Raw genomic sequence first — 112,584 nt, 5'->3', positions numbered from 1 at the left:
CACCCATTTCGATGCTGACGGCGCTGCGCGCATGGTGGATGTCGGCCACAAGGACAGCACCCGGCGGCGCGCTGTGGCCGAGGGCGTCATCCGCATGCGGATGGAGACCCTGCGGCTGATCGAAACCGGCGGTCACACCAAGGGCGATGTCTTCGGCGTCGCCCGCATCGCCGCCATCATGGGCGCCAAGCGCACCGCTGAGCTGGTGCCCTTGTGCCATCCGCTGCCCCTGTCGCGGGTGGATATCGCCCTGGAGCCGGTGCCCGAGGCGCCCGGTGTGCGCTGCACCGCGACGGTGGAAACCAAGGGTCCCACCGGCGTCGAGATGGAGGCGCTCTGTGCCGTGCAGGTGGCACTGCTCACTATTTACGATATGTGCAAGGCCGTGGACCGCGGTATGGTGATCGCCGAGGTGCAGCTGCTGGAGAAGGCCGGCGGGCGCTCCGGGCATTGGCAGCGCGAGCCCTGACCGCGGGGCTCGCCGCTGCGGCTTTGCGCAAGGCGCCAGCATAGGCGTCGGCGCTGGAGGAGGTTTGGATGAGCAAGTTGGTGGAGTGGTCCGATTCACTCAGCGTGGGCATCGAGGAGATCGACACCCAGCACCGTACCCTGGTGGACTTGGTCAATGAGCTGAACGATGCCATCGAGCACCGCCACGGCAACGCAGTCGTCGGGCAGGTGCTGGGGCGCCTGGAGGCGTACACGCGCATCCACTTCGCCGTCGAAGAAGGGCTCATGCGCGTGCTGGGCTATCCGGATCTCGCTGCGCACAAGCGCGAGCATGCGCGGCTTGCGGATCAGCTCGCTGACCTGCGCGAGCGGTTCGACGGTGGGCGCAAGGCGCTCGGCTTCGAGCTCATGCACTTCCTGAAGCTCTGGCTCACCAGTCACATCATGGAGTGCGACCAGGATTATGCGCGGTACTTCGCCGAGCGCGGCGTCACACCGCAGCCGCAGCCACGCACCTGGCGGCAGCGGCTGTTCCGGCGCTGACGCGGACGGCCACGGAGTCCGCCATGCATCCTGTTTTCCAGCGCGCTGCGTTTCTCACCGCGGCCGCGGCGCGCGCCGGCACACCGCCGGACAGCGGCTGGGAAGTCGCCTTCGCAGGACGCTCCAACGCCGGCAAGTCCAGTGCCATCAACCGCATCTGTCATCAGCGCCGGCTTGCCCGCACCAGCCGCACGCCCGGGCGCACGCAGCAGTTGGTGTTCTTCCGCCTCGACGACGAGCGGCGCCTCGTGGACCTGCCGGGATACGGCTTCGCAAAGGTCTCGCTGGCGGTCAAGGCCGGCTGGCAGGCGCTGATGGAGGATTACCTGCGCCGCCGCCAATGCCTGCGCGGCCTGGTGGTAGTGATGGACATCCGCCACCCGCTCACGGACATCGACCGGCACATGCTGGCCTGGGGCGACGCGGCTCGGCTGCCGATGCTGGTGCTGCTGACGAAGGCGGACAAGCTGAAGCGCGGCGCCATGCAGCAGCAGTGCAGGATGGTACAGGGCGCCCTCGCCGGGCAGGGGATTGCGGTGGAGGCGTTCTCGGCGGAAACCGGCCTCGGCGTCGAGGCGGCGCAGGCGCGGCTGGCGGACTGGCTGGCGCTGCCGGAGACTGCGCAGGGGTAGGAGACCCGGGCCGGTGGCTGCGGCGACAACGACAAAAATGTCGTCCGACAGGTAGCCGGGCTCCAGCGCAGCGCGCGGCCGGTGCAGTGCTGTCGAGGCTCGCAGACCGTTCTTGTGCCTGATCGGGGTCGGTATCGGGGTCAGGGTCGGTATCGAAAGTGCTGCAGCTGTCAGTTTGTTATCGATACCGTTACCGATACCGGTTGGTCAACACCACCTGCAAACGGTCTTCGGATCCTGACGGTGGTGCACTAGAATTCCCCTGCTGCGGCGCCGCGCATAATGTCGCGAATGGTGTCGCGCACCCGCAGCGCCTCACGCTTGAGCTCGGGCGGCAGCGGCTCGCCGCCGTGGATCATCAGGTCCAGATTCATGGAATAGAGTGCGAGGCTGCCCGACTTGTCTTCCACCAGGGCGATGCGGCAGGGCATGAAGCCGCTGTAGTGATCCCGGTATTCGAGCATCATCTTGCCCACCTGGGCGTCGCAGAAGGACAGGAAGTTCACATAGCGATAGTCCTCGCCGGTGATGGCTTCCACCTGCTGGTAGAACGGCGACTCGCCCACGAAGAGCAGATTCTTGCTGGTGGCGAGGCTCTTCAGCGACGTGACGACGTCATCGACGCTCAAGCCCTCCTGCACCGGTTCCGACCACATCATGGCCACGCCGGGATCGCCTGTCTCCAGCAGCCGACCGGCAAACTCCCCGTACGCCTGCGGGAAGCCGGGGTCCAGCCGGGCGAGCTGCGGGCCCAGGGTCACGGCGGCAATCAGCAGCGCCAGGATGGCGAGCAGACCGACGCCGGCGAGCAGGTTGCGGATCAGGTTCATGGCGGTTTCCGACGGGTGCTGTGGCCGTCGGCCTTGGGCCCCTTGCGTGGTCGCGGCCCGCCGACGCATCAGGCCGCGACCAGCGCTGCTCAGCCGGCGGGATCAGCCGGCGCCGTTGGCTCGGTGGCGGGTGCCTCGGCACCCGGATCGCCCGCGGGTGGCCCAGCCGGCGCATCTGCCCCAGGCGTCATGGGCATGCTGCCGGGGTACATTCCGGGCCCCATGCCCGGTCCCATGCCGGGTCCCATACCGGGTCCCATGCCATAACCCGGCATCATGCCGCGGGCACAGGGCTGGCCGCCCTTGCGGCAGTTGCCCATGGGGCCGCCCATGGGCCGCGGCGGCATCGGCGGCGCTTCCGCGGCGCGAGCGCCGAACAGCGCCGCAATGGCCTCCTTCTGCTCATCCGTCATGGCCTCGATGGTGGCCTTGTACGCTTCGTACTTTTCCAGCAGCTCCTGACGGCGCTGCGCGGCGGCCTCCCACGGCGGAGTCTCGGGCAGGTCGCGGCCCATCTCCTTCGCACGCTCGCGCATGGCCTCCCAACGCTTCAGGCGCATGGCCTCGAATTCTTCGCGGGTCATCGGTTTGCGCTCAGCCATGCCTTCGGGCATTGCCGGGGGCTCGGGCATGCCCTCGGGCATCGCCGGGGGTTGCGGCATGCTCGGCGCGGGCATCTTCGGCGGCATGCCGGCCTGTGCCCAGGGTGGGGTCTCCGGCAGCTCCAGGCCCACTTCCGCGGCGCGCTTGCGCAGCTCCGCGTAGCGCTTGTCGCGCTCGGCCGTTGCAGCCTCCATGCGCTCTTCCATACCGGCCCGGGCCTGCTCCGGCGTCGTGGGTGGCGCGGGCGTGGCGGGTGCTGCCGCGGGTGCCGCAGCCCCGCCCTGCGCCATGGCAGGCGCGAGGGACAGGGCCAGCACAGGGCCGAGCACGGCGGCGGATGCGCCGGGCAGGAGACGTTTGCTGTCGATCATGCGGATCGCTCCTTTGTCAGTGGTCTCGATGTGTTGACCGCACCTTGGGCCGTGCGGCTGCCTTGAGAAGGTGTTTCGCCGCTGGCCTGCGCAGCGCGACGGCGCACACGCGGGCTCGCGGACGACGGGGACCATAGCATGGTTGCAGTGGGGAAAAACGGCGCCTGCGGGCCGGGGAGACCGGCGTCATTCGTCGAGAAGCTCGTCCACGACGGCGAGCAGCTCGTCGCGCTTCACCGGTTTGGCGAGGAAGGTTTCGCCGGAGATCTCGGCCGCCCCGGTGCCGGTTTCGCGCTTGGTGACGATGGCGGTGAGAAAGGCGTATTTGATCTTGCTCAGTGCCGGGTCCTGCTTCAGCTGCTCAGCGACCTCGTCGCCGCCGATATCCGGCATCATGACATCGAGGAAAATCAGGTCCGGCTGGAACTCCCGGGCGGCGCGCAGCGCGTTGGTGCCGCGGTTTTCTTCGCGCACCTCGAAGCGGCCGGTCTGCTCCAGGTTCAGGCGCAGCATGCGGGTCAGCGCGGGCTCGTCATCGACCAACAGGATTCTTTTCTTGCTCACGGGACGGGCTCACGGGACCGGGTTGGGGGACAGGATTGGGAGGACAGGATGTAAAGGGACGGGCTTAGGGGACGGGTCATCTGTTGGCGCTTCGCAGGCGCGCGGTGCGGGCGCGCAGCGTGGCCTCGCTTGGGCGCGACAGCGCCTCTGCCCGCGCGAATTCGGGGTGAAACAGCAGCAGCGCACGGGCGCCGCCCTCGGGCCGGTTCTCCAAGTCGATGCTGCCGCCATGTAGCGTAACGATGTTGCGGGTCACCGACAATCCCAGCCCCGTACCCTCGCCCTGGCGCTTGGTGGTGAAGTAGGGGTCGAACAGCCGCCCGAGATCCTCCGGGTCGATGCCGGGGCCTGTGTCCTCGATGGCGACCCGGATGACGCGGTCACTGGGCAGGAAGCCCGCGTCCCGCGCATGCGGCCCGAGCTCGTTACCTGCCAGGGCGGTGAAGCTGCTGCGGATGCTCAGGGTGCCGTCGCGCTCCATGGCGTGCATGGCATTCATGAACAGGTTGAGGAACACCTGCTGAAGCTTGTCGATGTCGAAGGGACGCTCCGGGACAGCCTCGGCGAGCGAGGTGCGTACGGCGATATTGCGCTGGGTCAGCTCGTGGCGCACCAGCTGCAGGCTGTTTTGGATGGCCTCGTTGACGGCGCAGGGCTTGAGGTCGAGGTCGCGCTCGCGCGAGAAGTCCAGCAGACCCCGCACCACGGTGTCGGCGCGCGACAGGGCCTGCTGCATGTCCGCCAGCACCTGCGCGGAGACGTCATCGAAGCTTGCCACCTGCTCCAGGTAGTCGAGGCCGAGCTGGACAATGGCGAGCGGGTTCTTGACTTCGTGCGCCACACCCGCGGCGAGCCGCCCAACCGACTCCAGCTTGGCGGCCTGCACCAGCTGCATCTGCGCCGCCTGCAGCTCGCGGTGGGAACGGTGCAGCTCGTCGCTGGTGCGGTGCAGCTTGGCTTCCACGCGGCGGCGCTCGCTGAGATCGCGCAGCACCAGCACGACCCCCGCCGTGTCGGCGGCGTCGGCAATGGGCGCCGCGCGCAGCTCCACCGGCAGCGTGCTGCCGTCGGGGCGCGGCAGGGCGACCTCATCGAGGCTCAGCTCCCGGCGCTCCGCGAGCACGCGCTGGGCCGTCTCGCGCAGGGCCGTCGGCTCCCAGTCGGAGAGGTCCCGGGTCAGCAGGTGCTCTGCGGCCAGGCCGAATAACCGCTCCGCGGCGGGGTTCACGAAGCTCACGCGGCCCACGGCGTCCAGACCCACCACAGCCTCGACCATGGAGTGCAGGATGCGGTCGCGGACCAGCTCCAGCTGGCGGTTGCGCTGGCCGAGCTCGCGCTCCAGGCGCAGGATCTTGCAGTGCGCCTCCACCCGGGCTGCGACCTCTTCGGGGTGGAAGGGCTTGGTGACATAGTCCACGGCGCCGAGCTCCAGGCCGTGGATCTTGTCGGCGGCCTCATCCAGTGCAGACAGGAAGATCACGGCGACGTCGGCGGTGCCGGCGTCCTGTTTGAGTCTGCGGCACACCTCGAAGCCGTCCATGTCCGGCATCATGATGTCCAGCAGCATCAGGTCCGGGCGCGAGCGCTGGGCGATCTCCAGCGCCTGCGCACCGCCATTGGCCACCAGCAGCCGGTAGTCGCGGCCGTTCAGACTCTCGTAGAGCACGCGCAGGTTGGCGGGGATGTCGTCCACCAGCAGCACGCACGGCGGTTGTGCAGGCTCCGACGCCCGACGCTGGGCGGCGGTGGTCTGCGCCTGGATGCTGGCTGGCCGGGTGGGGGCGTCGTTCATGCCGATCACCGCAACGGATTCCTCCCGATTGTCGCGATTTCCGGGCCGCATGTCAGCCGCCGTTCGTCCTGCAGTCCGCCGACTGCTTGTCCGGCGGCGCGCCGGCGGGTGCGCCCGGCTTGGTAAGATGTCGCCTCTCGCCACTGCCGGAAGACGCCTTCCACGGGATGACGCCTTGCTCAAGATCGACGACCTGATGGCCGCAAGCGGTGTGAAGTTCGGCACCAGCGGCGCCCGCGGGCGTGTTACGGACATGACCGACCGCGTCTGCTTCGCCTACACAATGGGCTTCCTGCAATACCTGCGCCGCGGCGGCCGACTCGCCGGCGGCGGCGATGTCGGCATCGCCGGCGATTACCGCGCGAGCAGCGGGCGCATCATGACCGCCTGTGCCGCGGCGGTGCGTGCGGCGGGCTGCCGGCCGCGCAACTTCGGCCGCATCCCGACGCCGGCGCTGGCCGCCCATGGCATTGCCCGCGGTATGCCGACGCTGATGGTCACAGGCTCGCACATCCCCGACGACCGCAACGGCATCAAGTTCAATCTGCCGACGGGGGAGATCCTGAAGGACGACGAGGCCGGCATCCGGGCGCAGACGGTGGACCTGCCGGATGATGCTTTCGCCGCGGACGGCAGCCTCGCCGCCGCGCCGTCGCTGCCGCCGGCGGAGTCCGCGGCGCTGGAGGCCTATGTGAGCCGCTACCTGGCGTTCTTTCCCCGGGACTGGCTTGCCGGGCTCAGGGTGGGGGTGTACGAGCACTCCAGCGTCGCCCGGGACGCCTTCCATGCCGTGCTGACCGGGCTCGGCGCGACGGTGACCCGGCTCGGTCGCGCGGACGCCTTCATCCCCGTGGACACGGAGGCCATCCGCCCCGAGGACGTGGACCTTGCCAAGGCCTGGGCAGCTGAGGGCGACTTCGATGCCCTGGTGTCCGCCGACGGCGACGGCGACCGGCCGCTGGTGGCGGATGCCGACGGGCACTGGCTGCGCGGCGACATTGCGGGCATCCTCTGCGCGCGCGAGCTCGGCGCGGCCGGCGTGGTGACGCCGGTCAGCTCCAACACGGCGGTGGAGCGCTGCGGCTGGTTCGATGCGGTGCTGCGCACGCGCATCGGCTCGCCCTATGTCATCGCCGGCATGCAGACCCTGCGCGAGCGCGGCCTCGCCCCGGTGGTGGGCTACGAGGCCAACGGCGGCTTCCTCATTGAAACCGACATCGCCCGCGACGGCCGCCGCCTGCCGGCCCTGCCCACCCGGGACGCCGTCATCGTCGCTGTGGCGATCCTCGGTGCCGCCCGGCGCCGCGGCCTGTCCGTCGCCGCGCTCACGGCGGAGCTGCCGCCGCGCGCCACCTACAGCGACCGCATCAAGGACTTCCCGAGCGAGCTCAGCGCCGGGCGGCTCGCCGCCTTCGCCACCGGCGACGCCGCGGCGGATCGCGCGGCCGCCGCCGCTGTGTTCGGCCCGGCCTTCGGCGAGGTGGCGGCAGTGGACCATACCGACGGCGTGCGTATGACCTTTGCGAGCGGGGAGATCGCACATCTGCGCCCGTCCGGTAACGCGCCGGAGCTGCGCGCCTACACCGAGGCGGACAGCGCGCGGCGCGCCCGCGACATGAACCGCACCTGTATGGAGATCCTGAATGGCTGGCGCACCTGAGGCGGTCACCACGGCGCTGCATGCAACGGCCCCGGCGCATGCGGGCCGTGCGATGCCCGGCGTGCGCCGGCCCGAACAGCAGCCATGACCAAGCGTATCCTGATCATCGACGATGACGTGGCCGTGCGCGAGGCCTTCAAGCTCGCCCTGGCGCAGCAGCCCTACGAGGTCGTGGAGGCAGAGAACGGCGAGCAGGGTGCGGCGCTGGCCACCTCCGAGCCCTTCGACCTCGTCTACCTGGACCTGCGCATGCCCGGTATCGACGGGGTCGAGACCCTGCGGCGCATCCGCAGCCGTGCGCCGGATCTGACCGTGTATATCGCCACCGCCTTCCACCGTGAGTTTTTCGACGCCCTGGTGACCGCCCGCGGTGAAGGCCTGGATTTCGAGCTGCTGCGCAAGCCGCTGGAGCGCCAGCAGATCATCGACATCACCAACGGGGTGCTGGCGCCGGACGACGGCCTGGGCGGCGTCTGAATCGGAGGTGCCGGGGGCGGACAGCGGGGCATGCTTACCGGTGCTGTGCCGGGCTCCATGCGGCTGTGGTGGGCGGCGGCGCACCGGCGAAGTCGCCATAGCGGCGCGCGCGCAGCTCCAGACGCTCCAAAGCCCGGGCCGAGAGCCGGCGCTCGAAGCGCGCGAGCCGGGTCTCCGCATCCGGCCCTTTGACCTTGTCCGTGGCCGTGAGCCGCAGCCGGCTCAGGTCGATGCCCCCCTGCCGGCGGGCGCCATGCGCCAGCCCCCGACGCGGCGCAGGCAGGGGCTCGATGCACACCGGGCGCCCACTGTACAGCCCGAGCGGGAAGCCTGCGGCAAGCACCACCAGCACCAGGTCCGTCGCGGCCGCGGGCGGCGTGCGCTCACCTGTGAGCACACCCAGGCTCACCACAGGCACCAGCTCGCCGCGCAGGTCGAAGGCGCCGAGCACCCAGGGCGCCGTCTGCTCCAGGGGCGTGAGGCGCGGCAGGCCGAGACAGGTGTCGATGCCGTCCGGCACCAGTGGATGCACGGCGCGGGCGCTGTGCACCAGAACGCGATAACTCCGCTGCATGCCCATCCGTTCACTCCGCAGGCAGGTGCCGTGACCGCGGCGGGTTGCCGATGGCTTAAGCCTAGTCCAAGCGGGGCACCTCGGCGGGCGATGGGACCGGTTGTCGGCTCGACGGCGGGTAGGCTCCTTAGGATGATCGGCGGCGGCGCCCCTGTCTCAGGGCGGGTCGCCCTCGTGCAACAAAGGCTGCATGGCACGGAGCATGCTCTGGAAGACCTGCGGATTCTCCGCCTCCTCGGCCGCCAGCAGGCGTTTGATGCGCTCGCGCTCGGTGGGCATGTCGAAGCAGGCGGGGCAGCTGTCCGGCACCACCGGCAGGTCCGCTGCTGCGGCGAAGGCGGCGGTCTGGCGCTCGCGAACATAGACCAGTGGGCGGATGATGCGCAGGTCGCCGGCGTCGTTGCGGTAATGGGCCTTCATGGTGCGCAGCTGCCCGCCGCGGAAGAGCGACATGAGCAGGCTCTCGGCGAGGTCGTCCAGGTGCTGCGCAAGGGCCAGCACGCTCCAGCCCTGCTCGCGGCAGAGACGGTACATGATGCCGCGCTTCATGCGCGCGCAGTAGGCGCAGTAGGAGTCGCCCGTCATGCGCGTCCTGGCCTCTTCCATGATGGGCTGCGCCTCCAGCAGCCAGGGCACGCCGAGCGCATCCATGTGCGCTGCGAGCCGCGCCGGCTCGAACCCCGGCACCTGCGGGTCCACGGTCACCGCGGCGAGCTCGAAGCGCACCGGGGCATAGGTCTGCAAATGACGCAGGACGGCGAGCAGCGACAGCGAGTCCTTGCCGCCGGAGACCCCGAGCAGGATGCGGTCGCCGTCGCGGATCATGTCGTGCTCGGCGATGGCCCGGCCGACGGCGCGCAGCAGGGCCTTTGTGGGCTTGGGCGGGGGCTTGGGCGGGGCGTGGGGCGGTGGGGCTTGCATGCTGCCGGAGTGTAGCGGGGGCGGGCGCGGTCCTGCCAGCCTCGGCCCCGGGGGCCTCAGGTGCCTGCAGCAGTGCGGGCGGCGCGTGTGATGCCGCGCCGGCGGCGGCGGGACAGCAGCAGGGCAGCCGTGCCCGCGAGCAGCAGCGGCGGCGTCCCCGGCGCGGGAGCCTGCGCCCACCAGGCGAGGCCGTAACCCGCCAGGGCGAAGTCGCCGCGGCTGTCGAAGGTGTTGCTGGCGTAGACCACATCGATGGCGTAGCGCCCGGAGGCCGGCAGCACGAACGACAGGTGCTCCACCAGATTGTAAAGGCTGACGGACCGGGCCACGGTGCCGGTGGCGATGTCGCGGACGATCAGGTCCAGGTTGGCCTGGGCGATGTCGTCGGCGACCGAGGTCAGGGTGTCGTACTCCCGCGCCCGAAACCAGGCCAGGGTCGCCGTAAAGGTGCTGCCGCCGCGCAGGCTCGCATCCATGGCGTAACGGTTCCTGTCGCCGAGCCCGACCTCAGCGAAGTCCCAGCCCACCGGGGCGACGCTGCCGCCACCGAGACCGGCGAGGTCGCGGGTGCCGGCGGTCAGGTACTGCTCGAAGGCCCGGTCCAGATCCAGGGCGCCGGCGCCGCTGGCCCAGTCCAGTGACTGCGTGGTCTCGACGACGCCGCCGGCGGATGCCTGGCCGTTGTCCCAGCCCGGCAGCTTGCGGGCGCTGTTCAGGAGCGTCGCCTTGATCACGCGGCTGTCGTCGGCGTGCGCATTGGCGGCGAGCGCCGCGTCCGCCTCCCGGGCGCTGTGCAGCAGGGCGGCCCCCGCCGCAGTGATGGGTGCGGCGAAGCTGGTGCCGCCGACCCCGCCGAGATAGAAGTCGTCGCCCGGGAAGGGTGCGGAATCGCCGAGGGTCGGGTTGTTGCCGCCGGTCTGCCCGCCGTAGAAGGCGCTGGTGAGCTCGGTGCCCGGGGCGGCGATGTCCACCGCCGCACGCACGCCGGCGACGGTGCCGTTCACCGGGTCGGCATAGTCCTGCGGGCCGCGGCTGCTGAAGTCCGCGATGCGGTCGTAGGCATTGCTGCCGTCGTTCTGGAGGGCGCCCACCGTGATGGCGTTGTAGCCGGCCCCCGGGGCTTCGACGCTGTTGCCGCCGGGGCCGCTGTTGCCGGCGGCGGCGACGAAGGTGGTCCGCGGGTGCAGGTTCTGCAGCCCGTCGGTGATGAGCGCGAGCGCGCTCTCGCCCACGGGGTCGGTGCCGCCCCAGCTGCTGTTGATGACATCCGCGGTGCCGAACGCCCCTCCATAGGCGCCCCGCAGGGTCTCAGAGGACACGTTGAAGCCGAGGCTGTAGGCATCCCCCACCCACTGCGTGGCGACGGCGCCCGAGCGCAGATCCGTGTCCGGTGCGAGGCCTGACTGCCAGGCGCCCGGGATACTGCCGCCGTTGCGTCCGCCGAGCATCATGCCCACCAGCGTGGCGTGGAAGTCGTATTCCGGCGTCGCCGGGTCGCCATCGGTGTCGAAGACGCTTGCGGCGTTGACGAAGTCCGACACATGGCCGAGTGTCTCGTGGCCGTCCCAGACGTGTCCTGCCTCGACATTGACGGACACCGTCTGCTGCCCGGTGATGCCGGCGGCGTGGAAGCGGGTTGCGCCGGTGAGGTCAGCCACATCCGCCCCGGTGAAGGTGCCGGGCAGGCTGGTGACCAGCGGAGCGCGTGCGGGTGCGTCGTCCAACGCCTGGTGCGCCTGGTGCGCCTGGTGCGCCTGGTGCGCCTGGTGCGCCTGGTGCGCCTGGTGCGCCTGATGTGCCTGATGTGCCTTGTGCGCCGGCAGTTGTGCAGGGAGGCCGACCGGCGTGGCTGCGGCCGGCTCCAGGCCCATCAGCAGCGCCGTGGCGAGCGCAGCATGGCGCGGCAGGCGGGCGCCTGGGAAGCACGTGCGCAGAAAAAGCAAAGGCCGACGCCAAGGCGCCGACCTGTTTGCTGTCCGGGGATAGCGCCCCGGGCTGCGCGCGCCCCTGGTGGGGACGGGTTGGCTCACGGTTGTGAGGTCTTCTTGCATTCCAGGGTAGACCAGATTTCGGCGCTTGCAGGGCGTGCACGGTCCCACCGGCGATTTTCCGACGAACGGTCGTCTTGCGCCGGGTTGCAGCATCGGGCGTGCCTAGCGTGCAGGGCGCCGCCCCCTTGCGGCGCCGGCGAGGGGAAAGCGGTGCACATCCAGTGACCACTCGCCATGACCCGCGCTCAGCACCATACACGACGGTCCGCCGAAGGTCCGCTCCCGCCCGGCGGCGCCGGGGTTCAGCACCCAGGGCTCGGCGTCCCGGTCCGCCACCAGGCGATGGCTGTGGCCGTAAACGATGGCGCGGGCGTCCGGATAGCGGCGGCGGAGCTTCGCGTGCCGGTCCCTGGCCGGCGTGCGGTGGCCGTGCACCACCACCAGCCGGCCGCCCGGCAGGTCTTCGGTGACTTCGAGCGTCAGCGCATCCAGCAGGTGCTGATCCGCCGCCGGCCACTTGTGCGGCACGTCGTTGTTGCCGCGCACCGCTGCCACGCGGCCGCCGCGGGGTGTCAGCGCCGCGAGCACCCCCGCACAGCCGATATCGCCGCCGTGCACGGCGAGGTCGCAGTCGGCCACCACATCCGCCACGCGCGGGTCGAGCACGCCGTGGGTGTCGGAGAGGATGGCGACGCGGACCATGGCGGGCACGCCCGACAGTCGGCTCAGCGCGCCGCGGTGGGCGTGGTGAGCACCAGCTTGCCCTGCATGCCGCCCGCCTCCAGCCGGCGGTGGGCGTCGGCGGCCCGGGCGAGGGGGTAGGTGTCGGCCACGGCGATGCGCAGCTGCCCGGCGTCGAACAGCTCGCCGCAGCGGCGCAGGATCTCGCCCTGGTGGGCCAGGGCCTCCGGCAGGTGCTTGAGCTGCGGGGTCAGCATGAGCTCCAGGGAAATGCGCAGGTTGCGGTTGCGGGCCTCCTTCAGGCTCACGGCGCCTGGGTCCAGGATGGTCACCAGGTCGCCGTAGACGGCCATGACCTCAATGCTGCGGGCGAAGACCTCGGGGCCGACGGTGTCGAAGCACAGATCCACGCCGCGCCCGCCGGTCCAGTCGGCGACGGCGCCGACGAGGTCTTCGTTGCGGTAGTCGATGGTGAATTCGGCGCCCAGGCCATGGGCGAATTCGGCCTTGTCGGCATCGCTCACGGTGGCGGCCACCCGGGCGCCGGCGAGGTGCGCGAGCTGGATGGCCACATGGCCGACGCCGCCGGCGCCGCCGTGGATCAGCACGGTCTGATCGGCCTCGATGCGCGCACGGTCGTACAGCGCCTCCCAGGCGGTGATGAGCACCAGCGGCGCCGCGGCGGCCTCGACGAAGCGCAAGGACACGGGCTTGGGCTGCGCCACGGCCTCGTCCACCACGGCATACTCGGCATAATTGCCCTGGGGTCCGCCCAATCCGCCGTGGCAGTACCAGACGGCGTCGCCGGGCTTGAAGCGCGTCACCGCCTCGCCCACCGCTTCGACCACACCCGCGCCGTCGCAGCCGAGCACGGCGGTGAGCGTTTCCGGCAGCATGGGGCCCTTGGTGCGGATCTTGGTATCCACCGGATTGACGCCGGCGGCGTGCAGCTGCACCAGCATGTCCGTGGGGCTGCGCAGCTCGGGCACGGGCAGGTCGGTCTCGGTGAGGACCTCCGGGCCGCCCGGTTGGCGCATCTGGATGGCCTGCATCGTCTTGGCTCCTCCGTCGTGGCGTTAGGGTCGGCATGATGCGCCCGGAGCGGAGGGGCTGGGAAGGGTGAAGTTTGAAGGGGGAAGGGAGAAGGGTGAAGTGTGAAAGTTTGCAGCGTGGTCAGAGGTAGAGGGTGACCTGATGGCATTGGAGCCACTTTGCGATGGGCCTGCGGATGCCCACCGGGTGCTGGTGCTGGCGCATGGTGCAGGCCAGCCGCCGGATTCCCAATTCATGGAGCAGATGGCCCAGGGCGTCGCCGCCGGCGGTGTGCGGGTGGTGCGGCCCTGGTTCCCCTACATGGCACGGGCCGCCGCCGAGGGCCGCCGACGCCCGCCGGACGGCGAGGCCAAGCTGCTTTCGGCCCTGCGTGAGGTCATCGCCGCAGAGCAGGACAGTGGCGCGACCGTCGCGGTGGGCGGCAAGTCCATGGGCGGGCGCATGGCGGCGATGCTCGCAGACGAGGTGGGCGCCGTCGGGCTCGTCTGTCTCGGCTATCCCTTCCACCCGCCCGGCAAGCCGGAGCGCACGCGCCTTGAAGCACTGGCCGCGCTGCGCACACCGGCGCTCATCTGCCAGGGCGAGCGCGACCCCTTCGGCAACCGTGACGATGTGGCCGGCTACACCCTGAGCCCGTCGGTGCAGCTGGCCTGGATCCCGGACGGCGAGCACAGCTTCAAGCCGCGCAAGGCGTCGGGCAGCACCTGGGCGGAGAATCTGGACTTCGCAGCCGCGCTGGTGCTGGATTTCCTCCGCGCACTGTCCTGATGACACCCCGGCGGAGCTGCGTCCATGCCCTGACCGGCCCCAGTGGCCCGTTTCAGTGAGGTCCCCACCGCGACGGCCCGCACCTGCAGGCGATACCGATTGCAGGCCGGCGTGATGCAGGCAGACCGGCTGCCCCGCCATCCGCGTGCGGTTCGCTACACTCCAGATACCGACCAAGCGCACAGCGGAGGATAACCATGCAGATCGAGCACTGGCACGAAGACCGCGACGGTCTGCTCACCGAGCAGGCCCTGCGCGAGAAGATCGCCGGCCGCGGCTATGCCGTGAGTCGCTGTGTCTATCCACCGGGAACCTTCTTTCCGCCCCATGATCACGGCGTGGACAAGATCGACGCCGTGGTGTCCGGGCGCTTTCGCATGACCCTGGGCGGCCAGGAGGGGGTGCTGGAGGCGGGCGACCTGCTGCTGGTGCCGAAGCACGCCATGCACACCGCGGAGGTCGTCGGCGATGAGCCGGTGGTGAGCCTGGACGGGGTGCGGGTGCGCTGATGGCGTTGCACGCCAGCCTTGTCCGCTGAGGCCGGCCGCGCTGTGACGCTGGCTCATGCAGGCGTGCGGCGGGCATGCCGGGGTGCGCTTGGCTCCGCCGGACCGACCGCCGTCTGCCCCAGGGTGCCGACTGAAGCCGGCGTACCCGGCGCGGCTGCGTCGTTGCCACACTGGTGCAACGGGTGCCGCCCACCGGCGTGCCTGTCTTGATGCGACCCTCCATGCGACGCCGCCGGCTGCTGAAGGCGCTGGTTGCCGGTGCAGCGGGCAGTGCAGCCGGTGACGCACTCGCAGCGGTGACCCACCCGCCGCTGCCCGCCGGGCGCAGCCGCTGGCGGATGCCCGACGAGGCGGCGCCCCACCGGCGCACCTGGATGGCCTTCGGCGCAAGCCGGCAGCTCTGGGGCAGACGCCTGCTGCCGCAGGTGCAGCGCAATCTCGCGACCATCGCCGTCGCCGTTGCCGAGCACGAGCCGGTGTCCCTGCTGGTGCCGCCGGCGGAGGTCCGGCGCGCCCGCAAACTGGTGGGGGCGGGCGTGGAGCTGGTGACCTGCCCGCTGGATGATGTGTGGATCCGCGACACGGGTCCCGTCTTCGTGGTGGACGGCGACGGGTCAACGGCCGGTATCGACTTCAACTTCAATGGCTGGGGTAACAAGCAGGCACACGCCGCAGATGCCCGGGTGGCCGCCTGTGTCACCAGGCAGGCGAAGGCCCGGTCCATTGCCACGCGGCTGGTTCTGGAAGGCGGCGCCATCGAAGTGGACGGCGACGGCACTGCCATCCTCACCGAGAGCTGCGTGCTCAACGACAACCGCAATCCGGGGCTGTCCAAGGCAGCCCTCGATGCGGCGCTGAAGCCCCTGCTCGGGCTCAAGCGCATCATCTGGCTGCCCGGCATCGCCGGCCGGGACATCACCGACGGCCACACGGATTTCTATGCCCGCTTCGCCGCGCCGGGCGTGGTGGTGGCGGCGCTGGAGCCGGACCCGCGGTACTTCGACTACCGCGTCACCCGCCGCCATTTGGAGATATTGCGTGCGGCCCGGGATGCCCGGGGTCGCCGGCTCAGGGTGGCGGTGCTGGAGGCGCCGCGGACGGTGCGGCCGCGCTTCGCCGGCGCGGATTTTGCCGCCGGCTACGTCAACTTCTACGTCTGCAACGGCGCGGTGCTGGCACCGGCCTTCGGCGACCGCCGAGCGCACGCTGCCGCCAAGGCCACCCTGCGGGAGCTGTTTCCGCAGCGCGACGTCATGCAGATCGACATCGACGCCCTGGCGGCCGGCGGCGGGGGCATCCACTGCGCGACGCTGCAGGAGCCCGCCCCCGCCTGATGTGCGGCTTTCGGTCCGCGGATAGTCCCGGCGTTGCCTGCCGTGCCCAAGGCGTGGAATCCTTGTCGCATGACCGCCCACAGCGATACACCGCTCGACGTCCTGAACCGCGTCTTCGGCTACCCGAGCTTCCGCGGCGCGCAGCAGCGCATCATCGAGCACGTCTCTGCCGGCGGCGATGCGCTGGTGCTGATGCCGACGGGGGGCGGCAAGTCGCTGTGCTACCAGATTCCGGCCCTGCTGCGCCCGGGCACGGGCATCGTGGTCTCACCGCTGATTGCGCTGATGCAGGACCAGGTGGATGCGCTGCGCCAGCTCGGCGTGCGCGCGGCCTTTCTCAACTCATCCCTGATGCCGGATGAGCAGCAGCGGGTGGAGCAGGCGCTGCTGGACGGCACGCTGGACCTGCTCTACGTGGCGCCGGAGCGATTGCTCACCGAGCGCTTCCTGTCGCTGCTGGGCCGGGTCAGGCCAGCGCTCTTCGCCATCGACGAGGCCCACTGCGTTTCGCAATGGGGGCACGACTTCCGCCCCGAGTACATCCAGCTGGACCGCCTGCACCAGCGCTGGCCGGACATCCCGCGCATTGCGCTCACGGCAACGGCGGATGCCCCCACCCGCAACGAGATCGTCAAGCGGCTGGAGCTGGGCCGGGCCGAGCAGTTCGTCTCCAGCTTCGACCGCCCGAACATCCGCTATCGCATCGTCGAGAAGATCCAGCCCCGCCGGCAGCTGTTGGACTTCCTGCGCGCCGAGCACCCGAATGATGCCGGCATCGTCTACTGCCTGTCGCGCCGCAAGGTGGACGAGACGGCGGAGTTTCTGCGCGCCCAGGGCTTCGACGCCATCGCCTACCATGCCGGGCATCCGCCGGAGGAGCGCCGCGCGCGCCAAGCCAGGTTCATCCAGGGCGACAGCGTCGTCGTGGTCGCCACCATCGCCTTCGGCATGGGCATTGACAAACCGGACGTGCGCTTCGTCGCGCACCTGGACCTGCCGAAGAGCGTCGAGGCCTACTACCAGGAAACGGGCCGCGCCGGTCGCGATGGCCTGCCCGCGGACGCCTGGCTCTGCTATGGCCTCGGCGACGTGATCACGCTCCGGCAGATCATCGAGAAGGGCGAGGCGGAGGAGCGCTTCAAGCGCGTGGAGCAGCACAAGCTCGATGCCCTGGTGGGGCTGTGCGAGACCACCGAATGCCGCCGCCGGACCCTGCTCAACTACTTCGGCGAGCAGCTCCCGGAGCCCTGCGGCAACTGCGACACCTGTCTCACGCCGGTGGACACCTGGGACGGCAGCGTCGCGGCGCAGAAGGCGCTGTCGTGCATCTACCGCACCGGGCAGAAGTTCGGCGCCGCGCACCTCACCGACGTGCTGCTCGGCAAGGCCAATGCCCGCATCCAGCGCTTCGGCCACGACCAGGTCAGCACCTACGGCATCGGCAAGGAGCTCAATGCCAACCAGTGGAAGTCTGTCTACCGCCAGCTGGTGGCCGCGGGCTTCGCCGAGGTGGACGTGGAGGGCTATGGCGGTCTCAAGCTCACCGAGGCGAGCCGCCCGGTGCTGCGTGGCGAGCAGCCCGTGCGCTTTCGCCGCGACCCGGAGCAAAAAGCCCGCGGCGCGCGCCGCAGCGCGGCGGCGGCGCCGACCGACCCGGAGGCCCAGGCCCTGTGGGAGCGCCTGCGCGAGCGCCGACGCGCGCTGGCCGCGGAGCAGCAGGTGGCACCCTACATGATCTTCGGCGACGCGGCGCTCAAGGAGATGCTCAGCTACCGCCCGCGCAACCGGCAGGAATTCGCCCGCATCAGCGGCGTGGGCGCCGTCAAGCTGGAGCGCTTCGCCGAGGACTTCCTCGCCGTGCTTGCCGAGCACGAGGCCGAGCACGGTCGCCCCACCGATCTGCCGAGCCTGCCCAGCGACCGCACCCGGGACCTGCCGGCGCACCGGCCCGCGCGCGACCCGGGCGACGGGGCCCGCGACTCGGACCTCGCCTCCCTGGTGCTGCTGCGCCAGGGGCTGAGCCCAGCCCAGGTCGCCGAGCGCCGCGGTTTCGCCGAGCGCACCGTGTGGGATCACCTCGCGCGCTGCATCCAGGCCGGCGCCGCGGATCTGTCGGAGGTCGTGGATCTGCCGGACACGGACCTCAAGCGCATCCGAAACGCCCTGCACCAGCTCGCCGACGCTCCCGGTATGCCGCTCAAGCCCGTGTTCGAAGCGCTGGAAGGCCAGTACCCGTACGAGGTGCTCAAGTGCGTGCGCGCCGCGGAGCTGCGGGCGGCGGAGGGCTGACCGCCCGCCACCGGAGGCGCTGTCCCTTGGCGCTCGTGATACCGCTCTGCGGTGTCACGCATGTGCAGGGCGCTCTGCGCCCCGGGCGAGTCGCTGGGGGCAGGCCCGTGGGGGACAGGTGCGCCGTGCTGCTCCCGCCGGCCAGGCGACGCGGAACGCCGCTCAGGCGGGGTAGAAGTCTGGATCGGTCACCTGCTCGGGCGCGTACGGGCAGATATCCGGGAAGGTGCTTTCGGCGAGGTTGGTTTCCCTGACCGCCAGCAGTCGGGCCAGCCGATAGGCCCTGGTGACCTGCTCCGGCAGGGTCGGCCGCAGGCTCGGGTTGTCGTCGAGCAGATCCTCGAGGGACAGGCGCTGTTCTTTGATCGTCGCCTCCCAGCTCGGAGACCGGCGGTGCCCCTGAAATTGCCATTTGAGCAGGTGCGCGAGCAGCACCTTGAGCCGGCTGGTCAGCTCGCGTCGTTCCCTCGCCCCCATGCTCTCCAGCTCCTCGATCAGGTGCTCGACGTCCAGTGCCGTGAACTGACCCGCACGGAGCAGATCGGCCTGCTCATGGGTCCAGGCATGGAAATCCTGATCGTGGCCGTTGCTCGTCATGGTTCAGCCTGCTCGGTCTGCGGTGCGTCAGTATAGTCACTCGCCGGTGGTCTCGCGGCAGGGTGTTTCGCCCATCACTGCACCAGCGTCAGCAGCTTGTCGTAGCCATCGACGACATCGTAGCGAACCTGCTCGGAAGTGATGCGGCTGAAGAACCGCCGCGCGCAGTCGATCTTGCGCTGCTCGATCTCGCGCAGCTGCAGCGATGACATGGAGCCCTTGGTCTCGGCGACGAAGTAGACGTGCTTCACCGCGCCCTCCTGGAACGCGATGGCCCAGTCCGGGTTGTAGTTGCCCACCGGGGTCGGGATGAAGAAGCCGCGCGGCAGCTTGGCGTAGACGGCCACCTCGGTGCAGCTGTCGAGCTGTCGCACGAAGTCCTGCTCGCCCTTGGAATCCGTGAACACGTAGTCGAAGACGTGGCGCTCGGCCCGCACTGCGTTGGAAAAGTCCTGTTGCGGCTTCTCGCGGGTGAAGATGTCGAGCCCATGGCGGTCTTCCAGCGGGTCGTAGCTCAGGTGCTCGACGATGACCGTCGCCTTCTGCTCGTTGATGAGCGTCGAGGCCTTCTGGATGAAGTCCTCCGGGTTCAGCGGGTACTGGCCGAAAACCTTCGGCTGGAGCCCGTGCAGGATGGCGCCGATGGTACGCCGTGTGAGCTGGGTCTCGGTCGCCAAGCGCCCGATCAGGTCGTAGTGCACCCGTGACTGGATGGCGCCGCGGTAGGTCTCGCCTGTCTCTTCCTTCACCCGGAATCCCGTGCCGCGGCGCAGCGCCTCGGCGTCCGTGTCGTCGGTCTGCTCGCCGGACACCAGCCGATAGCGCAGTCGCGTGACGGCCAGATGTCCGTTCAGCGCCGCGGTGCATTTGCCCACCAGCTCGTCGGTGTCGAAGGCAACGGTGTAGGCGGCCTTACGGTTGATCCGCTCCCAAAGCGCCTTGAACGCCTTTTTCTGGAAGTTGGCGTTCAGTGGGTTGGGCTTGGCGCGGCGGTCATCATCCGGCATCGGCAGCTGCGCCTCGCTGAAGACACTGTCGATGAGCGCGAAGACCTGCGCCGCGTGCGGCGCAAGCTCGGCCGGCAGCCCGGCCAGGGTGTTGTCGGCCTTGGCGTCGTGATAGGCGGGCGCGATGCGGTCGTCGTCGTCGATATAGTCGTGCTTGAGCAGGTACTTGTAGATCTGCCGCGCCATCTTCTCGTCCACCGTCAACGCCCCGTCCGCGGTGGCGAGCTGCTTGCCGGTGAAGAAGGCCTCGTTGGCGAGCCGCGGGCGGGCCGACAGCGCGGCCACCATGTCCTGCTGCAGGCCGGCGACGAAGGCGCGGTAGCTCTCGCTCGCCACCACCGTCAGCACGTTGGTCTGGTGCACGGTCGCCGGGTCGTCCAGGCGCTCGCCGGACTGGTCCACCGCGAGCCGCAGCCCGCGGCCCACCTCCTGGCGGCGCGAGACGCTGCTGTCGCTGTGCTTCAGGGTGCAGATGACGAAGACGTTCGGGTTGTCCCAGCCCTCCCGCAGCGCGGAGTGGGAGAACAGAAACCGTGTCGGTTCTTCGAAGGACAACAGCCGCTCCTTATCCTTCAGGATCAGGTCGTAGGCGTCCACATCGTCCGTCTCGGTGCTGCGCGCGGCGGTCTTGGGGTCCACCAGCCGCTTGCTGCGCTTGTCGATGGAGAAGTAGCCGTTGTGGGTGCGCCTGGCGGTGATGCCCCTGAGCCAGCGGCGGTAGGCGGCGTCCGGGCTGTCCGGCGCTTCGAGTTCCAGCCCCAGCAGCTCGTTGACCTGGCGGTCGTATTCGGCCTCGAAGGCCTGGGCGTAGTCGCCCGGCTGCTCGCCGGTGTCATCGTAGCGGCGGTACCTGGCCACCTCGTCGATGAAGAACAGCGTCAGCACCTTCACGCCACGCGCAAACAGGGCGCGTTCCTTCTCCAGGTGCGCGCGAATGGCCTCGCGGATCTGGATGCGGCGCAGGGCCTCCTCGGTGAGGTCGCCGAGGGCATCGCCGGCGGTGAGCTCCACGCCGTTGACGAAGCGCACGAGGTCCAGGTGGGCGTCGATCTCCGCCACCACGAAGCCGCCCCGGTACGCCGGCAGCTCGCCGGACAGCGCATGCAGGTCGTCGTTGCGGCCCACCAGGCGCAGCTCGCGCTTGATGCCGGCGCCGCGCTTGACCTCGATCTCCAGCCGCGCCCGCGGCGGCTTGCCGGCGGCCACCTCGATGGCCTCCAGGTACAGGTAGGCCGCGCCGCCGGAGAGCCCCTGCACGGTGATGCCGCGCACGTTGATCTTCTTCACCAGCTTCTGCTGGTAGGCGTCCAGCGCGTCCAGGCGGTGCACCTGGTTGTGCCGGGTCTTATGCGTGGCGGAATAGCGCAGCACGAACAGCGGCGCAAACTCGGCCAGTGCGGCCTGCGTCTTGGCGCCCTCCATCTTCTGCGGCTCGTCCAGGATCAGGATGGGCCGGTTGGCGCGGATCACATCAATGGGCTTGCGGGACTGGAAGTCGTCCAGCTCCTCGTAGATGCGCCGGGCGTCCTTGCCGCGGGCGTTGAAGGCCTGCACGTTGATGATCATCGCGTTGATGCCGGCGTCCGACGAGAACGCCTCCAGCTGGTGCAGGTGCCTGGAGTCGTAGACGAAGAAGCGCGCCCGCTGACCATAGTCCGCCAGGAAGTGCTCCGCGGTGATGCGGAAGGACTTCAACACCCCCTCGCGGATGGCGATGCTCGGCACCACGATCACGAACTTGCCCCAGCCGAAGCGCCGGTGCAGCTCGAACAGCGTCTTGATGTAGACGTAGGTCTTGCCGGATGTAGACGTAGGTCTTGCCGGTGCCGGTCTCCATCTCGATGTCGAGATTGAGCTTGGCCGCCTTGCTGGGCTCCAGCTGCTCGGAGACGGGCAGATTCGCGCGCCGCTGGACCCCCTGGAGGTTGGCCAGCAGCGCCGACTCGTCCAGCCGGATCGGGTGGTTGCGGAAGCCGGAGTCGTCCAGCAGCGAGCGCTGCGGCGAGGGCGCCTGGCCGGGGTCGACCCTGTAATCCTCGCCCGTGACCCGCGGCTGGCCCGCAAAGCAGTCCGCCACCGCGTCCACTGCCGCGGCCTGGTAGGGCTGGTGCTTGAATTTGAGCTTCATGACGCGGCGCTCCTCAGCGTTCCCATTCGGCGCGCAGCCGCTGCTGGTACTCGACGCCGTCCTCGCCGACTGGCGCCCGCAGCCCGAAGGCCTCGTCTGAAGGCAGCTCCGGGTGCGCGTCCGCGTAGGCCCTGACGGCGCGGTGGATCAGCTCGCCGCGGGAGATGCCGAGCCGCCGTGCGAGCGCATCGACAGCGCTGGCCTGATCCTCCGACAAGTCCATGGTGATGCGCACGGCAACGAGTTCAGCCTGGCGTCGAGCCGAAGTGTCGGTCCAGCCGGTCCAACAGCTCCAGGCCGCGCGCCGGGTCGCCCTCGGCCGCCAGAGCCCGAAAGCGAACCTCGTTGTCGAACTCCGCCAGCGCCAGGGTTGATAACTCCTCGATCAGCTTGTTGACACTGATTCCGCGGTGCTTGGCCAGATCCTTCAGCCGGGCGTGCTGGTCGTCCGGCAGGCGGATGGTCAGTGTAGCCATGGTCATGTCTCTTGGTTCGCCACGGTGTGATCCTGGTCGCCCCAGCGCACGACCTCCAGCTCTGGATGCTTCAGGCGAGCCTGGGCGACGATCTCCTCCAGCGTCGCGGCCGTGTCATCCTCGATCCAGTCCGTGCCGCACAGGTCGCACACCAGGGCCGGCACCTGTCGCACCACGACGACGCCGAAGCCCAGGTCCACCGTAAAGGTGGTGGTGCCGGGTTGCTTGGTGCCGCCATGGCACAGAGGGCAGGGCGTTGACGATTCAATCATTGCATTCTCCGACGCAGAAAGCCGGGCTCGAAGTGCGCGAGGTCCGGGCGATAAGCGGTGATGACATGACAATGCGCGTCCTTGGTCGTCCAGGCAACCACGACATGCAGCGGCTCCGGGCTCTGGCCGCAGAGCAACATGCTCGGCGCGGGATAATCGTCCGGATAGGCCTCAATGAGCTCGCCATGCCCAATGGCATGGGTCACCATGTTCCTGGAGATACCGCGCTCCAGCATCTTCTCCAACGCGTGACGTTTCCAGAAGATTCGGCCTTGCCTAACCGCATCCCGGATGGCGGGCAGCAAGGGCGCGAGTACGCTTGGGTCCGATGCAACCATGACCGCTAGATCGCCCGCACCTCGGTGCCCGGCGACAAGGCCCGAAAGAGCTGCTCGACGTTGATCTTGAGGCTGTCGTCGCTGAAGCCGGCGTCGCGGAACACGGCGCGCAGGGGCCGGCGGGCGGCGATGGCGCGCACCAGGGCCTCGTCGATGTCCGGCGCGAAGCAGGCGGCGAGCGCGTCGGTGTCCACGAAGAAGACGGCCCGCCCGGCGAGTGTCTCGCGGGCGATGGGCAGGGTCAGGTCCACGCCCCAGTCCAGCAGCACCTGAAACAGCAGGTCCTCCGCGCCGCGGTCCGGCTTGATGTTGTCCACCAGCCCGAGCAGGTCCGCCTGGCGCAGCTGGTCCGGGCGGTAGTAGACGTCCTGCATGTTGGTGCTGTCGATCTTCAGCACGCGGAAGCCGGGTGCGGCGGCGGGCGGATCGGCAGCCGGGTCAGCAGACTCCGGGTCGGCATCCGCTTCAGCGGTGTCGGGCGTCTGCTCCGACAGCTCCGCGATGACGTTGCGGATGCGCGTCAGCCCCATGTCGAAGATGCTCGCCATGCCGGGCTCGGGCTTGGGCAGTGGCTCGGCCACCTGCACGCCGATGAAGCGCCGGTTGCCGCCGTCGGCCCGGTTCTGTGCCAGCACGGCGTGAGCGGTGGCCGCGCTGCCGCTGAAGAAGTCCAGCACGATGGCCTCCTCGTCCGGCTCGGTGGCCAGTTGCAGCATGCGCTGGATCAGCTCCACCGGCTTGACGGAGTTCAGCACGTTCTCGGTGTGCGCGAAGGGCACGTACTTGAGGAGCGTCTTCTTGGCGTCCTGGGTGTGGCCGACCTCCTTGTAGAACCAGAGGGTTTGCGGTGTGCGGCCGTCGGCGACCTCGGACAGGAAGCGCTTGATGGCAGGTGCGTTGTTGCTGTCCTTGCCCCACCAGATGCGGTTGTCGGCGTCCCACGCTTTGAATGTCTTTTCGTCAACGACCCAGTAGCGACCGCGGGGTGGCCTGGGATGACGCGGCCGGACGGGCAGGTGATCTGGTAGACCCCGGCGTCGTAGCGGTTGCGGGCAGTAAAGTTCTCTGCCTTCCAAGGCCCGCGCGGATCGTTGTCCGGGTTCCTGTAGCGGGCCTTCATCTCCTCGGTTCGCGGCAGCGCATTCGGCTGCCACTCCAACTTCCGCTTCGCAAACACCAGCACGAAGTCGTGGTCCTCGGAGAACCATTTGGCCGAGCTCTTGGGGGAATAGACCTTCTGCCACACGATGGTCGCGACGAAGTTCTGCTCGCCGAACACCTCCGCCGCCACCTGCCGCAGCGCCGCCAGCTCGTTGTCGTCGATGGAGATGAAGAGCGCGCCGTCGTCCCGCAGCAGGTTGCGGGCGAGCCGCAGCCTTGGATAGCGCATGGACAGCCAATCGGAGTGAAAGCGCCCATTGGCCTCGGTGTTGGCCACCAGCCGGACGCCGTCCGGGTCCTGCTGCTGGGAGCGCTCGAAGTAGCTTTGGCGGTCGTCGCGGAAGTCGTCGTCGTAGATGAAGTCGCGCCCGGTGTTGTACGGCGGGTCGATATAGATCAGCTTCACCTGATTCAGGTAGGTCTCCTGAAGCAGCTTCAGCGCGTCCAGGTTGTCGCCCTCGATGAACAGGTTGCGGGTGGTGTCGAAGTCGACGCTCTCGGCCCGGCAGGGGCGCAGGGTCTTGGCGATGGGGGCGTTGGCGGCGAGCAGCGCGGCGCGCTTGCCGGGCCAGTCCAGCTGGTAGCGCTCCCGGGGGCCGTCGACGATGTGGTCGGACAGCTCCTGGCGCAGCAGGTCGAAGTCTACCGCGCGTTTGAGCCGCCCCTGCGCGTCGCGGGTCTCGGTGACGCAGTGCGGGAAAAGTGCCGCGAGCTTGGCGATGTTGGCGTCGGTGAAGTCCGGGCTGTGCAGTTTCAGCTTGTCCATGGTCGGTCTGTTGGGGATGGGTCCGTTATGGCCGGTGTGCGGGGCACGGTCAGCGCTCAAAATGGCAGCGGCACTGGATCACGGTGACGACGGCGTCGTCGAAGGCGTAGACCAGGCGATGCTCCCGGTCGATGCGCCGCGACCAGTAGCCCTGGTAGTCGAAACGCAGCGGCTCCGGCTTGCCGATGCCGGTGGTCGGCTCGCGGCAGGCGGCGCGGCAGAGCTGGATGATGCGCTTGAGCTTCTTCTGGTCCTTCTGGGGGGGCTGCTGCGCCCACCAGCGCAGATCCGCCAGACCGGTCTCAGTCCAGGTAAGGCGCAACATCGATTTCGGTGGCCTCGCCGGCGCGGTGCTGAGCCATGCCGCGTTGCAGCCGCTCCGCATTGGCCGGGTGGCGCACCAGGTGGAGCGTCTCGATGATGCTGGCGTAGTCCTCCGCGTCCAGCAGCACGACCCCCTTGCCGCCGGCCCGGCGGATGGTCACGGGCTCACGGTCGTCGTTGATGTGGTCCAGCACGTCTTTGAGGTTGGCGCGCAGTTCCGTGGTGGTGAGGGATTGCATGGCTTTGGCTTGATCTGTACCGGAAGACGTACAGAGTAGCCCGTCGGTGGAGCCCTGCACAGACCGAGATGCCGGGCGCGCGACGCGCGGTTGCAGGCCAGGCGCTGCCCTATCGCGTGGACCTCGATTACGGCATCCTCTGAGGCACCGAACAGCCCTCGCCTGTTCTGACCTTCGGCCACGGCGGGCAGGCTGCCCAGCACGCGGGCGCGGCGGCAGCGGAATCGGGCTTTGCAGCATGGCCGCTTGCAGGGTACCCGGGTCGAGCGCCGGCGGCAGCGGTGCGCGCGGGGTGTGCGCCGGTTGCGGCTCGCCCGTGAACAGGCTGTCGATGTCTTTGACGGGCCGTCGGCGAGGCAATCTGACACCGGTTGTTCGTTGGCGAGCCCGAGATCGGAGTATCTTCAGCCATCGAAGCAGCCGGCATCCCGCCGCGGCCGGACAACACAGCAGCCATGCAACACGCCTGCAAACGAACGCTGTACGAGCAGCTCGAAGCGCTTCCGGAAGGCCTGACCGGCGAGATCCTCAATGGCCAGCTGCACACCCAGCCGCGCCCGGCAGGTCCCCACGCGGGGGCGGAAACCGAGCTCAGCATCGACATCGGCAGCGCTTACGGTCGCGGGCGCGGCGGCCCCGGCGGCTGGTGGATTCTGGTGGAGCCGGAGCTCCACTTCGTCATCGACCGGGAGGTCGTCGTTCCCGATCTTGCCGGCTGGCGCAAAGAGCGCATGCCACGGATTCCAGAAGGGCACCGCTTCGAGGTCGTTCCGGATTGGGTCTGCGAGATCCTCTCGCCCTCGACCGCCAGCAAAGATCGGGAGGTCAAGATGCCGATCTACGCCCACTACGGCGTCGGCTGCGCGTGGCTGGTCGATCCAGTCGGCAAGACCCTCGAGGCTTACGGTCTGGACAACGGAGACTGGCGCCTCCTTGCCGAGGCATCGGGAAACGACGCCATCAAGGCCGCACCCTTCGACGCCCTGGAGCTCGATCTCTCCAACCTCTGGAGCTGGCCCGTTCGCCGTGTTGCCGCGAGCTTCGGCGATCACACGATGAGAGGGGGGCACAGCTGGGACAAGCGCTCCACTAAAGCCCAAGCCTCTGCCCGACCAAGCAGCATCGGATGAGCCGGCGAGGCGTCGATCATAAGTCCGACCACGGGCCGGCCTCTGGCTCCCACGCTCCAGCGTGGGAGCTGGGGCGGACGCTCTGCGTCCCGTCGCCCTGGTTACGTGGTGGTCGGAGTTACGATCAAGACCGCCGGCGAGTCGACCACGCCGCGCCGCATTACCGGCTAGTTTCGGCATGCGGTTCATGTCGGACGATACTGAGCCGCTTTGTCACCCAGTCCTCAATGATCTGCTGCTGGCCGGGGGAGACTTGCAATGGGCCGAAGGGCAGTGCGTCCGTCGGGGCTCGGTGCGGGCGTTCCAAAGTTGTACTAGGTGTAGCCCCGCAGGGTGACGAACAGCGGTGTCAGCCGGCCACCGGCGACGTGCGGGTCGTCGGGGCGGGTGGTCAGCAGGTGCACCAGCTTTTGGGCGAGGGTGGTCTTGCCGCCGCCGGGGTTGCCGAGCACCACGGTGCGGGCGATGGCCTTGATGGCGGTGGTCATCGGCACCGGTTCGGTGTTGGCCTTTTTCGTCTACGCGCTCGATCTTCTTGCGTTCCGCGCGTCAGTCGATGCCGAGCTCGGCCTTGGCGTCGGCGAGGGAGACCTCGCGTCCGTCGTCGAGGTCGGCGAGACCTGCCACGACGGCACGCATGAACTCGCGCTCCTCCGCAGCCTGCTCATAGGCCGACAGCGACTGCAGCACGGCGACACCACGGCCGCGGCTGGTGAGCAGCACCGGGCGGCGGGCCTCAGTGCTGTGGCGCACGATGCGGCCGGGGTTGGTCTTGAGGTCGCTCAGCGGCACGACATCTTCGGAAAAACGGACTGTCATGGCATGGCTCCGTGGCTTGAATAGGTCGGAGCATAGCACCTGTTCCGGATACCGTGGACCGCACCTTGAACTGCCCTGGGACGGTGCGGAGGATCGTCGCTCAGTCCGCGCCGAGCGCCTGAAGCGCCTCCCGCAACGCCCGCACCTGCCGGTTCAGCGCCACCTTGCGGTTGAACTGGGCCTCGCGCCGCAGCCGTGCCTCCAGCCGGTCCAGCTCGCGCTGTTTCCCGCGCAGCTCGTTGAGGCGTTCGAGCTGCGACCGCAGGTCTTCGCCGGGGCGTGGCGCGAGCGGGATCAGGCTTTGCAGCATGGCCGTGTGCAGGGCGCCCAGGTTCAGCGCGGGCGGCAGCGGTGCTCTGGTGGTGCTCGCGGCTTGTGGCGCGCCCGTCAGGTAGTCGCCGAGGACCTGTCTGGCGGTGTCGGTGGCGTGCGGTCGTTTGGGTGCGGCGATGGGCTGGATCAGCCCGTTGTCCGCCCCCTCCCCGCGGGCGTGATGCAGCTCGAACCAGACAGGAAAGCTGACGGCGCGGTCGACGGCGCGCAACAGGTCGTGGTCCAGCTCGGCGCCCTTCAGCAGCACGCGAAAGACCTGGATCTCCTCGGCCCCGCTGCCGGCAGGCAGATTGATGGTCTCCGGCGCCAGCTTGTAGGCCCAGACGATGTCCTGCACCTGCGCCGCGAGGCGCTCGCGCAGTCTTACCGGTGCGCGACCGCCGGTGCCCGCCTGGCGCAGAAACTCGGTGAGCCGGGTCTTGGGCAGGAGCCGGTTGACCGCGGCACGATCCGGAAAGGCGAACAAGCCGCTCATGCCGCAGGGTCGGCGCCGGGCTCCGGCGCCAGTACCACCAGGAAGTTGATCAGCTCGAAGTCGTCCAGCCCCTGGATGTCGTCCACCAGCGCCGTGGTGCGCTGGCCGGTGAAGAGGCTGTCGATGTCGTCGGCGGCCTTCTGCTCGATCATGGCGTGGATGGCGGCGTCGAGCAGGTCCGAGCAGCGGCGCATGTCGCGGCCGTCGTCGGTGGCGGCGTTGAAGCGCCGGCAGACGGCGTGCATGGGCTCGGTGCGGCCCTTGCAGGCGGCGCGGGCCAGGTCCAGCAGGCGCTTGGCCTCCCTGTGGTTGGCGACGACGCGACCGTCGTCGGCGAGGTAGATCAGGTAGTAGGGGTGCAGCCGGTTCTGCTGCTGGATGTTGACCCCGTGGTTGCGGTTGCGGAGCACGAACAGCACGCCCGGCACCAGGCCCTTATCGGGCTCGGCGGGCACCACGGCGTGCAGGCCGTTGGGCAGACCCGGCAGGTCCCGGTGGGTCTTGAGGTAATTCAGCAGGTCCATGCGGAAGTCGTTGAGCCCGAGGTCGGTGATGGCGACGCCGGTCTTGAGGTCTTCGATCTCGACCACCTCGTCCTGGAGCCGACGCAGCTGCTCCTTGCGGTAGGCGAGGTCGTTTTCGGCAGCGGGGCTCAGCGGGTTGTCGTTGCCGGTGCCGACGGCGTCGACGATGACCATGCGGTTCTCGACCCGTTCCTTGAGGTTGATGTAGTCATCCAGCGTGATGGCCGGCCAGAAGTTGACCAGCTGGATGCAGGCGTTGGGGGAGCCGATCCGGTCGATGCGCCCGAAGCGCTGGATGATGCGCACCGGGTTCCAGTGGATGTCGTAATTGACCAGGTAGTCGCAGTCCTGCAGGTTCTGCCCTTCGGAGATGCAGTCGGTGGCGATCAGCAGGTCCAGCTCTGCGGGCTCGTCCGGCAGGATCTCGGCTTTGCGCTTGGCGCGCGGTGCGAACAGGGTCAGCAGGGACTGAAAGTCGTAGTATCTGGGGAGCGTGGACTTGGGGCCGTCGGCGCCGGTGACCTTGCCGGTGTGGATGCCGTGAGCTTGCCGCAGCGGCTGCGCGAGGTTGGCATAGAGGTAGTCCGCCGTGTCCGCGAAGGCCGTGAACAGCAGCACCTTGCGGTTGCCCGGGTTGATGGGCGAGGCGAGCTTGCTGTTGATCAGGGTGCGCAGGTCCTGGAGCTTGGCGTCGTGCTCCGGGGTGATGCGGGCCATCTCGGCGTGCAGAGCGTCCAGCACGCCCAGGTCCGCGCGCAGGTCGCGCTCCCAGGAGGTCAGGTCCATGTCCGCGAGCGCGATGCGGACCTTGCCGCCGATGAGGCCGGCGGCGGCATCGTCATCATCGATATCCTGGAACAGGTCGTCGTCCGGCGCGGTGCTGTTGTGGTTGCCGTCCGCGTCTTCATCGCGTCCGGTCTTGCGGAAGGTCTCGATGCGCGCGAGCGTCGCGGCATGGTTGCGCCGCAGCTTGTCGAGGGTCAGCCGGAATGCGTGCACGGAGCTCTCCAGCCGCTTCAGCAGGTTGACCCGCATCAGCGCGCGCAGGGCACGCTCGCGGTCTTCCTGGCGCAGGTCGGCGCGACCGCCGCCGACTTGAGTGTCGTAGAGGGCCTGGTACTTGGCCAGCTTGCTGTCGAAGACATAGCTGAGCGGGATGTAGACCGCGAGCAACAGCTGGTTCAGCTCGGTGACGATGGCATTGAAGCCCATCACGTCCGGTCGATGCGTCAGCTCGCTGTGGATGGACTGCGGCCGTGCGCGCTCCGGGAAGCTGCCGATCTCGGCGGTGTCGTAGAAGGTCTCGATGTGGCGGCGGGAGCGGGCGATGGTGACGCTGTCCAGCAGCTCGAAGAAGTCGAAGTCCAGGGCGCCCAGGATGGCCTCCGGGGTGCGTTCCTCCGGCGGGCGCCGGGACCACTCGTTGAAGGCGCGTTGGGCCTGGCGGAAGACCTGGTTGACGCTGCGGCCGATCTTGAGCTTCTCATCGAGCGCGCCGGTTTCGCCCTCGTAGGCCAGGGCGAGCTGGTTCTTGAGGTCGCTGAAGCGGTTGTTGACCGGGGTGGCGGAGAGCATCAGCACCTTGGTCTTGACGCCGGCACGGATGACACGCTGCATCAGGCGGTGGTAGCGGGTCTCGCGGTCTTTGTAGACGTCGTCGTTGCGGAAGTTGTGGGACTCGTCGATGACGACCAGGTCGTAGTTGCCCCAGTTGACCTGGTTCAGCGGCGTGCCGAACGAGGACCCGCTGTCGCGTTGCAGGTCGGTGTGGCAGAGCACGTCGTAGCGGAAGCGATCCTCTGCGAGGGTGTTGGTGACGAGCTTGCGGTTGTAGGTGAGCCAGTTGTCGGCGAGCTTCTTGGGGCAGAGCACCAGCACATCGCGGTTGCGCAGCTCGTAATACTTGATGACGGCGAGCGCGGTGAAGGTCTTGCCGAGTCCTACGCTGTCGGCCAGGATGCAGCCGTTGAAGGTTTCCAGCTTGTTGATGATGCCGGTGGCCGCGTCGCGCTGGAAGTTGTAGAGCGTGCGCCAGATGGCGCTGTCCTGCCAGCCCGTCTTGTCACGCGGCAGCACGTCTTCGCTGAGATCCTCGAGGAACTCGTTGAAGATGGTGTACAGCATCAGGAAGTAGACGCGCTCCGGCTCGTTCTCCTGATAGACCGATGCGATGTGGTCGATGAGGCGCTGGGTGACGTCCTCGACCTTGTCCGATGCGCTCCAGAGTTGATCGAACATGCCGGTGAAAGCCTGCACCGTGGTCGGTTCGTCGAGGCGCGTGACCAGGCTGGACAGGGCTTCGCCGCGCTGGTAGCCGAGGTCGACGGCCGAGAATCCCTGCAAGGGCTGGTAGAGCGTGGCGGCGGCTTCCGCGCGCACGCAGGCGAACTGCTGCATCGGCGCAGCGGTGGCGTTGGAGCGGAATTGCGCCTTGCGGCGAATCCAATCCGCACATTCGCGGGCGATGGCGCGCTGGGTCAGCCGATTCCTGAGCCGGATCTCGAATTCGCTGCCGTAGAAGCTGCGCTCGCGCTCGGCCTTCGGGATGTGGAATTCACGCGGCTGCCGCTGCTGCTTGTCGGTGACTTCTTCGGGCACGAAGGCAGGGGCGGTGAACAGGAACTTGAGCGAGTCGATCTGCTCCAGTTGGGCCTTCAGCGCCTCGTACGCGAAAATGGAGAAAGTGGCCGCGGCAATCCGCAGCTCCGTCCCTGGTACCAGGGTCCGCTTCAGGTCATCTCCCAGGAGGTTGTTGACGTTGTCGATGACCGACACGCGACTGCCCGTGTGCGCTGTGTGTGCCAGGAGAGTCTAATGGCGTCAGCGTAAGCTGCAAGTGGGGCGTTGGGTCGTCGGCGGCACGGCCAGCAGGCTTTGGCTGCGTTCGGGGCGGCGACCGGGAGCCCTCAGGACAACGCCGCGCCGTCGCCCTGCTGCCCTGCGTGAAGCGACTGCCGCACCCGGTGCAGCAGCACGGCGTGTGCCGGCAGTCGGGCTATGATGGCGGTGAACGTCTGCGCGTCGTAGACGTGGCTCAGCCGGTTGCGGTCGTCGATGGCGGCGAGCAGGGCGACGTAATCATCCTCGGTGAGGTGCCCGGCGAGGTACCAGGCCTTGACGACCTTCTTGGGCGATGCCTCGTCGATGCCCTCCTGCTCCCGCAGTGCCTGTTTCAGGGCCTTCCAGCCGATCACGGCATGCTGTCCACGGCCTCGGACGTGGCGTCCGGCGTGGCGAGGGAGGGGCCTTCGTCGTCGTCCACGCGCGTGAGCTTTTCGCCCTCGGCGATGCCGAGGAAGCCGCGGGTGATGACGCGGGCGCCGGCGTCGATGCCGTGCAGGATCTCGACCTGGTCTGCGATGCGCAGGCCGGTGCGCACCGGTCGGCGGGCGGCTTGGCCGTCTTCGTCCATGACCCAGACGAACTGGCCGTCGCGGTCCTGGCGGAGCGCCCGGAAGGGCACCAGCAGCCGGGCGACGGCAGCGGTGGCAAGCTCGGCGCGCACGAACTGCCCGGCGCGGGCGCCCGCTGGGATGGCGTCGAAGCGGATCTCCACCCTGGCCTGGCGGTTGGCCTCGGACAGGGTGGGGTGGATGCGCAGGATCTCGCCGGCGAAGCGTTCTCCGCCCAGGGCATCGATGCGGATGCGTGCCGGGTCGCCTGCGCTGATGTGCGGCAGCACCAGCTCGGAGACGTAGATCTCCGCCACCAGCGAGCCGGGATCGGCGAGGGTCAGGAGCTGGGTGTTCTTGGTGACGAAGTCGCCGGGCTCGGCGAAGCGCTGGGTGACGATGCCGGCGAAGGGCGCGGTGATGCGGGTGTCGGCGAGGCGCAGCTCCAGCAGCTTCAGGTCGGCCTCCGCCAGGGCCAGCGCCGTGCGCGCCTGGGCGAGGTCGTCCTGGGAGGCGGCGTTGCGCGCGGCGAGGTCCTGGAAGCGCTTGAGGTCGAGGCGCTCCTGAGCAAGCGTCGCGCGGGCCTTGTCCAGCTCCGCCCGCAGCACGTCGTCCTCCAGCCGCACCAGCAGCTCGCTGGGCTCGACCCGGTCGCCCTCGAAGACGTCAAGCTGCTCGATGCGCCCTTCCTCCTCGGCGTACAGGCGCACCACCCGGCGCAGGCGCAGGGTGCCTGGGCGCTCGTGCTGGGTGGAGACGGGGGCGCGCTCGGTGACGACGGTGGTGACCAGATGGCCGCGGCGCTCCGGGCGCGGCGCCGCGCCGGTGGCGGTGTCGTCGCCCGCTTGCTGACAGCCTGCCGAGAACAAGGCGGCGGCGCAGGCAAGGGCGGCTGCCCGCAGTACCGGGCGCGCTCGGTGGGAGCGGCGTCCCCGTCGCGACATGCGAGTGGAGCGCGCGCGTGGCCCGCAGGCAACAATACCCCAGCTGGCGGCTGTCACGACGCGGTGATGTCCACGGCGTTGATGCTGCCCTGCGGCTGGTTGCCCGGGCCGTCCGCGTACTCGTAGGTCTTGATCTTGCGGCGGATGTTGCGCTGGATGATGACGCCGAGCACCTTCCACTCCAGCCCGTTCAGCTCGATGTCTGGGAAGATGTCGTTCAGCGCCACCAGCCGCTCGCGGCCCTGGTCGTCCTGCAGGTACTGGCGGAACCAGCGCACGCCTTCGACCTCTGCGAAGACGTACATGCCGTTGCGGCAGACCTCCGTCGGCTCGATGATGACGATGCACTTGTCGGGAAACTCGGGCTCCATGTCCGCCCCCAGGACCTGGAGGGCGAAGGGCTCCTGCATCGCGCAGCCGCTGCCGTCGGGCATGGGCTCGTTCGGGTCTCTGGCCATGGTTGCTGCTCCGGTTGCTGTGGTGGGGCAGGTTGGGTTCGCGCGCTCGGCTCTCAATTCCAGCCAAGTTTCGAGGGGCGAGGAGCGAGGGGCGAGGGCGCAGCTTCTCCCGACATCGATACTCGCCCCTCGACACTCGTGACTCTCTTCCCTCGACACTCGCCCCTCGAAACTCGTTACCCTCACAGCCATCCAGCCAGCCGTTCGAGCCAGCCGTCCCCATGGTCAACCGCATGTTCGCCACCGAAGCCATCCACAACGACCGCCGCGATTGGCACAACCTGCGCGGCATGGTGCCCTTTCTGTGGGAGTTTCGCGGTCGCGCCGCGCTGGCGCTCGGCTGCCTGGTGCTGGCCAAGTTTGCCAATGTCGGCGTGCCCATCGTGCTGAAGGACATCGTGGACGCCTTCGAGAGCGCCGAGGCGCAGATGCTGGTACTGCCCGTCTCGCTGCTGCTGGCCTACGGTGTGCTGAAGCTCGCGGGCTCGCTCTTCAACGAGCTGCGGGACGTGATCTTCGCGCGGGTGCGCTACCGGGCCATGCGCCGGCTCTCCACCCGGGTGCTCGACCACCTGCACCGGCTCTCCCTGCGCTATCACCTGGAGCGCCAGAGCGGCGCCGTGAGCCGGGACCTGGAGCGGGGCACGCGCTCCGTGTCCACCATCATGAATTACCTGGTGTTCAGCGTGATCCCCGTGCTGGTGGAGTTCACGCTGGTGGCCGCCGTGCTGCTCACCAAGTATGCCCTGGTGTTCACGCTGGTGACCTTCGGCACCGTGGCCATCTACGTCGCCTTCACCTTCGCCATCACCGAATGGCGCATGGATTATCGCCGGCGCATGAACGTGCTGGACAGCCAGGCCAACACCCAGGCCTTCGACAGCCTGCTGAACTACGAGACGGTCAAGTATTTCGGCAACGAGCAGATGGAGCTGGAGCGCTACGACGGCACCCTGAGCGAGTGGGAGGAGTACGCCGTCAAGAGCCAGAGCTCCATGTCGCTGCTCAACTTCGGCCAGGGCAGCATCATCGCGCTCGGCGTCACCGTCATCATGTTCTTCGCCGCCCAGGGCGTCGTGAACGGGACCATGAGCATCGGCGATCTGGTGCTGGTGAACGCCTTCATGCTCCAGCTGTTCATTCCGCTCGGCTTCCTGGGCATCGTCTACCGCCAGATCAAGTACGCGCTGGCGGACATGGACCTGGTGTTCAAGCTGCTGGAGCGCGAGCCCGAGATCGAGGATGCCCCGGGCGCGCCGGCGCTCAGGCTCGACCGCGGCGCACTGCGCTTCGAGCACGTGGATTTCCACTACACGCCGGAGCGTCCCATCCTGCGGGATGTGAGCTTTCGCATCGAGCCCGGCGAGAAGGTGGCCGTGGTGGGGCACAGCGGCGCCGGCAAATCGACGCTCGCCCGGCTCCTGTTCCGCTCCTACGATGTCACCGGCGGGCGCATTCTCATCGACGAGCAGGACATCCGCACCGTGACCCAGGCGAGCCTGCGCGCCGCCATCGGCATCGTCCCGCAGGACACGGTGCTGTTCAACGACAGCATCCGCTACAACCTCGCCTACGGCCGCCCGGACGCGAGCTTCGAGGAGCTGGAGCAGGCGGCCGAGCTCGCCCACATCCGCCGCTTCATCGAGAGCCTGCCGGACGGCTGGGATACCGTCGTCGGCGAGCGCGGGCTCAAGCTCTCGGGCGGCGAGAAGCAGCGCGTCGCCATCGCCCGCGCCATCCTGAAGCGCCCGCGCATCATGGTCTTCGACGAGGCGACATCGTCATTGGACAGTCACACCGAGCAGGCCATCCAGCAGACCCTGGCCGAGGTGGCGGAGCACCACACCACGCTCGCCATCGCCCATCGGCTGTCCACCATCGTCGATGCGGACCGGATTCTGGTGATGGACGCCGGGCGCATCGTCGAGCACGGCAGCCACACCAGGCTCCTCGCCGACGGCGGCGTCTACGCGGCCATGTGGGAGCTGCAGCGGCGCGAGCGCGAAGAGGCGGTCGAAGACTGAGCCGGCGCGGCTGCCGCGCCGCCACGGGCGACGGCGCGTCGCCTGCGCCGACCCGCCGGTGGTGACGGCGCACGGGCACCACCGCAGACTAAAGGGTTGCAACGCGCGCGGGCGGGGGCCGTGCGCGCCCTCGTCGCGACCCTGAGTCAGCCTGACATGCCTGAGCCCGTATCCAGACGCCGCCACCGCAAGCTCCTCTGGCTGCTCGCGCTGGCGCTGCTGCCGTTACTGTTGTGGGCCGCCGATGCACTGGTGCGGCAGCTTGCCGATGCGGCCGCGGTCGATGGCTTCGCGCGCTACGCCGGGGCGCTGCCGACTGTGCTGCTGTATGCCGCCGTGGCCTACGTCCTCGACCAGGGGCTTCGCATCTGGATCTGGGAGGGTGCCTATCCCCGCTTCACCGGCACCGCGACGCCGGGCGTGATCCAGGGCGCGGCGACCGTGGTCGTCTACAGCATCGCCGCGCTGCTCGTGCTGAGCCGCATCCTGCACCTGGACACGGGTGCGGTGCTCATCTCCACAGGTGTCGTGGCGGGTGTTCTGGGTGTGGCCATGCAGAACACCATCAGCGATCTGTTCTCGGGTGTCGCCATCGGCATCGACCAGCCCTACCGCATCGGCGACTGGGTGGAATTCGAGGACGGCACGCTGGGGGAGGTGGTGGACATCACCTGGCGCTCCACGCGCATCCGCTCCTGGAATGCGAGCCTCTACGTGGTGCCCAACAAGAAGGCCGCCACCAGCACCGTGCACAACTACCAGCGGCCGAGCCCGCACTACGCCTACTGGCTCGAGCTGGCGGTGAGCTGCGAGATCTCGCCCCTGTTGGTGCGGGAGCTGCTGCTGAAGGCGGCGCTCGCCTGCCGACGGGTGCTGAAGGACCCGGCGCCCCTGGTATACCTCTGCCAACTGGGCCGACCCTGCCGCTACATGGTGTTCGTGCACTTCCCGGATTATCCCTGGCGCTATGCCGCGCTGGACGAGCTGTACCTGGCCATCCACGCCCAGTTCCAGCGCGCCGGCATCGCGCCGGCCGCCGTCACCTACCAGATCGACGCCCGCCGGGCGGAGGCGCCGGTGGCCTCGCTGCCGAGCGTGCCGGAGGTGCTGCGCAACGTCGCCGTGCTCACGCCGCTGTCGGATGCCGAGATCGCAACCCTGGCCGAGGATCTGACGCCGCGGGAGGTGGGTGTCGGCGAGCGCATCGTGGAGCAGGACGATGTGGGTGACTCCATGTTCGTCATCGCCACCGGCATCGTGGTGCTGAGCCGCCGCCTCGACGGCGGGATGAAGGAAATCGAGCGCCTGGGCACGGGTCAGTGCTTCGGCGAGCTGTCCATGCTCACCGGCGAGCCGCGGTACTCCACCGCCAGGGCCGCCACCAATGTCCGGCTCATCGAGATCCCAAAGGCCAAGCTCGCGCCCATCCTCTCCGGCAACGAACAGCTTCAGGCACGACTTGCGGAAATCGCCGCCGCCCGCCGCGCGCACAGCGAGGCGCTGGCGCGTTCCCTCGCAGAGCCCGCAGGCCACGGCATGCTGAGCGGTGACGCCGCGTGGCTCAAGGAGCTGATCGGCAATTTCTTTGCGCACCGGCACTGAGTCCGCGCGCCGGCGACGCGAACAGCCGGTCTGGCATCATTACCAGTGATGGTTGAGAGGTGATGTTGGGCTCGAGGCGATACGTATACTGTCCCCGTTTGTTGAGGCGCCTCGTCACACATCCAGCATCAGCTTGCGCGGCTTGCGCATGCCGGCGATTTTGCAGGCCTGCTGGCCGTAGCCGCGCGGGAAGAGCTGGTACAGGTAACGGCGCGTCGCCCGCTCTTTGCCCCAGGCGGAGCGCAGGTGTGCGAGCAGGGCGCGCGCCTCGGGCACCGAGTCGTTGCGCTCGTACTGGTCGCGGATCCAGTGGATCACTTCCTCGCGCTCCGGCGTCAGCTCCAGCTCTGCCTCGTCGGCCAGGAGCGGCATCAGCTCCGGCGTCCAGGCGTCTGTGTCCAGCAGGAAGCCTTCCTCGTCGCGGGCGAGGGCGTCGAGCCGGGTCGGTGGCGTCTGTAAGGAGATGCTCTGCATGGGGATGACCTCATTGCTGCTGATGGAATCCAGCATAGTCAGCCTCCAAGATGCAGACAAACGATATTTATTCGGCTTGCTTATCGAAGACTCCGATGGAACGCCGGGGCTGCGGGGGATACAGTCACGGCCCTTGCGCATGCTCCGTTGCAGGGGCACCGCTTGCGCTGGGAGGCTTCCATGGACATCGACCAGGCCCGCACCTTCCTCGCCATCGCTGCACACGGCAGCTTCGTCGGCGCAGCGGAGCGACTGCATGTCACCCAGTCCACGGTCAGCGCCCGGATTCGCCAGCTGGAGGCGGACTTGGGCGTTCGGCTGTTCGTGCGCAATCGTGCCGGCGCCAGCCTGACACAGGCCGGCCGGCGCTTCCTGCGGCATGCGAAGACGCTGGTGCTCACCGTGGAGCAGGCACGCCATGAGCTGGGCCTGCCCGGACGCTGTCGGGCGACAATCCGGATGGGCGCCCGAATCGCACTCTGGGATGGCTTCCTGCCGCGTTGGGTGGCCTGGCTGCGCCGGACCTTGCCGGATGTGGGGGTGCAGGGCGAAATCGGCTTCGAGGACGACCTGATGCGCCGCATGCAGGAGGGCACGCTGGACATCGCGCTCATGTACACGCCAACCCATGTGCCGGAGCTCATCGTGGAGCATCTGTTCGATGAGCAGCTCGTGATGGTGAGCACCGATCCGGATACGCGCTGGCCCGGTGAGGATTACATCCAGGTGGACTGGGGCCCGGGCTTCGCCGCCTGGCAACGAGAGACCTGGCCGGACTTGGGCCAGCCGCCGCAGACGGTCAACGTCGGCTGGCTGGCGGTGCAGCTGATGCTCAGCAACGGCGGCGTGAGCTTCCTGCCCGAGCGCATGGCCGCGCCCTTGGTGGCGTCAGGGCGGCTGTACCGGGTCCTCGACGCCCCGGTGTACGCCCATCCGGCGCACATGCTGTTCCCGCGGCGGATCGACGACGACGTGCTCCCGCAGGCGCTGGAAGGGCTGCGGCGTCTCGCCCGCAGCGTCGCCGAGGGGCGAGCAGGGGGCGCCGAGCAGGCGGATTTGCCCGATTAAGTATCCCGTCCCCGATTTGGTCCCTATTATAATTAAGTTTACCGTCCCCGTTTTTGCCCGGTTTTGGGGTGATTGCGGTGGTGCTCAGGTGGGGTCGTCGGGTGCCCGGCGCAGCATCTCCGCGGCATGGGCGCGGGTGGTGTCGGTGATCTCGGTGCCGCCCAGCATGCGTGCGATCTCATCGACGCGGGCGGCGTCGCCGAGCGGGCTGATGTCCGTGTAGGTCTGGCCGTCGACGGCCTGCTTCTGCACCCGCAGCTGACGGTGTGCCTGGGCCGCCACCTGCGGCAGATGGGTCACGCACAGCGCCTGGCGGGCCTCACCCAGGCGGCGCAGCAGGCGGCCGACGATCTCGGCCACGCCGCCGCCGATGCCGACGTCCACCTCGTCGAACACCAGGGTGGGGATGCTGCCGAGCTCCGCGGTGGCCACCTGAATGGCAAGGCTGATGCGGGAGAGCTCGCCGCCGGAGGCCACCTTGGCCAGCGGCTGCAGCGGCTGCCCGGGGTTGGCGCTGACCTGGAAGGTGACGGCATCCAGCCCGTGCGCGCCCACCTGTGCATCGCCGCCCGTCTCCACCGCCACGGCGAACCGGCCGCCCACCATGCCGAGCTCCTGCATGAAGGCGGTGACGGTCTCGCCCAGGCGCTCGGCGGCGGCGCGGCGGGCATCGCTCAGGCTGCGGGCGGCCGCGAGCAGGGCGGCGCAGGCGGCATCCCGATCCGCCTCCAGGGTACCCAGGGCCTGATCGTCCTGCTCCAGGGCGGTGAGCTCCGCCTGCCGCTCGGCGAGGGTCTCCATGAGCAGCGTTGGCTGGATGCGGTACTTACGCGCCAGGTCGTGGATGCGCCCGAGGCGCGCCTCCACGTCGGCGAGGCGGGCCGGGTCCATGTCGAGGTCGTCCAGGTACTGGCGCAGGTTGGCGGCCGCCTCTTCCACCTGCACGGTGGCGCTGTCGATGAGCTCCCGGGTCTCGGCGAGGCGCGCATCGATGTCCACCAGCCCCGCCAGCTCGGTGCCCGCCCGGCCGAGCTGGTCGCGCAGGGCGCCCTCGCCCGCGTAGAGCAGCTCCACCAGCGCCGCCGCCGTGCCCTGCAGGCTGCCGAGGTTCGCAAGCCGGTGCTGCTCGGCGTCCAGGGCGTCCAGCTCGCCGTCGGTGAGATTCAGCTCGGCAAGCTCCTCCACCTGGAAGCGCAGCAGCTCCAGGCGCTCGGCGCGCTGCTCGCGGGCGGCGGTGAGCGTGCGCCAGCGGTTGTCCAGCTCGCGCCAGCGCCGGTGCAGCTCGGCCACCGCCGTCGCCTGTTCACCCTGACCGCCGTAGGCATCCAGCAGGCTGCGCTGGGCCACCGGGCGCAAGAGGGACTGATGCGCGTGCTGGCCGTGGATGTCCACCAGCAGGTCCCCCAGGGCGCGCAGCTGCGCACCGCTGGCGGAGCGGCCGTTGATGAAGGCCCGTGCGCGCCCCTCGCGCACCAGCACGCGGCGGATGATGCAGTCGTCGCCGTCGTCCAGCGCCTGCTCGGTGAGCCAGTCCCGGGCCTGCGGGCAGCGCGCGAGGTCGAAGCCGGCGGTGACTTCAGCGCGCTCGCAGCCGCTGCGGATCATGCCGGCATCGGCCTTCTCGCCCAGGGCCAGACCCAGGGCGTCGATGAGGATGGACTTGCCGGCGCCGGTCTCGCCGGTGAGCGCGGTCATGCCGCCGCTGAGCGTGAGCTCCAGCCGGCTCACGATGACGAGGTCCCGAATGGCGATGTGGCTGAGCATGGCCCGATTGAGGTGGCGGGTGCGTGTGACTGCGGCGGCTGTGCTGTGCGTCGCTGCCCCGGAAGCGCCGGCTTCAGCAGGCGCCGTCGCCGCGGCGCTCGCTGGCCCAGCCGAGCTTGGCGCGCAGGATGCTGAAGTGATCGTAGCCCTTCGGGTGCAGCAGCTTCACCCGGTGGGGGCTGCGGCGGATGTGGATGGCGCGGCCCTCCGCCAGCGGCAGATTGATCTGCCCGTCGCAGGTGAGGCGCACCAGCTCGTGCTCGTAGTCGCGGATGCGCAGCTCGATGTGGCTGTCGCCGCCGATGACCAACGGCCGGTTGCTCAGGGTGTGCGGACAGATGGGCACCAGCAGCAGGGCGTCCAGGCCCGGATGCACCAGGGGGCCGCCGCCGGACAGGGCATAGGCCGTCGAGCCCGTGGGGGTGGAGACGATGACGCCATCCGAGCGCTGGGCGTTGACGAACTGGCCGTCGATCCAGGTCTCCAGCTCGATCATGCGCACGCTGTTCCATTTGTGCACGACAATGTCGTTCACGGCGCGGCCGTCGGTGCCGTCGGTGTGGACCTCCAGCATGGCCCGGGCGTCGGCGTGGTACTCGCCGGCGAGGATCTGGTCCAGGCGCTCCTCCAGGTGGTCCGGCGAGATGTCCACCAGAAAGCCGAGCCTGCCCAGGTTGATGCCGAGCAGCGGCACGTCCGCGGGCGCCAGCTCCCGGGCGGCGTGAAGCAGGGTACCGTCGCCGCCGACGACGATGATCAGATCGCAGGCAGCGCCCAGGTCCGGGATGCGCAGGCCCGTGGTGTCCTCGCCCAGGGTGTCGGCGGCGGCCGCCGCCGCCTCCGGATCGAAGCGCACGGTGAGCCCACGGTGGCGCAGGTGAGCCGCCAGCCGGGCGATGGTGCGGGACAACTGTGGGTCCCGGTGCTGCTTGCCGATGATGCCGGCGACTCGGAATTGGCTCATGTGTCGGTTACTGCGAAGACGCCGGGCGCGTTCAGCGCGCGCCGGCCGCACGCGAGCGGACGGTAGCATGCCCCCGCAGACAGGCCAACTGCTGCCCGCGGTCGGCGCCTGGGGCGGCTCCGCCTTGGCCCGGGAGCGCGCGCTGGGGCGGCGCCGGGCGGGCCGGGCACCCGGCCGCGCGTTGCCCCGGCGGCGGTGGCGGCGGTTGACACCAGACGGGCTGCGCCCTAGATTGGCAGCATTAGCACTCGCGCTTATGGAGTGCTAAATCCGCGCTCCCGCCGAGGCAGGCGATATGCCGGCGCGCCGGCGCCGCGACACGACGCGACTTCGCCGGCCGGCGCGGACAACGCTTATCGGTCCAGCAGTGCCATGCCCAACAGCAGTCAATCGCGCACCGGTGATACCAAGGTCTCGCTGCCCGGCGGCGGGCACATCAGCGAGCGCGCGCTGCGTTTTCTGAAGGCGCTGATCGAGCGGCACATCCGCGACGGCCAGCCGGTGGGCTCGCGCACGCTGGCGCGCGACGCCGGGCTCGATCTGAGTCCGGCGACGGTGCGCAACGTCATGTCGGACCTGGAGGAGTTGGGGCTCGTGGTCTCGCCGCACACCTCCGCCGGTCGCGTGCCCACCGTCTCCGGCTATCGGCTGTTCGTGGACAGCCTGCTCACCGTCTCGCCCATGGACGATGCCCTGGTGGACAAGATGCGCTCAGGCTTCGACCCGGGGGCCGAGTCCAAGTCCCTGATCGAGTCTGCCTCGCGCCTGCTCTCCGGTGTCACGCACCTCGCGGGTATGGTGATGGTGCCCCGGCACGAGCGCGAGGTGTTCCACCAGATCGAATTCATGAAGCTCTCCGGCACCCGGGTGCTGGCGATTCTGGTGACCGCCGACGGTGAGGTGCACAACCGCATCATCGACACCGATCAGGAGTGCTCCGCCTCGCACCTCCAGCAGGCATCCAACTACCTGACCGAGATGTTTTCCGGCCTGGACATGCGCGAGGTGCGCCGGCGCCTGCTGGACGACCTGAAGCAGACCCACCAGCGCATGGATGCGCTGATGATGCGGGCGATGGAAATGGCCCAGCGCGTGGTGGAAGGCGCCGAGCACGAGGACGACGTGCTCATCGCGGGGCAGACGAACCTGATGGAATTCGAGGAGCTCGCCAGCATGGAGCGCTTGAAGTCGCTGTTCCAGGCCTTCACCGAAAAGCGACAGATACTGGATCTGCTCGACCGCTGCATCGAGGCCGACGGCGTGCAGATCTTCATCGGCCAGGAGTCCGGCTTCGCGCTGCTCGACGATTGCAGTCTGGTGACCACCACCTACCGCGTCGAGGATCAGATCCTCGGTGTGCTCGGCGTCATCGGTCCGACCCGCATGGACTACCAGCGGGTGATCCCGGTGGTGGACGTCACTGCCAAGCTGTTGGCGGCAGCGCTGCGCCGGCCCTAGCGCCCGGCGGCCACCGCAGCCCAGCGGCGCGCCGGCGACGACCCGCCGCGGGGCCGCCCGGCCCCGCCGGGGCTCAGCCGCGGGCTGCCGCGCAGCGGCGCTGACCGGCCCAGTGGCAGCGGGCGCCGGACAAAACCCGCCGCCGCCGGCAGCCGCTCGGCCTGCCGGCAGACGCGGCTTTGGAAGACTTTCACACCCTGGAGAGGCAAGCCCACGAGAGGCAGTCCCTGGAGACGACACCATGAATCCGGAGCGAGATCGCCAACACGACAACGAGACGAACGCCACGGAGGCGGCGTCCGCAAGCGCACAGGAGCCTGCTCCCGGCGAGGGACCGCCGGAGGCCGCGGCGGGGGGCGGTGCCGAGGTGGAGCAGCCCCCCGGTGATGCCGCGGATGATGCCGCGGAGCCGGCCGCGGATCCAATCCAGCTCACCATGCTGCTGGAGGACGCCCGCGCCAAGGCCGATCAGGCCCACGACCAGCTGCTGCGCACCCGCGCCGAAATGGAGAACATGAGCCGCCGCCAGGCGAAGGAGCTTGAGAACGCGCACAAGTTCGCGCTCGAGGGCTTCATGAAGGAGCTGCTGCAGGTGCGCGACAGCCTGGAGCTCGGCTATGCCGCCGCGCAGGAGCCGGATGCCGACGTGGCCAAGCTGCGCGAGGGCACCGAGCTCACGCTCAAGCTGCTGGGCGACATCATGGGCAAGTTCGGCGTCGAGCGGGTGTACCCGGAAGGCGAGCCCTTCAACCCGGAGCTGCACCAGGCCATGTCCATGCAGCCGCGCGCGGACCTGCCCGCGAACACCGTCACCAACGTGATCCAGAGCGGTTACACGCTGAACGGTCGCCTGGTGCGCCCGGCGCTGGTGATGGTCTCCTCGGAGGCCTGACCCGCGGCGCCGTCGTCGTGCGCTCCCGCGGAGCCGGGCGCCGGCCCATCGGCGGCGGGTGACATGGCTCAGGTCCGCGCCGGAGCGCAGCGCCTGCGCTGTGCAGTAGGCTTGAGAATTTCAAGGTTTTGCCCAACCTCCAGCGCAGTTTCAGCCGCTGACGGCAAGGGTCCGGGGGCGGCACACAGATTCACCACGATTCAGATTCGGAGAGACACCATGGGAAAGATCATCGGCATCGACCTCGGCACCACCAACTCCTGCGTCGCCGTGATGGAGGGCGACAAGCCGAAGGTGATCGAGAACGCCGAGGGTGATCGCACCACGCCCAGCATCGTCGCCTTCAGCGGCGACGGCGAGGTGCTGGTGGGCCAGTCCGCCAAGCGCCAGGCGGTCACCAACCCGAGCAACACCCTGTTCGCCATCAAGCGACTCATCGGCCGCCGCTTCGAGGACCACGTCGTCTCCAAGGACAAGGAGATGGTCCCGTACAAGATCGTCAAGGCCGACAACGGCGACGCCTGGGTGGAGGTGAACGGCAAGAAGATGGCACCGCCGGAGGTCTCGGCGAAGGTCCTTCAGAAAATGAAGAAGACCGCCGAGGACTACCTGGGCGAGACCGTCACCGAGGCCGTCATCACGGTGCCCGCCTACTTCAACGACTCGCAGCGCCAGGCGACGAAAGACGCCGGCCGCATTGCCGGGCTCGAGGTGAAGCGCATCATCAACGAGCCCACCGCGGCGGCACTCGCCTACGGCATGGACAAGAAGCGCGGCGATCAGAAGATCGCCGTCTACGACCTGGGCGGCGGCACCTTCGACATCTCCATCATCGAGATCGCCGAGATCGAAGGCGAGCACCAGTTCGAGGTGCTCTCCACCAACGGTGACACCTTCCTGGGCGGCGAGGACTTCGACCTGCGCATCATCGACCACCTGGTGGAGGTCTTCAAGAAGGAGCAGGGCTTCGACCTGCGCAACGACCCGCTCGCGCTGCAGCGCCTGAAGGAGGCCGCCGAGAAGGCCAAGATCGAGCTCTCCGCGAGCCAGCAGACGGACATCAACCTGCCCTACATCACGGCAGACCAGACCGGCCCGAAGCACCTCAACGTCAAGCTGACCCGGGCCAAGCTGGAGTCCCTGGTGGAGGACCTCATCGAGCGCACCATCGCGCCCTGCCGCACCGCGCTCAAGGACGCCGGTGTCGGTGCCGGCGAGATCAACGAGGTCATCCTCGTCGGCGGCCAGACCCGCATGCCGAAGGTGCAGGAGAAGGTCGAGGAGTTCTTCGGCAAGGCCCCGCGCAAGGACGTGAACCCGGACGAGGCCGTGGCCGTCGGTGCTGCCATTCAGGGCGGCGTGCTCGGCGGTGGCGTCAAGGACGTGCTGCTGCTGGACGTGACCCCGCTGTCGCTCGGTATCGAGACTCTGGGCGGCGTCATGACCAAGCTCATCGACAAGAACACCACCATTCCCACCAGCGCGAGCCAGACCTTCTCCACCGCCGACGACAACCAGACCGCCGTCACCGTGCATGTGCTCCAGGGCGAGCGCGAGCGGGCCATGGACAACAAGTCCCTCGGCCGCTTCGACCTCGCGGACATTCCGCCGGCGCCGCGCGGCGTGCCGCAGATCGAGGTCAAGTTCGACATCGACGCCAACGGCATCCTGAACGTCTCGGCCAAGGACAAGGCCACCGGCAAGGAGCAGTCCATTGTCATCAAGGCCAGCTCCGGCCTGTCGGACGACGAGATCGAGCGCATGGTCAAGGACGCCGAGGCCCACGCCGAGGAAGACAAAAAGTTCCACGAGCTGGTGGGCGCCCGCAACCAGGCGGACACCATGATCCACGCCACCCGCAAGTCGCTGGAGCAGCTCGGCGAGGACAAGCTGGAGCCGGGCGAGAAGGACAAGATCGAGTCCGCCATCAAGGACCTCGAGGAGGCCATGCAGGGCGAGGACAAGGACCGCATCGAGTCCCTCACCAAGGAGCTCGGCGACGCCTCCGCCAAGATGGCCGAGCGGCTCTATGCGCAGAATCAGCCGGGCGCTGACGCCGGCGCTGCGGGAGGTGCCGGCGGCGCGGAAGCCGGCGGCGGTGCGGCCGGTGACGACGTGGTGGATGCCGAGTTCGAAGAGGTCAAGGACGACAAAAAGTAAGGCGCGAGCGCTGCGCATGGCCTGACGACGCACGCGTGGGTCCGCGCCCACGCGTGTCTGCGTCACCGCACTGCCGTCGCCCTGGGCAAAGGCGCCACGGGTGGCCAGCGACGCCCAAGCGCCGGACGCACGCCCTGCGGGCGCAGTCCTGCAGCGGGCTCAGCGCCCGATCCCGAACAAGAACGCACTCCCCGCAAGACCACGCCAATGCCCCGCGATTATTACGAAGTTCTCGGCCTGAGCCGCAACGCCAGCGAGCAGGACATCAAGAAGGCCTTCCGCCGCCTGGCGATGAAGTACCATCCGGACCGCAACCCGGACGATGCCGAGGCGCTCGCCAAGTTCAAGGAGGCCAAAGAGGCGCACGACGTCCTCACCGACCCCCGCAAGCGCTCCGCCTACGACCAGTTCGGGCACGCCGGGGTCAGCGGTCAGAGCGGTTTCGGCGGTGGCCCCGGAGACTTCGGCGCCGGCGGTTTCTCCGACATCTTCGGCGATGTCTTCGGCGACATTTTCGGCGGCAGGGCCGGCGGCCGGCGCACGCACCGCGGCACCGACCTGCGCTACGAGCTCTCGCTCACCCTGGAGGAGGCCGTCGCCGGCAAGGACGTCAGCATCAAGATCCCCACCACCGTGGAGTGCCACCACTGCGGCGGCACCGGCGCCAAGCCGGGCACCAAGCCCAAGGAATGCAGCACCTGCCACGGCCACGGTCAGGTGCGCATGCAGCAGGGGTTTTTCTCCATCCAGCAGACCTGCCCCGCCTGTCGCGGCAGCGGTACCGTGGTGGAAGACCCGTGCCGGCACTGCCGCGGCAACGGCCGCTTACGCGAGGAAAAGACCCTGAGCGTCAAGGTGCCACCGGGTGTGGACACGGGCGATCGCATCCGCCTCGCGGGCGAGGGCGAGCCCGGCGAGCATGGCGGCCCGCCCGGTGACCTCTATGTTCAGGTGGTGGTGCAGGACCATCCCATCTTCACGCGGGAGGAAAGCCACCTCTTCTGTGAGGTGCCCATCAGCTTTGCCACCGCGGCCTTGGGTGGCGAGCTCGAAGTGCCCACCCTCACCGGCAAGGTCATGCTCAAGGTCCCACCGGGCACCCAGACCGGCAAGATGTTCCGCATGCGCGGCAAGGGCGTGAAGCCCGTGCGCGGCGGCCCCGTCGGAGACCTCATCTGCCGGGTCGCCGTCGAGACCCCGGTGAACCTGACCGAGCGGCAGAAGGACCTGCTGCGCGAGCTGGAGGAGAGCTTAAGCTCCGGCGGCAAGCATCACAGCCCCCACTCCACGAGCTGGCTCGACGGCGTCAGGCATTTCTTTGAGAAGATGGGCTTATAGCCCCAGCGGATCGTCGCGCAAACCGCGCGTCCGCCCTGGGCACGCCGACTTCCGTCGGCGCCCGCTCAGGCTACTCGGAGTAGCCGCCACCGTAACCGCCACCGCGCGCGAAGACGCCGGGGTGGCCCGCCGGCACCACGGTGATGCCGCCCTTGGAGACGGTGTAGCCGCGGGCGATGTCCGTCTCGCGGTCGTAACCAATGACGCTGCCGGGCTCGATGACATTGTGGCGGTCGATGATGACGCGCTTGAGCCGTGAGCCCTTGCCGACGCGCACATAGTCCATGACGATGCAGTCTTCGAGCAGCACGTCCTCTTCGATGACGGCCTCGCGGCGGATGATGGTGTTGGCGAGGTGTGCATTCTCGTGCACCACAGATGCCGCGCCCAACAGGGCATTGTCAAGGTGGGCGCCCAATACCCGTGCCACCGGCCCCTGGTAGTTGCTGGAGTAGATGGGCCAGTCCGGGTTGAAGGCGTCGAAGGCGGGCTCGCCGCCGAGCACGTCCTTGTGCGCACTGAAATAGGCGTCGATGGTGCCGACATCGCGCCAATACACCTGCGTCTCGTAGGGCTTGATACCGGGGATGCGGTTGCTCGCGAAGTCATACGCGAAGAGCCGCTGCCCGCGCTCCAGCATGCGCGGCAGTACATGCCCGCCGAAGTCGGTCTCGCCGGCCTGCTGCGCCGCCTCCAGCGCTTCGATGAGCACCTTGGCGCTGAACACATAGTTACCCATGGACGCATAGGCGCTGTCCGGGTCGTCCGGCAGCGGCGAAGGGTTGGCGGGCTTCTCCTGGAAGGCCTCGATGCGCCCGTCCGCGCCGGCGGCAATGACACCGAAGCCGGTGGCGTCTTCCAGTGGCACCGGCAGCGCAGCGACGGTGGCGTCCGCGTCCCGCTCCTTGTGGAATTCCACCATTTGCTGGATGTCCATGCGGTAGATGTGATCGGCGCCGAACACCACCACGTAGTCCGGGGCGTGCTCCTCCACCAGGTTGATGTTCTGATGCACGGCGTCCGCGGTGCCCTGGAACCAGGACTCCCCATAGCGCATCTGCGGCGGCACAACGGTGACGAACTGATCCTTCAGCAGCGGTGAGATGGTCCACGCCTTGCGCACATGCTCGATGAGCGACTGGGACTTGTACTGCACCAGCAGGTAGATGGTTCGGATCTGCGAGTTGACCAGGTTGCTGAGCACGAAGTCCACAAGCCGGTAGCGCGAGCCGAAGGGCACCGAAGGCTTGGAGCGGGCCGCGGTCAGCGGCTGCAGACGCGAGCCCTGGCCGCCGGCCATGACAAAAGCGATGATTCGGTCTGGCATTTGTCCTCCGGGCGCCCGATGCGGCGCCGACTGCGCTGGTGGCTGGTCAGGATGCGGCGGCCGTCGCCCGCTGGGCGGCGCCGCCGCCGTCAAAAAACACCCTACATCATAAACCGCCTGACCGGCCGCGTCGTGCCGGGCGGCGCGGAAAGGCGTGCGGTGGGTCCTGCGGCGCCTGGTGCTGTGCCCTTGCTGCCCGCGGGGACGGTGACTCACGCGGCGGCGTCTTCGGGTAAACTCCTGCCACCCACGCCGGTCGAGCCCCAGCAGCGCCCCTGATAATGCGCAAGCCCGCCGTCTGCCTGAGTCTTGGCCACCGCACTGTGATGGTTGGCGCCCTGTGCGCTGGGCTTTTGGCGCTGCCGGCCGCGGTGCTCCCAACCGAGCCCCCAACCGAGGCCCCAACCGAGGCCCCAGTCGGACCGACGGTGGCCGAGCTGCTGGCGGCGTGCGAGCGCGGACGGGCCGCGGGCGACCGCGGTGTGGACGCGGCCCTGTGTGAATGGTATGCCGTCCCCTGCGACTGCAAGGGCAGGGCACCAGCCACCGGGCCGCGCTGGTGTGTGCCGGCGGCGGAGTCCATCGATGCCGCGCTGCCGAAGGTGCTGGCGGCACTGCGGGCCGCGCCGCAGCAGCAGGCGCCGGCGCTTGAGGTCGTGCCGGGCATCATGGCGCGGCTCTATCCCTGCGCGGCAGCGACCACGCCCTGACACCGGACTGTGCCTCTCCCAGCGACGCCTCTCCCAGCGACGCCTCTCCCAGCGACGCCTCTCCCAGCAACCCAGCGCCGTATGCAGCAATACCACGATCTCCTGCGCGATGTGCTCGACAACGGCGTGGACAAGGACGACCGCACCGGCGTCGGCACCCGCTCGGTGTTCGGCCGCCAGGTGCGCTTCGACCTCGGCGCCGGCTTTCCGCTGGTGACCACCAAGCGGGTGCATCTCAAGAGCGTCGTCTACGAGCTGCTCTGGTTCCTGTCCGGCGCCACCAACAAACAATGGCTCAACGACCACGGCGTGACCATCTGGGACGAATGGGCGGCGCCCGACGGCGAGCTCGGACCCATCTACGGGCACCAATGGCGCAGCTGGCCGGCGCCGGACGGGCGCAGCGTCGATCAGCTGGCGCAGATCGTCGCGGCCATCCGCCGTGAACCGGACTCGCGCCGACTGGTGGTCTCGGCCTGGAACCCGGCCGATCTGCCCGCGCCCGGGGTGTCCCCGGCCGACAACGCCGCCGCCGGGCGCATGGCGCTGGCACCGTGCCACTGCCTGTTCCAGTTCTATGTGCAGCAGGGCCGGCTCTCCTGCCAGCTCTACCAGCGCAGCGCGGACCTGTTCCTGGGCGTGCCCTTCAACATCGCGAGCTATGCGCTGCTCACGCACATGGTGGCGCAGCAGTGCGACCTGGCCCCGGGCGAGCTCGTGCATAGCTTCGGCGACCTCCACCTTTACCGGAACCATCTGACGCCGGACATCGTCTATGCGCAACTGGCCCGGGTGCCCCGGCCGCTGCCGCGCCTCGAGCTGCGCCGGCGCCCGCGGAGTCTCTTCGACTACCGGTTCGAGGACATCGCCATCACGGGTTATGACCCGCACCCACCCATCCGCGCCCCCATCGCCGTCTGAGCATACCGACGGCAACCGGCGCCAAGCACTGGAGGCCGCGCCTTGCTGGAAGCCCTGATCGACTACGGCCTGTTCACCGCCAAGACCCTGACCCTGCTGGCCCTGTTGGGGCTGTTCGCGGCCCTGCTGGTGCGCGCCCGCCACCATGGCGGGCACGACGGCGACGGCGGCCGGCTCGAGATCACCAACCTCAACGATCGCTTCGATGACATGGCCGATGGCCTGAAGCGCGCCACGCAGCCGCCGAAGGCTTACAAGCGCTGGGCCAAAGCCGAGCACAAGGCCCACAAGGCCCGCGCCAAGGCCGACAGCGCCGCGCGCCCGCGGCTGTTCGTGCTGGACTTCAAGGGCGACCTGCTGGCCACGGAGGTGGGCGGCCTGCGCGAGACCGTCTCGGCCCTGCTGCAGGAGGCGGGCGAGGGCGACGAGGTGCTGCTGCGCCTGGACAACGCCGGCGGTGCGGTGCACGAGCACGGCCTGGCGGCCTCGCAACTGCTGCGCATCCGTCGCCGTGGTATCCCGCTGACGGTGGCGGTGGATCGGGTAGCGGCGAGCGGCGGCTACCTCATGGCCTGTGTTGCCGACCGCATCGTCGCAGCGCCCTTTGCGATCATCGGCTCCATCGGGGTGATCGCCCAGCTGCCCAACTTCCACCGCTGGCTGGAGCATCAGGGCATCGATTTCGAGCTGCACACCGCCGGCGACTACAAGCGCACGCTGACCCTCTTCGGCGAGAATACCGAAGCGGGCCGGGCCAAGCTCCGCGAGCACCTGGAGGAAACACACCAACTGTTCAAGGACTTCATTCGGGAGTACCGTAAGGAGCTGGACCTCGACAAGGTCGCCACCGGCGAGTACTGGTACGGCGAGCAGGCGCTCAGCCTCGGCTTGGTGGACGAGCTCAGCACCAGCGACGACCATCTGCTCGCCGCACGCACCGCGCGTGACCTGTACCGGCTGCATTGGCAGGCCAAGAAATCGCCCTGGCAGCGGCTCGGTGTCGGTCTGCAGGCACTGCTGATGCGCCTGGCAGCCGCTTTTCGCGCCGGGGTGCCCCGCTGAGGCTCAGGTGGGGCGGTGGCTGCGGTCCGACCGTTCACCACAAACGGAGGCCACAGCGCCTGCGCCACATGACACCTGTTCAACCCGCCTTCGCGTGCCGACCCACCACGCTGCCTGCCGCCGTGCGGCTGCGGTGCCCTTGGCTGCTGGTCGCACTACTGGCCCTGTGCCTGGGCTCGGTGCAGTCGGTCTCGGCGGACACCGGGGCACCTGGCTCATCCCCTGCGCCGGCGGATGATCCGGCCCCCGAGTACCAGCGGCTGCTGCGTGAGAACGCGATGCTGACCGAGCGGCTGCGCGCGCTGGAAGGGCAACAGGCCCTGGCCGAGCGGCTGGACGCGCAGGCCACCAGGCTCGCCACCCTCGCCGAGCGCCTGGAGGGGCGCCTCGCCGAGGTGGAGGTCGGGGGCAGCGCTGAGGTGCTGTTGGAGGACGCTGCGCGGGTGCAGTCGCTTGAGCGTCAGCTCGCGGCCTCTGAGCACGCGCGGGCCGAGGCGCAGGCGCGGGTCGAGGCGCTGGATGCCCGGGTCGCCGAGCTGGAGGCCAGGCTGAAACAGCAGCAGCTCACGGTCGACGAGGCCCTGCTGCGGGCAGACAAGGCCGAGAAGCTGCACGCCGCCCTGGAAGAGGCCCACGCCCGGGTGCGCACCGAGAACGAGCGCCTGTCGCTGGAGCTGGCGACGGCGAAGGAGCGGCAGGCGGAGGCGGTGCAGCGGGTGCTGGAGCTGGATAAGCGCCTGGAGACGGTCACGGCCCGCGCGGGCATGGGTGCGGCGACGCCGGTGAGCGATGCGCCGGCGGCTGGGGCACAAGCGGGCGGTGCCGGGGCTGGTGCTGTCGATCGCCGGCCCGATGGCCGCAGCCTTGCCGCGAGCAGCGCAGGCAGCGTTTCTCAGACCGGTGCTGTCGGAGGCTCGTCTCAGACCGGTGCTGGCGGCGGCCCGGTCGGACGCTCCGGCGCAGGCCCAGGTGAAGGCCCCGGCAGGGACGATGGGCGCAGCAGCGGCGGCACCAAGGCGGTCTACGAAGTGCGCGCGGAAGACACGCTCTCGCGCATTGCGGCCAAGGTCTATGGTGACGCCAGTGCCTGGCGGCGCATCTTCGAGGCCAATCGCGATGTGCTTGATGGGCCGGACGAGCTCAGGCTCGGGATGCGCCTCATCATCCCTTAAGCATCCCTAGAACCTGCGGCCCGCGCCTGCGCCGGGGACGCAGCACGGACCGGCGTCCGGCCGACAGCGGCGTCGGCCGCTGGCAGGCTCACACCAGCATGATCAGATCCACCTCCGCATCCTTGGCACGCAGGCGCTCGATCAGCAGCTCCAGCAGATTGCGGTAGACGTGCTTCGCCGCGTCCGGATCGCGGTCCAGCGCGGCGGCGAATTCACTCGCGCGCAGCGACAGCAGCTCGGTCGTCTCCACGGCACTGACGCGGGCCGATGCCTCGCGCTTGTCGAAGGCCGAGTATTCGCCGGTGATGGCGCCCGCCTCCAGGTCTGCCAAATGCACGGCGCGGAATCTGGAGTCATTGGCCGGCAGCATGACCCGCAGCCGCCCGGACACCACCAGGTGCAGATACTCGTTGGGGACGCCTTCGTCGATCAGGATTTCACCGGTGTGGACAGTGCGCCGCTGCGCATCCGCCAACAGTTTGCGGGACCGTTCCAGGGGGACGCCCTGGAACACCGGGCATTGGGAGAGGGCGGCATCGATGCTCATCGTCTGCTCCAAGGTCCGCGTTCCACTCAGGGATACCCTGACATTATGCCGGATCGGGGCCGTCGCCGGTGTCCAGGGCCGTCGCCGGTGGACAAGCGGCTGGCTCAGTCGTCGTACTCGTCGGCGCGCCGGGCATCGCCGCGCACCTTGTCGGCAGGGTAGCGGACCTCGTTGATGGCGATCTTGTCGTGCGTGGCGGCGACGACGTCGATGTCGAGCCGCTCGGCGAGGCGCAGCAGATAGCTCAGGATGTCTGCAAGCTCATGGGCCACGGCGCGGCGCTTCTCGGGGCTCAGGCGCGCGCTCTCGGCCTCCGTGAGCCACTGGAAATGCTCCAGGAGCTCGCCGGCCTCGCCGGCCAGCGCCATGGACAGGTTCTTCGGTGACTGGAACTGCTCCCAGTCCCGGGCGCGGGCGAAGGCGAGCAGGCGCTCGCTCAGCTCATCGAGGCTGTCAGGCATTGGTGTTGCAGGCTCTGCGGATCAGTCCGTTGCGGTGCCGGCGGCGGCGCGGGCGGCCCGTTTGCGGGCGATGGCCGCGCGCACCTGCTCGGGCGCGGTGCCGCCCAGGTGATTGCGGGCGCTGACGGAGCCCTCCAGCGTCAGCACCTGGTGGACGTCCTCGCCGATGGCGGGGGAGAAGCGCCGCAGCTCCTGAAGGCTCAGGTCCGCCAGGTCGCGGCCGCTGCGGATGCCGAACGCAACGGCCTTGCCGACGATCTCGTGCGCGTCGCGAAAGGGGATGCCGCGGTGCACCAGATAGTCCGCCAGGTCCGTTGCGGTGGCGAAGCCCTGCCGCGCCGCCTCGCGCATGCGCTCGCGGTTGCAGCTGACGTGCCGCATCATGTCCGCGAACACCTTGAGCGAGCCGCGCAGGTTGTCCACGGTGTCGAACAGCGGCTCCTTGTCCTCCTGGTTGTCCTTGTTGTAGGCGAGTGGCTGTCCCTTCATCAGCGTGAGCAGTGCCATCAGGTGCCCGAAGATGCGCCCCGTCTTGCCGCGCACCAGCTCCGGCACGTCGGGGTTCTTCTTTTGCGGCATGATGGACGAGCCGGTGCAGTAGGCGTCGGACAGCTCGATGAAGCCGAACTGCGCCGACGACCAGAGAATCAGCTCCTCGGAGCAGCGTGACAGGTGCATCATGGCGATGGCCGCCGCGGCGGCAAACTCGATGGCGAAGTCCCGATCGGAGACGGCGTCCAGGGAATTCTCCGCCGCCCGCGCGAAGCCCAGCTCCGCGGCGGTGGCGGCACGGTCGATGGGATAGCTGGTGCCGGCCAGGGCCGCGGCCCCGAGCGGCATCACGTTGACACGCTTGCGGCAGTCGCGAAAGCGATCCGCGTCACGGTCGAGCATCTCCACCCAGGCCATCATGTGGTGACCGAAGGTGATGGGCTGGGCCACCTGTAAATGCGTGAACCCGGGCATGATGCTGTCCGCCTCGCGCTCGGCGAGGTCCAGCAGCGCCGCCACCAGGGCGTCGATGCCGGCGAGCACCGCGTCGATCTCGTCACGCAGCCAGAGCCGCAGATCGGTGGCCACCTGATCGTTGCGCGAGCGCCCGGTGTGCAGCCGCTTGCCGGCATCGCCGATGTCGGCGGTGAGCGCCGCCTCGATGTTCATGTGCACGTCTTCGAGCGCCTCCGACCACGCGAAGCCCCCGGCGGCGATGCGCTCGCCGATGCGCGTGAGCCCGGCGACGATGGCATCGCACTCGTCCGCGCCGAGGATGCCCTGGCGGGCCAGCATCCGGGCGTGGGCGATGGAGCCCGCGATGTCCTGGCGGTACAGGCGGTGGTCGAGCCCCACGGATGCGGTGAACGCCTCCACGAAGGCGTCCGTGGGCTGCTCGAAGCGCCCGGACCAGGGCTTTGCGGCGGAATCAGTCATCGGGCTCCAGAACTGGTAAATTGGCGGGTTGAGCCAGTGGAAAACGGCATTGCCGCCCACTGCGACGGTGACGCAGCCAGGAGTTTACACGCAACCCATGCCGAGGAGCATGCCGACCCGACGCCCGTCCAGGGTGTCCCGCGAGGCCCAGCCGGCCGTTCCTGCGCCGGCGCTGCTGCCCGATTTCTGCAGCCTGCCCATGGCGCTCGGCGTGGTGCTCTACGGCGAGCTCTTGGCCATCCTGCTGGCACTCGCCTCGCCCAGCCCCCTGTCCGGCTTCTGGGCACGGCTCGGCCCCCTGTCCCTGCTGGTGCTCGGCATCGTCATGCTGGCCGCGAGCCTGCTGTGCATCCTGCGCACCCCGCTGCGGCGCATGCCCGGGGTGGCGGTGGTGCCGACGGCGCTTGTGGTCATCGTCGTGAGCGCCGTGACTGTCGCCTGGATGTGTACGATACTCGTGCCCTGGGCGGAAGGAGCGGGGCTGTTCCCCGACGACGGGGCGCGCGGGCTCCTGATCCGCGCCGGGCTGATTTCGGCCATCGTCGGGGCGTTGATGTTGCGGTACCTTTACCTGCATCAGCAGTGGCGTGCACAGGTGGAGGCTGTGGCCAACGCGAGGCTCAAGACACTGCAGGCACGTATCCGTCCGCATTTTCTGTTCAACAGCATGAACACCATCGCCAGTCTGACCCAGAGCGACCCCCGTCTCGCAGAAGAAGTCGTGGAAGACCTGGCGGACCTGTTCCGGGCATCGCTCGCCACCGATGCCGACCGCACGACCCTCGACGAGGAGCTCGAGCTCTCCCGGCGCTATCTGAACATCGAGGCCCAGCGCCTCGGTGCGCGCATGCGCGTGATCTGGGACCTGGAAGATCTGCCCGGTGATGCGCTCGTGCCGCCGCTGATCCTGCAGCCCCTGCTCGAGAACGCGGTTTACCACGGTATCCAGCCATCCGCGGAGCCCGGAGAGATCCGCATCGTCGGCCGCCTGCGCCGCGGCGCGGTGAACCTGAGCATCCGCAACACCCTGCCGCGGCCGGCGGACGAGGCGCGCCGGCACAAGGGTAACGGCATGGCACTGCAAAACGTCTCGCAGCGGATGGAGGCCATGTTTCCCGGCGCAGCGCGGGTCACGCGCTCGCTGGTGGACGGCGATTATCTGGTGCGGCTGGTCTTCCCCTACCCATGGAGGCAGTCATGAAGATCCTGCTCGTGGACGACGAGGCACCGGCGCGGGAGCGCATGCGGCGGCTCATCGACGAGCTCGACGACGGTTACGAAGTCGTCGGCGAAGCGGCAAACGGCGCCGATGCGGTGGCTGCCGCGCGCGACACCGAAGCCGACCTGGTGCTGCTCGACCAGAAGATGCCGGGCATGACGGGGCTGGAGGCGGCCGCCGCGCTGGCCGAGCTGGACCCGCCGCCGGCGGTGGTCCTGGTGACCGCGTATCCGGAATACGCCCTCGACGCCTTCGAGCACAATGTGGCCGACTATCTGGTGAAGCCCGTGCGTCGCGAGCGCCTCCAGGCTACCCTGGAGCGTCTGCCGCGCACCACGCGGCCGCAGCGCGCCGCCACCGCCCCGGAAGAGCCGGGAGGGCGGCGGCGGCACCTGAGCGCCCACTACCGCGGCGGCGTGCAGACGGTGAACATCGACGAGGTCCTCTATCTGCTCGCGGAGCAGAAATATGTCACGGTACGCCACGCCGGCGGGCGCATGCTCATCGACGAATCGCTCAAGGCACTGGAGCAGGAATTCCCAGAGCGATTCGTGCGCATCCACCGCAATGCGCTGGTGGCCATCGAGCAGCTGGTGGGCCTGGAGAAGGCCGCCGACGGCGCCAGTCTCGCCGTGCTCGCCGGCTGCGACGAGCGCCTGCCCGTGAGCCGGCGCCATCTGCCGGAGATCCGCCGCTTTCTGCGCCACGGCTGAGCGGAGCCCGGCGGCAGCAGCCTGACCAACGCGCTTCAAGCTGGCGCGCTCGCCAGCCCATCGACCCCGGAAATCCCATGCCCGAGACCCTGAAGATCGCTACCCGCAAATCCCCCCTCGCGATGTGGCAGGCCGAGCACGCCGCGGCGCTGCTGACCCGGCTCCATCCGGCGCTCGCCGTCGAGATCGTCGGCATGACCACCCGCGGCGACAAGATCCTCGACGCGCCGCTGGCGAAGGTCGGTGGCAAGGGGCTGTTCGTCAAGGAGCTGGAGCAGGGCATGCTGGAGGGGACCGCGGACATCGCCGTGCACTCCATGAAGGACGTGCCGGTGGACTTTCCGCCGGGGCTGCATCTGGCGGTGATCATGGACCGCGAGGACCCGCTCGATGCCTTCGTCTCCAACCGCTACGCAGCACTCGACGAGCTGCCCGAGGGGGCCTGCGTCGGCACCTCCAGCCTGCGCCGGCAGTGCCAGCTCGCCGCGCGCCGCCCGGACCTGCGCATCGAGCCCCTGCGCGGCAACGTCAACACGCGGCTGCGCAAGCTCGACGACGGCGAGTACGACGCCATCATCCTCGCCAGCGCCGGCCTGAAACGACTCGGGTTCGCCGAGCGCATTCGCGCGCCGATTCCCGTCGAAGACAGCCTGCCCGCCATCGGTCAGGGCGCCATCGGCATCGAGTGCCGCAGCGACGACGCCCGCGTGCATGCCCTCATCGAGCCCCTGCACCATCAGGCCACCGCGGAGCGGGTGCACGCGGAGCGGGCCATGAACGCCAAGCTCCAGGGTGGCTGCCAGGTGCCCATCGCCGGCCATGCGGTGCATGAAGACGGGCAGCTGTTCCTGCGCGGTCTCGTCGGCACGCCGGACGGCAAGCGCGTGCTGCGGGCGCAGGGCCGGGCCGGCGCGGCCCAGGCGGAGGCCCTGGGTGAGCGCCTCGCCGACGACCTCATCAATCAGGGCGCCGACGCCATCCTGGCGGACCTGCGCGAGGACTGACCCGCGGCCCATGAGCGCGCCCGACGAACGGGTCCAAGCCCATCAGTCCCCGGCAGCAGTGACGGGGGGCCGGGTTGCAGACGGTTGCGACCTCGCCGGCAGCGGCGTCCTGGTGACGCGCCCCGCAGCCCAGGCCGAGGGGCTTTGCCGGCTTATCGCCGCCGCCGGCGGCCGGCCGCTGCGCTTCCCCACCGTGGACATCCAGCCGCCGGCGGACCCGGGGGCCGCCGCGGCGCTGCTTGCCGCACCCTGGGACATCATCGTTTTCATCAGCCGCAATGCGGTGGAGCAGGCGCTGGCGCTCGCTGGTGACGCGCTGCGGGCGCAGCAGGCCGGGCTCGCCGCCGTCGGCCGGGCCACCGCCGCCGCCATGCGCGCCGCGGGTCTCAGCCCGTCGCTCGTGCCCGGGACGGGCTTCGACAGCGAGGCCCTGCTGGCACTGCCCGCGCTGGCGCAGGTGGCCGGCCGGCGCGTGCTCATCGTGCGCGGTGAGGGCGGTCGCGCCCTGCTCGGTGCCACCCTCGCCGAGCGGGGCGCCACCGTGGGCTACGCCGAGGTGTACCGCCGCGGACTGCCGGCCGTGGACGCCGCCGCGGCGGTGGCGCGATGGCGTGGGGCGCTCGGCTACCTCACCGCCACCAGTGACGAGGTGCTGCACAACCTGCTGGCGCTGGTGCCAGGGCCGGAGCATGCCTGGCTCAAAGCTGTGCCGCTCGCGGTGTTGAGCGCACGCAATGCGGACACCGCGCGTGAGCTCGGTTTTGCGCGGGTCGCCGTCGCCCCCGAAGCGGGTGATGACGGCATGCTGGCGGCGCTCTGTGCGCTCGCCGCGGATGCAGGGGGTGCCGCCGACGGGGTTGGCGAGCCTTGACTCGGGACGCCCCGGCAGCGCGTCGCAGCCGCAGGCCCCTGTTGCTCGCCTCGGTGCTGTTGGTGCTGCTGGCCCTCGGCGCGGTGGCGACGGCGCAGCTCTATTGGGCCAGTCTGCGCACGGGCGTGGCCGAGATGCGCGCCTCCGTGAGCGCCGCCCAGCGGGAGCAGGCGCGGCTGCTGGCCCGGGTGCGTGCGGCGGAAGCGGCCCTGGCCGAGCGCGCGGCGGCGCTTGCGGCAGCGGGCGGCGACCTGGCGTCTGCATCGGCGCCGGAGGCTCCCGAGACCAAGACCACCGCGGACCGGCCGCCGCCGCCCAGCCCGCGGCAGGTGGCGCTGCGCGCAAGCCTGCTGCCCGTGGAGCGGGCCAGGCTGCACGCCAGGCTGGAGGCCCTCGGCCGGGAGGCAGCGCGGCTGCCGCCCTCGGCCGCGGCCCAGCCTGCGGCGGCGCCCGTCAACAAGCAGCTGCTGCGCGATCAGCTGGGTGTGGCGGCCGCCGCAGCGGCGGCTGGCGACGTGGCCCTGCTGGATGCGGCCCTGTTCGCGGCGCAGCGGCTCGCCGGCACGCCGCATGGTCCTCAGGACGCCCGCCGTGGCGCGCTGGCGGCGGAGCTGGCTGCGCTGCGCGATGGCCTGCAACGGCCCGGTGCTGCCGCCGCGCGAGCGCCCATGGCGGTGCCGCGGCCCGCGCCGGCGCGCTGACGAGTGCGCTCAAACCGCTGCGGGGGGCTCAGCCCTTGAAGCTCGGGCTGTCCGCGGCGTACTCGAAGGCGTCGGAGAAGATGTGGTCCGCCGACAGACCGCGGCCCTCGAAGGCGGCGCGCCCGGCCTCCACCATCGCCGGCGGGCCACTCATGTAAACGTCGTACGCGGCGATGTCCGGGTGATCCTCCAGCGCCGCCTCGTGCACATAGCCGCGGCGGCCGCTCCAGTCCGGGTCGGGCTCCGAGAGCACCGGGACCCAGCGGAAGTTGGGGTGCTCGGCGGCCCAGCGCTCCGGCAGCTCCGGCAGGTACAGGTCACGCGCCGCGCGCACGCCCCAGTACAAGGTCATCGGCTGCTCGAGGCCCAGGTGGAAGGCGTGCTCCAGCAGCCCCTTGATGGGCGCGAAGCCGGTGCCGCCGCCGAGGAAGAGCATGGGCCGCTGCGACTGCTCGCGCAGCACGAAGCTGCCGAGGGGGCCCTGGATGCGCAGCACGGTCTTCTCCTTCAGCTCATCGAAGATGTAATCCGTGAACTCGCCGCCGGGCACCCGGCGCACGTGCAGCTCCATCAGCGCATCGTCGTGCGGCGCGTTGGCGATGGAGAACGCGCGCCTGCGGCCGTCGGCGAGAATGAACTCCAGGTATTGACCGGCCAGAAACTGAAGCCGCTGGGTCTCCGGCAGCTTGAGCCGCAGGCGCATCACGTCGTGGCCGAGCTGCGTTTTCTCGGCCACCCGGCAGGGGAGGATACGCACCTCGATGTCGGCGACGGTCTCCAGCTCCGCCACCCGCAGCGTGACGTCGCTCTCGGGCACCGCCTGGCAGGTGAGGCAGGCGTCCGCCGGCTGTCCGGCCAGGGCCTCGGTCTTGCCGCTGGGATAGCTGACCCGGCCGGCCACCAGCTGTGCCGTGCAGCTGCCGCACTTGCCGTCCCGGCAGCCATAGGGCAGGCCGATGCGCTGGGCGATGGCGGCCTCCAGCAGGGTCTGGCCGCTCGCAACGGAAAAATTGTGACCTGCGGGCAGGGTGCTGACGGTGAAGCTCATGGCCTGGTACTCCGGGCCGCACCTCCGGAACAGGCTGTCGGTGCGGTCGCTGGGCATTGTGACAAGGGGCGGGGACCTTAACATGTCGCGATGCGCGGGCGGCCACGCAAGCCCCGCCGTGCCCGTGCAGGTCACCTTCACCGGCCCCATGGCAACCACCGCGGGGCTGCACAACCCGAGCAATCCGGACCGTGAGCAACTCAGTAATCATCATCGGCTGCGGCTACATCGGCCGTCTCCTCGGGGCCCGGCTCGCCGCCCAGGGCGCCGCCGTCACCGGCGTGGTGCGCAGCGCCGAGAGCGCCGCACGCCTGCCGTCGCTCGGCATCCGGGCGCTGCGGCTGGACCTGCTGTCGGACCCGGCGGATGCGCTGGACACCGCAGGCACGGCCGTGCTCCATCTGGCGCCGCCCCCCGCCGAAGGCCGCGAGGACCCGGTGACCGCGCGCCTCATCGAGGCCTTCGCCAACCGGGGGCAGCCGCGGCGGCTGGTGTACGTGGGCACCACCGGCGTCTATGGCGACTGCGGCGGCGATTGGGTGGACGAGTCACGGGTGCCCGCACCCACCGCCGACCGGGCGTTGCGCCGCTGGGATGCGGAGGAGCGCCTGCGCGCCTGGAGCGCGGCCACCGGCGCGGAGCTGGTGATTCTGCGCGTTGCGGGCATCTACGCCTGCGACCGGCTGCCGCTCGCCCGCATCCAAAGTGGCCAGCCCGTGGTGAGCGCCGACGAGGCGCCCTGGTCGAACCGCATTCATGCCGACGACCTGGTGGACGTCTGTATCGCCGCCATGGAGCGGGCGCCGGCAGGCGCGCTCTACAATGTCTGTGACGGCAATCCCAGTACCATGACGGACTATTTCCTGCGCGTGGCGACCGCTGCCGGCGTGGCGCCGCCGCCACAGATCCCGCTCGCGCAGGCGCCGGGTAAGGTCTCGGCGGGCATGCTGTCCTACCTGCGGGAGTCGCGGCGGCTCAGCAACCGGAAGCTGCTTCGGGAGCTTGGTCTGACCCTGCGGTATCCGACCCTGGATGCCGGGCTCGCCGATTGTTTTGCTGATCGGTAACCCGTCGCCGTCAGGTGCTGTGCCTTTCCGCCGGGCGTGTTGCTAGACTCCACAGTGTGAGCTCAGCGGTGCGTGGCAAGAAACTGTGCGCGGCGTGAGCCCGGGAGTGCGGCGCGCCCATGCCCGCTCGCATGGCGCCCCGTCGGGGTGAGCGTGCGCCCACAACACACAAGACCAACCCAAAGCCACGAGGAGTCAGTTCATGCAGGCCCATCACCGCCTTGCAGCCGCGGCCATCTGCTGCGCCTTCGGCATCGCGGCCGCTCCGGCCGGCGCCGTTGAGGACGAGGATCTCAATTTCGATACCACCGAGGATCTGTACGCCGTCTGCTCGACCACATCGGATCAGCCGGAGCACCTGGCGGCGACCTTTGCGTGCCGCGCTTTCATCGAGGCCACCGTGCAGTACCACGACGCCGTGAGCGACCGGAAGAAGATGCGGCGGCTCATCTGCTATCCGGAGAACGCCACCGTCGGCGACGGGCGCCGCGCCTTCCTGAGCTGGGCGGAGGCCAACAAGGACAATGCCGAGCGTATGGATGAGCTGCCGGTGGTGGGGCTGGTGCGTGCACTCGCCGCCCGTTACCCCTGTCGCTGATGGCCGCCGCGGATCACGCGGGTGCGCGAACTGAACCACCTTATCGGAGTCACACAGACATGACGCGAGTCTTCTTTGTTCCGGTTCTTGTCCTGACCATGCTCACCCTGACCGGCTGCGGCTCGACCACGGGGGAGCGTGCCGGCAGCGGTGCCCTGATGGGTGCTGCCGGCGGCGCCCTTGTCGGCTCGCTCAGCGCCAACGCGGGTCGAGGTGCGCTTATCGGCGCCGGCGCCGGCGCCCTCGGCGGCTACCTGGTGGACCAGCACCAAAAGGGCAATATCGACTGATCGCGCGCGGCTGTGCGGCATGCGGCGCCGCATGCAGCACCGGCCGCTCGCTGCGGGCGGCGCTGAACCACCCTGTGAGCACACTTGTGGAGACCCTATGAACACACCTGGAAGATGGATGCTGGTCGCCGCCGTTGCGGCGACCCTGGCCGCCGGTTGCGGCGGCACTACGGCGTCGCGCACGACCACCGGTGCAGCCGCCGGCGCCGCCGCCGGCGCGGCCATCGGCTCGACCAGCGCGAACGCCGGCAAGGGCGCCATGATCGGCGCCGCCGCGGGCGCCCTCGGCGGCTATGCCTATGACCAGCACCAAAAGCAGAAGGAGCGCGAAGCGCGGGAGCGCTACGACGATTGAGTCTGCCCCAGCCCTGGAGACACGGCTGAAGCCAGGGCTCCCGGAGGGCCTCGCGCGCCGCGCGTGCGCCCCTCCCCGTGCAGCGACTGCCTGAGCGCAACGACAGACCATGCCGGACGCCATCACCAGCTTTCCCGCCGCGCTCTGGCAGATTCTGCTGGAGCTCTCGCCATCGCTGCTGCTCGGGCTCTTCATCGCGGGCCTGGTGCACGTCTATGTGCCCGCGGCGGCCATCCACAAGCGCCTGAGCCGGCCTGACCTCGCGAGCACAGTGCGTGCATCGCTGCTGGGCGTGCCGTTGCCGCTGTGCTCCTGTGGGGTGATCCCGACAGCGCTGGGGCTCAGCAAGTCGGGGGCATCCAAGGGGGCGACCACCTCGTTCATGATCAGCACGCCGCAGACCGGCGTGGATTCCATTCTCGTCAGCGCCGCCTTCCTCGGCTGGCCCTTCGCCCTGTTCAAGGTCGTCGCGGCCTTCGTCACCGGCGTGGTCGGCGGCGTGCTGGTGAACCGCTTCACGCGGGCACAGCACGCCGCCGGTGCCGAGGGAGAAACGGCCCTCAATGTCCCGGGCAGCGACCGCGGGCTGGCCGGCGCGGTTCGCTACGCGGTCTTCGACCTGCTCGCCGCCATCGATCACTGGCTCATCGCCGGCGTGCTGGTGGCGGCCGTGATCACGGCCCTGGTGCCCGGCGACTTCTTCACCGGGCAGGCCTGGGCCCAGGGCTTCGCGGGGATGCTGGTGGTGCTGGTCATCTCGCTGCCGCTCTATGTCTGCACCACGGCGTCCGTGCCCATCGCCGCCTCGCTGATCGCCGCCGGCATGCCCGCGGGCTCCGCACTGGTGTTTCTGATGGCGGGCCCCGCCACCAACGTCGCCACCATCGGCGCGGTCTTCCGCACCCTGGGCGGTGTCGTGCTCGGCCTCTATCTCGGCACCGTCGTGGTCATGAGTCTCGGCTTCGGGCTGCTCTTCGATCAGGTACTGACGGCGGCGCCCGTGCTGGACGCAGCCCATGACCATGGCGGCGGCTGGCTTGCGACCCTGTCCGTTCTGGTGCTGTTGGCGCTGCTGGGGCTGCTGCAGTGGCGGCGCTGGCAGGCGCGCGCGTCGGCCGCCGACACAGCACTGGTCGCGGGCGCAGTCGACAGCGGCCCGGATGGCAGCCCGGATGGCAGCCCAGATGGCAGCCCAGATGGCAGCTTAGTGCTGCATGTGCAGGGGATGAGCTGCCAGCACTGCGTCGGCAGCGTGAAGCGCTCGCTGGAGGCCATGGACACGGTCACCGCGGCGACGCCGGATCTGGGGAGCGGACGCGTACGCATCCAGGGCGGTGGCTTCGCGGTACCCGAGCTGGTACAGGCCGTGGAGGCCGCCGGATTCACCGTCAGCGGCGTCGAAAAGGCCGCGGGCCGCGTTGACGCCCCCAACGCCTTGGACTAGATTGCAAGTCATCTCGCAGCGCGCAAAGGGTCCGGGCTGAAGCGCCACCATCGGAAACCATCCAGGTCGTCGTCGCGCCGCAGCCGCGGCGGATGCCCCCTGGGCCGCCGGTCCCCGCTGACCTCCCCGGCCCGTGATGCGCCTGTGGCGCACCCGTATCCGCCCCGCCGCCCCGCCGCAGATGTCCCGGTTCTCCGCAGCGCCGCCTGCACCTGAGCTGCCGCCCGCCGTGCCCGCGTGTCATCTCTGGCACCGTGCACCCTGCGCAGGCTGCGCCGCCCTGCTGTGGTCGTTTGTGGGTCGCCGATTTGTGCGTTGGTCGGCGGCCGTCTCAGCGCGGGCAATGCACGGGTCTTGTCGAGAAAGAGCGATGCGGATCTATGTAGGCAATCTGAAGTATGCGGTCACCGACGATCAGCTGCGCGAAATGTTCAGCGAGTTCGGCGAGGTGGCCAGCGCGGATGTCATCAAGGACAAGTTCTCCGGCCAGTCGAAGGGCTTCGGTTTCGTGGACATGCCCAATGACGCCGAGGCGGGGGACGCCATCCAGGCCCTGAACGACTCCATGCACGACGGGCGCAAGCTCACGGTCAACGAGGCCCGGCCGCGCACCGAGCGCCCGCCGCGGCGCTTCTAGCCGGACGGTCTGCGCCACCGCTCCCGGTGGGCAGCACGGCGCTTAAGGGCCGCTGCCCGCGTGTGCCGGTGGCGCTCAGTCGAGTCCCAGGCTCGGCCACAGGGCGTCCACCCGCGCCTTGACGGCCTCATCCATGCGGATGGGCTTGCCCCATTCGCGTGCGGTCTCACCCTGCCATTTGTTTGTGGCGTCGAAACCGGCCTTGGAGCCGAGCCCGGACACGGGAGAGGCGAAGTCCAGGTAGTCGATGGGCGTGTTCTCCACCATCACCGTGTCCCGCGCCGGGTCCATGCGCGTGGTCATGGCCCAGATCACGTCCCGCCAGTCGCGGGTGTTCACGTCCGCGTCCACGACGATGACGAACTTGGTGTACATGAACTGCCGCAGGAAGGACCACACGCCCATCATGACCCGCTTGGCGTGCCCCGGGTACTGCTTGTTCATGCTCACCACCGCCATGCGGTAGGAGCAGCCCTCGGGCGGCAGGTAGAAGTCCACGATCTCGGGGAACTGCTTCTGCAGGATGGGCACGAAGACCTCGTTCAGGGCCACGCCGAGGATGGCCGGCTCGTCCGGCGGCCGGCCCGTGTAGGTGCTGTGATAGATGGGGTCCGGGCGCTGGGTCATGCGCTCGATGGTGAGCACGGGGAAGTCGTCCACCTCGTTGTAATAGCCGGTGTGGTCGCCGAAGGGGCCTTCCGGGGCCGTGTCGCCCGGGTGGAGGTGCCCTTCGAGCACGATCTCGGCGCTCGCCGGCACCTGTAGATCGCTGCCCAGGCACTTTGCGAGCTCGGTGCGGCTGCCGCGGAGCAGGCCGGCGAAGGCGTACTCTGACAAGGTGTCCGGCACCGGGGTGACCGCGCCGAGGATGGTGGCGGGGTCCGCGCCCAGGGCGACGGCGACGGGGAAGGGCTCGCCTGGGTGGTGGCGCTGCCAGTCGCGGTAGTCCAGCGCCCCGCCGCGGTGCGCCAGCCAGCGCATGATGGCCCGGTTCGGGCCCAGCACCTGCATCCGGTAGATGCCGAGGTTCTGCCGCGTCTTCTCCGGGCCGCGTGTCACCACCAGGCCCCAGGTGATGAGCGGTGCGGCGTCGCCGGGCCAGCAGTGCTGCACGGGCAGCCGGCCCAGGTCCACGGCCTCCCCTTCGAGCACCTGTTCCTGACAAGGCGGGTTGCGGCGCACCTTGGGCGCCATGTCCAGCACCTTGCGGAAAATGGGCAGGCTCTCCAGCGCTGCCTTCATGCCCTTCGGCGGCTCCGGCTGTTTCAGAAAGGCGAGCAGCTTGCCGATCTCCCGCAGCGCGTCCACGGATTCCTCACCCATGCCCAGGGCGACCCGCCGCGGCGTGCCGAACAGATTGCCGAGCAGCGGCATGGACGCGCCTTTGGGCTGCTCGAACAACAGCGCCGGCCCGCCGGCGCGCAGGGTCCGGTCGCAGATCTCCGTGACCTCCAGATGGGGGTCCACGGGCACGCTGATGCGCTTGAGCTCGCCGCGGGCTTCGAGCTGCCCGATGAAGTCCCGCAGATCCCGATATTTCATGTCTTGTGATCCCCTGTCGCCGGTGGCTGCCTGTTGTGCGCGGCGGCGGACCGCTGCGCGCCCGAGCATGTGGTGGCCGCCGGGTGCGGCTTCGAGTGCCCCGGTGTCACCGTTTTGCCCAGGCCGCTGCGCCCGCGGGCGCCGCTTGTGCTCAGCTCTGGCTTCCGCCCGCCACGCTGTTGCAGCCTGCGTTGCAGATTGCAATACGCGCGGCCCCGGTCGGACGAACGGCACGTCGCGCTCCGGGTCGCGTCACCAAACTGTTAACCCAGGTGCAGTTTCGGGCCGATGCAGTGACTACAGTTCGCGATGAAAGGGCGCGCCCGAATCGGAAGTCGGTCCGTTGTTTGCATTCACAGGGCCAGCAGGCGGTTTCGCGAAGCGCGGCGCAGGACCTTCCAGCCACCGTCTCACAGCGCAGGGTTTCCATGAGCTCCGATCTGATCGTCGTCGCCGACCGCCGACCCTGGGCACCCAACGCTACCTTCCAGCTCATGTCCCGGCTCCTGCTGGACCGCCGGATCCTGTGGGTGGACGCGGATGCCTTCCGGCGTGACCGACTCGACTGCAGCGCTGTCCAGCCCCCGGGGAGTGCGGGCGGCCAAGCGTGTCATGCCGCACCCTTTCCGGTGCTCACTGCGGAAGACCTGGGCGCCGGCAGCCATCCCCTGGCGCGGCTCGTGAGCCCGCGACTGCTGGCGCGCCGTGTCGCCCGGGCGGCGCAGCGCCACGGCCTGCGCCGACCGCTGCTGTGGCTGGCGTCGCCCTGGGCGTCGTCCCTGCTCGACGATGACAATGACGGCCCGGTGATCTACCAGGCCGGCTGCACGCCCCCGCCAAGTCAGACGGCGCCGGCGCGCGAGCATGCTGCGCAGGAGGCCCGCATCCTGCGGCGGGCTGACCTGGTGCTGGTCCCCACACGCGATGCGGCGCGGGATCTCGACGCTGCGCGCGCCCGGCTGTTGCCGGCGGGCGTCGATCTGGAGCTCTTCTCGACGCCGGCGCAGCCCGCCCGTGATCTGCCGAGCGCCGGCCCGGTGGCGGGCTGTCACGGGTGCTTCGATGAGCGCTTCGATGCGGGCCTGCTGGCGGCCATCGCGCACCGGCTGCCGGATTGGCGCTTCATGCTGCTGGGGCCCGTGTACTGCGATCTGTCCGCCCTGCGCGGGCTGACCAATGTGCATGTGGCGGGCAGCCGGCCGCAGGATCAGCTGCCGCGTTACCTGCAGTTCTTTACTGCCTCGTTGCTGCTGCGCCGGCCCGATGCCCCGCCGGGGCAGGCGCCCGCCCTGCCCTTGCTGGAGACACTGGCCACCGGCTTGCCGACAGTGGTGGCCGGGGCGCTGAATCTCGGGGGCTTCGCCGATCTCGCCACCCGGGTGACGGGTGCCGACGCCGCCGCAGATGCCCTGCGCGCAGCGGCGGTAGAGCCTGCGGAGCGTCGGGCGCTGCGGCGTCTTCGGGTGCGGGGAGACGGCTGGGGTGCGCGCGCGGCGACGGTGAATCGCCTGCTGACGGAGCTCGAAACGGCCGCAATGCCGGCCGCCGCGGCGCGTTTCTGAGGCGACAGCGCCGGCGCCCGTGCCCGCACCCTGCGGGAGAGCGGCGGGCCTGTGCTAACCTGCTGGCTCTCCGGTGCTTTGCGCCGGCGGTGCCCATGCCTGCAAACAACACCTTTCTCCTGCGCCTGGTCCTCATCGAGTGCCTGCTCCTGGTCGCCCTGGCGGTCCTCGGCCCGCAGGTGCTGGGTGACGCCGCCGCCGGCCCGGCCCTCGCGTGGCTGCTCGCACTCATCGTCGCCGCGCTGCTCGCGATGGTGACGGCGGCGCTCGCGTGGCGGCGGTGGCGCGCTCTTGAGCGACTCGTCACAAAGGTCGAGCGCGCCGCGGATGCCCTCACGCGCGAGCGCCCGGGTATGGCGTTGCCCGCGGTGGGCGACCCGTTGACCGACCGTCTGATCGTCGCCTTCAATGGCATGGTCCGACGCTTGGCGGAGCACCCATCTGCGCCGTCCGGCGCCTCGGCGGATGCGAAGCCGCGCACCGCGGCGACGACCGAGCGCGACGCGCGCCCGCGGCATCTGCCGGAACCGGCCGACGACGACCTCGCGGACCGCGTCGCCCGCTGTGCCGCCGGCGCGCTGCCGGTGCTGCTGGCTGAGGACAGCCGCCCGAACCAGCTGGTGGCGACGACGCTTCTGGCGAAGGTGGGCTTGCGCGTGGACGTGGTGGAGAACGGCCTCCAGGCCGTGGCCGCCGTCAGCCGACGCAACTACGCTCTGGTGCTGATGGATCTGGCGATGCCGGATATGGACGGCATCGAGGCCACCGGCTGCATCCGTTCCCTGCCGGGCAAGCGTGGGCGTGTGCCCATCGTGGCCATGACCGCGAACGCCTTCGACGAGGACCGCCAGCGCTGCCTGGATGCGGGCATGGACGGCTACCTGAGCAAGCCCATCGACCGCCAGGCGCTGTTCGCGGCCCTGCTCCGATGGGTGGACAGCCGGGAGACGGGGTCGGCATCGGCAGCGGGCGCTCCGGCTGCGGCGGTACAGTCGGCCCAGCCGCAGCCGGTGGCCGCTGCGGCCGGGCACATCGATCCGGCGCTGGCGCAGGACGGCTTGCCCGTGCTGGACGAGCAGGTGGCGGGCGCGCTGGCAAGGGACCTCACCGATGCCCTGATGCCGGAGGTGGTGGCCACATTCATTGCGGAGGTGCGCGAGCGCATCGCCGCCGTTCAGCAGGCTGCCGCTGCGGGGGACAGCGCCCGCGCCGGCCAGCAGGCCCACGCGCTCAAGGGCAGTGCGGCGACCTTCGGCGCCACCGCACTGCAGGCGCGGGCGCTCAGCATCGAGCAGGCGGGCCGCGCCGGCAGCCTCGAGGCGGTGCGCGCGCAGGTCAACGGGCTCGGTGCCTGCGGCGAGGCCGTGATCGCGTTGCTGGCGGTGCGCTGGGGCGGCGCGGGCCGCGGGCAGCGCGGGCACGGCGGCGTCCCCTGTTAGCCCGAATCAGCCCGAGCGGCCATCGGCGCAGCTCGGGGTTATCATATCGGGCATTCCGCGCGCTGTCGGAACTGGGGCGAGCCTTGATGGCTGGACGGGCACCGTGCCCGGGCTGCCCCGTCCCCGGCGGCGGCGTGCCGGGCTGACTCACAGGAGCCGGATGTCGATGGCGAGCGAACCTGCTGCGGTGCTGATCGTCGAGGACAGCATGAGTCTCGGCAGCGTGTACCGGGCCTATCTGCGCAACGAGCCCTATGCGGTGAGCCATGTGCCGGACGGGGCAAGCGCCATGGCGCGCCTCGGCCGCGAGCCGCCGGACGCGCTGCTGCTGGACCTGCAGCTGCCGGACATGGACGGCATGGACATTCTGCGCCACATCCACGAGCACCGGATGCCCATCGCCGTGGTCATCATCACCGGGCACGGCTCCGTGGACAAGGCCGTGGATGCCATGCGCTACGGCGCCTTCGATTTCGTCGAGAAGCCGGTCTCCTCCGAGCGGCTCATCGTCACCCTGCGCAACGCCGTCGAGAAGGTGCGCATGCGCGACTTCGTGGACCGGCTCGCCGACGACTTCCGGCGCGAGGGCTACCACGGCTTCCTCGGCAGCTCCCTGCCCATGCAGGCGGTGTACCGCATCATCGACAGCGCCGCACCGAGCCGCGCCACGGTGTTCATCACCGGCGAGAGCGGCAGCGGCAAGGAGGTCTGTGCCGAGGCCATCCACCGCCGCAGCGACCGTGCCGACAGGCCCTTCGTCGCCATCAACTGCGCCGCCATCCCGCGCGACCTCATGGAGAGCGAGATCTTCGGTCACGTCAAAGGCGCCTTCACCGGTGCCGTGCGCGACCGCGCCGGCGCCGCGCGTCAGGCCGACGGCGGCACGCTGTTCCTGGACGAGATTGCGGAGATGGACCTGGACCTGCAGACCAAGCTGCTGCGCTTCGTGCAGACCGGCAGCTTCCAGCCCGTGGGTGCCTCCAGCATGGAGCAGGTGGACGTGCGCTTCGTCTGCGCCACCAATCGCGACCCGCTGGCGGAGGTGGCCGCCGGGCGCTTTCGCGAAGACCTGTTCTACCGCCTGCACGTGATCCCCATTCAGCTGACACCGCTGCGTAAGCGCGAGGGTGACATCCTGGAGCTGGCCAACGCCTTCCTGCGCCGCTACGCGGCAGAGGAGGGCAAGCAGCTCGCAGCCTTCGACGCCGACGTGGAGGCGATCTTCCTCGCCTACCCCTGGCCCGGCAACGTGCGCCAGCTGCAAAACGTCATCCAGAACGTCGTGGTGCTCTACGACGGCGAGCGCGTGACCCGTGCCATGCTGCCGCCGCCGCTGGACACCCTCGAGCCCGGCGCCGGGCCAGGCCCGGCGATCCGCCGCCCGCCGCCCGCCGGTCCGGCAGTTCATGCCGATGCCGCCCCCATTCGCCCGCTCAAGGACCTTGAGCGCGAGGCCATCGAGCAGGCCATCGCCCACTTCAACGACAACATCCCGCAGGCCGCCGCCGCCCTCGGCGTGAGCCCGTCCACCATCTACCGCAAGCGCCAGACCTGGGACCGCCACGAGTAAGGGCAGGTGCCGCCCGGGCGGTCGGCGGGTCTCGGCGGGCGGCAGCGCGCGGCGGGCACAGTGTATGCTCCCCGCATGGACAACCCCGCAATCGGACAGCGTCATGTCGCCTGCCACCAACCCTGAGCCCGTGCCGGCACGGCGTGCGGACCCGCGGTCCGCACTGCTCTGGGTGGCCGTGGCCCTGCTGCTCGCCGCCGTCATCGGCGTGGCCCTCCACAGGGCCTGGCCGCTGCTGTTCCCCGAGATCAGCGCGCGTGCGCCGTTGGACATGGGCTGCGACCTCCGCACGTCCGCCTGCGGCGTGAGCTTCGCCGACGGCGGCAGCGTGCAGCTCGACATCCGCCCCCGGGGCATGCCCACCGCAGAACCGCTCGATGTGGCGGTGCGCCTCGCCGACCTGCCGCCGCCCGCCCGTGTCGAGCTGGACTTCGCCGGCATCGATATGGACATGGGCTACAACCGCGTCCCCCTGTCACCCGTGCCTGATGCGTCAGGCGTCTACACCGGCACCGGCATGCTCCCGGTCTGTCTGGTGGAGCGCATGGCGTGGGAGGCCCGGGTGCTGCTGCACTTCGAAGACCGCACCCTGGCCGCACCCTTCCGCTTCGAGACGAGGCGTCGCGGCGAGCCCGCCGGCCCGGCACGGTGAGGGCGTGGAACTGTGTCCGAGAGACAAACAGCGAGGCCCACCTCGACCTTCGACGCACTCGTGGAATATGAGAATATTCCAATATTGACGGGCGTCAAAACGCCGCGTCAGGCAGTTGCCCTAAGCTGACGCCGGGCCGCGCCTGACGGCCGGTTCCGTCCAACGACAGTGTCCAGAACGGAGGTCAACAAATGCTCGCCAAGAAGCGTCTCCTGCTTGCCGCCGGCCTCGCCGGCGCCACCTTGTTCGCCGCCGGCTCCGCCAACGCCTTCTGGGGGCCGTTCAACCCCTGGAACTGGGGTAATGGCTGGGGGCCGGGCTGGGGTAACGGTTGGGGCAGCCCCTGGTACGGTCCGGGCTATGGCTATGGCTACCCGGGCTACTGGGGTGGTTATCCGGGCTACTGGGGTGGCTATCCCCATGCCTATGGCGCCGCGCCATACGCCTACGGCTACCCCGGCTATGCCTGGCTCGCGCCCGCCGCGCCTGCTGCCGGCAGTGAGTCCTCGCAGTAAGCCCCGACCCAAGGCCGGCCTTGATCATATGGTCGATCACCCTGGCCGCGGACTGCGTGGTCAGGCCATCCTGGCCTGACATCATCAGGGCTGGAAGCCCTGACGACGCAGGGCAGCTCCGCGCACGGTCGCAATCGTGATCAAGGCCGCGCCGCCCGGTGGGCGCTGCACCCGGCGCCTGCCGGGCACTCTTTTCCACCCGATCCCGATCCCGTTTCGCGCTCCGGCCTCCGGGGCGCGGACGGCTCCCCGGCGCTTGCTGCTTGCCGCCGGCTGTTATGATTCCGCGCCTCAGAGACTGTGAAAGCCATCCGTAACCCCGGTCGAAGCGCGTAGGCTGTCGATTGGGTCAGCGCAGCGTGAGCCGACGTGCGCGCAGCGCTCTCACGGTCTCCCCAGACTTGTCGGCGGCGGGAGAGACAGATGCGCGTACTGGTGGGGGACATCGGCGGCACCAAGACCGGGCTCGCCGTGGCGGAGGTGGCCGGGGATGCGGTGCGCTTGTCGCACGCTGCCCGCTATCCCAGCCGTGACTACGGTGACCTGACGGCCCTGGTGCGCCGCTATCTGGATGACACCGGTGTGCAGTGCGACGCCGGCAGCTTCGCGGTGGCGGGGCCGGTGGTGGACGGCCGCAGCCGCACCACCAACCTGCCCTGGAGCCTGGATGCGGCCGAGCTGGCGCAGGGACTCGGCTTCCAGCAGGCGTTTCTGCTCAATGACCTGGAGGCGGTCGCCTGGGGCGTGCCGGCGCTGGCGCCGGACGATCTCGCCGAGATCCAGGCGGGGGAGCCGGGCGGCGTCGGCAACGCCTGCGTGGTGGCGGCTGGCACGGGCCTGGGCGAGGCGGGCCTGTTCTGGGACGGCCAGTGCCATCATGCCTTCGCCACGGAGGGCGGGCATACGGACTTCGCGCCGGCGGACGAACGGGAGTTTGCGCTGCTGGGCCACCTTCAGCAGCGCTTCGGCCGGGTGAGCTGGGAGCGGGTGGTGTCCGGCATGGGCATCGCCAATGTCTATGACTTCCTCGTCGCCTGGCACCGGGCGGAGGAGCACCCGCCGGCGGTGGCAGCGGCGCTCGCGGGCAACGGCGATGTGGGCGCCGCGGTGGCGCAGTGTGCGGCGGAGGGCCTGCATCCCTGCACGGAGGCGATGGAGCTCTTCGCCCGACTCTACGGCCGCGAGGCGGGCAACATGGCACTCAAGCTGCTGGCCCTGGGCGGGGTCTATCTGGGCGGCGGCATTGCGCCCAAGAACCTTGACCTGCTGCGCGCGGGCGGCTTTCTGGAGGGGTTCCTGGACAAGGGCCGGATGCGCGGGCTCATGGAACGGATGCCGGTGCAGGTGATCCTGAGCCAGCAGGTGCCGTTGCTCGGCGCGGCACGCTTTGTTGGACGTTGAGTGACGAGCATCCACGCCGGCCAGCCCCCAGCCCTCAGCCCTCAGCCCTCAGCCCTGATCCTTAGGACTGTAATGCCGCTTCAGCCAGGCCGTGAGGCCTTCGAGGCCGGGGAACAGCACCCGCTCGGTGACGTTGGACTGGTCGAGCTTGTCGCGGATCTCCCACTTGAGGCCCGCGGGAATCACGATCTTGCGGGCGAGGCCCGGATGGTCGGCAAACCAGTCGTCCAGCGCCAGGCGCGGGTCGGACATGACGGAGAAGAAGGCGAACTGGTTGACGATGCGGTCGTCGATGGACGGCGGCTCGAAGAACAGTGCAAAGGGCCGGGCGCAGGCGGCGTCCAGCTCCTCGAGCGACTTGACGGTCTCTGAGAGCATCTCGACCGTGAAGACGTTGGCGCCCTCGCGGGCGAGGCGGGCCGCCAGCACGTCCGGCACCAGCTCGTGGGTGCGCAGGTAGTTGGCGCCCCAGACGGCGCCGTCACGGTCGAACTGCTCGATGTTGGCGGTGGCGAAGTGCAGCGCGGCGAAGGGCGAGTAGGTCCAGTCCATGAGCCGCGTCGGCAGGCCGTAGTGCTGGGCCACCGAAAGCCAGTGCCACACGGAGTCCCGCTCCACCACCCGGCGATGGGCGTACTTGCGGAAGTTGCGCAGCAGATGGTGCTCCAGCGCTGCATAATCGCCGCCGAGCCGGCACAGGGTGGTCTCAAGCGGGTAGTCGGCGTCCGACAGCCCGCGGAAGGCGTAGCGGGAGCGATAGCGGCCCAGCTCCGGAATCCAGGCCTCGGCGAACAGGGCGTCCTGGAGGTCGTTCCAGCTTTCGATGCGGGTTTCGTCCATTCTTCCTGCCTGATCATGGCGGCCGAATCCCGCGAGCGTAACTTGGTTCTGTGACGGTGTTGCGACGCCGGGCGTGGAGTACGAAGTAACAGACACACCTGATGTGTATCCTCGGTGTTGCACCGCGGGGAGCTGGCGCTGGTGCCGAGCAGAAGGCGAAACGCAAATACGAAGTAACAGGCGGACTTCAGCCGGTAGGACGGATAAGCGAAGCGCATCCAACAGGCCAGGGGGGCGGATGCGCTTCGCTTGTCCGCCCTAGGGCTGCGACATCACGCAGTCCAAGCACGCCCGCAAACCCTCACACGGAGCCTGAGTCAATGCCCTCCCGCGAGCGCATCGGCACCTGGATCGAATCCGCGCCGGTCCAGCGCATCATCATCGCCGTCATCATCGTCAACGCCGTCACCCTTGGGCTGGAGACCGCGGATGCCCTGATGGCGACCTTGGGCGGGCTGCTGAAGGCGCTGGACCGGGCCGCGCTGGCGGTGTTCGTGGTGGAGATCGGCCTCAAGCTCTATGCCTTCGGCTGGCGCTTCTTCCGCGGCGCCTGGAATGTGTTCGACTTCGCCGTGGTGGCCATCGCCCTGGTGCCGGCGAGCGGGCCGCTGGCGGTGCTGCGGGCCCTGCGGGTGCTGCGGGTGCTGCGGCTCGTGTCCACGGTGCCGCGGCTGCGCTTCGTGGTGGAGGCGCTGCTGGCGGCGGTGCCGGGCATCACCTCCATCGCCGGGCTGATGCTGCTCCTGTTCTATGTCTTTGCGGTGATGTCCACCAGCCTGTTCGGCGCGCGTTTTCCGGAATGGTTCGGCAGCATCGGTGCGTCCATGTACACCCTGTTCCAGATCATGACCCTGGAGAGCTGGTCGATGGGCATCGTGCGCCCGGTGATGGACGCCTACCCCGCCGCCTGGGCCTTTTTCGTGCCCTTCATCCTCATCGCCACCTTCACCATGCTGAACCTCTTCATCGGCATCATCGTGGACACCATGCAGACCATGCACGAGGCCGACCACGCCGCCGAGCGGCGCGAGATGGAGGGGGCCATGCATGACGACACGGACCGGGTGCTGGCGGAGGTGCGGCACCTGCGGCAGGAGGTGGCGGGCCTGCGCGCGGCGCTTCAGGCCGCCGCCGGCGCCGGGGGCGATACTCAGGGATCGGGCGGACGGCCGGCGGAAGAACGTACAAAAAGCTGATATTCGCGTGCAAAAGATTTGCATATTAACTTGAATTTACTAGTATCTGTGCTATGACCCCGCTCGCCTCACAGCGCCGCTGCCTCTCTTGCCGCCGGCACTGTCGGGCGGCGCTGGCTCTGTGGTGTGCGCTGCTGCTGGCGGCGCCGGCGGCTCCTGCGCTGACCCTGAAGGTCAATGTGGAGGGTCTGGAAGGCCAGGAAGAGAAAAACGTCCTGGCGCTGCTCGGCCTCTATCAGGAGCAGCAGGACAGCGAGCTGACGGTGCCGCGCCTCATCGCTCTGTACCGTCGTGCGCCGGAGCAGATCCGCGAGGCGCTGGCCCCCTTCGGCCTCTACCGGGTGGAGATCGAGGAGGAGCTCACCCGGCCCGATGATCCGGACGGCCGCTGGGTGGCGAGCTTCCGCATCGACCCGGGCGAGCCCGTCAAGATCGCCACCGTGGACTACCGCGTCACGGGCGCGGGCGCCGATGACCCGGCCTTCCCGGAGGCCTTTCCCATGCAGCCGGGCGACGTGCTGCTGCACGCCGACTACGACAAGGCCAAGGGCGAGATCACGGCCATCGCCTCCGAGCAGGGCTATCTCGACGCGCAGCTCGCGCGCCATGTGGTGCTTATCGACCCGGTGGCCTACACCGCCCACATCGAGTTTCACCTGGACACCGGCCCGCGCTGGTACTTCGGGCAGGTGAGCTTCCAGCAGGACCTGCTTGCTGACGATTACCTGCGCAAGTTCGTGGACTTCGCGCCGGGCGATGTCTACGACCCGGACCAGCTCCTGGGGCTGCAGGGCAAGCTCATCGGCATGGAGTACTACAGCAACGTCGAGATCGTGCCGCTCAAGGACCAGGCGGGCCCCGACCGGCAGGTGCCCATCCGCGTGCAGGCGCAGCGCAACAAGGCCAACAAGTACCGGGTGGGTCTCGGCTATGCCACCGACATCGGTCCACGCTTCAGCCTCGACTACCGGCGCCGCTACATCGGCCGCCGCGGGCACAAGCTCAAGTCGGAGATCGAGATTGCGCCTGTGACCCAGTCCTTCGTCACCGAGTATCGGATCCCGTTCCGGGACCCGGTATCCGACTATGTGCAGCTGCGCACGGAGGTCTACTCCTTCGACACAGCGAGCCGGCAGGGCACGCTGTTCGAGCTGAGTGCGCTCCAATCGGTGGTGACCGCCGGCGGCTGGCGCCGCAACCTGGGCGTCGACTACCGCTACGAGGACTACGAAGTCATCGAGGACGACAGCGACAGCTTCACCGGCCTGGTGCCGCATGCCTCCTGGTCGCGGGTGGTGGCGGACGACCCCATCAACACCAAAAACGGCTACCGGCTGAAGCTCCTGCTGGAGGGCACGGCGCGCAATGTGCTGTCCGAGACCAGCTATCTCAGCGGCAGCGTCAACTACAAGGGCATCAAGTCCCTGGGCGCCGGCAACCGCTTCATCGGCCGGGCCAACCTGGGTGCCACCTGGGCTGCGACGCTCACGGACGTGCCGGCGAGCCAACGCTTTTTCGCCGGCGGCGACAACAGCATCCGCGGCTGGGGGCTGGATGCCCTGGGCCCCGTGGACCCGGAAACGGATCAGGTGGTGGGCGGGCGCTACCTTGCGGTCGGCAGCCTGGAATACCAGCGCAAGATCAAGGGGCCCTGGAGTGGCGTGGTGTTCACGGATTTCGGCAACGCCTTCGATCCGGACTACGACGCGGACTGGGAACAGAGCGCGGGCCTGGGTCTGCGCTTCTCGACGCCCATCGGGCCGGTACGGGTGGATGTCGCCTACGCCATCACCAAAGACCCCGCGGGTTTCAGGCTGCACCTCGGCCTGGGCCCGGATCTTTAGCGGGCGGCTGCACGCCCCCAGGCCGAGCGGCCGCCGCGGCCGTTGAGAAAGCAGGAATCGAGACGCCCCAGCGTTGGGTCCTTTGCGATGCTGGGCCATGCTGGCCGGTGCCTCGGCAGCTCCCAAACAACCAACCGGACTCACCATGCCCAAGCGCACCGCCGGCCACTCCCTCATCGGCTTCCCGCTGCTCGGGCTGCTGTTGCGCCTGGTGGGCCTACTGCTGCTCGTCGCCGTGCTGGTTTCGGGCTTTGTGCTCGGCACCCAGACCGGGCTGCGGATGGCGGTGGCCCTGGCCGAGGAGCTGGCCCCGGAGCGGGTCAGCGTCGGTCCGGTGGACGGGCGGGTGCTCGGGGAGCTGACCATCGGCGACCTGACACTGGACCTGCCTGGGCTCGGCCTCGGGCTCGGCCGGCTGCACCTGGACTGGCAGCCGGGCGCTCTGCTGACGGGCCGGCTGCGGGTGCGGGACCTGAGCGTCAGCGACGTCCATGTGGTGACGGCGCCCGCGTCGGCGGAGAAGCCGCCGGCGGAGCCCTTCCAGCTGCCGGAAATCCGTCTGCCCATCGCCGTGGACATCGACCGGGTGCTGGTGGAGCGCCTGAGCTTGCGCCAGGCGGGGGCGCCGGACACCGCCGCCATTCGCGTCACCCGCGCCGAGCTGTCGGCCACCGCGGACGGCGACCGTGTGGACCTGCGCCGGCTCAGCGCCGACCTGGCGCAGCCCGAGGCCGGTGCCGAGGCCGCGGGGAGCGCCCGGCTCACCGGTGACTATCCGCTGGACCTGACGCTCGACTGGCACTTCCGGCAGCCACCGGCGCTGACGCTCACCGGCCGCGGCACGGTGACGGGGACGCTGGCGGAACTGGAGGTGGAGCACCAGCTCACGGGCGCCGCGGAGGCGACGCTCACGGCGACCCTGCGCGAGGTGCTGACGGCGCCGGCCTGGCAGGGCGATCTGACCGTAACGCGCGTGGATCTGCCGGCCCTGGTGCCGGACGCGCCTGCGGTGGACCTGAAGGCGCAGCTCGCCACCGCGGGCGACCTGGAGCGCGCCACGCTGACGGGCACCCTCAACGGCGTTGCACCGGATCTGCCGGAGCTGGGCGAGCTGAGCGCCGCGCTGGACCTGACCTGGGCCGAGCAGCGCCTGACGCTCGGGGCGGTGCGCCTCGACGAGACCGCCTCCGGGGCCAGACTCGACCTCAGCGGCCATGCCGATCTCGCCGGCAGCGTGCCGGCCTTTGCGCTGCAGGGCGACTGGGAGCGCCTGCGCTGGCCGCTCACCGGCGACGTGCTGGTGGCGGCGCCGCAAGGCGAGGTCGCGGTGGCCGGCGACCTGGACGCCTTCGACTACCAGCTGAGCGCCGAGGTGTCCGGGGCCGACCTGCCCGCGGCGGCACTGACGCTCGCCGGCAGCGGCAGCGCCGAGGACACGCGCATCGACACACTGCTCCTCGAGACCCTGGGCGGGCGCATCGAGGCCAAGGGCAGCGCCGCCTGGGCGCCGGCGGTCACCTGGGACCTGGCCGTCACCGCGGCGGACATCGACCCGGGGCTTCAGGTGCCGGGTCTGGACGGCAAGGTGGCGCTGAAGGCGGACTCCCAGGGCGGACTCGATGACGGCTACCGCTTCGGTGCCAACGTCACTGCCGCACTGGAGGCCTACCCGGGCGTCGTCGTCAACGTCGCCGGCAACGGCGATCTGCAACAGGTGCAGCTCGGCACGCTGACGCTGGAGACCCTCGGCGGGCTGGTGGAGGGCGGCGGCGAGCTGGCCTGGGCACCGGCCCTGCGCTGGAACCTTGCGCTGCGCGCCGACGACCTGGACCCGGGGCAGCAGTACCCGGGGCTCGACGGCCGCGTCGGCTTTGCGCTCGACAGCACCGGCGGCCTGGCGGACGGCTTCGACTTCGGCCTTCAGGGCAGCGCCGCGCTCAGCGCCTATCCGCCCGCCGTCGTCGACCTGCGCGGCACCGGCACCGGCGAGGCGGCGGAGATCGCAACCCTGGACATCCAGGTGCTGGACGGGCGCATCACCGGCGACGGCCGCGTGGCCTGGGCGCCGGCGGTGGAATGGAATGCGGCCCTGACCCTGACGGAGCTGGACCCGGGCAGCCTGCTCGCGGACTGGCCCGGGCGCATCGGCGGCGGCCTCGAGAGCAGCGGGCGCCTCACGCCCGACGGGCCGGACCTCACCGCCCGCATCAACGAGGTGAGCGGCACCCTGCGCGGCTATCCGGTGCGCCTCGCCGCGGAGGTCGGCATGCGCGGCGAGGCGATCGAGCTGCGCAACCTCACCGCCGGCTCCGGGAGCACGCGGCTCACCGCCGGCGGCGGCGTCACCGGCGAGCAGCTGGACCTGCGCTTCGACCTCGCCTCGCCGGACCTGGCGGCGCTGCTGCCGGGCGCCGCGGGCAGCCTGGACCTGGCCGGTGCGGTCACGGGCACCGTCGAAGCCCCGCGCGTGCGTGTGGACCTGGAAGGCCGGGATGCGGAGCTGAACGGGCAGGGCATCGCCGCGATCACCGCCAGCGCCGATGTGGGGCTTAAGCCCGGCGACGACTTCGACATCGACCTCAGCGGCCGGGACCTCATCGCCGGTGGGCAGCGCTTCGAGACCTTATCGGTGCAGGGCAGCGGGCGCATGGACCAGCACCGGTTGCGTGCCGCGGCCACGGGCGATCTCATGGCGCTGGAGGCGGCACTGAGCGGTGGGCTCGGTGCCGACGGCGCCTATGCCGGCAGCCTCGGCAGGCTTCAGCTCGCGAGCCAGGCCTTCGGCACCTGGGACCTGACGCGCCCGGCGCCCCTCGCCGTCGGCGCCGGTGCCGTGCAGCTGGGGCCGCTGTGCCTCGGCGACGGCCAGGGCTCCGGCGGCTGTGTCGGCTTCGAGCAGCCGCAGCCGGGCCGCTTCGAGGTGTCCCTGGACGTGGACCGCATCGATTTCGGCATCCTGAACCCGCTGCTGCCGGAGCTGTTGGTGATGCAGGGCCATGTCAGCGCCGACGGCCGCTTCCGCGGCGAGGGCAACCGACTTGCCGGCAGCGCACGGGTGGCGGTGCCCACCGGCGAGGTGACCATGGCCCTCGGCGACGCGGGCGAGGAGACGGGCCGGGACGTGCTCGTGTTCTCGGGCACGCGGCTCGATATCACGGCGGGTGACGCCGGCCTGGATGCGCGGCTGGACCTGTCCGTCGCCGAGCTGGGCGGGGTGCGCGCCGCGCTGTCGCTGCCGGGCTTCCGGCTGGACAGCGGCGCCGCGCAGCCGCTGCGCGGGGACGTCCGCATCGGCCTCGACGGCCTTGGGCGCGTGTCGAACCTGCTGCCGGACGTCACCAATGTGCGCGGCAACATCGACGGCGATCTGCGCCTTGCGGGCAGCCTGGGTGCACCGGACATCGGCGGCGAGCTGCGCGTGCGCGGGCTCGCCCTGGAAGTGCCGCTGTACGGCTTCGCCCTCAGCGATGCGGATTTCACCGCCGTGAGCCGCACGGCCACGGCGCTCGAGCTGAGCGGCGGTGCGCAGATGGGCGACGGCCGCATGACCCTGTCGGGCGACGTGGACCTGGGCGGTGCGGCGCCGGCGGGGACCATCAATATCCGCGGCGACGATCTGACGGTGGCCGACAGCAGCGAATACTTCGCACTGCTGTCCATGGACATGACCATCGGTGTCGGCGCCGCCGGGGCCGCCGTGCGCGGCGAGGTGACCATACCGGAGGCACGTATCAAGCCGCGCACCGTGCCCACGGGCACCGTGCAGCCCTCGCCCGATGTGGTGATGGAAGCGCCCGCCGAGGACGCTGCCGGCGCACCGCTCAGCATCGACCTGGTGGCAAAGCTCGGCGAGGCGGTCACCGTGGACGCCTTCGGCCTGCGCGGGCGCCTGCGTGGCGAGCTGCGGGTGCTGAAGGCGCCGCAGGGCGAGATTCTCGGCGATGGGCAGCTGTCGATCGTCGACGGCACCTATCGGGTGACCCTGCCCACGCTTGGCGTCATGACCGCCATCGGCCGGCCGCTCACCATCGAGCAGGGCTTCGTCGTCTACGCCAAGACCCCCATCGGCAATCCGGGGCTGATCCTGAACGCACAGCGCGAGGGCGGCGACATCACCGCCGGCGTGCGGGTGCTCGGCACCCTGCGCAACCCGAAGCTCGCCTTCTTCTCCGAGTCCGATCCGAACCTGACCCAGTCGGAGGTGACGCAGTACCTGGTGACGGGCATCCCGCCGAAGCGCGATGCCGCGGAGGACTCCCGGGCGGTGGCCGTCGGCACTTACGTCGCCCCCAAGCTCTACATGGAGTACGAAACCGCCGGCCGCGACACCCAGGACAGCGTCAAGATGCGCTACGACCTGTCGAATAACATCGAGCTGCAGACCGAGACCGGAGAGAGCCAGGGAGCGGACATCTTCTTCAAGTTCGAGAACTGAAAGCCGGGTCCGATCTGCCGCCCATCACTGGGAAACGTGTCAGAAGCAACGCCAACCCCGTAGGGCGGATCAGCGAAGCGCAGCCGCCGACCCGACTCATCCACACTATCTCGCCGATGGACCGGCTGTTCCTGAAGCGTCCCTTGGTGCCGACCCGCGTGCCCACCGCGGATCCCTTCCCGGCCCGGCTTGATCTGGCGGGCCGTTCGGCCGAACATCCCGGTTCCCTCAAGCTGCCCGTCGCCCCCATCGCATGAGCTCGACCCCTGCACCCGAGCGTCCCGGAGATCCGCTGCCTGCCCCCCCGGCCGGCGTGCGCGGGCCTGCGCAGGTCCCGATTGCGGTCCTGTCTCTGGCGCTGTCTCTGGCTGCCGCCCCCGCGCCGGGCGTGGAGCCGCACGAGCCCCTCGTCGGTGTCATCGGGTTCGACCTGTGCGAGATGGATGCAGACGGCCTGGTGGGCCCGCCGGGCGGCAAGCGGGCCCTGGATTACGAATTCTGCATTCCGGCGGGCGCCGGCTTCGCGGCGCAGGTGCGGGCCATCGATGCCACCGCGCGCCTCAGTCCCGGCTCCCCGGGGCGTGTCGGCTGCGGCCCGGACGAGGTGCTGGTGCTCGGCAATACGCACCGACCGGACTTCGCCTTCGTGCTGCAGCAACTGGCCGGTCTGCCTTATGTCGAGCGCATCGAGCGCGCGTGGTTCGAGTAGCGCGCCGGTGGGCTGGGGGCGGAGGCTCTGGGGGCGGATGCTCTGGGTGCGGATGCGTTGGGGGCCGCGGCACTGGCCGGCCTGGCTCGCGGTGGGCCTGTTCGGGCTTCTGGCGCGGCTGCCCTTCCCGCTGCTTTGGGCGCTGGGGCAGGGGCTCGGGCGCCTGGCATGGCTGGTGCTGCCGGGGCGGCGTGCCGTAGCGCAGACCAATGTGTCGCTGTGTCAGCCGGGGCTCGATGCACGGGCGCGTGCGCAGCTGGTGCGGGCGCACTTCGGCTGGCTCGGTGTCGCCGCCGTCTCTCAGGGGCTCAGCTGGCGGGCCGGGCCAGGGCGGCTTGCGCGCATCGTGCGTATCCGCAACCGCGAGCACATCGATGCCTGTATCGCCGCCGGCCGGCCCGTGATCGTGCTGGTGCCGCACTTCGTGGGGCTGGAGCTGGGCGGCACGGCCTTCACGGCGCTGGTGCATCCGGGCATGTACATGTATCAGCGCATCCGCAATCCGGTGCTCGATGCCCAGGTGCGCCACGGGCGCACCCGTTTCGGCAGTATTCCCGTGGAGCGCAGTGACGACCTGCGTGGCCTGATCCGCCGCATCCGTGCCGGCATCCCGTTCTTCTACCTGCCGGATCAGGACCCCGGGCCGCGGCGGGGCATCTTCGTGCCCTTCTGCGGCGTGGCGGCGGCCACGGTGCCGACGCTTGGGCGCATCGCCCGGCTCGCCGGCGCCGAGGTGATCCCCACCTTCGCGCGTTTTCTGCCGCAGGGGCAGGGGCTGGAGCTGTGCTTCGATGCGCCGCTCGCGGACTTTCCGAGCGGCGACGAGGCGGCGGACACGGCGCGCATGAACCAGGTGATCGAGGCGCGGCTCGCGAGCATGCCGGCGCAGTACTTCTGGGTGCACCGTCGCTTCAAGACGCGCCCGGCAGGCGCACCGCCCCTGTATCCCATCTCGCGTCGCCGCGAGCGCCGCCGGCAGGCGCGGCAGCGTGCGGGCAGGGTCGGCACATGAGTGCACGGGTGCCGTCTCAGCCCGACCTCCGGCCGCCACGGCTCGGGCGAGCGCGGGATTGGCTCATCGGCCTGACGCTGCTCATCGGGCTTCTCATCGCCGTGGAGCATCGGGTGGGCTGGCAGGCGCTGATTGCCCCCTGGCGCACCCTCTCGCCCTGGCTGCTGGCGGGTGCCTTCGCGCTGACGGCGGTGAGCTATGCACTGCGCGGGCTCAGGGTTTACGAATACTTCGGGCCACTGGTGGCCGGGCGCTTCGTGGCGGTGCTGCGCCTGTCCGTGCTGCACAATACGGCCAACAACCTGCTGCCCATGCGCACCGGGGAGGTGGTCTTCCCCTGGCTCATGCGGCGCTGGTTCGGGCACGGCTTTCTGGCCTCCGGCGCCTCGCTGCTGTGGATTCGGGTCATGGACCTGCACTGCCTGGTGCTGGCGGCGCTGGTGGTGCTGTGGCTGCGGCTGCCGGGCTGGTGGTGGCCGGGGCTGGGGTCGCTGTGGCTGGCGCTGGTGCCGCTGGGGCTCGCCATCCGGCAAAGCGGTTGGGTGGCGCAGTTGCCGCCGGGACGGGTGCGCCGGGTGCTGCTCTTTCTGCTGGATGCCGCGCCGGCGGATACCTGGCTGCTGGCTCGGCTGTATCTGTGGACCATCCTGTCCTGGGGCACCAAGCTGCTGGCCTTTGCGCTGGTGCTGGGGCATTTCGTGGACGCCGCGCTGTGGCAGCGACTGGCCGGTGTGCTGGGGGCGGAGCTGTCCAGCGTGCTGCCCTTCCACGGCATCGCCGGGGCCGGCTCCTATGAGCTCACCGGCATGGCGGCCATGGTGCCGCTCGGCATCGATGTCGGCGCCGCGCTGGCGGGTGCGGTGAACCTGCACCTGTTCCTGCTCGGGGCCACCCTGCTGCTGGGTGGCGGCGCATTGCTGCTGCCGGTGGGGCAGGGGGTGGCGCCGGCCGGATCCGAGCGCGACCGGACGCCCGACGACCGGGGCTGACGCTGCACCCGGTATCAGCGGTCCGGCACCGTTGACAGCAGCCCCCGACGGCGTTCTCGCCGGCTTGGTTGTTCACAAGCACAGGGCCACCCGCGGGTTGCCCCTGCGGCGCCCGGCGGGGAGACGCACTGCCCGACGGGATATTAGCATAATCAATGACTTGCGCGCTTGGTCAGTGATCGTACAATCCAGCGTCACCCCCGTGTTTTCGGGGGCTTAGGCCCGTCTCCCAAGGATTGTCCACAGGCTTATCCACAGCGCCTGTTGGCGAATGCGAAGATTCCATGACGGGAAAATGCCTTGCCTGTGACAGGGTAGTATTCACTTGAAGAATCGCCGCTAAGTGGCTGTATCGGAGGCTGCCCAGTCGCGCCCGCCTGCATCGGGCCTGGTTCCGGCGCCGAGGGCCTCGTGCTGCGGTTCGGGCTCTGCCGTTTAAGGGTATACTGGGCTGCTGACCCTAGACCCGCAGCACGGCCTCCGCAGCGGGTATCGCCTTCCACATCGCATCCGCCCACCGGGCAGCAGCGTCCGTCGCCGCGGCGCGCGGCCTGCGACAGGCAGTGCCCGAACCGAGCCCCGGACTCACACCGACGTGATCGAGAACCTCCGTAACATCGCCATCATCGCCCACGTGGACCACGGCAAGACCACGTTGGTGGACAAGCTGCTGCAGCAGTCCGGCACGCTCGGCGAGCGCTTCGGGCCGGTGGAGCGGGTGATGGATTCCAACGACCTGGAGAAGGAGCGGGGCATCACCATCCTGTCCAAGAACACCGCGCTGAACGTCAACCTGGGCGGTACCGATTACCACATCAACATCGTCGACACCCCGGGCCATGCAGACTTCGGCGGCGAGGTGGAGCGGGTGCTGTCCATGGTGGACTCGGTGCTGCTGCTGGTGGACGCCCAGGAGGGGCCCATGCCGCAGACGCGCTTCGTGACGGCCAAGGCCTTCCAGCATGGCCTGCGGCCCATCCTGGTGGTGAACAAGATCGACAAGCCCGGCGCGCGCCCGGACTGGGTCATCGACCAGGTGTTCGACCTGTTCGACCAGCTCGGCGCGAGCGACGAGCAGCTGGACTTCCCCATCGTCTACGCCTCCGCCATCAACGGCTACGCGGGCCTGGAGGACAGGGTGTCGGCGGGCGACATGACGCCGTTGTTCGAGGCCATCGTCGAGCATTGCCCGCCGCCGGATGTGGACCCGGCGGGGCCGTTCCGGATGCAGGTCTCGACGCTCGACTACAGCAGCTTCGTCGGCGCCATCGCCGTCGGCCGCATTCAGCGCGGCAGCGTCCGGCCGAACCAGCAGATCGTCGTGGTCAAGCGCGACGGCGACCGCCAGCGCGCCAGGATCGGCCTCGTCTACGGCTACCTGGGCCTGGAGCGCAACGAGGTCAAGGAGGCCGGCGCCGGCGACATCGTCGCCATCACCGGCATCGAGGCGCCGAACGTCTCGGACACCCTGTGCGATCCGGAGGCCGTGGAGCCGCTGCCGGCTTTGTCGGTGGACGAGCCGACGGTGAGCATGACCTTCCAGGTCAATACCTCGCCCTTCGCCGGCAAGGAGGGCAAGTATCTGACCTCCCGCCAGCTCAAGGACCGGCTGGAGCGGGAGCTGATCTCCAACGTGGCGCTGCGGGTGGAGGAGGGCACGGACCCCGAGAAATTCCGGGTGTCCGGGCGCGGCGAGCTGCACCTGTCCATCCTCATCGAGAACATGCGCCGGGAGGGCTATGAGCTGGCCGTCTCCCGCCCGGAGGTCATCTTCCGCGAGATCGACGGGCAGATCTGCGAGCCCTACGAGCTGCTGACGGTGGACGTGGAGGAGACCAGCCAGGGCGCCATCATGCAGGCCCTGGGCGAGCGCAAGGCTGAGCTCAAGGACATGGTGCCGGACGGCAAGGGGCGGGTGCGGCTCGACTACCAGATCCCGTCCCGCGGCCTCATCGGCTTCCAGACGGAGTTCATGACCCTCACCTCCGGCACGGGCCTCAAGCACCACATCTTCGACCACTACGGCCCCGCCAACCAGGGCGGCATCGCCCCGCGGCGCAACGGCGCCATGATCTCCAATGCCCAGGGCAAGGTGCTGGGCTATGCGCTGTTCAACCTCCAGGAGCGCGGGCGCATGCTGGTCTCGCCGGGGGACGAGGTCTACGAGGGCCAGGTGGTGGGCATCCATTCCCGCGACAACGACCTGGTCGTGAACCCCCTCAAGGCCAAGCAGCTCACCAACATCCGCGCCGCCGGCTCGGACGAGAACATCCTGCTCACGCCGCCGGTGAAGTTCAGCCTGGAGCAGGCGCTGGAGTTCATCGAGGACGACGAGCTGGTGGAGGTGACCCCGGGCGCCATCCGCATCCGCAAGCGCTTCCTGAAGGAGCACGAGCGCAAGCGGGCCGGGCGGGGCTAGCCGCGGCCTCTTCGCGGTCGCCGCGTAATCCGTCTACCATGGGACTGATCGGTCCCCGACGACCCTGATGACGGACTTCCCCGACGAGCCATCACGATGGACGAGCTGCAAGACCTCCGCGAGCACATCGAGCACGGCCGCTACGCCGAGGCCCTGGACGAGATCCTGCCCTCGGCGCTCCGGCAGGCGTCGCTGGAGGCGTTCGAGGGCCGCCACGACGACGCCGAGCTCGCCGGCATGGTCGATATGCCGCTGCTGCGCCGCGAGGCGCTGAGCCTCATCGCACCCGGCGTCGGGACGCGGGTGGAGGACGGCGTGGGCTGTACCGGTTACAGTGCACCGGCGAAGTCGGTGGCGCAGATGGACGCCGGCATCGATGCGGCGCTGCGCACGACCTCGGACACGAACGAAGACGCGTGATCCCGGTGGAGACCGACGTCCTGGCGGGCTCGAGGAGCGCTGCGTGCGCCCTGCTGCGGCGGTCGGCCCGGCACGGGTCGTGCTGCCCGGCACCGCCGACGCCTGAGCGGGCTTGCGCAGCAGCGCAGGGCGGATCAGCGAAGCGCATCCGCCGCTTGAGTGCTGCCCGGCCAACATGACAAGGCACTCAGCGTTGAATGCAGCCATCCTCGAATCGGAGGCACGTCAATGAGTGAATCCCAGGCCGACTGCCGGCGCCTGCCGTTCGTGATCGCCGTGCTGATCGCGGTGCTGCTCGTCGCCAGTGCGGTGCTGGCGCCGCAGGTGCCGTTGCTCGGGCTGGATGCGGCGCACTGGTCCCGGGCGCTGATCTTCGCCGGCAGCGGCATCCTGGCGCTCGCCTATGTGGACGCCTTTCGCTCGCGCTGCATCCGGGTCTATATGACCATTACCCTGCCCATCCTGGCGCTCGCCTGTGTCGCACCGCTCGCGGCCACCGAGCGCGCCGCCTGGGGCGCGGCGGCGTCGCTCTGGATCAACGCCGCCATCGTGCTGGTGCTGCTGCTGGTCTTCCTGCACTTCTCGCTGCACACCATGCCGTCGGACTGGCGCCAGGGCCTCACACCCGCGCGCAGCGCGCTGTTCGGCATCGCGCTCGCGGTGGGCGCTGCGCTGTACTGGGAGTTCCGTGGCGGCGGCGCCGCGGCGGTGGACAAGACCCTGCCGCTGGCGGCGGACGCCGTGGGCATCCTGCTCGGCGCCGCGCTCTTCTGGCTCATGATGCGGCATCGGCTGCGGTATGCGGCCTAGTGCAGCAGCGGGATCAGGATGCGTGCTCCGCAACCGGTAGGGTCCGCTGTGCGGGCCGGGGCCGCAACGATTAGGCTCTTGCTTGCCTTCGTCGGGATGCTCGGGTGCCGCGAAGTCTCGGTATTTTCCTCGCGACGCCCGGCTCGATGATCTGTCTCGATGATCTGTCTCGATGTCTGGCCGGAAGTGGGCCGGCGGTCCACTCCGGTCCCAATCCACTCAGCCCTGCTTGAACAGCCGCTCCTTCTCGCGCTGCCAGTCGCGGTCTTTCTCTGTGGCGCGCTTGTCGTGGAGCTTTTTGCCCTTGGCGAGGCCGATTTCCAGCTTGGCGCGGCCGCGCTTCCAGTACATGGCGGTGGGCACCAGGGTGTAGCCGGCGCGCTCGGTCTGGCCGATGAGGCGGTTCAGCTCGCTCTTGTGCAGCAGGAGCTTGCGGGTGCGGGTGGGGTCCGGCTCCACGTGGGTGGAGGCGGACGGCAGGGGCGAGATGTGGGCGCCGATGAGGAAGGCCTCGCCGTGCAGGATTCTGACATAGCTCTCCTTGAGCTGCACGCGCCCGGCACGCAGGCCCTTGACCTCCCAGCCCTCCAGCGCAAGGCCGCACTCGAAGCGCTGCTCGATGTGGTATTCGTGTCCCGCCTTCTTGTTGAGGGCGATGGTGCTCCCGCCGCCGGCGGGCTTGTTCTTTTTTCCCTTGGCCATCCTGGGGAGTGTAAGCTAACCGCCGGCGGCGGTGGAAGCCGGGCGTTACAGATTTTCTTGCGCGGTGCGTGCGCTGCGGCTAGACTAGTCGGCTTTTCAGCGGGAGATTTTCTGATGCGACGGCCCCTGATTGCTGGCAACTGGAAAATGAACGGCACCAAGGCCGAGGCCGCCGACCTGCTGAACGGCATCAAGGCGGGCGTCGCCGGCATGCAGAAGGTGGACGTGGCGGTCTGCCCGCCGTTCCCGTACCTGTACATCGCCGCTGAGCTGCTGGCCGACACGGCCATCGGCTGGGGCTCACAGGATGTCTCCCAGGAGGCGGGCGGCGCCTTCACCGGCCAGGTGTCGGCGGCGATGCTGAAGGACTTCGGCTGTCGCTACGCCATCATCGGACACTCCGAGCGCCGGCAGCTCAACGGCGAGACCGACGCGCTCATCGCCCGCAAGTATGCGCAGGCGGTGCGCAGCGGCATCGTGCCCATTCTCTGCGTCGGCGAGACGCTGGAAGAGCGCGAGAGCGGCAAGACCGAAGAGGTGGTCGCCCGGCACATCGACGCGGTGCTGGATGCCGAGGGCGTCGAGGCCTATGGGCAGGGCATCGTCGCCTACGAGCCGGTGTGGGCCATCGGCACGGGCGTGACGGCCACGCCGGAACAGGCGCAGGATGTGCACGCATTTCTGCGCCAGCGGGTTGCCGCGAAGAGCAAGGACATCGCCGATGGTCTGCGCATCCTCTACGGTGGCAGCATGAAGCCCGGCAACGCCGCCGAGCTCATCGCCCAGGCGGACATCGACGGCGGGCTCATCGGCGGCGCCTCGCTGAAGGCAGCGGACTTCGTGGCCATCTGCCAGGCCGGCGAGGACAACGCCTGAGACGGGCCTAACGCGGGCCTGATGCGGTCCTGAACGCAGGCCGCGATAACAGCACGCGGGCGCGCACGGCGCCCCGCCCGAAGGTCGGACACCACATAACAGGCCATGCAGCTCTTCCTGACCATCCTGCACCTCCTGCTCGCTTTGGGGCTTATCGGGCTGATCCTGATCCAGCACGGCAAGGGTGCGGACGCGGGCGCCGCGTTCGGCAGCGGCGCGTCGGCGACGGTGTTTGGCTCGCGCGGGTCGGCGTCGTTCCTGACGCGCGCCACCGCGATCATGGCGACGACATTCTTCCTGACCAGCATGGCGCTTGCCTATTTCGCGGCGCAGGTCGGGGAGCCACAGGGCCTGATGGACGACATCGAGGCGCCGCCTGTGATGCCCGGCAGCGTGGGTGATCTGCCGCTCGCCCCGGACGACGGTGGTGCGGGTGAAGCGCCTGCGGTGCCGGACGATGCCGCGGCGGAGGCCGGCGCATCGTCGGATTTGGGTGACACGGACTTGCCGCCCGTGGATGTCCCGATGACGCCGGAGGCCACCGCCCCGGCCGAGGGTGCCGATCTGCCGCCGGTGCCTGTTGACGAGCCGCCGGGCGATTGATGGCGGAGCCAGTTTTGGTGATGCGCGTGCGCGGTCACCGCCCGAGTAACCTGCCGACGTGGTGGAATTGGTAGACACGCTGTCTTGAGGGGGCAGTGGCGCAAGCCGTGCCGGTTCGACTCCGGCCGTCGGCACCATCTTCACAGCCTTAGGCCCGGCCGCTTCAGGTTCGGCCACCGGCGCCGCAGCCCTGTTCGGCCAGCGCCTTTCCCGTGGCGCTGCCCAGGGCTCAACTCGCTGTCTCAACTCACTGAAAGGCAAGGGTTTCCGGGTGATCCGCCTGCTTGACACCCCGGCCCTCCCTGCACTAGACTCCGGCGCGCCCCGGGCGCTGTTCGAACAGCCCCGACAACACACCCGACACAGGCGAGCGGCGCGTGCTGGAAGACTATCTCCACATCCTGATTTTCCTTGTCGTCGCGCTGCTGATCGGCTTTGTGCCGCGTGTGCTCGGCATGGTGCTCGGCCCGCGCCGCCCGGATCAGGCCAAGGACTCACCCTACGAGTGCGGCTTCGAGGCCTTCGAGCACGCGCGCATGAAGTTCGATGTGCGCTACTACCTGGTCGCCATCCTTTTCATCATTTTCGACCTGGAGATCGCCTTCCTGTTTCCCTGGGCCGTTGTGCTGGAAGACCTTGGCATGGCCGGCTTCATCGCCATGTCGGTATTTCTCGGGATACTTGTGGTCGGCTTCATCTACGAGTGGCGCAAGGGGGCCCTGGAGTGGGAATGAGCTCCGGGCTCACCATTGGAACGCTCGTGGGCGCCACGCGTCGGTGTGCCGCCCAAGGGTCCCTGCACTTCGCCCCGCTGACTGCCGGAGGAGGCCACCATGGGTGTTAATGGGGGTATTGAAGGCGTGCTCGACGAGGGTGTCGTCACCACCACCGCCGACAAGCTGATCAACTGGGCGCGGACCGGCTCACTCTGGCCCATGACCTTCGGGCTCGCCTGCTGTGCCGTCGAGATGATGCACGCGGGCGCGGCGCGCTACGACCTCGACCGCTTCGGTATCATCTTCCGGCCGAGCCCGCGACAGAGCGACGTCATGATCGTCGCCGGCACCTTGGTCAACAAGATGGCGCCTGCGCTGCGCCGCGTCTATGACCAGATGGCCGAGCCCCGCTGGGTGATTTCCATGGGCTCGTGCGCCAACGGCGGCGGCTACTATCATTATTCGTACTCGGTGGTGCGCGGCTGCGACCGCATCGTGCCTGTGGATGTCTATGTCCCGGGCTGCCCGCCGACGGCTGAGGCCCTGCTCTACGGCGTGCTCCAGCTGCAGAACAAGATCCGCCGCACGAACACCATCGCGCGCTGACGCGCGCTCCCGGCAGTACCACAGTCCATGTCCGACTCCATCGCTTCCACCGGGGACGCCCGCCTCGACGCCCTCGCCCATGTGCTTCAGAGCCGCTGGGGCGGGGACGGCTTTGCGCTCCAATCCGCCCTGGGCGAGCTGACGCTCACCGTCCCGGCGGCGGAGATCAAGGCCGTCTGTACCGAGCTGCGTGACGACAGCGCGCTGCGCTTCGAGCAGCTCATCGACCTCTGCGGCGTCGACTACGCCGCCTACGGCAAGTCGGAATGGGCCACGGAAGAGGCGTCCACCACCGGTTTCGGCCGCGGCGTGGACCGCGATGTCGATCTGGATGAAGACGACCCGCAGCGCTTCGCCGTGGTCTATCACCTGCTGTCGCTGGAGTACAACCGGCGGCTGCGGCTCAAGGTCTACGCCGGCGGCGCACAGCCCATGGTGGACTCGGTGGTGGATGTCTGGACGGCGGCCGACTGGTTCGAGCGCGAGGCCTTCGACCTCTTCGGCATCCTGTTCCGGGGCCATCCCGACCTGCGCCGCATCCTCACGGACTATGGCTTTGTCGGCCATCCGTTCCGCAAGGATTTCCCGCTGAGTGGACACGTGGCCATGCGCTACGACCCGGATCAGGGCCGCGTGGTGTACGAGCCGGTGGAGATCGAGCCCCGGGTGCTGGTGCCCAAGGTCATCCGCAACGACAGCCGCTATGTGACCGAGGAGCAGGCGCGGGCCGCGCGTGCCGCCAAGGACGCGGCCGGGGGCGGCGCCAATGCCTGAGATCCGCAATTACACGCTGAACTTCGGCCCACAGCACCCGGCCGCCCATGGCGTGCTGCGCCTGGTGCTGGAGATGGACGGGGAGGTCATCGACCGCGCCGACCCGCACATCGGGCTGCTGCACCGCGGCACCGAGAAGCTCGCCGAGTCCAAGCCGTTCAACCAAAGTATCGGCTACATGGACCGGCTGGACTATGTGTCCATGATGTGCAACGAGCACGGCTATGTGCGCGCCATCGAGAAGCTGCTCGGCATCGAGGCGCCCATCCGCGCGCAGTACATCCGGACCATGTTCGATGAGGTGACGCGCATCCTGAACCACCTCATGTGGCTCGGGGCACATGCGCTCGATGTCGGCGCCATGAGTGTGTTCCTGTATTGCTTCCGCGAGCGCGAGGACCTGATGGACTGCTACGAGGCGGTGTCGGGTGCGCGCATGCACGCCACCTATTACCGCCCCGGCGGGGTCTACCGGGACCTGCCGGCGCAGATGCCGCGCTTCCCGGAGTCCAGCACCCAATGGCACGGTACCGGCGCCATCCGCAAGCTGAACGAGGCCCGCAGCGGCTCGCTGCTGGACTTCATCCAGGACTTCACCGAGCGCTTCCCGGCCCTGGTGGACGAGTACGAGACGCTGCTCACGGACAACCGCATCTGGAAGCAGCGCACCGTCGGCATCGGTGTCGTGAGCCCGGAGCGGGCGCTGAGCCTGGGCTTCACCGGCCCGATGCTGCGCGGCTCCGGCTTCGCCTGGGATCTGCGCAAGAAGCAGCCCTACGCGGCCTATGCGGATATGGACTTCGACATCCCGGTGGGCCAGAACGGCGACTGCTATGACCGCTACCTGGTGCGTATCGAAGAGATGCGCCAGTCGAATCGCATCATCCGGCAATGCATCGACTGGCTGCGCGCCAATCCGGGGCCGGTGATGGTGGACGACCACAAGGTCACGCCGCCGAGCCGTGTCGACATGAAAGACGACATGGAGGCCCTGATCCACCACTTTAAGCTCTTCACCGAGGGCTATTGCCCACCGCCGGGCGAGGCCTATGCCGCGGTGGAGGCGCCGAAGGGCGAATTCGGCTGCTACATCGTCTCCGATGGCGCCAACAAACCCTACAGGCTCAAGGTCCGGGCGCCGGGCTTCCCGCATCTCGCCGCCATGGACGAGATGTCCAAGGGCCATATGCTGGCCGACGTGGTGGCCATCATCGGCACCATGGACGTCGTTTTCGGGGAGATCGACCGCTGATGAGCTTTCGCACCGCACCGCTCGCCGTCGTCCACGACCTGGACAAAGAGACGCTGCTGACACCGCAGCTGCGCGCCGAGATCGACCGGCATGTGGCCAAGTATCCGCCGGAGTGGAAGCAATCCGCGGTGATGCCGGCGCTGACCCTGGTGCAGGATGACAACGGCGGCTGGCTCACCCGGGACCTCATGGACCAGGTGGCGGCCTACCTGGACATGCCGGAGGTGGCCGTCTACGAGGTGGCCAGCTTCTATGCGATGTACGATCTGGAGCCGGTCGGGCGCCACAAGATCTGTGTCTGCAACAGCATCTCCTGCATGCTCGGCGGCGCTGAGGCGCTGCTGTCGCACATCGAGCAGCGCCACGGCGTCGCGCCCGGCGAGACCTCCAAAGACGGCAGGTTCACGCTCAAGGAGTTCGAGTGTCTCGGCGCCTGTCGCCACGCCCCGGTGGTGATGGTGGACAAGGAGTATCACGAGTGTGTGACGCCGGACGGCATCGACAAGATCATCTCGAAGCTGGACTGACGCCACCCCGGCTTGGGCCTGCGGCACCGCCGAGCTTCGCGCAACCGAATCAGCAACATCCGCCATGGTCGACAATCAAGACACCGTCTGCTTCCGCACCATGCACCTGAAGCCCAAGCTGCGGCACACGCTGAAGGGCTACCGCAGCGTCGGCGGCTATGTGCAGTGGGAGCGCATCCTCAAAGAAAAGCCCTCGCCGGAGTCGCTGATCGAAGAGATCAAGCTCTCCGCGCTGCGCGGTCGCGGCGGCGCGGGCTTTCCCACCGGGCTCAAGTGGAGCTTCATGCCCCGCAACAAGCCCGGCCAGAAGTACATCGTCTGCAACTCCGACGAGGGCGAGCCCGGCACCTGCAAAGACCGGGATATCCTGCGCTACAACCCGCACCAGCTCATCGAGGGCATGGCCATCGCCGGCTACTGCATCGGCGCCACCGTCGGCTACAACTACATCCGCGGTGAGTTCTACGAGCCCACGGACCGGTTCGAGGAAGCGCTCATCGAGGCCTACCAGGCGGGTCTTCTGGGTCGCGACATCCAGGGCTCCGGCGTCGACTTCGACCTCTACACGCACTTGGGCTCCGGCGCCTACATCTGCGGTGAAGAGACGGCCCTGCTGGAGTCGCTGGAGGGCAAGAAGGGCCAGCCGCGCTTCAAGCCGCCGTTCCCGGCGCAGGCGGGCCTGTACGGCAGGCCCACCACCATCAACAACACGGAGTCGCTGGCCTCCGTGCCCGTGATCCTGGAGAAGGGCGGGCAGTGGTTCCTGGAGCAGGGGCGGCCCAACAACGGCGGGCCAAAGCTGTTTTCGGTGACCGGCCATGTGAACAAGCCCTGCAATGTCGAGGTGCCGCTCGGCACCCCGTTCCGCGAGGTGCTGTCACTCGCGGGCGGCGTCAGCGGGGGGCGCAGGCTGAAGGCGGTGATTCCCGGCGGCTCCTCGGTGCCGGTGGTGCCGGGCGAGACCATGCTGGAGACGGACATGGACTACGACTCCATCGCCAAGGCCGGCTCCATGCTGGGCTCGGGGGCGGTCATCATCATCGCGGAGGGCACCTGCATGGTGAAGGTGCTCGCCAACCTGGCGCATTTCTACGCCCACGAGTCCTGCGGCCAGTGCACGCCCTGCCGCGAGGGCACGGGCTGGCTCGCCCGGGTGCTGGAGCGCATCCTGCACGGACAGGGTCGGCCATCGGACCTCGATCTGCTGGACAATGTCGCGGGCCGCATCGGCGGGCGCACCATCTGTGCGCTGGGGGACGCGGCGGCCATGCCGGTGCAGAGCTTCCTCAAGCACTACCGGCACGAGTTCGAGCATCTCATCGAGCACGGCACGCCCCTGGTGGAGGCGGCCTAGCGCGCCCAGACCCGTCTCAGCAGGGTCCCGGCAGCGGGCGCCCCCGGCAGCCGGGCCGCGTCAGCCGGCCGGGAGCCGCGGGCGGACCAACGAGCAAGAGCAGCCCCAAGCGGGCGTTGGAGCGGAAGCAGAGCATCATGGCGGAACAGATCACCATCGAGATCGACGGCCGCAGCTGCGAGGCGGCTGCCGGCGAGATGATCATCGCGGTGGCGGACCGTGTGGGCATCCCGATCCCCCGCTTCTGCTACCACGAGAAGCTCTCCATCGCCGCCAACTGCCGCATGTGCCTGGTGGAGGCGGAGGCGGGCGGCCGTCCGTTTCCGAAGCCCGTGCCGGCCTGTGCCACACCCGTCGCCGACGGCATGAAGGTGCAGACGCGCTCGCCCAAGGCCCTGGATGCCCAGCGCGGCACCATGGAGTTCCTGCTCATCAACCACCCGCTGGACTGCCCCATCTGCGACCAGGGCGGCGAGTGCGAGCTGCAGGACGTCTCCATGGGCTACGGCGAGGACGTCTCCCGCTTCTCCGAGCGCAAGCGGGTGGTGAAGGACGAGGACTTGGGCCCCCTCATCGCCACGGACATGACCCGCTGCATCCACTGCACCCGCTGCGTGCGCTTCGGCGCCGAGATCGCCGGCGTGCGTGAGCTCGGCGCCACCGGGCGCGGCGAGGACATGCGCATCGGTACCTTCGTCGAGCACACGGTGGCGCATGAGCTCTCGGGCAACATCATCGACCTGTGCCCGGTGGGTGCGCTGACCTCCAAGCCCTACCGGTTCACCGCGCGGGCCTGGGAGCTCACGTCGGAAGAAGGCATCGCTGCCCATGATGCCGTCGGCGCCAACCTGCATCTGCACATCCGCGACGGGCGCGTCATGCGCGTACACCCGCGGGACAACGAGTCCGTCAACGAGACCTGGATTTCCGACCGCGACCGCTTCAGCTACGAGGGCCTCAACAGCGACAGCCGACTGCTGGAGCCCCTGCGTAAGCGCGACGGGCGCTGGGAGCCCATTGACTGGCAGGAGGCCCTGCACCTTGTGGCGGAGGCGCTGCGCAGCTCCGATCCGGAGCAGATCGGCTGGCTCATGGCGCCCACTGCGACGCTGGAGGAGGCCTATCTCGCACAACGGCTGCTGCGCGGCCTGGGCGGTCGGCACATCGACACCCGGCTGCGCCGACAGGACTTCCGCGGCGACCGTGCCGACCCGGCGGTGCCCTGGCTCGGGCTGCCCATCGCGGAGCTTGAGCAGCAGCAGGCGGTGCTGGTGGTGGGCAGCGACCTGCGGCAGGAGCAGCCGCTGCTGGCCCACCGTATCCGCAAGGCGGTGCTGAACGATGCGTCGGTGACCTTCCTGAATCCCTATGAGATCGGCCTGACGCATCCGGCGCGCCAGCTGACGGCGCCCCCGGGCCGGCTCACCCGGCGCCTCGCTGCCGTTGCCCGTGCCCTGTCCGCGAGTGCCGACGGTGCGGCCGGGGAGCTCATCGCCGCTGCCGATCCGGGCGAGGCGGAGACGCGCCTTGCCCAGGTGCTCGCCGCGGCCGGTGAGCAGGGCAGGGGACTGGTGCTGCTGGGCGCGCTCGCCGAGGCGGACCCGGACTACACCCTGCTCAAGGAGCTTGCGTATCTGGTGGCCGGCGCCGCCGGCTGCAGCATCGGCTTTCTGCCGCCGGCGGCAAACAGCGTCGGTGCCGCCATTGCCGGTGCCGTGCCGCATCTGGGTCCCGGCGCCGAGGCCCTTGACACCCCGGGGCTCGACGCCTACGCGATGCTGACGGAGCCGCGGCAAACCTATGTCCTCTGGGGCCTGTCGCCGGAGCTCGATCTGGTGGACCCGGCCCGCGCCCGCGACGCGCTTGCGTCGGCGGACCACGTCATCGGCTGTACGGCCTTCCGCACGCCGGATCTCGAGGCCGTGTGTGATGTGTTGCTGCCCATCTCCGGCTTCGCGGAGACCTCCGGGACTTTCGTCAATGCCGAGGGCCGCTGGCAGCGCTTCCAGGGCGCCGTGGCGCCGGTGGGCGACGCGCGCCCGGGCTGGAAGGTGCTGCGGGTGCTCGGCAACCTGCTGGACCTCGACGGCTTCACCTACAGCAGCGGCAAGCAGGTGCACGACGAGCTTGCCGCCCGCTGTGCCGACCTGACCCTCGACAACGCCCGCCGCGGTGACTACGGACTGAAGCAGCCGCTGCCGCCGCCGGAGGGACTGATGCGCGTGGGCAATGTGCCCATCTATGCCGTGGATCAGACCGTGCGTGCGGCGCCTGCCCTGCAGCATACCCCGCTCGCAGCGCCGCTTGCGGTGCATCTCCATCCGGAGGACGCCGCCCAACTGGGTCTGGCCGCGGGCGATGCGGCCGAGGTGGCGCAGGGAGCCTGCTCCGCCGTGGTGCCGGTGGTGATCGATGACCGGGTGGCGCGCGGCGCGGCACGGCTCCCCGCGGCCGTGCGCGGCAGCGGTGCGCTGGGTCCCGCTGTCGGGCCCCTTATCCTGACCAAGGCCGATCCGTCGCGGCTCACGGCGACGCAGAAGGTGGCGGAGCAGCACACATGATGGACCTCTGGAACGCCCTGCCGCTGCCGCTGCAGAGCATCATCGCGACCCTGACCATCATCCTGCCGCTGCTCGGTGTGGTGGCCTACTACACCTATGCGGAGCGCAAGGTCATCGGCTACATCCAGGTGCGCATCGGCCCGAACCGGGTCGGCTGGCGTGGCCTGCTCCAGCCCATCGCCGATGCGCTGAAGCTCCTGGTCAAGGAGGTCATCGTCCCGACCAAGGCCAACAAGGGCCTGTTCCTGCTGGCACCGCTGATCTCCATTGCGCCTGCGCTGGCGGCCTGGGCGGTGGTGCCCTTCGATGCGGGGCTGGTGCTCGCGGACATCAATGCCGGACTGCTCTATGTGCTGGCGCTGACATCGCTCGGCGTCTACGGCGTCATCATCGCCGGCTGGGCGTCCAACTCCAAATACGCGCTGCTGGGCGCCATGCGCGCGGCGGCGCAGATCGTCGCCTACGAAATCGCCATGGGCTTCGCGCTGGTGGGCGTGCTGGTGGCCGCCGGCAGCCTGAACCTGAGCGCCATCGTCGAGGCCCAGTCGGGCAGCTTCCTGACCTGGTTCTGGCTGCCGCTGCTGCCCCTGTTCGGCGTCTACTACATTTCAGGCGTGGCCGAGACCAACCGCGCGCCCTTCGACGTGGCGGAGGGGGAGTCCGAGATCGTCGCCGGCTTCCACGTCGAATACTCCGGCATGGCCTTCGCCATCTTCTTCCTGGCGGAGTACGCCAACATGGTACTCATTGCCATGCTGACGACGCTGCTCTTCTTCGGCGGCTGGCTCTCGCCCTTCCAGAACATCCCGGTTCTGGACGCGGCCACCGCCTGGGTGCCCGGCGCCATCTGGCTGCTGCTGAAGACCTTCTTTTTCATGTTCGTCTTCCTGTGGCTGCGGGCCACCTTCCCGCGCTACCGCTACGACCAGATCATGCGCTTGGGCTGGAAGGTGTTCATTCCCATCACGATCGTCTGGATCCTGGTGGTAGCCTTGGCCGTGCTGGTGGGGCTGCCGCCGTGGTGGGGCTAAGAGCGTGACGGGGGGCGAGTGGCGAGGAGCGCGGTGGCGGAACCATCCGTCGCGTCACCCTGGCCTCAATGCTCGAAATTCGATGGCCGACACTATGCTTGACACTGCACGCAAATACGTTGACAGCCTGCTGCTGACGGAGCTGCTCCGCGGTATGGGGCTCACGGGGCGCTACCTGTTCAAGCGCAAGTTCACGGTGCAGTATCCGGAGGAGAAGGCACCTACGTCGCCGCGGTTCCGTGGTCTGCATGCGCTGCGCCGCTACCCGAACGGCGAGGAGCGCTGCATCGCCTGCAAGCTCTGTGAGGCCACCTGTCCGGCGCTCGCCATCACCATCGAGGCGGAGCCCCGCGAGGATGGCTCGCGGCGCACGACACGATACGATATCGATCTGTTCAAGTGCATCTACTGCGGTTTCTGCGAGGAGTCCTGCCCGGTGGACTCCATCGTCGAGACGGGCATCTACGAGTATCACTTCGAGAATCGCGGCGAGAACATCATGACAAAGGACAAGCTCCTCGCCGTGGGGGACACGTACGAGGCCGAGATCGCCGCGGCACGCGCCGCCGATGCGCCCTATCGCTGACGCGGCGCCTGCGATCCCGACATTGAGCCGGCGCGCTGCCTGAAGCGGGCAGGGTGCGCGGGCTCCATCGCCTGTTGCGCGACGCCGCGGCACGCGCGCGCGACCTGGTGAGCCGCATCCCCTCTGCGCGGCGCCGATAAGTGCGTCATCTCCGTCCGGTGGCGATCAGGGACGACCGCCCGGGCCCAGCAGCGGATATCCCATGGGTTTCGAGAAGTTTCTGTTCTATGTGTTCGCGGCCATAACCGTATTCGCCGCGGGGATGGTCGTCACCAGACGCAACCCGGTGCATGCCGTGCTGTATCTGGTGCTGGCCTTCGTCGGCAGTGCCGCGCTCTGGCTGCTCATCGAGGCGGAGTTCCTTGGCATCGTGCTGGTGCTGGTGTACGTGGGCGCGGTCATGGTGCTGTTCCTGTTCGTCGTGATGATGCTCGACATCGATATCGCGGCGATGCGCGCGCAGTTCATCAAGCACCTGCCGCTCGGGCTGGTGATCGCGGCCCTGATGGTGTTCAACCTGTTCCTGGTGCTTGGCCCGTCCAACTTCGGCATCGATGCCTTCGCCAAGCCCGAGCCCAAACCAGCCGGCTTCAGCAATACCTCGGAACTGGGGCTCAATCTCTACACTGTGTATCTCTATCAGTTCGAGATTGCGGCGGTGATCCTGCTGGTGGCCATCGTCGCCGCTATCCGGCTCACGCTGCGCCGGCGCCCGGACACCAAGTATCTGGACCCGGCCGTGCAGGTTAAGGTGCGCAAGGGGCCGGACCGCATCCGCATGGTGTCCACGCCAGCGGAGGAGACACCGCGCCCGGTGGCGGCCTCGACTGCGCAAACACAAAACCACGAGGACAAGGAGCCGGCGTCATGATCGCGCTCTCGGACTATCTGCTGCTCGGCGCCGTGCTCTTCTCCATCTCGGTGGCCGGCATCTTCCTGAACCGTAAGAACGTGATCGTGCTGCTCATGTGCATCGAGCTGATGCTGCTTGCCGTGAACATGAACTTCGTCGCCTTCTCGCATTTCCTGCAAGACGGCGCGGGTCAGATCTTCGTCTTCTTCATCCTGACCGTCGCCGCCGCGGAGGCCGCCATCGGGCTTGCGATTCTCGTGGTGCTCTTCCGCGCCCGCGGCACCATCAACGTCGATGATCTCGACCTGCTGAAGGGCTGACGGCGATGAAGCTCATCTATCTGATCATTGTGCTGGCGCCGCTTGCGGGCGCCATCACTGCCGGCTTTTTCGGCGGGCGCATCGGCCGGGTCTGGTCGCATCGCGCCACCATCGCCGGCGTCGGCCTCTCCGCGCTGCTTTCCCTGTGGGTGCTTGCCCGCTTCATTTGGGGCGATGCCGAGACCTTTAACGGCGCCGTCTACACCTGGCTGGTGTCCGACGGCATGCATTTCGAGATCGGCTTCCTGGTGGACCGGCTCACAGCGCTGATGATGGCCACCGTGACCTTCGTCTCGCTGATGGTGCACGTCTACACCATCGGCTACATGGCGGACGACGATCACAACTGGCCCGAGGGGGCGCTCACTGGACGCAACAGCTATCAGCGCTTCTTTGCGTACATCTCGCTCTTCACCTTCTCCATGCTGATGCTGGTGATGTCGAACAACTTCATGCAGTTGTTCTTCGGCTGGGAGGCGGTGGGGCTGGTGTCCTATCTGCTGATCGGCTTCTGGTCGGTGCGTGAATCGGCGATCTTCGCGAACCTCAAGGCCTTCCTGGTGAACCGGGTCGGCGACTTCGGGTTCATCCTCGGCATCGCCGCGGTGGGCATGTACTTCGGCTCCATGGACTATGTGGAGGTCTTCGCCAAGGCGCCGGAGCTGGCCGACACCGAGGTGGCCGTCTTCGGCGGCGTGTCCCTGATGACGCTGGTGTGCGTCCTGCTCTTCATCGGCGCCATGGGTAAGTCGGCGCAGGTGCCGCTGCATGTCTGGCTGCCGGACAGCATGGAAGGCCCGACGCCCATTTCGGCCCTGATCCACGCCGCCACCATGGTCACCGCGGGCATCTTCATGGTGGCGCGTATGTCGCCGCTGTTCGAGCTGTCGGCGACGGCGCTGTCCTTCGTGCTGTTGGTGGGGGCCATCACTGCGTTTTTCATGGGGCTCATCGGCCTGGTGCAGAACGATATCAAGCGGGTGGTGGCCTACTCGACGCTCTCGCAGCTCGGGTATATGACCGCCGCGCTGGGTGCCTCGGCCTACGCGGCGGGCATCTTCCACCTGATGACGCACGCCTTCTTCAAGGCACTGCTGTTCCTCGCCGCCGGGTCCGTGATCATCGCGATGCATCACGATCAGGACATCCGCAACATGGGGGGGCTGCGCAAGTACATGCCCATCACTTGGGCCACCGCGCTCATCGGCTCGCTCGCGCTCATCGCCTTCCCGGGCTTCTCCGGCTTTTTCTCCAAGGACGCCATCATCGAGGCGGTGGGCGACTCCCATGTCTTCGGTGCCGGCATTGCCTGGCTGCTGCTCACCGTCGGTGCCTTCGTCACGGCGCTGTACAGCTTCCGCATGTACTACCTGGTGTTCCATGGTAAGCCGCGCATGGACGAGCACACCCGCTCCCACCTGCATGAGACGCCCTGGGTGGTGACGGTGCCCCTGATCGCGCTCGCGGTGCCATCCATCGCCATCGGTTGGCTGACCGTAGAGCCTTTGCTTGTCAACAATTGGCTCGGGGAGGCCATCTACGTCAAGCCCGAGCACGACCCCCTGCACCATTTGGCGGAGCATTGGCATGGGCAGGTGGCCTTCATCCTGCACGGGATGGGGGCGCTTCCGTTCTGGCTGTCCATGGGCGGGCTGGCGCTGGCGACGGTGGTCTGGCTCGTCATGCACAAGCGCAACCCCGGCATCGATGCCGACCTACAGGCGAAGGGCGGTTGGGTGACCCGGGTGCTTCAGGACAAGTACGGCTTCGATGAATTCAATCAGAAGGTCTTCGCCGGCGGCGGCCTGGACATCGGTCGTTTCCTCTGGAAAGCGGGTGACCGCACGCTCATCGACGGCGCCGTGGTCAACGGCTCCGCGCGCATGGTGGGCTATCTGGCTGGGGTGATGCGCCACCTCCAGACGGGCTACCTGTATCACTACGCCATTGCGATGATCGTCGGCCTGGTTGCGCTGCTGACGCTCTTCGTCGCGCTCTGAGCATCACGAGCAAGGAGTCACTCCGGATGTTGCCCCAATTTCCCTGGCTGACGCTCGTCATCTGGCTGCCCATCATCGGTGGCCTGGCGGTCATCGCCAACGGCGACGAGAACGGCGAGCAGACCAAGCGTATTGCGCTTGGCGTGGCCGCGGCGACCTTCGTCGCGAGTCTGCCGCTGTGGCTGCTGTTCGAGCCCGGCACGGCCGCCATGCAGTTCGTGGAGCGCGCGGACTGGATACCGGCCATCAAGGTCCAGTACTACCTCGGCATCGACGGCATTTCCATGCCCCTGATTCTGCTGACCACCTTCGTGACCATTTTCGTCATCATCGCCGGCTGGGAGGTGGTCACCTATCGCCCGTCCTATTACATGGGCGCCTTCCTGATCATGGAGGGGATCATGGTGGGTGTCTTCTCGGCGCTGGATGCCATCCTGTTCTACTTTTTCTGGGAGGCGATGTTGATCCCGATGTTCATCATCATCGGGGTCTGGGGCGGACCGAATCGGGTCTACGCCACCATCAAATTCTTTCTCTACACCTTTTTCGGCTCGGTGTTCATGTTGGTGGCGCTCATCTACATGTTCTTCCAGGCCGACAGCTTCAGCATCCCGGACTTCCATGCCCTTCAGCTCGGCATGACGGCGCAGGTGCTGATCTTCCTTGCGTTTCTCATCGCCTTCGCGGTCAAGGTGCCCATGTTCCCGGTGCACACCTGGCTGCCGGACGCGCATGTGGAGGCACCCACCGGGGGCTCGGTGATCCTGGCGGCCATCATGCTCAAGATCGGCGGCTACGGCTTCCTGCGCTTCAGCCTGCCCATCACGCCCGATGCCAGCGCGTCGCTGGATGGGCTCATCATCGCGCTGTCCCTGATCGCCGTGGTCTACATCGGCTTCGTGGCGCTGGCACAGGACGACATGAAAAAGCTGATCGCGTACTCCTCCATCGCGCACATGGGCTTCGTGACCCTGGGCTTCTTCGTGGTGTTCAGCATTGTCCGCCACACCGGCAGCGCCGAGGGCGCCGCCATGGGCATCTCGGGCGGCATGGTGCAGATGATCTCGCATGGGTTCATATCCGGCGCCCTGTTCCTTTGTGTCGGTGTGCTCTATGACCGAATGCACACGCGGCGGATGGCCGACTATGGCGGTGTCATCAATACCATGCCCTGGTTCGGCGCCTTCGTGGTTTTCTTCGCCATGGCCAACGCGGGTTTGCCGGGGACGTCCGGCTTCGTCGGCGAGTTCATGGTGATCCTCGCCACCTTCCGGGCGGACTTCTGGTATGCGCTGCTGGCGGCGACTACGCTGATTCTGGCCGCCGCCTTCACACTGTGGATGGTCAAGCGGGTGGTGTTCGGACCCGTCGGCAATGATCAGGTGGCGGCGCTCAAGGACCTCGACCGCCGGGAGACCCTGAACCTGGGCGCGCTCGCGGTGGCAACACTCGCCATCGGCATCTGGCCCAAGCCCCTGGTGGATGTCATGGAGCCGTCGATTCAGAACCTGGTACAGCATGTCCAGGTGAGCAAACTCCCGGACTCCGGCGCGGTTCGCGTAGAAGCCGCACCACCAGCCGCGGACGGGGTACAGGACCTCGCACAGATCAGCACGGGCGCCGATTGACAGGAATCCGCCGATGAACTTCCAAGCCATCGATCTCTTCACGATTCTGCCGGAGCTGGTGGTCCTGGTCACCGCCTCGGTGGTGCTGTTGGCGGACCTCTACCTGCCGGACGAGCGCAAGGACATCAACCAGCTCATCAGCTTTGGCGGGCTCCTGGCCGCCATCGCCACGGTGGGCATCGTCGGGCTGGCCTGGGGACCGACGCCGGCCTATGCCTTCGGCGATGCCTTCGTGCGGGACCCCATGAGCGATCTGCTCAAGGGCGCCGTGCTGGTGGTGACGCTGCTGGCCTTCGCCTATTCGGCCCGCTACATGCGCGAGCGGAACATGTGGGTGGGGGAGTTCCATGTGCTGGTGCTGTTCGCACTGCTCGGCATCCTCATCATGATCTCGGCCAATGACTTCCTGGTGCTCTACCTGGGCCTGGAGCTGCTGGCACTCTGTCTTTATGCGCTGGTGGCCTTCAACCGTGACTCCAGCACGGGCGCCGAGGCGGCAATGAAGTATTTCGTGCTCGGGGCGCTCGGCTCCGGCATGCTGCTGTACGGCATCTCCATGATCTATGGCGCCACGGGTGCGCTCGGCTTTGCGGAGGTGGCCCAGGCCGTGGCCACCGAGGGCATGGAAAACCGCATCCTGGTGTTCGGTCTGGTGTTCATGATCATCGGCATCGCCTTCAAATTCGGTGCAGTCCCTTTCCATATGTGGATACCGGATGTCTATCAGGGCGCGCCTGCGCCGGTGGCGCTGTTCCTCTCAAGCGCTCCCAAGGTGGCGGCCTTTGCCATGGCGGTTCGTATCCTGGTGGACGGGCTGCCGGGACTCGCGAGTGAGTGGTCGGAGATCCTGGTGATCTTGTCTGTGCTGTCCCTGGCCATCGGCAACGTGGTCGCCATCGCGCAAGTCAACATCAAGCGCATGCTGGGGTATTCAACCATCTCGCACGTGGGCTTCATCTTCCTTGGTTTGCTCGCCGCCACTCCGGGCGGCTACGCGGCGGCGATGTTCTATGCCGTGGTCTATGCGCTGATGTCGGCAGGCGCCTTCGGCGTGCTGGTGATGATCTCGCATCAGGGCTTCGAGGCGGAGAACCTGGACGATCTCAAGGGTCTCGGCGAGCGTGATCCCTGGCTCGCAGCCATGATGGCCCTGGTGATGTTCTCGATGGCAGGGGTGCCACCGCTGGTGGGCTTCATGGCAAAGTTGCTGGTGCTGGAGGCGATCATCGACATCGGGCTGGTGTGGCTCGCCATCGTGGCGGTGGCGTTCTCCATCGTCGGTGCCTTTTACTACCTGCGCGTGATCAAGATGATCTACTTCGACAAGCCGGAGTTGGACGCGCCCGTGGACGCGACCCGGGACGCGCGCATCGCGGTCAGCGTGAATGGCCTGTCCATGCTCGTACTCGGCATGTTCCCGGCCGCGCTGCTGTCCCTGTGCGAGGCGGCCTTCGGGGGCTGAGGCAAGGCCAGACGGGAACAAATCCGCACGAGCATACATGAACTATCTTCAGGCGTTCAGCAAAGCGGAGCGGCGCCAGGCGCTCGCCTTTCTGGGGGTGCGCGTGCTGGCGATTGTGCTGCTGGCTGCGGTGCTGCTGTATGCCGTGGCGGTGACGCCCGGCGTGCCCTATCACGTGCGCGAGCTCTTCGGTGCGTCGCCGACGCCCGGCCAGGCCCTATTGTTTGCAGTGATGGTGCTGTTGGCGCTGGGACCGCCGGCGCTTTTCGGGCTGCAGCTGATCCGTCAGCCCAATATCTGGGCTTGGCTGTTTCCTTTGGCGATGCTCGCCCATGCGGTGTTGATTTTCCTGATCTTCCGGTTCGCCACGCCCATTGCAAGTGTGCATGACCTGGTGGGAATGCCCGTATGGCCGCTGCCGGCGGAGCTGGAGCGCCTTGTTCGCTTCACGGCCTTGTTTCTGGTGTTCTCGATGGCCATCGCCGGCGGCACCGCCATGCTCTACGCCATCACCCGCTCCTATGAGCCGCTGCGCGTCCTTTGGTGGGTGTTCTATTCGGTGCTGTCGCTCGCTTTCGGCTATTGGATCGTGATCGCCCTTGCGGCGACGGACAACGTCACCCTGCTGTTGCGCGGGGAGGCGAACCCTCTGTCCTGGGTTGCTATTGCGCTTTGGATGCTGCTGATGGCCTTCGGAGCGTCGCTGCTGGCGGAGCGGCTCTCGGGCGTGTTCACGGGCACCGCCGCCGCTGTCTTTGCGCAGGTGCTCCTACTGCTCGTCACCTACGGTGCGGTGTTTCTGGCCACCGAGCCGGCGGTCGCCAGTGCCCGCTCGAACCTGTCGGCCCTGGAGTTCCTGCTGAGTGGCAGCCGGACGGAGTATGTGCAGGGCGGGTTCATGCTCTTCGGGCGCTACACCCTGGTTTACCTTGCGGTCATGCTGCTGCTGACCTTCGCCCAGTATCCCGTGTGGGCGGCCTACGCAACGCGGCGGTTCGCACGCAGGCCTGCCGCGGCGCCGCTGGGCACCGTGCCGGACGATGCGCCGGCGGAGCCGAGCCCACGTCGCGGGCCTTGATGTCGGGCGCCTTGTCCCCGGGCATGGCGTCGCGCCCCGGGGTGCGTGGCTCCGCCGTCGCCGCGGCAGCTCGACCCATGGGACAGCCGGCACCTGGGTGTGCCGGTGCAGGCCTTCGGTGCGGGCATGATGGTCGCATCCCGATGGCGTGAAGACGATGAGTGGGCGCGCACCGCAGCCGTTGTTCGAGCAGTTTCGCGAGCCGCGCTGGTGGCTGCTTTGCCTGCTCTATCTGACGTTTGTCATCTACGGCAGCCTGGTGCCGCTGGAGTGGCGGGCCGTCCCCTTCGATGAAGCCCTGACCCGCTTCGCGAACATCCGCTTCCTCGAACTGGGCGCCGCCTCCCGGGCGGACTGGGTCGCCAACATCGTGCTCTATGTGCCGCTCGGCTTCCTCGGCTGTGCGGCGCTGTTCGGGCTGCGGGCCTACGGCTTGGCGGCACTGCTGGGCGCGCTTGGCGTCTTCGCCGTCTGCGTGGCCGTCGCGGTCGCCGTCGAGTTCACCCAGATCTTCTTCGCACCCCGCACGGTGTCGCTGAACGACCTGCTGGCGGAGACCATCGGTGCCGCCATCGGCGTCAGCGTCTGGCTCTTCGGCCGCTGGCGGGTGGTGCGCCTTGGACTGGCTCTGGCGCGCGGGGGTCGTGCGTCAGTGGTGGCGGCGCTGGTGCTCTTCGCGCTGGCGTATGGCCTGCTGTCGCTGTTCCCGTTCGACTTCGTGGTGTCCGGCGACGAGCTGGCAGAGCGCCTGGCGAGCGGCAATCATGCCTGGCTCCTCGGCCGCTGCGGCAATTGGCTGCGCTGCCTCGCATTTTCTCTGGCGGAGGTGCTGGCCGTTGCCCCGGCGGGCCTGCTGCTGGCATTGCTGTACCCGCGTTGGCCCTGGGTCCGGTTCCTATTGCTTGGACTCGGGGCCGGCCTCGTGCTGGAGCTGCTGCAACTGCTGCTGGTGTCCGGCAAGGCCCAGGGACTGTCCGTCCTGCTGCGCGGCGCGGGGATGCTGCTCGGCGCCTTCGTCGCGCGGCTGTTGACGACCCGGCTGGATACAGCTGCGGCGGCCTGGCTGCTGCGGCGGGCGCTGCCCTGGCTCGCGGTCCCTTACCTCGCTGCGCTGACGGCGCTGTCCGGCTGGTGGAGCGGGCCCTGGCTGCCCGTATCCCAAGCGATGGCGCGGCTCGGCGAGCTGGGCTGGGTCCCCTTCTACTATCACTACTGGACCTCCGAGCCGGTAGCAATGACCAGCCTGCTCTCGCAGCTCGCGTTCTACATGCCGGTTGGGGTGGCGGTCTGGGCCTGGGGTGAGGGGCCACGGCGGCGGCCTGTGGCGGTCTGGACGGCACCTGTCATTGCAGCTGCGCTGGCGATGGTGGTGGAAGCGGGCAAGCTGTTCGCGCCGGGTGCGCGTCCGGACCCAACCAATGTGCTCATTGCACCGGCAGGGGCCTGGCTTGCCCAGGCGCTCACGGCTTGGTTTGCGCGGGTGCTGGTGCAATCGGCTCCCGACGCTGGCCGCCGAGCTGCGCGGGCAGTGCCGTCATGGTCCCCTGCGCCAGCGCCCGCCGCAGCGACGCCACATGGGCTTGCGGGCGCTATGCGGGGGCCCAGTCCAGAACCGGCTGCTGGCGCCGTCACGGTGACATCCACGTCGGCATCGCCGCCGCCTGCCGCGGCACCGGGGTCGACGGCCGGCATGCGGTCGCCCGCGGGAACGCGACGCATCGGCGCACAGGGCTTCGCTGACATAGCGCTACCGCATCAGGCACTACCGGAGCCGACGGTGCTCGGCTATCTGTACGCACTCGGCGCTGGCGCCGTAGCGGTGGCCGGGCTGGTGTTCTATCCCCTGTGGCAGGTCTGGCTCGCCCTGGCGCTCATCGCCTTTGGCGCCTTGCTCTGGCGTTGGCCATGGCTTTGGCTCGCCGTGGTGCCGGCGGCGCTGCCGGTGCTGGATCTCACGCCTTTTAGCGGGCGGGTGCTGCTGAACGCCTTTGATCTCTTCGTGCTGGTGGGGCTGGCGGTGGCGGGTTTCCGGCTCTCGGGTATCAAGCCGGCCCGCTTGCCCAATGCCTGGCTTGCGCTGGGCTTGCTGTTGTTGTGGGTGAGCTGGCTCGTCTCCATGGGCATCGGGCTTGCGCCCGCGGCGGGCGGCGGCGTGCAAAGTGCGTCGTCACACCCGCCGCTTGCGCCCTGGCACGAGGGCAAGGGCCTGCTCTGGGCGCTGCTGGCGGTGCCCCTGCTGCGCCGGCTGCGGCGGCTGCTGGGCTCCACAGTGGCGGCGCGGCTGGTATTGCCTGGTGCAGTGGTCGGACTGGCGCTGGTGTGTGCAAACGTGCTGTACGAGCGCCTGGTGCACGTCGGCGCCTTCGATTTGACAGACGTGTTCCGGGTCACCGGTCCTTTCGCCAGCATGCACGACGGTGGTGCCTACATCGAAGCCTATCTGGCCTTCGTGTTCCCGATGCTGCTGGTGTGGATGCTGTTGGCGCGGCAGCGGTGGCAGCAGGTGGTCGGCGCCCTGTTGGTGCCGGTCACGGCCTATGCCATGTTGGTGACCTTCTCGCGTGCGGGCTACGGCGCCTTTGCGGTGGGCGCCGCGGTGGTCATGCTTGGAGTATTGCTCGGCAGAGCGCGATTGCCCCGCGTCCAATGGCTGGTGCTGTTGGGCCTGCTCGCCTTGGTGGGCATCGCCGCCGTGCCGGTGCTGACGACGGGCTTTGCCGGCGAGCGGCTGGCCCAAGTCCGCGCCGATCTCGACACGCGGCTGGCCCATTGGCGACATGCCGTCGGTCTCATGGATGACGGCCTGAAGACCCTGTTCTTCGGTGAAGGCTTCGGCCGCTATCCGGCGCTGTATCTGTTCTCGCCGCGTCCGCGCACCCCCGCCGGCACTTACGAGGTGCTGGAGGAGGGCGGTAATGCCTTTGTGCGCCTCGGCAAGGGCGAGGCGGTGTACCTGGATCAGCGCGTGCCGGTGCGCGCAGGGGCCAATTACCGGTTGACCGTTCGGCTGCGTGCCGAGACGGACCGCGGCGAGCTGAGCGCGCCGGTGTGCGAGAAGGCCTTGTTGTACTCCTTCACCTGCGTCTGGCCCCGGCTGACACCGGAGCAGCCTGGGCGGTGGCAGACCCTGACGATGACCATTCAGAGCAACCAAGTGGGTCGGGGCGGGCGCTGGCCGCATGGGCCGGTGAAGCTGTCGCTCTACAACTCGGGCCAGGGACTGATCGATGTGGACGATGTGAGTCTCAAATCACCGGACGGCCGCGAGCTGATCGCCAACGGCGGCTTCGAGGCGCGGGCCGCGCGCTGGCTCTTCGTCACCGACCAGGACCTCGCCTGGCACATCCATGAGCAGTTCGTCGAGACCTATTTCGCGCAGGGGCTGCTGGGGTTGATGGCGATGGCGGTGCTGCTGATCGCCGCGGCGTCGGTGCTGGTGCCGGCGATGCGCGCCGGACGCCATGAAGCCGTTGCCTTTGCCGGTGCTTTAGCGGGGTTCGTCAGCGTCGGGCTGCTCGGCAGTACCGTGGATGCACCGCGGACAGCGATGCTGTTCTACCTGGGGGCGCTCTGTGCGGCGCTGCTGGTGCGGGGGGCCGACAAGCGGCGGCGGAAACGGCGGCGTGTGGGACAAGGCGGGGATGGCGAGACGACCGCCCTGCGTCGTCAGGGCTTCCAGCCCTGATTATGCCCGGGCCGGGATGGCCGGACTGCGCAGGTAGTGGCCAAGGTGGTCGGAGTTGTGAGCAATCCCGGAGGCGCGTTACGCCGAGCCTGTCCGCACCCATTGTCCAGTCGTGGACTTTGGTGGAAGTCGTGAGCTTGCGTCGCTGGCGGCTGAGCCGCCGTTCGCAGGTGCCGAGGCAGAGCCTCGGCACCAGTGAAGGAAGAAAGAGCGTTGCTCGATGCTCCAACTGTGCTTCTCTTCTTCTCTGCGACTTTGCGTCTCTGCGCGAGATAAAGCGATCAAGTGGGCCGCGGCGGGCGCTGGCCCCACGGTCCTGTGAAGCTGTCGCTCTACAACTCGGGCGAGGGTCGGGTCGATGTGGATGCCCTTAGTCTCAAGACACCGGAGGGCCGCGAGCTGGTCGACAACGGCGAATTCGAGGCTGGTGCCGAGCGCTGGCTCTTTCTTACCGACCAAGACCTCGCCTGGCACATCCACGAGCAGTTCGTCGAGACCTACTTTGCGCAAGGCGCGTTGGGGCTGCTTGCCACCGCCGTGCTGCTCATTGCCGCCGTGGTCGTGCTGGTGCCGGCGATTCGGGCCGGGCGCCGTGAAGCGGCCGCCTTCGCTGGTGCGCTTGCCGGCTTCCTCAGCGTGGGCCTGCTCGGCAGCACCGTGGATGCGCCGCGGACGGCGATGTTGTTCTATTTGGGGGCGCTCAGTGCTGCGCTGTTGGTGCGTGGCGCGGACGGCAAGCGACGGCGCCGTAAAAAACGGCGCCTGGTCGCCAATGAGGATGCCGAATCGGTCGCCCCGACGGCTTCGTGAGATGCACGAGCTTCATGCTCTTCGTGGTTTGCCTTCCGGATCCCGGATTACCAGTTGCAGGGATTGGACAAGCTGGTGGTGGCGGGAATGGGATCTACCAGCGTTTTGATCGTGGCGACCACATCGCCGCTGTTACAGCTCGTCCGGCAAAAAACTGCCGGGGTGCTGGCGTCGGGACCGCAGAGATACCAAGTATAGTCGTAGTCTCCATAATCGTAGGCGATTGCGTTCCCCGTCGGCGTCCAACTGCCTATGTTTGCCGTAAATGTGCCCTGAGGATCATCCGCCCCGCGCCCCCATTCGCCGAGCACCCCGCCGGCATTGTGCATTTCCGACCAGCGGTTCATTGGGTTGGTGAGCCCGTCGCCTTTGTAAGCGCATACGAGGGTATCGCTAAGCACGGAACCGGGGACATCGGTGTCTCCGGAGCAGTCCTCCGCCATCGAGGTTGCGGGCCATGCCCCGGCTACCGACGCCGCGATAACCAGGTGGGGTACGAAATTTCGCATGGGTGTCTCCAGCAGTTCGCAAGTATGGTAACTGAAGCATTCAGTCGTGCCAGACGGATGGGCCGGAATGTACGCCAGGACGTACCCTCAGCCGCATGAGCGTCCCGTTAACGCATTGCTGCGAGTATTGTCAGGGTTTCTTCTTTGGAGATGCGCGGTCCGAGACTGGTCACCAGCTTCGCCGAAGCGGCCGAAGCCAGATTCCCGGCCCGCTGATGGCTCCAACCCTGCGTCAGGCCGTACAGGAAAGCCCCAGCAAACATATCACCCGCCCCGACCGTGTCAACCGGTTTGACCGGCACCGGCTCGATATCGATGGCCTGCGCGCCGTCCCACACCAGCGCGCCCTTGGGGCCGCGGGTGATGGCGAACTCGCGCGCGATGGTCTTCATGTAGGCGACGGCGTCCTCGAGGTTGTCGGCCTCGGCCATGCCCATGGCCTCTTCCTCGTTGGCGAAGACCATGTCCACGCGCTCGCCGATCATCTCTTTCAGGCCGTCTTTGAAGAACTTGACCATGTTCGGGTCGGACAGAGAGATGGCCGTCTTGACG

105 protein-coding genes, 1 tRNA gene and 1 pseudogene (1 of these 107 only partly in view) are annotated in these 112,584 nt (G+C 68.9%); 68 read left to right on the top strand and 39 right to left on the bottom strand.

The window, feature by feature from the left end; translation table 11 throughout:
- The 3 genes from moaC to yihA all read left to right on the top strand — a co-directional run.
- Positions 1-469, top strand: the 3' portion of a protein-coding gene (gene moaC, locus QZ607_RS04805) for a cyclic pyranopterin monophosphate synthase MoaC (RefSeq protein WP_295880266.1). The gene continues 11 nt to the left of window position 1, outside the view; the window shows 469 of its 480 coding nt (coding positions 12-480); its start codon lies off the left edge, out of view; it ends in the stop codon at positions 467-469.
- A gap of 68 nt (positions 470-537) precedes the next feature.
- Entirely contained in the window at positions 538-993 is a 456-nt protein-coding gene (locus QZ607_RS04800) for a bacteriohemerythrin (protein ID WP_295880264.1), read from the top strand.
- A gap of 23 nt (positions 994-1,016) precedes the next feature.
- Entirely contained in the window at positions 1,017-1,625 is a 609-nt protein-coding gene (gene yihA, locus QZ607_RS04795) for a ribosome biogenesis GTP-binding protein YihA/YsxC (RefSeq protein ID WP_295880262.1), read from the top strand.
- Positions 1,626-1,876: 251 nt separating this feature from the next.
- Here the strand turns inward: yihA and QZ607_RS04790 are convergent, their stop codons facing one another.
- The 4 genes from QZ607_RS04790 to QZ607_RS04775 all read right to left on the bottom strand — a co-directional run bounded on the left by QZ607_RS04790 (position 1,877) and on the right by QZ607_RS04775 (position 5,785).
- Positions 1,877-2,455, bottom strand: a complete 579-nt coding sequence (locus QZ607_RS04790; protein ID WP_295880260.1) for a DUF302 domain-containing protein — start codon at positions 2,453-2,455, stop codon at positions 1,877-1,879.
- Positions 2,456-2,544: 89 nt separating this feature from the next.
- Positions 2,545-3,429: a hypothetical protein gene (locus QZ607_RS04785; RefSeq protein WP_295880258.1), complete on the bottom strand. Its 885-nt coding sequence runs from the start codon at positions 3,427-3,429 to the stop codon at positions 2,545-2,547.
- A gap of 186 nt (positions 3,430-3,615) precedes the next feature.
- Positions 3,616-3,993: a response regulator gene (locus tag QZ607_RS04780; protein ID WP_295880257.1), complete on the bottom strand. Its 378-nt coding sequence runs from the start codon at positions 3,991-3,993 to the stop codon at positions 3,616-3,618.
- Positions 3,994-4,069: 76 nt separating this feature from the next.
- Positions 4,070-5,785, bottom strand: coding sequence for a response regulator (locus tag QZ607_RS04775; protein ID WP_295880254.1), 1,716 nt, complete (start codon positions 5,783-5,785; stop codon positions 4,070-4,072).
- A gap of 196 nt (positions 5,786-5,981) precedes the next feature.
- Between QZ607_RS04775 and QZ607_RS04770 the strand changes: the two genes are divergently transcribed.
- Positions 5,982-7,445 carry a phosphomannomutase gene (locus tag QZ607_RS04770; RefSeq protein WP_295880380.1) on the top strand — a complete coding sequence of 488 codons (1,464 nt, stop codon included), beginning with the start codon at positions 5,982-5,984 and terminating at the stop codon, positions 7,443-7,445.
- A gap of 84 nt (positions 7,446-7,529) precedes the next feature.
- A complete protein-coding gene (locus QZ607_RS04765) occupies positions 7,530-7,922 on the top strand; it encodes a response regulator (RefSeq protein WP_295880253.1) in 393 nt (130 codons plus the stop codon).
- Positions 7,923-7,956: 34 nt separating this feature from the next.
- Here the strand turns inward: QZ607_RS04765 and QZ607_RS04760 are convergent, their stop codons facing one another.
- From QZ607_RS04760 to QZ607_RS04740, 5 genes are all read right to left on the bottom strand, one after another.
- Complete coding sequence (locus QZ607_RS04760; RefSeq protein ID WP_295880250.1) at positions 7,957-8,502, bottom strand: chemotaxis protein CheW; 546 nt, start codon at positions 8,500-8,502, stop codon at positions 7,957-7,959.
- Positions 8,503-8,652: 150 nt separating this feature from the next.
- Positions 8,653-9,417 (bottom strand): ATP-binding protein, encoded by a 765-nt coding sequence (locus QZ607_RS04755; RefSeq protein WP_295880248.1) that lies wholly within the window; start codon positions 9,415-9,417, stop codon positions 8,653-8,655.
- Between the two features lie 56 nt (positions 9,418-9,473).
- Positions 9,474-11,288, bottom strand: a complete 1,815-nt coding sequence (locus QZ607_RS04750) for a S8 family serine peptidase (protein ID WP_295880246.1) — start codon at positions 11,286-11,288, stop codon at positions 9,474-9,476.
- A gap of 282 nt (positions 11,289-11,570) precedes the next feature.
- Complete coding sequence (locus tag QZ607_RS04745) at positions 11,571-12,110, bottom strand: metallophosphoesterase family protein (protein WP_295880245.1); 540 nt, start codon at positions 12,108-12,110, stop codon at positions 11,571-11,573.
- A 23-nt stretch (positions 12,111-12,133) separates the two neighbouring features.
- Positions 12,134-13,141 carry a zinc-dependent alcohol dehydrogenase family protein gene (locus QZ607_RS04740; RefSeq protein ID WP_295880244.1) on the bottom strand — a complete coding sequence of 336 codons (1,008 nt, stop codon included), beginning with the start codon at positions 13,139-13,141 and terminating at the stop codon, positions 12,134-12,136.
- 142 nt (positions 13,142-13,283) lie between these two features.
- On the opposite strand from QZ607_RS04740, the gene QZ607_RS04735 reads away from it, so the two are divergent.
- The 4 genes from QZ607_RS04735 to recQ all read left to right on the top strand — a co-directional run bounded on the left by QZ607_RS04735 (position 13,284) and on the right by recQ (position 18,042).
- On the top strand, positions 13,284-13,910 hold the full coding sequence (locus QZ607_RS04735; protein ID WP_295880243.1) for an alpha/beta family hydrolase: 627 nt from the start codon (positions 13,284-13,286) through the stop codon (positions 13,908-13,910).
- A gap of 197 nt (positions 13,911-14,107) precedes the next feature.
- Positions 14,108-14,419 (top strand): cupin domain-containing protein, encoded by a 312-nt coding sequence (locus tag QZ607_RS04730; protein ID WP_295880241.1) that lies wholly within the window; start codon positions 14,108-14,110, stop codon positions 14,417-14,419.
- Positions 14,420-14,640: 221 nt separating this feature from the next.
- Positions 14,641-15,753, top strand: a complete 1,113-nt coding sequence (locus QZ607_RS04725) for an agmatine/peptidylarginine deiminase (RefSeq protein WP_295880240.1) — start codon at positions 14,641-14,643, stop codon at positions 15,751-15,753.
- Positions 15,754-15,822: 69 nt separating this feature from the next.
- Positions 15,823-18,042, top strand: coding sequence for a DNA helicase RecQ (gene recQ / locus QZ607_RS04720; RefSeq protein ID WP_295880239.1), 2,220 nt, complete (start codon positions 15,823-15,825; stop codon positions 18,040-18,042).
- A 162-nt stretch (positions 18,043-18,204) separates the two neighbouring features.
- Here the strand turns inward: recQ and QZ607_RS04715 are convergent, their stop codons facing one another.
- From QZ607_RS04715 to QZ607_RS04670, 10 genes and pseudogenes are all read right to left on the bottom strand, one after another.
- Positions 18,205-18,639, bottom strand: coding sequence for a DUF29 domain-containing protein (locus QZ607_RS04715; protein ID WP_295880238.1), 435 nt, complete (start codon positions 18,637-18,639; stop codon positions 18,205-18,207).
- A gap of 74 nt (positions 18,640-18,713) precedes the next feature.
- Positions 18,714-21,710 carry a DEAD/DEAH box helicase family protein gene (locus QZ607_RS04710; RefSeq protein ID WP_295880237.1) on the bottom strand — a complete coding sequence of 999 codons (2,997 nt, stop codon included), beginning with the start codon at positions 21,708-21,710 and terminating at the stop codon, positions 18,714-18,716.
- A 77-nt stretch (positions 21,711-21,787) separates the two neighbouring features.
- Positions 21,788-22,009, bottom strand: a complete 222-nt coding sequence (locus tag QZ607_RS04705; RefSeq protein ID WP_295880236.1) for a CopG family transcriptional regulator — start codon at positions 22,007-22,009, stop codon at positions 21,788-21,790.
- A 10-nt stretch (positions 22,010-22,019) separates the two neighbouring features.
- The gene (locus QZ607_RS04700; RefSeq protein ID WP_295880234.1) at positions 22,020-22,250 is read right to left on the bottom strand and encodes a ribbon-helix-helix protein, CopG family; all 231 of its coding nucleotides are present in this window, start codon (positions 22,248-22,250) and stop codon (positions 22,020-22,022) included.
- Between the two features lie 2 nt (positions 22,251-22,252).
- Positions 22,253-22,522: a type II toxin-antitoxin system MqsA family antitoxin gene (locus QZ607_RS04695; protein ID WP_295880232.1), complete on the bottom strand. Its 270-nt coding sequence runs from the start codon at positions 22,520-22,522 to the stop codon at positions 22,253-22,255.
- Complete coding sequence (locus QZ607_RS04690; protein ID WP_295880230.1) at positions 22,519-22,827, bottom strand: DUF4258 domain-containing protein; 309 nt, start codon at positions 22,825-22,827, stop codon at positions 22,519-22,521. Before QZ607_RS04690 ends, QZ607_RS04695 begins: the two co-directional genes overlap by 4 nt.
- A gap of 38 nt (positions 22,828-22,865) precedes the next feature.
- Complete coding sequence (locus QZ607_RS04685) at positions 22,866-24,068, bottom strand: DNA methyltransferase (protein WP_295880228.1); 1,203 nt, start codon at positions 24,066-24,068, stop codon at positions 22,866-22,868.
- Positions 24,029-24,787, bottom strand: a pseudogene (locus QZ607_RS04680) (site-specific DNA-methyltransferase); the annotation flags it as partial. The pseudogene QZ607_RS04680 and the gene QZ607_RS04685, both read right to left, overlap by 40 nt.
- A 49-nt stretch (positions 24,788-24,836) precedes the next feature.
- Positions 24,837-25,112: a Txe/YoeB family addiction module toxin gene (locus tag QZ607_RS04675; protein ID WP_295880227.1), complete on the bottom strand. Its 276-nt coding sequence runs from the start codon at positions 25,110-25,112 to the stop codon at positions 24,837-24,839.
- Positions 25,090-25,350: a type II toxin-antitoxin system Phd/YefM family antitoxin gene (locus QZ607_RS04670; RefSeq protein ID WP_295880226.1), complete on the bottom strand. Its 261-nt coding sequence runs from the start codon at positions 25,348-25,350 to the stop codon at positions 25,090-25,092. The genes QZ607_RS04675 and QZ607_RS04670 overlap by 23 nt, the downstream gene beginning before the upstream one ends.
- A 455-nt stretch (positions 25,351-25,805) precedes the next feature.
- On the opposite strand from QZ607_RS04670, the gene QZ607_RS04665 reads away from it, so the two are divergent.
- A complete protein-coding gene (locus QZ607_RS04665; protein WP_367268151.1) occupies positions 25,806-26,480 on the top strand; it encodes a Uma2 family endonuclease in 675 nt (224 codons plus the stop codon).
- A 314-nt stretch (positions 26,481-26,794) separates the two neighbouring features.
- On the opposite strand, the gene QZ607_RS04660 is transcribed toward QZ607_RS04665, so the two are convergent.
- The 7 genes from QZ607_RS04660 to QZ607_RS04630 form a co-directional block, all read right to left on the bottom strand.
- Complete coding sequence (locus QZ607_RS04660) at positions 26,795-26,968, bottom strand: hypothetical protein (protein ID WP_295880224.1); 174 nt, start codon at positions 26,966-26,968, stop codon at positions 26,795-26,797.
- 61 nt (positions 26,969-27,029) lie between these two features.
- Positions 27,030-27,299, bottom strand: coding sequence for a type II toxin-antitoxin system Phd/YefM family antitoxin (locus QZ607_RS04655; protein ID WP_295880221.1), 270 nt, complete (start codon positions 27,297-27,299; stop codon positions 27,030-27,032).
- Positions 27,300-27,399: 100 nt separating this feature from the next.
- On the bottom strand, positions 27,400-28,107 hold the full coding sequence (locus QZ607_RS04650) for a DUF4391 domain-containing protein (protein ID WP_295880219.1): 708 nt from the start codon (positions 28,105-28,107) through the stop codon (positions 27,400-27,402).
- The gene (locus QZ607_RS04645) at positions 28,104-31,406 is read right to left on the bottom strand and encodes a helicase-related protein (RefSeq protein WP_295880217.1); all 3,303 of its coding nucleotides are present in this window, start codon (positions 31,404-31,406) and stop codon (positions 28,104-28,106) included. Before QZ607_RS04645 ends, QZ607_RS04650 begins: the two co-directional genes overlap by 4 nt.
- Before the next feature lie 131 nt (positions 31,407-31,537).
- Positions 31,538-31,825, bottom strand: coding sequence for a nucleotidyltransferase substrate binding protein (locus QZ607_RS04640; protein WP_295880216.1), 288 nt, complete (start codon positions 31,823-31,825; stop codon positions 31,538-31,540).
- Positions 31,822-32,892: an efflux RND transporter periplasmic adaptor subunit gene (locus tag QZ607_RS04635; RefSeq protein WP_295880215.1), complete on the bottom strand. Its 1,071-nt coding sequence runs from the start codon at positions 32,890-32,892 to the stop codon at positions 31,822-31,824. Before QZ607_RS04635 ends, QZ607_RS04640 begins: the two co-directional genes overlap by 4 nt.
- Positions 32,893-33,020: 128 nt before the next feature.
- Positions 33,021-33,425 carry a S24 family peptidase gene (locus QZ607_RS04630; RefSeq protein ID WP_295880213.1) on the bottom strand — a complete coding sequence of 135 codons (405 nt, stop codon included), beginning with the start codon at positions 33,423-33,425 and terminating at the stop codon, positions 33,021-33,023.
- A 221-nt stretch (positions 33,426-33,646) separates the two neighbouring features.
- Between QZ607_RS04630 and QZ607_RS04625 the strand changes: the two genes are divergently transcribed.
- Both QZ607_RS04625 and QZ607_RS04620 read left to right on the top strand, forming a co-directional pair.
- Positions 33,647-35,449, top strand: a complete 1,803-nt coding sequence (locus QZ607_RS04625) for an ABC transporter ATP-binding protein/permease (RefSeq protein ID WP_295880211.1) — start codon at positions 33,647-33,649, stop codon at positions 35,447-35,449.
- Between the two features lie 156 nt (positions 35,450-35,605).
- Entirely contained in the window at positions 35,606-37,051 is a 1,446-nt protein-coding gene (locus tag QZ607_RS04620) for a mechanosensitive ion channel family protein (RefSeq protein WP_295880209.1), read from the top strand.
- Between the two features lie 114 nt (positions 37,052-37,165).
- Here QZ607_RS04620 and QZ607_RS04615 read toward each other — a convergent pair whose 3' ends face one another.
- Positions 37,166-37,561, bottom strand: coding sequence for a TusE/DsrC/DsvC family sulfur relay protein (locus tag QZ607_RS04615; RefSeq protein ID WP_295880207.1), 396 nt, complete (start codon positions 37,559-37,561; stop codon positions 37,166-37,168).
- Between the two features lie 144 nt (positions 37,562-37,705).
- Here QZ607_RS04615 and QZ607_RS04610 point away from each other — a divergent pair, with 144 nt between their 5' ends.
- Positions 37,706-38,593, top strand: coding sequence for a LysR family transcriptional regulator (locus QZ607_RS04610; RefSeq protein ID WP_295880205.1), 888 nt, complete (start codon positions 37,706-37,708; stop codon positions 38,591-38,593).
- 84 nt (positions 38,594-38,677) lie between these two features.
- Here QZ607_RS04610 and recN read toward each other — a convergent pair whose 3' ends face one another.
- Together recN and QZ607_RS04600 are read right to left on the bottom strand one after the other, a co-directional pair.
- Positions 38,678-40,357, bottom strand: a complete 1,680-nt coding sequence (gene recN / locus QZ607_RS04605) for a DNA repair protein RecN (protein WP_295880204.1) — start codon at positions 40,355-40,357, stop codon at positions 38,678-38,680.
- Positions 40,358-40,430: 73 nt separating this feature from the next.
- A complete protein-coding gene (locus tag QZ607_RS04600) occupies positions 40,431-41,321 on the bottom strand; it encodes an NAD(+) kinase (RefSeq protein WP_295880202.1) in 891 nt (296 codons plus the stop codon).
- Between the two features lie 372 nt (positions 41,322-41,693).
- On the opposite strand from QZ607_RS04600, the gene hrcA reads away from it, so the two are divergent.
- From hrcA to dnaJ, 4 genes are all read left to right on the top strand, one after another.
- Positions 41,694-42,779, top strand: coding sequence for a heat-inducible transcriptional repressor HrcA (gene hrcA / locus QZ607_RS04595; RefSeq protein ID WP_295880200.1), 1,086 nt, complete (start codon positions 41,694-41,696; stop codon positions 42,777-42,779).
- Between the two features lie 241 nt (positions 42,780-43,020).
- Positions 43,021-43,671: a nucleotide exchange factor GrpE gene (grpE, locus tag QZ607_RS04590; RefSeq protein ID WP_295880197.1), complete on the top strand. Its 651-nt coding sequence runs from the start codon at positions 43,021-43,023 to the stop codon at positions 43,669-43,671.
- Positions 43,672-43,890: 219 nt separating this feature from the next.
- Positions 43,891-45,831 carry a molecular chaperone DnaK gene (gene dnaK / locus QZ607_RS04585; RefSeq protein ID WP_295880193.1) on the top strand — a complete coding sequence of 647 codons (1,941 nt, stop codon included), beginning with the start codon at positions 43,891-43,893 and terminating at the stop codon, positions 45,829-45,831.
- A gap of 207 nt (positions 45,832-46,038) precedes the next feature.
- A complete protein-coding gene (gene dnaJ / locus QZ607_RS04580; RefSeq protein ID WP_295880190.1) occupies positions 46,039-47,169 on the top strand; it encodes a molecular chaperone DnaJ in 1,131 nt (376 codons plus the stop codon).
- Positions 47,170-47,239: 70 nt separating this feature from the next.
- On the opposite strand, the gene QZ607_RS04575 is transcribed toward dnaJ, so the two are convergent.
- Complete coding sequence (locus QZ607_RS04575; RefSeq protein WP_295880187.1) at positions 47,240-48,496, bottom strand: glucose-1-phosphate adenylyltransferase; 1,257 nt, start codon at positions 48,494-48,496, stop codon at positions 47,240-47,242.
- Positions 48,497-48,924: 428 nt separating this feature from the next.
- On the opposite strand from QZ607_RS04575, the gene QZ607_RS04570 reads away from it, so the two are divergent.
- From QZ607_RS04570 to QZ607_RS04555, 4 genes are all read left to right on the top strand, one after another.
- Entirely contained in the window at positions 48,925-49,206 is a 282-nt protein-coding gene (locus tag QZ607_RS04570; RefSeq protein WP_295880184.1) for a Rap1a/Tai family immunity protein, read from the top strand.
- Positions 49,207-49,287: 81 nt separating this feature from the next.
- On the top strand, positions 49,288-50,127 hold the full coding sequence (locus QZ607_RS04565; protein ID WP_295880182.1) for a thymidylate synthase: 840 nt from the start codon (positions 49,288-49,290) through the stop codon (positions 50,125-50,127).
- A gap of 42 nt (positions 50,128-50,169) precedes the next feature.
- Entirely contained in the window at positions 50,170-51,189 is a 1,020-nt protein-coding gene (gene sohB, locus QZ607_RS04560; RefSeq protein WP_295880180.1) for a protease SohB, read from the top strand.
- Between the two features lie 68 nt (positions 51,190-51,257).
- Positions 51,258-52,361, top strand: a complete 1,104-nt coding sequence (locus tag QZ607_RS04555) for a LysM peptidoglycan-binding domain-containing protein (RefSeq protein WP_295880179.1) — start codon at positions 51,258-51,260, stop codon at positions 52,359-52,361.
- A gap of 88 nt (positions 52,362-52,449) precedes the next feature.
- Here the strand turns inward: QZ607_RS04555 and QZ607_RS04550 are convergent, their stop codons facing one another.
- The 3 genes from QZ607_RS04550 to argH all read right to left on the bottom strand — a co-directional run bounded on the left by QZ607_RS04550 (position 52,450) and on the right by argH (position 54,797).
- On the bottom strand, positions 52,450-52,908 hold the full coding sequence (locus QZ607_RS04550) for a Crp/Fnr family transcriptional regulator (protein ID WP_295880178.1): 459 nt from the start codon (positions 52,906-52,908) through the stop codon (positions 52,450-52,452).
- 104 nt (positions 52,909-53,012) lie between these two features.
- On the bottom strand, positions 53,013-53,369 hold the full coding sequence (locus tag QZ607_RS04545; RefSeq protein ID WP_295880176.1) for a nucleotide pyrophosphohydrolase: 357 nt from the start codon (positions 53,367-53,369) through the stop codon (positions 53,013-53,015).
- Between the two features lie 21 nt (positions 53,370-53,390).
- On the bottom strand, positions 53,391-54,797 hold the full coding sequence (gene argH, locus QZ607_RS04540) for an argininosuccinate lyase (RefSeq protein WP_295880174.1): 1,407 nt from the start codon (positions 54,795-54,797) through the stop codon (positions 53,391-53,393).
- A 109-nt stretch (positions 54,798-54,906) separates the two neighbouring features.
- Here argH and QZ607_RS04535 point away from each other — a divergent pair, with 109 nt between their 5' ends.
- The 5 genes from QZ607_RS04535 to QZ607_RS04515 all read left to right on the top strand — a co-directional run bounded on the left by QZ607_RS04535 (position 54,907) and on the right by QZ607_RS04515 (position 59,305).
- Entirely contained in the window at positions 54,907-55,998 is a 1,092-nt protein-coding gene (locus QZ607_RS04535) for a sensor histidine kinase (RefSeq protein ID WP_295880170.1), read from the top strand.
- Positions 55,995-56,729 carry a LytTR family DNA-binding domain-containing protein gene (locus QZ607_RS04530; RefSeq protein ID WP_295880167.1) on the top strand — a complete coding sequence of 245 codons (735 nt, stop codon included), beginning with the start codon at positions 55,995-55,997 and terminating at the stop codon, positions 56,727-56,729. The genes QZ607_RS04535 and QZ607_RS04530 overlap by 4 nt, the downstream gene beginning before the upstream one ends.
- Positions 56,730-56,806: 77 nt before the next feature.
- The gene (hemC, locus tag QZ607_RS04525; protein WP_295880165.1) at positions 56,807-57,733 is read left to right on the top strand and encodes a hydroxymethylbilane synthase; all 927 of its coding nucleotides are present in this window, start codon (positions 56,807-56,809) and stop codon (positions 57,731-57,733) included.
- Positions 57,734-57,743: 10 nt separating this feature from the next.
- Positions 57,744-58,604, top strand: a complete 861-nt coding sequence (locus QZ607_RS04520) for a uroporphyrinogen-III synthase (protein WP_295880163.1) — start codon at positions 57,744-57,746, stop codon at positions 58,602-58,604.
- Between the two features lie 41 nt (positions 58,605-58,645).
- A complete protein-coding gene (locus QZ607_RS04515; protein ID WP_295880161.1) occupies positions 58,646-59,305 on the top strand; it encodes a hypothetical protein in 660 nt (219 codons plus the stop codon).
- A gap of 28 nt (positions 59,306-59,333) precedes the next feature.
- On the opposite strand, the gene QZ607_RS04510 is transcribed toward QZ607_RS04515, so the two are convergent.
- The gene (locus QZ607_RS04510; protein ID WP_295880158.1) at positions 59,334-60,353 is read right to left on the bottom strand and encodes a CDP-6-deoxy-delta-3,4-glucoseen reductase; all 1,020 of its coding nucleotides are present in this window, start codon (positions 60,351-60,353) and stop codon (positions 59,334-59,336) included.
- A gap of 191 nt (positions 60,354-60,544) precedes the next feature.
- Here QZ607_RS04510 and QZ607_RS04505 point away from each other — a divergent pair, with 191 nt between their 5' ends.
- The 6 genes from QZ607_RS04505 to QZ607_RS04480 all read left to right on the top strand — a co-directional run bounded on the left by QZ607_RS04505 (position 60,545) and on the right by QZ607_RS04480 (position 64,744).
- Positions 60,545-61,420, top strand: coding sequence for an SDR family oxidoreductase (locus QZ607_RS04505; protein ID WP_295880155.1), 876 nt, complete (start codon positions 60,545-60,547; stop codon positions 61,418-61,420).
- 202 nt (positions 61,421-61,622) lie between these two features.
- Complete coding sequence (locus QZ607_RS04500; protein ID WP_295880153.1) at positions 61,623-62,018, top strand: Rap1a/Tai family immunity protein; 396 nt, start codon at positions 61,623-61,625, stop codon at positions 62,016-62,018.
- Positions 62,019-62,077: 59 nt separating this feature from the next.
- A complete protein-coding gene (locus QZ607_RS04495) occupies positions 62,078-62,308 on the top strand; it encodes a YMGG-like glycine zipper-containing protein (RefSeq protein ID WP_295880150.1) in 231 nt (76 codons plus the stop codon).
- A gap of 118 nt (positions 62,309-62,426) precedes the next feature.
- On the top strand, positions 62,427-62,663 hold the full coding sequence (locus tag QZ607_RS04490; RefSeq protein WP_295880148.1) for a glycine zipper domain-containing protein: 237 nt from the start codon (positions 62,427-62,429) through the stop codon (positions 62,661-62,663).
- 109 nt (positions 62,664-62,772) lie between these two features.
- Positions 62,773-64,107, top strand: coding sequence for a permease (locus QZ607_RS04485; protein ID WP_295880145.1), 1,335 nt, complete (start codon positions 62,773-62,775; stop codon positions 64,105-64,107).
- 370 nt (positions 64,108-64,477) lie between these two features.
- Entirely contained in the window at positions 64,478-64,744 is a 267-nt protein-coding gene (locus QZ607_RS04480) for an RNA-binding protein (RefSeq protein WP_295880143.1), read from the top strand.
- A 75-nt stretch (positions 64,745-64,819) separates the two neighbouring features.
- Here the strand turns inward: QZ607_RS04480 and ubiD are convergent, their stop codons facing one another.
- Positions 64,820-66,286 carry a 4-hydroxy-3-polyprenylbenzoate decarboxylase gene (gene ubiD, locus QZ607_RS04475; RefSeq protein WP_295880140.1) on the bottom strand — a complete coding sequence of 489 codons (1,467 nt, stop codon included), beginning with the start codon at positions 66,284-66,286 and terminating at the stop codon, positions 64,820-64,822.
- 428 nt (positions 66,287-66,714) lie between these two features.
- Between ubiD and QZ607_RS04470 the strand changes: the two genes are divergently transcribed.
- From QZ607_RS04470 to glk, 6 genes are all read left to right on the top strand, one after another.
- The gene (locus QZ607_RS04470; protein WP_295880139.1) at positions 66,715-67,848 is read left to right on the top strand and encodes a glycosyltransferase family 1 protein; all 1,134 of its coding nucleotides are present in this window, start codon (positions 66,715-66,717) and stop codon (positions 67,846-67,848) included.
- 95 nt (positions 67,849-67,943) lie between these two features.
- On the top strand, positions 67,944-69,287 hold the full coding sequence (locus QZ607_RS04465) for a response regulator (RefSeq protein WP_295880137.1): 1,344 nt from the start codon (positions 67,944-67,946) through the stop codon (positions 69,285-69,287).
- A 166-nt stretch (positions 69,288-69,453) separates the two neighbouring features.
- On the top strand, positions 69,454-70,857 hold the full coding sequence (locus QZ607_RS04460) for a sigma-54 dependent transcriptional regulator (protein WP_295880136.1): 1,404 nt from the start codon (positions 69,454-69,456) through the stop codon (positions 70,855-70,857).
- A gap of 103 nt (positions 70,858-70,960) precedes the next feature.
- Positions 70,961-71,509, top strand: a complete 549-nt coding sequence (locus tag QZ607_RS04455; protein WP_295880133.1) for a hypothetical protein — start codon at positions 70,961-70,963, stop codon at positions 71,507-71,509.
- 191 nt (positions 71,510-71,700) lie between these two features.
- Positions 71,701-72,024, top strand: a complete 324-nt coding sequence (locus QZ607_RS04450; protein ID WP_295880131.1) for a hypothetical protein — start codon at positions 71,701-71,703, stop codon at positions 72,022-72,024.
- A gap of 423 nt (positions 72,025-72,447) precedes the next feature.
- A complete protein-coding gene (gene glk / locus QZ607_RS04445) occupies positions 72,448-73,425 on the top strand; it encodes a glucokinase (RefSeq protein WP_295880129.1) in 978 nt (325 codons plus the stop codon).
- Positions 73,426-73,473: 48 nt separating this feature from the next.
- On the opposite strand, the gene QZ607_RS04440 is transcribed toward glk, so the two are convergent.
- Positions 73,474-74,265, bottom strand: a complete 792-nt coding sequence (locus tag QZ607_RS04440; RefSeq protein ID WP_295880126.1) for an FRG domain-containing protein — start codon at positions 74,263-74,265, stop codon at positions 73,474-73,476.
- 320 nt (positions 74,266-74,585) lie between these two features.
- On the opposite strand from QZ607_RS04440, the gene QZ607_RS04435 reads away from it, so the two are divergent.
- The 10 genes from QZ607_RS04435 to QZ607_RS04390 all read left to right on the top strand — a co-directional run bounded on the left by QZ607_RS04435 (position 74,586) and on the right by QZ607_RS04390 (position 88,099).
- Positions 74,586-75,461 (top strand): ion transporter, encoded by an 876-nt coding sequence (locus QZ607_RS04435; RefSeq protein WP_295880123.1) that lies wholly within the window; start codon positions 74,586-74,588, stop codon positions 75,459-75,461.
- Between the two features lie 53 nt (positions 75,462-75,514).
- On the top strand, positions 75,515-77,305 hold the full coding sequence (locus tag QZ607_RS04430; RefSeq protein ID WP_295880121.1) for an autotransporter assembly complex family protein: 1,791 nt from the start codon (positions 75,515-75,517) through the stop codon (positions 77,303-77,305).
- 145 nt (positions 77,306-77,450) lie between these two features.
- Positions 77,451-81,740: a translocation/assembly module TamB domain-containing protein gene (locus QZ607_RS04425; protein WP_295880119.1), complete on the top strand. Its 4,290-nt coding sequence runs from the start codon at positions 77,451-77,453 to the stop codon at positions 81,738-81,740.
- A gap of 116 nt (positions 81,741-81,856) precedes the next feature.
- Complete coding sequence (locus QZ607_RS04420; RefSeq protein ID WP_295880117.1) at positions 81,857-81,997, top strand: hypothetical protein; 141 nt, start codon at positions 81,857-81,859, stop codon at positions 81,995-81,997.
- A gap of 131 nt (positions 81,998-82,128) precedes the next feature.
- The gene (locus tag QZ607_RS04415; protein ID WP_295880114.1) at positions 82,129-82,449 is read left to right on the top strand and encodes a hypothetical protein; all 321 of its coding nucleotides are present in this window, start codon (positions 82,129-82,131) and stop codon (positions 82,447-82,449) included.
- A gap of 37 nt (positions 82,450-82,486) precedes the next feature.
- Positions 82,487-83,461, top strand: coding sequence for a lysophospholipid acyltransferase family protein (locus QZ607_RS04410; RefSeq protein ID WP_295880113.1), 975 nt, complete (start codon positions 82,487-82,489; stop codon positions 83,459-83,461).
- An 8-nt stretch (positions 83,462-83,469) separates the two neighbouring features.
- Positions 83,470-84,450, top strand: a complete 981-nt coding sequence (locus tag QZ607_RS04405) for a lysylphosphatidylglycerol synthase transmembrane domain-containing protein (protein WP_295880111.1) — start codon at positions 83,470-83,472, stop codon at positions 84,448-84,450.
- 595 nt (positions 84,451-85,045) lie between these two features.
- Entirely contained in the window at positions 85,046-86,869 is a 1,824-nt protein-coding gene (typA, locus tag QZ607_RS04400) for a translational GTPase TypA (RefSeq protein ID WP_295880109.1), read from the top strand.
- 96 nt (positions 86,870-86,965) lie between these two features.
- Positions 86,966-87,289 (top strand): hypothetical protein, encoded by a 324-nt coding sequence (locus tag QZ607_RS04395; RefSeq protein WP_295880106.1) that lies wholly within the window; start codon positions 86,966-86,968, stop codon positions 87,287-87,289.
- Positions 87,290-87,517: 228 nt separating this feature from the next.
- Positions 87,518-88,099: a hypothetical protein gene (locus QZ607_RS04390; RefSeq protein WP_295880104.1), complete on the top strand. Its 582-nt coding sequence runs from the start codon at positions 87,518-87,520 to the stop codon at positions 88,097-88,099.
- Between the two features lie 219 nt (positions 88,100-88,318).
- Here the strand turns inward: QZ607_RS04390 and smpB are convergent, their stop codons facing one another.
- Entirely contained in the window at positions 88,319-88,801 is a 483-nt protein-coding gene (gene smpB, locus QZ607_RS04385; RefSeq protein ID WP_295880102.1) for an SsrA-binding protein SmpB, read from the bottom strand.
- A gap of 114 nt (positions 88,802-88,915) precedes the next feature.
- Between smpB and tpiA the strand changes: the two genes are divergently transcribed.
- From tpiA to QZ607_RS04285, 20 genes are all read left to right on the top strand, one after another.
- Positions 88,916-89,677, top strand: coding sequence for a triose-phosphate isomerase (tpiA, locus tag QZ607_RS04380; protein ID WP_295880099.1), 762 nt, complete (start codon positions 88,916-88,918; stop codon positions 89,675-89,677).
- A gap of 105 nt (positions 89,678-89,782) precedes the next feature.
- On the top strand, positions 89,783-90,280 hold the full coding sequence (gene secG, locus QZ607_RS04375; RefSeq protein WP_295880095.1) for a preprotein translocase subunit SecG: 498 nt from the start codon (positions 89,783-89,785) through the stop codon (positions 90,278-90,280).
- A gap of 52 nt (positions 90,281-90,332) precedes the next feature.
- Positions 90,333-90,417, top strand: a tRNA-Leu gene (locus QZ607_RS04370).
- Positions 90,418-90,657: 240 nt separating this feature from the next.
- Positions 90,658-91,014: an NADH-quinone oxidoreductase subunit A gene (locus QZ607_RS04365; RefSeq protein WP_295880094.1), complete on the top strand. Its 357-nt coding sequence runs from the start codon at positions 90,658-90,660 to the stop codon at positions 91,012-91,014.
- Positions 91,015-91,113: 99 nt separating this feature from the next.
- The gene (locus QZ607_RS04360; protein WP_295880092.1) at positions 91,114-91,602 is read left to right on the top strand and encodes an NADH-quinone oxidoreductase subunit B family protein; all 489 of its coding nucleotides are present in this window, start codon (positions 91,114-91,116) and stop codon (positions 91,600-91,602) included.
- A gap of 27 nt (positions 91,603-91,629) precedes the next feature.
- Positions 91,630-92,376 carry an NADH-quinone oxidoreductase subunit C gene (locus tag QZ607_RS04355; protein WP_295880090.1) on the top strand — a complete coding sequence of 249 codons (747 nt, stop codon included), beginning with the start codon at positions 91,630-91,632 and terminating at the stop codon, positions 92,374-92,376.
- On the top strand, positions 92,369-93,628 hold the full coding sequence (locus QZ607_RS04350; protein ID WP_295880088.1) for an NADH-quinone oxidoreductase subunit D: 1,260 nt from the start codon (positions 92,369-92,371) through the stop codon (positions 93,626-93,628). The genes QZ607_RS04355 and QZ607_RS04350 overlap by 8 nt, the downstream gene beginning before the upstream one ends.
- A complete protein-coding gene (gene nuoE, locus QZ607_RS04345; RefSeq protein ID WP_295880086.1) occupies positions 93,628-94,155 on the top strand; it encodes an NADH-quinone oxidoreductase subunit NuoE in 528 nt (175 codons plus the stop codon). Before QZ607_RS04350 ends, nuoE begins: the two co-directional genes overlap by 1 nt.
- A gap of 64 nt (positions 94,156-94,219) precedes the next feature.
- On the top strand, positions 94,220-95,509 hold the full coding sequence (gene nuoF / locus QZ607_RS04340; protein WP_295880084.1) for an NADH-quinone oxidoreductase subunit NuoF: 1,290 nt from the start codon (positions 94,220-94,222) through the stop codon (positions 95,507-95,509).
- Positions 95,510-95,646: 137 nt separating this feature from the next.
- Complete coding sequence (nuoG, locus tag QZ607_RS04335) at positions 95,647-98,070, top strand: NADH-quinone oxidoreductase subunit NuoG (RefSeq protein ID WP_295880081.1); 2,424 nt, start codon at positions 95,647-95,649, stop codon at positions 98,068-98,070.
- On the top strand, positions 98,067-99,101 hold the full coding sequence (gene nuoH / locus QZ607_RS04330) for an NADH-quinone oxidoreductase subunit NuoH (protein WP_295880079.1): 1,035 nt from the start codon (positions 98,067-98,069) through the stop codon (positions 99,099-99,101). Before nuoG ends, nuoH begins: the two co-directional genes overlap by 4 nt.
- Before the next feature lie 94 nt (positions 99,102-99,195).
- On the top strand, positions 99,196-99,687 hold the full coding sequence (gene nuoI, locus QZ607_RS04325) for an NADH-quinone oxidoreductase subunit NuoI (RefSeq protein ID WP_295880076.1): 492 nt from the start codon (positions 99,196-99,198) through the stop codon (positions 99,685-99,687).
- Positions 99,688-99,889: 202 nt separating this feature from the next.
- Entirely contained in the window at positions 99,890-100,558 is a 669-nt protein-coding gene (locus QZ607_RS04320) for an NADH-quinone oxidoreductase subunit J (protein WP_295880075.1), read from the top strand.
- Positions 100,555-100,860: an NADH-quinone oxidoreductase subunit NuoK gene (gene nuoK / locus QZ607_RS04315; RefSeq protein ID WP_058554643.1), complete on the top strand. Its 306-nt coding sequence runs from the start codon at positions 100,555-100,557 to the stop codon at positions 100,858-100,860. Before QZ607_RS04320 ends, nuoK begins: the two co-directional genes overlap by 4 nt.
- 5 nt (positions 100,861-100,865) lie before the next feature.
- Positions 100,866-102,860: an NADH-quinone oxidoreductase subunit L gene (gene nuoL / locus QZ607_RS04310; protein ID WP_295880072.1), complete on the top strand. Its 1,995-nt coding sequence runs from the start codon at positions 100,866-100,868 to the stop codon at positions 102,858-102,860.
- A gap of 26 nt (positions 102,861-102,886) precedes the next feature.
- Positions 102,887-104,488 (top strand): NADH-quinone oxidoreductase subunit M, encoded by a 1,602-nt coding sequence (locus tag QZ607_RS04305; protein ID WP_295880069.1) that lies wholly within the window; start codon positions 102,887-102,889, stop codon positions 104,486-104,488.
- Positions 104,489-104,501: 13 nt separating this feature from the next.
- Positions 104,502-105,950 carry an NADH-quinone oxidoreductase subunit NuoN gene (gene nuoN / locus QZ607_RS04300; RefSeq protein ID WP_295880067.1) on the top strand — a complete coding sequence of 483 codons (1,449 nt, stop codon included), beginning with the start codon at positions 104,502-104,504 and terminating at the stop codon, positions 105,948-105,950.
- Positions 105,951-105,987: 37 nt separating this feature from the next.
- Positions 105,988-107,028 (top strand): hypothetical protein, encoded by a 1,041-nt coding sequence (locus tag QZ607_RS04295; RefSeq protein ID WP_295880064.1) that lies wholly within the window; start codon positions 105,988-105,990, stop codon positions 107,026-107,028.
- Positions 107,029-107,185: 157 nt separating this feature from the next.
- Complete coding sequence (locus QZ607_RS04290) at positions 107,186-110,713, top strand: VanZ family protein (protein ID WP_295880063.1); 3,528 nt, start codon at positions 107,186-107,188, stop codon at positions 110,711-110,713.
- A gap of 318 nt (positions 110,714-111,031) precedes the next feature.
- Entirely contained in the window at positions 111,032-111,523 is a 492-nt protein-coding gene (locus QZ607_RS04285; protein WP_295880060.1) for a hypothetical protein, read from the top strand.
- A 47-nt stretch (positions 111,524-111,570) separates the two neighbouring features.
- On the opposite strand, the gene QZ607_RS04280 is transcribed toward QZ607_RS04285, so the two are convergent.
- Both QZ607_RS04280 and QZ607_RS04275 read right to left on the bottom strand, forming a co-directional pair.
- Positions 111,571-112,032 (bottom strand): hypothetical protein, encoded by a 462-nt coding sequence (locus QZ607_RS04280; protein ID WP_295880058.1) that lies wholly within the window; start codon positions 112,030-112,032, stop codon positions 111,571-111,573.
- 107 nt (positions 112,033-112,139) lie between these two features.
- Positions 112,140-112,584, bottom strand: a 445-nt coding sequence (locus QZ607_RS04275; protein ID WP_295880056.1) for an adenosine kinase, incomplete at its 5' end; no start/stop codon positions are given.

The organism is uncultured Thiohalocapsa sp. (assembly GCF_913063425.1).
Lineage (GTDB): Bacteria > Pseudomonadota > Gammaproteobacteria > Chromatiales > Chromatiaceae > Thiohalocapsa.
Note: the sequence above shows the minus strand (reverse complement) of the source record. Positions and strands in the feature narration are given on the sequence as shown.

Coding starts and splice junctions, on each gene's coding strand:
- QZ607_RS04800 (WP_295880264.1), top strand. CDS start 538: ATGAGCAAGTTGGTGGAGTGGTCCGATTCACTCAGCGTGGGCATCGAG.
- yihA (WP_295880262.1), top strand. CDS start 1,017: ATGCATCCTGTTTTCCAGCGCGCTGCGTTTCTCACCGCGGCCGCGGCG.
- QZ607_RS04790 (WP_295880260.1), bottom strand. CDS start 2,455: ATGAACCTGATCCGCAACCTGCTCGCCGGCGTCGGTCTGCTCGCCATC.
- QZ607_RS04785 (WP_295880258.1), bottom strand. CDS start 3,429: ATGATCGACAGCAAACGTCTCCTGCCCGGCGCATCCGCCGCCGTGCTC.
- QZ607_RS04775 (WP_295880254.1), bottom strand. CDS start 5,785: ATGAACGACGCCCCCACCCGGCCAGCCAGCATCCAGGCGCAGACCACC.
- QZ607_RS04770 (WP_295880380.1), top strand. CDS start 5,982: ATGGCCGCAAGCGGTGTGAAGTTCGGCACCAGCGGCGCCCGCGGGCGT.
- QZ607_RS04765 (WP_295880253.1), top strand. CDS start 7,530: ATGACCAAGCGTATCCTGATCATCGACGATGACGTGGCCGTGCGCGAG.
- QZ607_RS04760 (WP_295880250.1), bottom strand. CDS start 8,502: ATGGGCATGCAGCGGAGTTATCGCGTTCTGGTGCACAGCGCCCGCGCC.
- QZ607_RS04755 (WP_295880248.1), bottom strand. CDS start 9,417: ATGCAAGCCCCACCGCCCCACGCCCCGCCCAAGCCCCCGCCCAAGCCC.
- QZ607_RS04750 (WP_295880246.1), bottom strand. CDS start 11,288: ATGGGCCTGGAGCCGGCCGCAGCCACGCCGGTCGGCCTCCCTGCACAA.
- QZ607_RS04745 (WP_295880245.1), bottom strand. CDS start 12,110: ATGGTCCGCGTCGCCATCCTCTCCGACACCCACGGCGTGCTCGACCCG.
- QZ607_RS04740 (WP_295880244.1), bottom strand. CDS start 13,141: ATGCAGGCCATCCAGATGCGCCAACCGGGCGGCCCGGAGGTCCTCACC.
- QZ607_RS04735 (WP_295880243.1), top strand. CDS start 13,284: ATGGCATTGGAGCCACTTTGCGATGGGCCTGCGGATGCCCACCGGGTG.
- QZ607_RS04730 (WP_295880241.1), top strand. CDS start 14,108: ATGCAGATCGAGCACTGGCACGAAGACCGCGACGGTCTGCTCACCGAG.
- QZ607_RS04725 (WP_295880240.1), top strand. CDS start 14,641: ATGCGACGCCGCCGGCTGCTGAAGGCGCTGGTTGCCGGTGCAGCGGGC.
- recQ (WP_295880239.1), top strand. CDS start 15,823: ATGACCGCCCACAGCGATACACCGCTCGACGTCCTGAACCGCGTCTTC.
- QZ607_RS04715 (WP_295880238.1), bottom strand. CDS start 18,639: ATGACGAGCAACGGCCACGATCAGGATTTCCATGCCTGGACCCATGAG.
- QZ607_RS04700 (WP_295880234.1), bottom strand. CDS start 22,250: ATGGCTACACTGACCATCCGCCTGCCGGACGACCAGCACGCCCGGCTG.
- QZ607_RS04695 (WP_295880232.1), bottom strand. CDS start 22,522: ATGATTGAATCGTCAACGCCCTGCCCTCTGTGCCATGGCGGCACCAAG.
- QZ607_RS04685 (WP_295880228.1), bottom strand. CDS start 24,068: ATGGTTCTCCGAGGACCACGACTTCGTGCTGGTGTTTGCGAAGCGGAA.
- QZ607_RS04675 (WP_295880227.1), bottom strand. CDS start 25,112: ATGTTGCGCCTTACCTGGACTGAGACCGGTCTGGCGGATCTGCGCTGG.
- QZ607_RS04670 (WP_295880226.1), bottom strand. CDS start 25,350: ATGCAATCCCTCACCACCACGGAACTGCGCGCCAACCTCAAAGACGTG.
- QZ607_RS04665 (WP_367268151.1), top strand. CDS start 25,806: ATGCAACACGCCTGCAAACGAACGCTGTACGAGCAGCTCGAAGCGCTT.
- QZ607_RS04660 (WP_295880224.1), bottom strand. CDS start 26,968: ATGACCACCGCCATCAAGGCCATCGCCCGCACCGTGGTGCTCGGCAAC.
- QZ607_RS04655 (WP_295880221.1), bottom strand. CDS start 27,299: ATGACAGTCCGTTTTTCCGAAGATGTCGTGCCGCTGAGCGACCTCAAG.
- QZ607_RS04650 (WP_295880219.1), bottom strand. CDS start 28,107: ATGAGCGGCTTGTTCGCCTTTCCGGATCGTGCCGCGGTCAACCGGCTC.
- QZ607_RS04630 (WP_295880213.1), bottom strand. CDS start 33,425: ATGGCCAGAGACCCGAACGAGCCCATGCCCGACGGCAGCGGCTGCGCG.
- QZ607_RS04625 (WP_295880211.1), top strand. CDS start 33,647: ATGGTCAACCGCATGTTCGCCACCGAAGCCATCCACAACGACCGCCGC.
- QZ607_RS04620 (WP_295880209.1), top strand. CDS start 35,606: ATGCCTGAGCCCGTATCCAGACGCCGCCACCGCAAGCTCCTCTGGCTG.
- QZ607_RS04615 (WP_295880207.1), bottom strand. CDS start 37,561: ATGCTGGATTCCATCAGCAGCAATGAGGTCATCCCCATGCAGAGCATC.
- QZ607_RS04610 (WP_295880205.1), top strand. CDS start 37,706: ATGGACATCGACCAGGCCCGCACCTTCCTCGCCATCGCTGCACACGGC.
- recN (WP_295880204.1), bottom strand. CDS start 40,357: ATGCTCAGCCACATCGCCATTCGGGACCTCGTCATCGTGAGCCGGCTG.
- QZ607_RS04600 (WP_295880202.1), bottom strand. CDS start 41,321: ATGAGCCAATTCCGAGTCGCCGGCATCATCGGCAAGCAGCACCGGGAC.
- hrcA (WP_295880200.1), top strand. CDS start 41,694: ATGCCCAACAGCAGTCAATCGCGCACCGGTGATACCAAGGTCTCGCTG.
- grpE (WP_295880197.1), top strand. CDS start 43,021: ATGAATCCGGAGCGAGATCGCCAACACGACAACGAGACGAACGCCACG.
- dnaK (WP_295880193.1), top strand. CDS start 43,891: ATGGGAAAGATCATCGGCATCGACCTCGGCACCACCAACTCCTGCGTC.
- dnaJ (WP_295880190.1), top strand. CDS start 46,039: ATGCCCCGCGATTATTACGAAGTTCTCGGCCTGAGCCGCAACGCCAGC.
- QZ607_RS04575 (WP_295880187.1), bottom strand. CDS start 48,496: ATGCCAGACCGAATCATCGCTTTTGTCATGGCCGGCGGCCAGGGCTCG.
- QZ607_RS04565 (WP_295880182.1), top strand. CDS start 49,288: ATGCAGCAATACCACGATCTCCTGCGCGATGTGCTCGACAACGGCGTG.
- QZ607_RS04555 (WP_295880179.1), top strand. CDS start 51,258: ATGACACCTGTTCAACCCGCCTTCGCGTGCCGACCCACCACGCTGCCT.
- QZ607_RS04550 (WP_295880178.1), bottom strand. CDS start 52,908: ATGAGCATCGATGCCGCCCTCTCCCAATGCCCGGTGTTCCAGGGCGTC.
- QZ607_RS04545 (WP_295880176.1), bottom strand. CDS start 53,369: ATGCCTGACAGCCTCGATGAGCTGAGCGAGCGCCTGCTCGCCTTCGCC.
- argH (WP_295880174.1), bottom strand. CDS start 54,797: ATGACTGATTCCGCCGCAAAGCCCTGGTCCGGGCGCTTCGAGCAGCCC.
- QZ607_RS04535 (WP_295880170.1), top strand. CDS start 54,907: ATGCCGACCCGACGCCCGTCCAGGGTGTCCCGCGAGGCCCAGCCGGCC.
- QZ607_RS04530 (WP_295880167.1), top strand. CDS start 55,995: ATGAAGATCCTGCTCGTGGACGACGAGGCACCGGCGCGGGAGCGCATG.
- hemC (WP_295880165.1), top strand. CDS start 56,807: ATGCCCGAGACCCTGAAGATCGCTACCCGCAAATCCCCCCTCGCGATG.
- QZ607_RS04520 (WP_295880163.1), top strand. CDS start 57,744: ATGAGCGCGCCCGACGAACGGGTCCAAGCCCATCAGTCCCCGGCAGCA.
- QZ607_RS04510 (WP_295880158.1), bottom strand. CDS start 60,353: ATGAGCTTCACCGTCAGCACCCTGCCCGCAGGTCACAATTTTTCCGTT.
- QZ607_RS04500 (WP_295880153.1), top strand. CDS start 61,623: ATGCAGGCCCATCACCGCCTTGCAGCCGCGGCCATCTGCTGCGCCTTC.
- QZ607_RS04495 (WP_295880150.1), top strand. CDS start 62,078: ATGACGCGAGTCTTCTTTGTTCCGGTTCTTGTCCTGACCATGCTCACC.
- QZ607_RS04490 (WP_295880148.1), top strand. CDS start 62,427: ATGCTGGTCGCCGCCGTTGCGGCGACCCTGGCCGCCGGTTGCGGCGGC.
- QZ607_RS04485 (WP_295880145.1), top strand. CDS start 62,773: ATGCCGGACGCCATCACCAGCTTTCCCGCCGCGCTCTGGCAGATTCTG.
- QZ607_RS04480 (WP_295880143.1), top strand. CDS start 64,478: ATGCGGATCTATGTAGGCAATCTGAAGTATGCGGTCACCGACGATCAG.
- ubiD (WP_295880140.1), bottom strand. CDS start 66,286: ATGAAATATCGGGATCTGCGGGACTTCATCGGGCAGCTCGAAGCCCGC.
- QZ607_RS04470 (WP_295880139.1), top strand. CDS start 66,715: ATGAGCTCCGATCTGATCGTCGTCGCCGACCGCCGACCCTGGGCACCC.
- QZ607_RS04465 (WP_295880137.1), top strand. CDS start 67,944: ATGCCTGCAAACAACACCTTTCTCCTGCGCCTGGTCCTCATCGAGTGC.
- QZ607_RS04460 (WP_295880136.1), top strand. CDS start 69,454: ATGGCGAGCGAACCTGCTGCGGTGCTGATCGTCGAGGACAGCATGAGT.
- QZ607_RS04455 (WP_295880133.1), top strand. CDS start 70,961: ATGTCGCCTGCCACCAACCCTGAGCCCGTGCCGGCACGGCGTGCGGAC.
- QZ607_RS04450 (WP_295880131.1), top strand. CDS start 71,701: ATGCTCGCCAAGAAGCGTCTCCTGCTTGCCGCCGGCCTCGCCGGCGCC.
- glk (WP_295880129.1), top strand. CDS start 72,448: ATGCGCGTACTGGTGGGGGACATCGGCGGCACCAAGACCGGGCTCGCC.
- QZ607_RS04440 (WP_295880126.1), bottom strand. CDS start 74,265: ATGGACGAAACCCGCATCGAAAGCTGGAACGACCTCCAGGACGCCCTG.
- QZ607_RS04435 (WP_295880123.1), top strand. CDS start 74,586: ATGCCCTCCCGCGAGCGCATCGGCACCTGGATCGAATCCGCGCCGGTC.
- QZ607_RS04430 (WP_295880121.1), top strand. CDS start 75,515: ATGACCCCGCTCGCCTCACAGCGCCGCTGCCTCTCTTGCCGCCGGCAC.
- QZ607_RS04425 (WP_295880119.1), top strand. CDS start 77,451: ATGCCCAAGCGCACCGCCGGCCACTCCCTCATCGGCTTCCCGCTGCTC.
- QZ607_RS04420 (WP_295880117.1), top strand. CDS start 81,857: ATGGACCGGCTGTTCCTGAAGCGTCCCTTGGTGCCGACCCGCGTGCCC.
- QZ607_RS04410 (WP_295880113.1), top strand. CDS start 82,487: ATGCTCTGGGTGCGGATGCGTTGGGGGCCGCGGCACTGGCCGGCCTGG.
- QZ607_RS04395 (WP_295880106.1), top strand. CDS start 86,966: ATGGACGAGCTGCAAGACCTCCGCGAGCACATCGAGCACGGCCGCTAC.
- QZ607_RS04390 (WP_295880104.1), top strand. CDS start 87,518: ATGAGTGAATCCCAGGCCGACTGCCGGCGCCTGCCGTTCGTGATCGCC.
- smpB (WP_295880102.1), bottom strand. CDS start 88,801: ATGGCCAAGGGAAAAAAGAACAAGCCCGCCGGCGGCGGGAGCACCATC.
- tpiA (WP_295880099.1), top strand. CDS start 88,916: ATGCGACGGCCCCTGATTGCTGGCAACTGGAAAATGAACGGCACCAAG.
- secG (WP_295880095.1), top strand. CDS start 89,783: ATGCAGCTCTTCCTGACCATCCTGCACCTCCTGCTCGCTTTGGGGCTT.
- QZ607_RS04360 (WP_295880092.1), top strand. CDS start 91,114: ATGGGTGTTAATGGGGGTATTGAAGGCGTGCTCGACGAGGGTGTCGTC.
- QZ607_RS04355 (WP_295880090.1), top strand. CDS start 91,630: ATGTCCGACTCCATCGCTTCCACCGGGGACGCCCGCCTCGACGCCCTC.
- QZ607_RS04350 (WP_295880088.1), top strand. CDS start 92,369: ATGCCTGAGATCCGCAATTACACGCTGAACTTCGGCCCACAGCACCCG.
- nuoE (WP_295880086.1), top strand. CDS start 93,628: ATGAGCTTTCGCACCGCACCGCTCGCCGTCGTCCACGACCTGGACAAA.
- nuoF (WP_295880084.1), top strand. CDS start 94,220: ATGGTCGACAATCAAGACACCGTCTGCTTCCGCACCATGCACCTGAAG.
- nuoG (WP_295880081.1), top strand. CDS start 95,647: ATGGCGGAACAGATCACCATCGAGATCGACGGCCGCAGCTGCGAGGCG.
- nuoH (WP_295880079.1), top strand. CDS start 98,067: ATGATGGACCTCTGGAACGCCCTGCCGCTGCCGCTGCAGAGCATCATC.
- nuoI (WP_295880076.1), top strand. CDS start 99,196: ATGCTTGACACTGCACGCAAATACGTTGACAGCCTGCTGCTGACGGAG.
- QZ607_RS04320 (WP_295880075.1), top strand. CDS start 99,890: ATGGGTTTCGAGAAGTTTCTGTTCTATGTGTTCGCGGCCATAACCGTA.
- nuoK (WP_058554643.1), top strand. CDS start 100,555: ATGATCGCGCTCTCGGACTATCTGCTGCTCGGCGCCGTGCTCTTCTCC.
- nuoL (WP_295880072.1), top strand. CDS start 100,866: ATGAAGCTCATCTATCTGATCATTGTGCTGGCGCCGCTTGCGGGCGCC.
- QZ607_RS04305 (WP_295880069.1), top strand. CDS start 102,887: ATGTTGCCCCAATTTCCCTGGCTGACGCTCGTCATCTGGCTGCCCATC.
- nuoN (WP_295880067.1), top strand. CDS start 104,502: ATGAACTTCCAAGCCATCGATCTCTTCACGATTCTGCCGGAGCTGGTG.
- QZ607_RS04295 (WP_295880064.1), top strand. CDS start 105,988: ATGAACTATCTTCAGGCGTTCAGCAAAGCGGAGCGGCGCCAGGCGCTC.
- QZ607_RS04290 (WP_295880063.1), top strand. CDS start 107,186: ATGAGTGGGCGCGCACCGCAGCCGTTGTTCGAGCAGTTTCGCGAGCCG.
- QZ607_RS04280 (WP_295880058.1), bottom strand. CDS start 112,032: ATGCGAAATTTCGTACCCCACCTGGTTATCGCGGCGTCGGTAGCCGGG.